99 protein-coding genes and 1 rRNA gene are annotated in these 102,553 nt (G+C 36.3%); 9 read left to right on the top strand and 91 right to left on the bottom strand.

What is annotated here, in order from left to right; genetic code table 11:
• The 18 genes from BM086_RS15115 to BM086_RS15030 form a co-directional block, all read right to left on the bottom strand.
• A 16S ribosomal RNA gene (locus tag BM086_RS15115) occupies positions 1 to 451 on the bottom strand; the annotation flags it as partial.
• Between the two features lie 435 nt (positions 452 to 886).
• A complete protein-coding gene (locus BM086_RS15110; protein ID WP_092328474.1) occupies positions 887 to 1,738 on the bottom strand; it encodes a glycosyltransferase family 2 protein in 852 nt (283 codons plus the stop codon).
• Between the two features lie 12 nt (positions 1,739 to 1,750).
• Positions 1,751 to 2,716, bottom strand: a complete 966-nt coding sequence (locus BM086_RS15105; protein WP_092328469.1) for a hypothetical protein — start codon at positions 2,714 to 2,716, stop codon at positions 1,751 to 1,753.
• Between the two features lie 104 nt (positions 2,717 to 2,820).
• Positions 2,821 to 3,723, bottom strand: coding sequence for a hypothetical protein (locus BM086_RS15100; RefSeq protein WP_207650994.1), 903 nt, complete (start codon positions 3,721 to 3,723; stop codon positions 2,821 to 2,823).
• A gap of 254 nt (positions 3,724 to 3,977) precedes the next feature.
• On the bottom strand, positions 3,978 to 5,720 hold the full coding sequence (locus BM086_RS15095) for an ABC transporter ATP-binding protein (RefSeq protein WP_092328459.1): 1,743 nt from the start codon (positions 5,718 to 5,720) through the stop codon (positions 3,978 to 3,980).
• A gap of 74 nt (positions 5,721 to 5,794) precedes the next feature.
• Complete coding sequence (locus BM086_RS15090) at positions 5,795 to 6,100, bottom strand: hypothetical protein (protein ID WP_092328454.1); 306 nt, start codon at positions 6,098 to 6,100, stop codon at positions 5,795 to 5,797.
• An 11-nt stretch (positions 6,101 to 6,111) separates the two neighbouring features.
• On the bottom strand, positions 6,112 to 6,447 hold the full coding sequence (locus tag BM086_RS15085; RefSeq protein ID WP_092328450.1) for a DUF5674 family protein: 336 nt from the start codon (positions 6,445 to 6,447) through the stop codon (positions 6,112 to 6,114).
• Between the two features lie 99 nt (positions 6,448 to 6,546).
• Positions 6,547 to 7,752, bottom strand: coding sequence for a glycosyltransferase (locus BM086_RS15080; protein WP_092328445.1), 1,206 nt, complete (start codon positions 7,750 to 7,752; stop codon positions 6,547 to 6,549).
• Positions 7,749 to 8,873, bottom strand: coding sequence for a DegT/DnrJ/EryC1/StrS family aminotransferase (locus BM086_RS15075; protein WP_092328441.1), 1,125 nt, complete (start codon positions 8,871 to 8,873; stop codon positions 7,749 to 7,751). Before BM086_RS15075 ends, BM086_RS15080 begins: the two co-directional genes overlap by 4 nt.
• A 125-nt stretch (positions 8,874 to 8,998) precedes the next feature.
• On the bottom strand, positions 8,999 to 9,433 hold the full coding sequence (locus BM086_RS15070; RefSeq protein WP_092328437.1) for a hypothetical protein: 435 nt from the start codon (positions 9,431 to 9,433) through the stop codon (positions 8,999 to 9,001).
• Positions 9,434 to 9,445: 12 nt separating this feature from the next.
• The gene (locus BM086_RS15065) at positions 9,446 to 11,056 is read right to left on the bottom strand and encodes an AAA family ATPase (protein ID WP_092328432.1); all 1,611 of its coding nucleotides are present in this window, start codon (positions 11,054 to 11,056) and stop codon (positions 9,446 to 9,448) included.
• Positions 11,057 to 11,142: 86 nt separating this feature from the next.
• Positions 11,143 to 13,932 carry a glycosyltransferase family 4 protein gene (locus tag BM086_RS15060; protein WP_092328427.1) on the bottom strand — a complete coding sequence of 930 codons (2,790 nt, stop codon included), beginning with the start codon at positions 13,930 to 13,932 and terminating at the stop codon, positions 11,143 to 11,145.
• A gap of 62 nt (positions 13,933 to 13,994) precedes the next feature.
• Positions 13,995 to 14,813: a hypothetical protein gene (locus BM086_RS15055; RefSeq protein WP_092328422.1), complete on the bottom strand. Its 819-nt coding sequence runs from the start codon at positions 14,811 to 14,813 to the stop codon at positions 13,995 to 13,997.
• A 27-nt stretch (positions 14,814 to 14,840) separates the two neighbouring features.
• Positions 14,841 to 16,343: a hypothetical protein gene (locus tag BM086_RS15050; RefSeq protein WP_092328418.1), complete on the bottom strand. Its 1,503-nt coding sequence runs from the start codon at positions 16,341 to 16,343 to the stop codon at positions 14,841 to 14,843.
• Positions 16,330 to 17,082, bottom strand: coding sequence for a glycosyltransferase family 2 protein (locus tag BM086_RS15045; protein WP_242952231.1), 753 nt, complete (start codon positions 17,080 to 17,082; stop codon positions 16,330 to 16,332). The genes BM086_RS15050 and BM086_RS15045 overlap by 14 nt, the downstream gene beginning before the upstream one ends.
• Positions 17,083 to 17,183: 101 nt before the next feature.
• On the bottom strand, positions 17,184 to 18,305 hold the full coding sequence (locus BM086_RS15040) for a glycosyltransferase family 4 protein (RefSeq protein ID WP_175560305.1): 1,122 nt from the start codon (positions 18,303 to 18,305) through the stop codon (positions 17,184 to 17,186).
• A gap of 2 nt (positions 18,306 to 18,307) precedes the next feature.
• Positions 18,308 to 19,237, bottom strand: coding sequence for a glycosyltransferase family 2 protein (locus BM086_RS15035; protein ID WP_092328404.1), 930 nt, complete (start codon positions 19,235 to 19,237; stop codon positions 18,308 to 18,310).
• Between the two features lie 82 nt (positions 19,238 to 19,319).
• Positions 19,320 to 20,972 carry a hypothetical protein gene (locus BM086_RS15030; protein ID WP_092328400.1) on the bottom strand — a complete coding sequence of 551 codons (1,653 nt, stop codon included), beginning with the start codon at positions 20,970 to 20,972 and terminating at the stop codon, positions 19,320 to 19,322.
• Positions 20,973 to 21,045: 73 nt separating this feature from the next.
• Between BM086_RS15030 and BM086_RS15025 the strand changes: the two genes are divergently transcribed.
• The 4 genes from BM086_RS15025 to BM086_RS15010 all read left to right on the top strand — a co-directional run bounded on the left by BM086_RS15025 (position 21,046) and on the right by BM086_RS15010 (position 26,793).
• Positions 21,046 to 22,632 carry a hypothetical protein gene (locus tag BM086_RS15025; protein WP_092328396.1) on the top strand — a complete coding sequence of 529 codons (1,587 nt, stop codon included), beginning with the start codon at positions 21,046 to 21,048 and terminating at the stop codon, positions 22,630 to 22,632.
• Positions 22,633 to 22,747: 115 nt separating this feature from the next.
• Positions 22,748 to 24,355 carry an ArnT family glycosyltransferase gene (locus tag BM086_RS15020; RefSeq protein ID WP_092328392.1) on the top strand — a complete coding sequence of 536 codons (1,608 nt, stop codon included), beginning with the start codon at positions 22,748 to 22,750 and terminating at the stop codon, positions 24,353 to 24,355.
• A gap of 31 nt (positions 24,356 to 24,386) precedes the next feature.
• Entirely contained in the window at positions 24,387 to 25,844 is a 1,458-nt protein-coding gene (locus BM086_RS15015; RefSeq protein ID WP_092328386.1) for an MBOAT family O-acyltransferase, read from the top strand.
• A 10-nt stretch (positions 25,845 to 25,854) separates the two neighbouring features.
• Positions 25,855 to 26,793 (top strand): hypothetical protein, encoded by a 939-nt coding sequence (locus BM086_RS15010; RefSeq protein ID WP_092328381.1) that lies wholly within the window; start codon positions 25,855 to 25,857, stop codon positions 26,791 to 26,793.
• A 13-nt stretch (positions 26,794 to 26,806) separates the two neighbouring features.
• Here the strand turns inward: BM086_RS15010 and BM086_RS15005 are convergent, their stop codons facing one another.
• From BM086_RS15005 to BM086_RS14870, 28 genes are all read right to left on the bottom strand, one after another.
• The gene (locus BM086_RS15005; RefSeq protein ID WP_092328377.1) at positions 26,807 to 27,670 is read right to left on the bottom strand and encodes an alpha-1,2-fucosyltransferase; all 864 of its coding nucleotides are present in this window, start codon (positions 27,668 to 27,670) and stop codon (positions 26,807 to 26,809) included.
• Complete coding sequence (locus tag BM086_RS15000; protein ID WP_092328372.1) at positions 27,667 to 28,737, bottom strand: glycosyltransferase family 2 protein; 1,071 nt, start codon at positions 28,735 to 28,737, stop codon at positions 27,667 to 27,669. The genes BM086_RS15005 and BM086_RS15000 overlap by 4 nt, the downstream gene beginning before the upstream one ends.
• A 17-nt stretch (positions 28,738 to 28,754) precedes the next feature.
• Positions 28,755 to 30,335 carry an AAA family ATPase gene (locus BM086_RS14995; RefSeq protein ID WP_092328367.1) on the bottom strand — a complete coding sequence of 527 codons (1,581 nt, stop codon included), beginning with the start codon at positions 30,333 to 30,335 and terminating at the stop codon, positions 28,755 to 28,757.
• Positions 30,336 to 30,512: 177 nt separating this feature from the next.
• Positions 30,513 to 31,031: a GNAT family N-acetyltransferase gene (locus BM086_RS14990; protein WP_092328364.1), complete on the bottom strand. Its 519-nt coding sequence runs from the start codon at positions 31,029 to 31,031 to the stop codon at positions 30,513 to 30,515.
• 1 nt (position 31,032) lies between these two features.
• Entirely contained in the window at positions 31,033 to 31,965 is a 933-nt protein-coding gene (locus BM086_RS14985) for a glycosyltransferase family 2 protein (protein ID WP_092328361.1), read from the bottom strand.
• 1 nt (position 31,966) lies between these two features.
• Positions 31,967 to 33,079, bottom strand: coding sequence for a DegT/DnrJ/EryC1/StrS family aminotransferase (locus BM086_RS14980; protein WP_092328358.1), 1,113 nt, complete (start codon positions 33,077 to 33,079; stop codon positions 31,967 to 31,969).
• 110 nt (positions 33,080 to 33,189) lie between these two features.
• Entirely contained in the window at positions 33,190 to 33,618 is a 429-nt protein-coding gene (locus BM086_RS14975) for a sugar 3,4-ketoisomerase (protein ID WP_092328355.1), read from the bottom strand.
• A 70-nt stretch (positions 33,619 to 33,688) separates the two neighbouring features.
• Positions 33,689 to 34,681, bottom strand: a complete 993-nt coding sequence (locus tag BM086_RS14970) for a glycosyltransferase family 10 domain-containing protein (RefSeq protein ID WP_092328352.1) — start codon at positions 34,679 to 34,681, stop codon at positions 33,689 to 33,691.
• Positions 34,682 to 34,750: 69 nt separating this feature from the next.
• Entirely contained in the window at positions 34,751 to 35,806 is a 1,056-nt protein-coding gene (locus BM086_RS14965; RefSeq protein ID WP_175560304.1) for an acyltransferase family protein, read from the bottom strand.
• A 4-nt stretch (positions 35,807 to 35,810) separates the two neighbouring features.
• Positions 35,811 to 37,343: a hypothetical protein gene (locus tag BM086_RS14960; protein WP_092328347.1), complete on the bottom strand. Its 1,533-nt coding sequence runs from the start codon at positions 37,341 to 37,343 to the stop codon at positions 35,811 to 35,813.
• Between the two features lie 50 nt (positions 37,344 to 37,393).
• Complete coding sequence (locus tag BM086_RS14955; RefSeq protein ID WP_092328345.1) at positions 37,394 to 38,893, bottom strand: hypothetical protein; 1,500 nt, start codon at positions 38,891 to 38,893, stop codon at positions 37,394 to 37,396.
• A gap of 59 nt (positions 38,894 to 38,952) precedes the next feature.
• Complete coding sequence (locus tag BM086_RS14950) at positions 38,953 to 40,218, bottom strand: hypothetical protein (RefSeq protein WP_092328342.1); 1,266 nt, start codon at positions 40,216 to 40,218, stop codon at positions 38,953 to 38,955.
• Positions 40,205 to 41,767 (bottom strand): hypothetical protein, encoded by a 1,563-nt coding sequence (locus BM086_RS14945; protein WP_092328339.1) that lies wholly within the window; start codon positions 41,765 to 41,767, stop codon positions 40,205 to 40,207. The genes BM086_RS14950 and BM086_RS14945 overlap by 14 nt, the downstream gene beginning before the upstream one ends.
• An 18-nt stretch (positions 41,768 to 41,785) precedes the next feature.
• On the bottom strand, positions 41,786 to 42,940 hold the full coding sequence (locus BM086_RS14940; RefSeq protein ID WP_092328336.1) for an alginate O-acetyltransferase AlgX-related protein: 1,155 nt from the start codon (positions 42,938 to 42,940) through the stop codon (positions 41,786 to 41,788).
• 14 nt (positions 42,941 to 42,954) lie between these two features.
• The gene (locus BM086_RS14935; protein WP_242952232.1) at positions 42,955 to 44,319 is read right to left on the bottom strand and encodes an MBOAT family O-acyltransferase; all 1,365 of its coding nucleotides are present in this window, start codon (positions 44,317 to 44,319) and stop codon (positions 42,955 to 42,957) included.
• A gap of 73 nt (positions 44,320 to 44,392) precedes the next feature.
• Positions 44,393 to 45,349, bottom strand: coding sequence for an FkbM family methyltransferase (locus BM086_RS14930; protein ID WP_092328330.1), 957 nt, complete (start codon positions 45,347 to 45,349; stop codon positions 44,393 to 44,395).
• An 80-nt stretch (positions 45,350 to 45,429) separates the two neighbouring features.
• Complete coding sequence (locus BM086_RS14925) at positions 45,430 to 47,226, bottom strand: ABC transporter ATP-binding protein (RefSeq protein ID WP_092328327.1); 1,797 nt, start codon at positions 47,224 to 47,226, stop codon at positions 45,430 to 45,432.
• Positions 47,227 to 47,244: 18 nt separating this feature from the next.
• A complete protein-coding gene (locus tag BM086_RS14920) occupies positions 47,245 to 48,375 on the bottom strand; it encodes a DegT/DnrJ/EryC1/StrS family aminotransferase (protein ID WP_092328325.1) in 1,131 nt (376 codons plus the stop codon).
• A 108-nt stretch (positions 48,376 to 48,483) separates the two neighbouring features.
• Entirely contained in the window at positions 48,484 to 49,497 is a 1,014-nt protein-coding gene (locus BM086_RS14915; protein WP_092328322.1) for a glycosyltransferase family 2 protein, read from the bottom strand.
• Positions 49,498 to 49,550: 53 nt separating this feature from the next.
• Positions 49,551 to 50,504: an alpha-1,2-fucosyltransferase gene (locus tag BM086_RS14910; protein ID WP_092328320.1), complete on the bottom strand. Its 954-nt coding sequence runs from the start codon at positions 50,502 to 50,504 to the stop codon at positions 49,551 to 49,553.
• Between the two features lie 42 nt (positions 50,505 to 50,546).
• Complete coding sequence (locus BM086_RS14905; RefSeq protein WP_092328317.1) at positions 50,547 to 51,617, bottom strand: glycosyltransferase family 2 protein; 1,071 nt, start codon at positions 51,615 to 51,617, stop codon at positions 50,547 to 50,549.
• Positions 51,618 to 51,630: 13 nt separating this feature from the next.
• Entirely contained in the window at positions 51,631 to 52,857 is a 1,227-nt protein-coding gene (locus tag BM086_RS14900; RefSeq protein ID WP_092328314.1) for a glycosyltransferase, read from the bottom strand.
• 51 nt (positions 52,858 to 52,908) lie between these two features.
• Entirely contained in the window at positions 52,909 to 54,354 is a 1,446-nt protein-coding gene (locus BM086_RS14895) for a DUF6056 family protein (protein ID WP_092328312.1), read from the bottom strand.
• 151 nt (positions 54,355 to 54,505) lie between these two features.
• Positions 54,506 to 55,654 (bottom strand): glycosyltransferase family 4 protein, encoded by a 1,149-nt coding sequence (locus BM086_RS14890; protein ID WP_092328309.1) that lies wholly within the window; start codon positions 55,652 to 55,654, stop codon positions 54,506 to 54,508.
• Between the two features lie 62 nt (positions 55,655 to 55,716).
• A complete protein-coding gene (locus BM086_RS14885) occupies positions 55,717 to 57,384 on the bottom strand; it encodes a hypothetical protein (protein ID WP_092328307.1) in 1,668 nt (555 codons plus the stop codon).
• Between the two features lie 98 nt (positions 57,385 to 57,482).
• The gene (locus tag BM086_RS14880) at positions 57,483 to 58,436 is read right to left on the bottom strand and encodes a glycosyltransferase family 2 protein (RefSeq protein WP_092328304.1); all 954 of its coding nucleotides are present in this window, start codon (positions 58,434 to 58,436) and stop codon (positions 57,483 to 57,485) included.
• A 107-nt stretch (positions 58,437 to 58,543) separates the two neighbouring features.
• Positions 58,544 to 59,965 (bottom strand): hypothetical protein, encoded by a 1,422-nt coding sequence (locus BM086_RS14875; protein WP_092328301.1) that lies wholly within the window; start codon positions 59,963 to 59,965, stop codon positions 58,544 to 58,546.
• A gap of 65 nt (positions 59,966 to 60,030) precedes the next feature.
• Entirely contained in the window at positions 60,031 to 61,488 is a 1,458-nt protein-coding gene (locus tag BM086_RS14870; RefSeq protein ID WP_092328298.1) for an MBOAT family O-acyltransferase, read from the bottom strand.
• A gap of 166 nt (positions 61,489 to 61,654) precedes the next feature.
• On the opposite strand from BM086_RS14870, the gene BM086_RS14865 reads away from it, so the two are divergent.
• On the top strand, positions 61,655 to 62,617 hold the full coding sequence (locus BM086_RS14865; RefSeq protein ID WP_092328295.1) for a glycosyltransferase family 2 protein: 963 nt from the start codon (positions 61,655 to 61,657) through the stop codon (positions 62,615 to 62,617).
• Between the two features lie 32 nt (positions 62,618 to 62,649).
• On the opposite strand, the gene BM086_RS14860 is transcribed toward BM086_RS14865, so the two are convergent.
• From BM086_RS14860 to BM086_RS14830, 7 genes are all read right to left on the bottom strand, one after another.
• Entirely contained in the window at positions 62,650 to 63,651 is a 1,002-nt protein-coding gene (locus BM086_RS14860; RefSeq protein ID WP_175560303.1) for a glycosyltransferase family 10 domain-containing protein, read from the bottom strand.
• 169 nt (positions 63,652 to 63,820) lie between these two features.
• Positions 63,821 to 64,384 carry a rubrerythrin gene (gene rbr, locus BM086_RS14855; RefSeq protein WP_092328290.1) on the bottom strand — a complete coding sequence of 188 codons (564 nt, stop codon included), beginning with the start codon at positions 64,382 to 64,384 and terminating at the stop codon, positions 63,821 to 63,823.
• A 253-nt stretch (positions 64,385 to 64,637) separates the two neighbouring features.
• Positions 64,638 to 64,796: a rubredoxin gene (gene rd / locus BM086_RS14850; protein WP_092328287.1), complete on the bottom strand. Its 159-nt coding sequence runs from the start codon at positions 64,794 to 64,796 to the stop codon at positions 64,638 to 64,640.
• A 102-nt stretch (positions 64,797 to 64,898) separates the two neighbouring features.
• On the bottom strand, positions 64,899 to 65,516 hold the full coding sequence (locus tag BM086_RS14845; RefSeq protein ID WP_092328284.1) for a superoxide dismutase: 618 nt from the start codon (positions 65,514 to 65,516) through the stop codon (positions 64,899 to 64,901).
• Between the two features lie 193 nt (positions 65,517 to 65,709).
• Positions 65,710 to 66,720: a UDP-N-acetylglucosamine 4,6-dehydratase (inverting) gene (gene pseB / locus BM086_RS14840; protein ID WP_092328281.1), complete on the bottom strand. Its 1,011-nt coding sequence runs from the start codon at positions 66,718 to 66,720 to the stop codon at positions 65,710 to 65,712.
• A 109-nt stretch (positions 66,721 to 66,829) separates the two neighbouring features.
• Positions 66,830 to 68,032 carry a UDP-4-amino-4,6-dideoxy-N-acetyl-beta-L-altrosamine transaminase gene (pseC, locus tag BM086_RS14835; protein WP_092328278.1) on the bottom strand — a complete coding sequence of 401 codons (1,203 nt, stop codon included), beginning with the start codon at positions 68,030 to 68,032 and terminating at the stop codon, positions 66,830 to 66,832.
• 236 nt (positions 68,033 to 68,268) lie between these two features.
• Positions 68,269 to 68,466 (bottom strand): DUF6465 family protein, encoded by a 198-nt coding sequence (locus tag BM086_RS14830; protein WP_092328275.1) that lies wholly within the window; start codon positions 68,464 to 68,466, stop codon positions 68,269 to 68,271.
• A 221-nt stretch (positions 68,467 to 68,687) separates the two neighbouring features.
• Here BM086_RS14830 and BM086_RS21050 point away from each other — a divergent pair, with 221 nt between their 5' ends.
• On the top strand, positions 68,688 to 68,855 hold the full coding sequence (locus BM086_RS21050; RefSeq protein WP_175560302.1) for a hypothetical protein: 168 nt from the start codon (positions 68,688 to 68,690) through the stop codon (positions 68,853 to 68,855).
• A gap of 98 nt (positions 68,856 to 68,953) precedes the next feature.
• Here BM086_RS21050 and BM086_RS14825 read toward each other — a convergent pair whose 3' ends face one another.
• Positions 68,954 to 69,211, bottom strand: coding sequence for a hypothetical protein (locus BM086_RS14825; protein WP_092328272.1), 258 nt, complete (start codon positions 69,209 to 69,211; stop codon positions 68,954 to 68,956).
• 151 nt (positions 69,212 to 69,362) lie between these two features.
• Here BM086_RS14825 and BM086_RS14820 point away from each other — a divergent pair, with 151 nt between their 5' ends.
• Positions 69,363 to 70,613, top strand: coding sequence for a sensor histidine kinase (locus tag BM086_RS14820; RefSeq protein ID WP_092328269.1), 1,251 nt, complete (start codon positions 69,363 to 69,365; stop codon positions 70,611 to 70,613).
• Positions 70,614 to 70,689: 76 nt separating this feature from the next.
• Here BM086_RS14820 and BM086_RS14815 read toward each other — a convergent pair whose 3' ends face one another.
• The 25 genes from BM086_RS14815 to BM086_RS14710 form a co-directional block, all read right to left on the bottom strand.
• Positions 70,690 to 71,415, bottom strand: a complete 726-nt coding sequence (locus tag BM086_RS14815; protein WP_092328267.1) for a lysophospholipid acyltransferase family protein — start codon at positions 71,413 to 71,415, stop codon at positions 70,690 to 70,692.
• Between the two features lie 61 nt (positions 71,416 to 71,476).
• Entirely contained in the window at positions 71,477 to 72,514 is a 1,038-nt protein-coding gene (locus tag BM086_RS14810) for a 5'-3' exonuclease (RefSeq protein WP_092328264.1), read from the bottom strand.
• 659 nt (positions 72,515 to 73,173) lie between these two features.
• Positions 73,174 to 73,722 (bottom strand): NUDIX hydrolase, encoded by a 549-nt coding sequence (locus BM086_RS14805; RefSeq protein WP_092328261.1) that lies wholly within the window; start codon positions 73,720 to 73,722, stop codon positions 73,174 to 73,176.
• Between the two features lie 2 nt (positions 73,723 to 73,724).
• Entirely contained in the window at positions 73,725 to 74,237 is a 513-nt protein-coding gene (locus BM086_RS14800; RefSeq protein ID WP_092328258.1) for an HIT family protein, read from the bottom strand.
• 2 nt (positions 74,238 to 74,239) lie between these two features.
• Positions 74,240 to 75,430, bottom strand: coding sequence for a MerR family transcriptional regulator (locus BM086_RS14795; protein ID WP_092328255.1), 1,191 nt, complete (start codon positions 75,428 to 75,430; stop codon positions 74,240 to 74,242).
• Between the two features lie 129 nt (positions 75,431 to 75,559).
• Positions 75,560 to 76,045 (bottom strand): NUDIX hydrolase, encoded by a 486-nt coding sequence (locus tag BM086_RS14790; protein WP_092328252.1) that lies wholly within the window; start codon positions 76,043 to 76,045, stop codon positions 75,560 to 75,562.
• Positions 76,046 to 76,067: 22 nt separating this feature from the next.
• Entirely contained in the window at positions 76,068 to 76,598 is a 531-nt protein-coding gene (locus BM086_RS14785; RefSeq protein ID WP_026509775.1) for a hypothetical protein, read from the bottom strand.
• 103 nt (positions 76,599 to 76,701) lie between these two features.
• Entirely contained in the window at positions 76,702 to 77,301 is a 600-nt protein-coding gene (locus BM086_RS14780; RefSeq protein WP_092328249.1) for a GNAT family N-acetyltransferase, read from the bottom strand.
• Positions 77,302 to 77,362: 61 nt separating this feature from the next.
• Positions 77,363 to 78,121, bottom strand: a complete 759-nt coding sequence (locus BM086_RS14775; protein WP_092328246.1) for a class I SAM-dependent methyltransferase — start codon at positions 78,119 to 78,121, stop codon at positions 77,363 to 77,365.
• A gap of 65 nt (positions 78,122 to 78,186) precedes the next feature.
• Positions 78,187 to 78,816 (bottom strand): HAD family hydrolase, encoded by a 630-nt coding sequence (locus tag BM086_RS14770; protein ID WP_092328243.1) that lies wholly within the window; start codon positions 78,814 to 78,816, stop codon positions 78,187 to 78,189.
• The gene (locus BM086_RS14765) at positions 78,816 to 79,343 is read right to left on the bottom strand and encodes a cysteine hydrolase family protein (protein ID WP_092328240.1); all 528 of its coding nucleotides are present in this window, start codon (positions 79,341 to 79,343) and stop codon (positions 78,816 to 78,818) included. The genes BM086_RS14770 and BM086_RS14765 overlap by 1 nt, the downstream gene beginning before the upstream one ends.
• 252 nt (positions 79,344 to 79,595) lie before the next feature.
• Positions 79,596 to 80,312, bottom strand: coding sequence for a hypothetical protein (locus tag BM086_RS21470; RefSeq protein ID WP_242952230.1), 717 nt, complete (start codon positions 80,310 to 80,312; stop codon positions 79,596 to 79,598).
• A gap of 94 nt (positions 80,313 to 80,406) precedes the next feature.
• On the bottom strand, positions 80,407 to 80,874 hold the full coding sequence (locus tag BM086_RS14755; RefSeq protein WP_092328238.1) for an HIT family protein: 468 nt from the start codon (positions 80,872 to 80,874) through the stop codon (positions 80,407 to 80,409).
• Between the two features lie 135 nt (positions 80,875 to 81,009).
• The gene (locus tag BM086_RS14750; protein WP_074889447.1) at positions 81,010 to 81,480 is read right to left on the bottom strand and encodes an AAA family ATPase; all 471 of its coding nucleotides are present in this window, start codon (positions 81,478 to 81,480) and stop codon (positions 81,010 to 81,012) included.
• 16 nt (positions 81,481 to 81,496) lie between these two features.
• Positions 81,497 to 82,615, bottom strand: coding sequence for a tyrosine-protein phosphatase (locus BM086_RS20600; protein ID WP_141107759.1), 1,119 nt, complete (start codon positions 82,613 to 82,615; stop codon positions 81,497 to 81,499).
• 72 nt (positions 82,616 to 82,687) lie between these two features.
• Positions 82,688 to 82,816, bottom strand: a complete 129-nt coding sequence (locus BM086_RS21680) for a hypothetical protein (RefSeq protein ID WP_255367843.1) — start codon at positions 82,814 to 82,816, stop codon at positions 82,688 to 82,690.
• 38 nt (positions 82,817 to 82,854) lie between these two features.
• Positions 82,855 to 83,859 (bottom strand): serine hydrolase domain-containing protein, encoded by a 1,005-nt coding sequence (locus BM086_RS14740; RefSeq protein WP_092328236.1) that lies wholly within the window; start codon positions 83,857 to 83,859, stop codon positions 82,855 to 82,857.
• 12 nt (positions 83,860 to 83,871) lie between these two features.
• Positions 83,872 to 84,351 carry a DNA-deoxyinosine glycosylase gene (locus tag BM086_RS14735; protein WP_092328234.1) on the bottom strand — a complete coding sequence of 160 codons (480 nt, stop codon included), beginning with the start codon at positions 84,349 to 84,351 and terminating at the stop codon, positions 83,872 to 83,874.
• A gap of 11 nt (positions 84,352 to 84,362) precedes the next feature.
• Positions 84,363 to 84,830 carry a GNAT family N-acetyltransferase gene (locus BM086_RS14730; RefSeq protein ID WP_092328232.1) on the bottom strand — a complete coding sequence of 156 codons (468 nt, stop codon included), beginning with the start codon at positions 84,828 to 84,830 and terminating at the stop codon, positions 84,363 to 84,365.
• Between the two features lie 49 nt (positions 84,831 to 84,879).
• On the bottom strand, positions 84,880 to 84,972 hold the full coding sequence (locus BM086_RS22110; RefSeq protein ID WP_442857344.1) for a hypothetical protein: 93 nt from the start codon (positions 84,970 to 84,972) through the stop codon (positions 84,880 to 84,882).
• Positions 84,973 to 85,172: 200 nt separating this feature from the next.
• Positions 85,173 to 86,198, bottom strand: coding sequence for a phosphotransferase (locus BM086_RS14725; protein ID WP_092328229.1), 1,026 nt, complete (start codon positions 86,196 to 86,198; stop codon positions 85,173 to 85,175).
• Between the two features lie 28 nt (positions 86,199 to 86,226).
• Positions 86,227 to 86,673 (bottom strand): 8-oxo-dGTP diphosphatase, encoded by a 447-nt coding sequence (locus BM086_RS14720; protein ID WP_330391612.1) that lies wholly within the window; start codon positions 86,671 to 86,673, stop codon positions 86,227 to 86,229.
• Between the two features lie 241 nt (positions 86,674 to 86,914).
• Positions 86,915 to 87,268: a GNAT family N-acetyltransferase gene (locus tag BM086_RS14715; protein ID WP_092328223.1), complete on the bottom strand. Its 354-nt coding sequence runs from the start codon at positions 87,266 to 87,268 to the stop codon at positions 86,915 to 86,917.
• A gap of 7 nt (positions 87,269 to 87,275) precedes the next feature.
• Entirely contained in the window at positions 87,276 to 87,410 is a 135-nt protein-coding gene (locus BM086_RS21465) for an SGNH/GDSL hydrolase family protein (protein ID WP_242952229.1), read from the bottom strand.
• Between the two features lies 1 nt (position 87,411).
• Complete coding sequence (locus BM086_RS14710; protein ID WP_092328220.1) at positions 87,412 to 90,699, bottom strand: DUF5107 domain-containing protein; 3,288 nt, start codon at positions 90,697 to 90,699, stop codon at positions 87,412 to 87,414.
• 209 nt (positions 90,700 to 90,908) lie between these two features.
• Between BM086_RS14710 and BM086_RS14705 the strand changes: the two genes are divergently transcribed.
• Together BM086_RS14705 and BM086_RS14700 are read left to right on the top strand one after the other, a co-directional pair.
• Positions 90,909 to 91,751 carry an AraC family transcriptional regulator gene (locus BM086_RS14705; protein WP_092328217.1) on the top strand — a complete coding sequence of 281 codons (843 nt, stop codon included), beginning with the start codon at positions 90,909 to 90,911 and terminating at the stop codon, positions 91,749 to 91,751.
• Positions 91,752 to 91,773: 22 nt separating this feature from the next.
• On the top strand, positions 91,774 to 92,040 hold the full coding sequence (locus BM086_RS14700; protein WP_092328214.1) for a tyrosine-type recombinase/integrase: 267 nt from the start codon (positions 91,774 to 91,776) through the stop codon (positions 92,038 to 92,040).
• Between the two features lie 526 nt (positions 92,041 to 92,566).
• Here the strand turns inward: BM086_RS14700 and BM086_RS14690 are convergent.
• From BM086_RS14690 to BM086_RS14640, 12 genes are all read right to left on the bottom strand, one after another.
• Positions 92,567 to 93,181 carry a PBECR4 domain-containing protein gene (locus tag BM086_RS14690; RefSeq protein ID WP_141107758.1) on the bottom strand — a complete coding sequence of 205 codons (615 nt, stop codon included), beginning with the start codon at positions 93,179 to 93,181 and terminating at the stop codon, positions 92,567 to 92,569.
• A gap of 254 nt (positions 93,182 to 93,435) precedes the next feature.
• Positions 93,436 to 94,332: a hypothetical protein gene (locus BM086_RS14685; RefSeq protein WP_092328205.1), complete on the bottom strand. Its 897-nt coding sequence runs from the start codon at positions 94,330 to 94,332 to the stop codon at positions 93,436 to 93,438.
• Between the two features lie 130 nt (positions 94,333 to 94,462).
• Positions 94,463 to 95,506 (bottom strand): hypothetical protein, encoded by a 1,044-nt coding sequence (locus tag BM086_RS14680; RefSeq protein ID WP_092328202.1) that lies wholly within the window; start codon positions 95,504 to 95,506, stop codon positions 94,463 to 94,465.
• Between the two features lie 107 nt (positions 95,507 to 95,613).
• A complete protein-coding gene (locus tag BM086_RS14675) occupies positions 95,614 to 96,408 on the bottom strand; it encodes a hypothetical protein (RefSeq protein ID WP_242952228.1) in 795 nt (264 codons plus the stop codon).
• 38 nt (positions 96,409 to 96,446) lie between these two features.
• Positions 96,447 to 97,043, bottom strand: coding sequence for a hypothetical protein (locus tag BM086_RS14670; RefSeq protein WP_092328197.1), 597 nt, complete (start codon positions 97,041 to 97,043; stop codon positions 96,447 to 96,449).
• A complete protein-coding gene (locus tag BM086_RS21040) occupies positions 97,009 to 97,164 on the bottom strand; it encodes a hypothetical protein (RefSeq protein WP_175560299.1) in 156 nt (51 codons plus the stop codon). Before BM086_RS21040 ends, BM086_RS14670 begins: the two co-directional genes overlap by 35 nt.
• A 114-nt stretch (positions 97,165 to 97,278) precedes the next feature.
• Positions 97,279 to 97,917, bottom strand: a complete 639-nt coding sequence (locus BM086_RS14665) for a hypothetical protein (protein ID WP_092328195.1) — start codon at positions 97,915 to 97,917, stop codon at positions 97,279 to 97,281.
• A 117-nt stretch (positions 97,918 to 98,034) separates the two neighbouring features.
• The gene (locus BM086_RS14660; protein ID WP_092328192.1) at positions 98,035 to 98,883 is read right to left on the bottom strand and encodes a hypothetical protein; all 849 of its coding nucleotides are present in this window, start codon (positions 98,881 to 98,883) and stop codon (positions 98,035 to 98,037) included.
• Between the two features lie 149 nt (positions 98,884 to 99,032).
• On the bottom strand, positions 99,033 to 100,307 hold the full coding sequence (locus BM086_RS14655) for a M56 family metallopeptidase (protein WP_092328189.1): 1,275 nt from the start codon (positions 100,305 to 100,307) through the stop codon (positions 99,033 to 99,035).
• A gap of 145 nt (positions 100,308 to 100,452) precedes the next feature.
• Positions 100,453 to 100,848 (bottom strand): BlaI/MecI/CopY family transcriptional regulator, encoded by a 396-nt coding sequence (locus tag BM086_RS14650; RefSeq protein ID WP_092328186.1) that lies wholly within the window; start codon positions 100,846 to 100,848, stop codon positions 100,453 to 100,455.
• A gap of 106 nt (positions 100,849 to 100,954) precedes the next feature.
• On the bottom strand, positions 100,955 to 101,527 hold the full coding sequence (locus BM086_RS14645) for a hypothetical protein (RefSeq protein WP_092328183.1): 573 nt from the start codon (positions 101,525 to 101,527) through the stop codon (positions 100,955 to 100,957).
• A 460-nt stretch (positions 101,528 to 101,987) separates the two neighbouring features.
• On the bottom strand, positions 101,988 to 102,553 hold a 566-nt coding region (locus BM086_RS14640; RefSeq protein WP_242952227.1), incomplete at its 5' end, for a phospholipase D-like domain-containing protein.

The raw sequence follows: 102,553 nt of genomic DNA, 5'->3' as shown, positions 1-102,553 counted from the left end.
AGCTTTACATACCGAAATACTTCTTCACTCACGCGGCGTCGCTGCATCAGAGTTTCCTCCATTGTGCAATATCCCCCACTGCTGCCTCCCGTAGGAGTTTGGGCCGTGTCTCAGTCCCAATGTGGCCGTCCGACCTCTCAGTCCGGCTACAGATCGTCGCTTTGGTGGGCCGTTACCCCGCCAACTGGCTAATCTGACGCGGGCCCATCTCATACCACCGGAGTTTTTCACACTGTGTCATGCGACACTGTGCGCTTATGCGGTATTAACAGTCGTTTCCAACTGTTATCCCCCAGTATGAGGCAGGTTGCCCACGCGTTACTCACCCGTCCGCCACTAACTTTACTCAAGCTTCGACCGAAGTCTCTGCTGCGAGCAAAATCCGTTCGACTTGCATGTGTTAGGCACGCCGCCAGCGTTCATCCTGAGCCAGGATCGAACTCTCACGTTTAAAAGTTTGATCTGGCCAGAACTTAAGCTTGGCTTTTGTTCTGTCCGTTATTTACTATCTTCGTTCTGAATAATTCTTTTGGAATTTTTCAGGGTTGCATTACTGTTTATTTGTCAATGTGCTTTTGTTCTTGCAGCTCTCAGCCGCAACTCATTCATATTAACTCAGTTCTTAAAGATTGTCAAGAACTTTTTTAATATTTTTTCTCCAACTCACTGAAACTTTTTATTTCGTTCCGTCTCAGCAGCGGGTGATTTATAATATATCACTGCTCATAAATTAATGCAACACATTTTTTTATTTTTTTATAATTATTTTTTTCGCTGAATTTTTTCAGAACACAATAATTATATAAATCACTGTTTCCAATAGATCATAGGCATCCAATATGGTAAATTATCAGCATTTCAGTATACTATCTCTAAGCAGTATTGTCTACCTACGCAAAATAATCCTCGCATAAGGAATTATCGAGTAAACTATAGCAGTAAAAATATTATAATTTGTCAAAAGATAATAAAACCATGCTTTAAATGGCAATCCCTTTGGATTTTCTTTTTTTCTTATTCTCTCAGAAAAAGAAAGCTCAGTATCAAGCCATGTTCCCTTTTGGGAATTATCATTGCATTTTCCAATAAACTGATCCATGACCAAAATCTTGATTCCACGACGATGAGCTTCAAAACCATATGCAAAATCTCCCATCGAATGCCCATAAGGTGTCGGAATATTAGGAAGCTCAAGAAAAGTATTCCATGGTATCAGAACGCAGTTTGCATTAAATGTGTCGCACTCACGCCCTTCTCTCTCTTTTGACATAACTATTTCGCAATTTGGTCTGATAGCGCTTGTTCTGCGCACACCGCCATAACTTAGTTTATCAGAATCATCACACGTAGGTCCTACCCATATAGCATGAGAATCGTATTTTCCCGAGCAATCAATTAATCTCTCAAGCGCACCAGGAAAGAAATCAACGTCATCATTAAATAACAGCACATAGTTATACTTATTATCAGTGTTCTTCGCATAATCTATTGCTTTACGCATTCCTCCACTGTAGAACAAGTTGCCTGAACCAAACAGTACATGAACACCAGGAAAATCTTTTAGTATTTCAGAAGTTCCATCTGTACTGCCATCATCAACTAAACAAAATGACAGTTCGACACCCGGACTTCCGTCAATAAGTTTTCGCACTGCATTTACAGTTTTTTCTTTTCTGTTAAAAAAAGTCGCAAGGCATAATACCTTAGGCCTTTTTTTGCTAAAGTCTTTATTTTGCATTAAATATTTGCCTCAAATTTTTCTGCTTTTCTCGCCAAATAATACCAGACAAAGACCATCCAACCAAAATCGCATAGTCATTTTAATCGCTTTGATAAAACTTTTTTTATCAAGATTTTGCTTTTCTTTTACAAGTATGGATGCTGTATCGTTGATATCTTTAATCAACAACGGAAAAACAATTTCTTTCCGTTCGTTAATTGCTTCAATTCTATTTTTATCAGATTCACCATTATAATGAACACCCGATCCATCCATTCCGATGTTATTAACTAGAGTATTGTATGGAAAAAGCGTTCTTCCACCATTGAAAAAACATGAATAATACCACATCACATCCCATGTAAGTGAATCTTCTTTGTATTGATGCATCAGTAGATATGAAAAATCTTCACCGTTATCAAGTTTCTTTTTATGATGCATGACAAACTTAAGGTCTTCTTTTGTAAGTTCATGTTTAAAATTCTGCCACCTGTCTCTCCAGGTTCCCCATCCCCAGGCAGCAAATGACCTTGTCAGACCATATTTACCATCATATTCAGGCAATGATTTCAGGAAACTGTATCCGGTTATTGTGTAGATGCCCTTATTATTCTTATACTCAGATAAGCAATAATTCATGTATTTTAGAAACTGGTCACTAACTTCTATATCATCTTCTATTACAATAATGGTTTCATGTTTTTTTAAAACTGACGATATGCCGTCAATCTCTGACTTTTCAATTCCCCAGTTCTTGTCGCGTTCTATGATAATAACGTCAGCAAAACCTTCAATTTTTTTTATATAATCTCTTACCTGCCAAACGCCTTCTTTATCTTCTTCCTTAGCCGGAGCATCTGAATAAATATAAAGAATTGAATCCTTTGCTTCAGGATTCCTCCTCAAAGCTTCCACCACCCTAGTTACATGATCAAGACGCTTATATACAAATAGTACGATTGGGGAAAACTTTAGTTTTTCTTGTTCTTCAAACATTACAATTATCCTATATTTATGCTTTTTTCCTAGTGTGCTGTCTTATACATATCAATTATTTGATTGAATATGGGTCAACCATTTCCTTATTTCACCGATAACATTTACCAGTAGCACCCATCCTCTACACCTTCAGCATGTTCAGGTTTTTCATTTTCCGAAGGGCTTACCCAATACTCATTAAATAATCTGCTGATATCAGGATTACTCTCCCAACGCTTTCCTTTTATTCCGAACCAAAGCTGCGTTGCACCGCCTATATGAATTGCCTTTCTGCCTGATCTCTTTATGTCAGCAGCAAGCGGAAATCCGTATGCTCCACAGCCTAAAATAGCTACATCAAAATCTTCCTTCAGTATTTCATTTAACATATGGTCGTAAGCGTCAAACCAGGAGTTAAAGCCAGGAGTTCCCTGACCTCCAATTGACTGAACAGCTTTAACAAACCTCAGATTCATTTGCGGCAAAATGGCATTTTTATCAAAAGAATTGGTGAAGAGTTTATCACGACTTAAATACTGTTTTTCCATCGTGTCAGTAAATGGATGAACTACAACAACCTTTTTCCCCATTAATGCCTTAGACCATGGATTACCTGTCCTGGTATTCCATGGCTCCAAAAACGCAAGCTTGGTAAATTTACATTCAGGTGCATATTTCTTTAAAATGTAATCCTCCATGAATACATTCCAAACACCGCATAAATCCATAACCTCTACTGCATCAAGATACATTTTAGCCAGACGCTCTGCTGCCTTTTCCTCTCTTGGAAAAAAACCCGCATTAAAACAAAGCATGCGGAGTGCTTCATTCATCTGCCGTTCATCACGCATACCATTCTTATCTTTGAGATAGTTGTAGATATAGTTTAGTTCGACCGCTCCAAGCCTCGCAACCATGAACCCGCTGCTATTGCCTAAAGCTCCAGCAATATACCTATTAGTATCATCATCTGACATCACTTGTTTTCCAATGTACCTTGTATGTACAGAAAACAAATCTGCCATTCCAATAAAGCCGTGCTCCTCTAGGGAGTATGCGGCTTTATTTGTAAATCCTTTTATTCTGTTTTTTATCTCGTATCTTTTAAACTCAAAATCCATGATTATTTATTATGTATACTATCTGCAAATACCTGTGCATATCCAATCTACAAAACATATAAATAATGTAATTTTATCGGTTACTCTCAAGTCTGACATCATATAAATGCTTGTAATAAATCAAATGGAATATCTTACAAGCCTACATATAAAATGCATCACTGACAGATATCCTCATATTTTACCTGCGCGACTTTTCCATCCTTAACTTCGTAAATAAGCTGGCATTCGCTAATAGTAGAAAGACGATGTGCAATTATTATCATAGTTTTCTTACCGGATAAATGATAAATTGCATCCATTACGGCTTTCTCTGTCTCATTATCAAGGGCAGATGTAGCTTCATCAAGGACTATAACATCAGGATCCGAATAAAGAGCTCTGGCAATACCGATTCTCTGTCTTTGACCTCCGGAAATCTTTACACCACGTTCTCCAATATTGGAATAAATACCATCTTCCTGGTTTCTTACAAAATCCGCAATTTGAGCACCTTCAAGAGCTTTCCATACTTTCTCATCATCTATTTCCTCATTAGGAATGCCAAATGCAACATTTGCGCGTATTGAATCATCAGTAAGGAAAATAGCCTGTGGAATATATCCGATATGCTCATGCCAGGATTTTGGATATTCTACTACATTAGTATCTCCAACCATAACGTCGCCATCATCCGGCTTAAGGACACCCAGAATAATATCTGCCAATGTGGTTTTCCCTGCGCCCGAAGGTCCAACAAGAGCAACAGACTTATTATACGGAATAGTAAATGAAACATTATTCACAATCTTCTTTTCCGGATGGGCAGGATAAGCAAACGTAACATTTTTAACAACGATATCTCCATTAGTTATCGTTTTCTTTTCTTCACTATCTTGACTCTCAGCATTGAGCCTTTCCATCTCCTTGATATCTCTGCAAACAGCATCAGCTGCCGCTCTGTTGAACATAAGATTACTAAGATATCCACTGATTCTGTTAAACGACGGTAGCATTCTGATGGCTGCCACTGCAAACACTGACATGATTGGAATAAATTTTTCAACATCAGTGCCAAGTGCAATTCTTATAGACATAAAAAGCAAAAGACCACCAATACTAAGCGATTCCATTATAGGTCTTGGAATAAAACTTAGAAGCATCTGTCCCTGCGCAGCCAAAGCAAAGTTCTTAAAAGCAGTATCATATTTTTCCACAAAAAAAGATTCCTTACTGGATGCTTTGATCTCTTTTATTCCACCAAATGATTCAAGGAAAAATTGATTTTTAGCCGCTGAATATTCTCTGGTCTGTTCACCGTAATTACGAAGCTTTTTTCTAAAGACTTTTGCAAATAAAAGCAGGAAGATAAATAGTAACACAACCATAAGCATTGTTGTAACAAAATCTGTTATCAAAAGAAACAGCGATATCATCCCACATACAAGGATTTCAGAAAAAAGCTGTAAAATACTTGTTAAAACCCCAATAAAGCTTTCCACGTCCTGATTTACATTTCTTTCAAGCTCTGCAATATTGTGCTCAACATGAAAAAGATAACTTTGATTCATATAGCATTTCATAAGTCTTACAGATAGTCTTCTCTGATTATTGGTTGTGAAATGATTCTGTGCGTTTGTCATCAAGACAAGGTATACATTCTTAACAATATATATTCCCACAAGTCCTAATGCCATAATCAGGATGAATGTCCTATAATTCTGGACTCCTAGTAAATCTCTGACAAACCTATATTTCGCATTTTCATCGATAATTGTCGGGTCAGTCACTGCGTTCACCAACGGTAACACTGCAGAAACGCCGATAGTTTCAAACACTGCCCCTCCAACAATTAGTATTAGCAAAATAAACATCCTTGATCTTTGATGCTTATCTAAAACTGAATAAACTTTTTTTATCATTACCACAATCCTTCATACCTATTTTACATACGCTGAGGTTGCTCGCATATTTTAATTGTAATATAGTATTTCCCTTAACTAATAGCATCTGTATACTGTTTCCAGTAATGTTCTATATAATCATCATCTACTTCGCCTTTGGTCCATCTGATTATTTCGTTTTCCTCATCAAGTAATTCTTTTTTTCTTCTCTCATTTTTAGGGTCATTGCAAGTTAATATAACAAGGGAATGTATTTTATTTATATATGAATCCGTGTGATTTTCCTTCGAAATGCTATTTCTATAGTTATTGCGTGCCCTTATCGCTCGTCTTACCTCCCCGTGGATATTTGACATTTGTTCTTTTAAACTTAGTTTTTCCCAATTTTCGCTTGTCATCGTTTGACACCTCATTTAATCCATGACTTCAAAATGTCGAATAACTCGTCTATTGTTGTCTGATCTGTTAATTCTCTTCCTCTGCCTATCCCCAACTCCCTATTTCTGTCTATATTCGGATGCGATTCCCACACAACCTCAATAGGATCTTTCATAATATTGCCGCCATATATATCCTTAGTATCTGAGCCATCATCATAGAGTTCATTTTCTAAATCAATATGCATGTCAGCATCTATTGCAACAATTTTTCTTTTCCTGTCAATGCAAAACTTAACCATATCATCATAAAAATGATTATGATTATTCCACATATCATCGATAGACATTATCTGATTCAAAATCATTTATATTCCCCCTACTATTTAATACCTTAACCTTGTACAAATTCACGACAAAAGAATCTAAAAAATCATGCCATAATTTGAAATTATCTAATGTTTTAATCACACTTTTTTCCATCTCTTACAGATGACCTTGAACTCATCAAGTATCTTAGCCATTTGCTCGCTATAACTATAGTTTACAATCTCATTACGAATCGACTGTTGTCTCACTATAACTGCTTTCTTCTCAGACGGGTCACTAAGAAGCTTTTTCATATGCGCTGCAAGTTCGGACGGCTTGTAACCATTAAAGTACATTATTCCTTCTCCCATCTGTTCCTGATGTCCTGGAATGTCTGAAATAATGAGCGGGCATTCAAGGTAAACTGCCTCAATAGGAGGAATATTGTTAGGTCCGCTTACAGATGCGAAAATCATTCCTTCAGCGTGAGTATAAATATATTTCATCTCTTCGTAAGTCACAAACCCGCCAAAATGTACTAAATCGTCAACACCATGTTCTTTAGCCATATCCGCAACATACTGCTTGTTTCCTTTGTCAGAACCAGTAAAAAGAACATGTGCGTCAATACCATTTTCTTTACGAAGTAGTTCTAATGCCTCAATTATACAAATATGATTCTTGTGGGGCCAAAACTGTGCAGGATAAAAGAAATACTTGTCCGGAAGCTCTAGTTTAGGCTTTTCTTCCGGTCCATAGCAGAAAAACGTCACAGGAAATGGCACAATTCTGATTTTATCAGCCATGACATTATAGTTTTCAAGGATTTCTTTTTTTCCTGTTTCATTACCTGTGAGGATGTAAGATGCCTTTCCCAAGAGCCTTGAATACTGCTCATCAAGCCCTTTCCATCTGTACGCAGGTTTTGTTGTATCCGGGAAAGACGGAAGTATCCTATGTCCCAGATCCCAAAGCGAATATATGAACGGTGTTGTCAGATCAACATTTGCAGGATAAGTGAACCAATAAATATCTATACCCTCTTTTTCTGCCAAATAGTCAAGATAAGATTCTCTGTACAACCTCTCATTATGATAAAAAAAGCGCAACATGGCATTTCTTACGCTGTTTTTGGTATTAAGACAGAACATCTTAAAAAGATTATTCAGTCTTACTTTATCCACATTTATATATTCAAAGTCATCCTTTTTAGTCTTATACGGATGACCTGATCCGCCATTATAACATATGACAATATCGTACTTTCCCTTAAGTTTTTTAAGTTCATCTTCAATTGTCATAAGTAAACTAGATGCGCCACCTTTTTCAGGTGACACATCATCAAAATACACAGCTACTTTCATCGTGCAAAATCCTTTATAATATCACAAATTCCTTTAATATCTTCCTCTGGAAGGTTAGACGCACTTGGAAGATAAAAACCATTCTCAGATAGCCAGTCTGTAACAGGATATTTGCCGCTACAGTCACAGCCATATTTCTTAAGCGCCGGCTGTATGCTCATACTCTTGAAAAGAAGTCTTGTATCAACTCCATTTTCTTTAAGCTGCACAATGAGCTCATCCCTGGTTCTGCCGTACTTATCGGTATCAAGAACAATTGTATTCATCCATCCAACATTCTCAGAGTCCTTTTCATCCTTTTGGAATACAACTCCATCAACACCTTCAAGATATTTTTTATAAAGAGCATGATTATTCATACGCATCTTTTTGTACTCATCAGCTTTCTCAGTCTGAGCAAGGCCAATCGCAGCATGAATATTGCTCATGCGATAGTTAAAGCCAATATCATTGTGTAGATAATCTCTTGGTCCATCAGGATTAAAACATACATTCTTATAATATCTGCAAAGCTTTGCGTAATTGTCATCATCTGTTACGCACATTCCACCTTCACCTGTGGTGACATTTTTATTTGCAAAAAAGCTAAAGCATGCTACCTCAGAAAAACTTCCTACTTTGCGCCCCTTGTAGGTCGCTCCATGTGCTTCTGCTGCATCTTCTACAATAAAGAGGTTATGCTTTTTTGCAATCTCGGTTATGGCATCCATATCACAGGGATTACCAAATACATGAACGGGAATTATTGCCTTTGTTCTTGGAGTTATCTTTTCCTCGATCTTATTGACATCTATATTCCATGTATCCTTGTCAGCATCCACAAACACTGGCATTGCGCCCACATAGCAAACTGCAAATGCTGTCGCAATCATGGTAAATGAAGGTATGATAACTTCATCGCCCTTCCCGATGCCAAGTGCAGCAAGCGCAAGATGAAGCGCAACTGTGCCATTACAAACCGCAATACCATGCTTAACTCCGCAGTACCCTGAAAATGCTTCTTCAAATTTAGTAACGTACGCTCCACTACTTGAAATCCATCCTGTAGAAACTGCATCCATTACGTATTTAGTTTCGTTTCCATTTAAATATGGTTCACAAACAAATATCTTCTTATTCATAATAATCACCACTTAGTTTAAAAATTTTACAACAACAGTACTTTTTATTATCCTAATTGCCCCACATCAGGATATGTCGACATTTCTCCAGTTTCAGTCATATTAATCAAATCTGACCCCCCTGATTAGTCGACTTCTATATTGATTCTATCATCAGGTATTGCATCAAACCTTGTCTTATCTGCTTCTCCGGCGTATGGACCCTGTTTGATCTCATACATTTCTGTCTCTTCAAGGCATACAAATCCATGCCCTCCGGATGCAAGAAGTATCACATCTCCTGATTCCAAAATGACAGATTTAATGTATTCATGATCATCTGAATAGAAATCGCAGCGAAGTTTTCCCTTTTTAATAACAAGAACTTCCTTGGTAAAAAGTACTTCTCTTTTTACTTCATTATGAACATGTGGCTTGATCACATGTCCAGCAGGATGATGCATGTATGCCATCTGCTGAGAGTAATCATCCGGTGTGCAGAACGTTATTCCCGGCTGATTAAAATCATGTTTTATTACAATGGCAAGTGTTTTTCCTTCATTGTCTAAAATGTTCCACATAGTTTATCCCTTTTAAATACTAATTCTTTCTATCTTACAGTCATGCTTCTTTTGTTTTTTATCGTAACTAATTCCAACTAAGATAGCTTCTTCTATCATACTTGATTCAGCGACTTTCCCTTGGAGCCTGCTCACATATTTTTTATCTTTAATCTGCTTAATTGCCTCATCTGCCGTTGAATCAACCTTTAATTCCAAAATGATGCCGACTTTTTCATTTTTCCTGGGATAAAAGATAAAATCCACAAATCCCTTTCCGCTTTTGTCTTCTCTTTGAACATCAAATCTGTCTCTCGCCGCTAAATAGGCAAGGTTCACTATTGCAGATAAATCCGACTCATTATTATATTGCAAAATAGGTGCTTCAGTATCGTGAAACTGCTCCAATATGCCTGCAATCACATTTTCATTTCCGTCGATAGTAGCATCAAGGATCTTTTCTGATTCTTTAGCCAATCTATGAACGTAGCCTAATGACTCTTCCTTATATAGCATATCAGTAAATTGTCCAAGCAATTCCTTGTTTGGTATCATAACAAAGCCATCAGAATACGTCAAAAAACCATAAACCACCATTGCTGAAAGAATTTCATCTCTTGTTTTTAGATTCATTGATGTAGCCGCATATTCTTTAGCTTCACATCGAACCTGCTGCCCGGTGACCATTCTCGCAAGATCATTTTTTACACCTTCAATATTGTTACGAATATAATAGAAAATTTCATCATATGGTCCCGAACTAGTCCAATAATTTCCCAAATTATTATTAGTAAGAGCAACTGAAACAGACCTTGGATTATAGATTCTATTACCAGACATCGTATGATAACCATCATACCATTGTGCTAAATCATTTAAAGACAGTCTCGGCTCTTTTTCCTCTGACAAAAAACTCAAATACAATTTCTCAACTTCTTCTTGGCAGAATCCAAAATACTTGCTAAATTTTTCTTCACCAACCATGGTATATTCCATAAACATATTAAGTTCAGATCCACTGGAATATTTTGCAATCGGCAATATTCCTGTCATATAGGCTACTGCTACATATGCCTGGTCTTTTAAAAGATTCTTTAGAAAAAGAAGATATCTGTGCCTGTCTTTTTCAGTAATAAAATTCATATGAAAAACAGCATCCCATTCATCAAAAATAAAGACAAACTGCTCTCCTGTAGCCTCAAATACCTGTTTTAACTCCTCTGCAACATTACTGTCATCTGTAAACTCAACATCAGGAAAACATTTTCGAAGATCATTGGAAAGTAATGTTTTTATCCTACTTATATATTTCTCATAGTTATCGCATGAGTCATCCATTTTACTAAAATCAATGCTGATAACATGGAACTTATTTATGTTATTCTCATAATCGATATTTTGAGAAACGTTACATTTGTCAAATAAAATATGAGCGTCTTTTTCACAGCAAAAATACGCTGACAGCATATTTGCAGCTACAGTTTTACCAAATCTTCTTGGTCTTGTAATGCATATATAGTTTTCAGATGTCCCTATTCTTGAAAAAACCTCTGGTATCAGTTCAGTCTTATCTACGTACCATTTACTATTCTGAACCTTTTCATATAGAGTAAAACCATCACTTGAATCTAAGTACATTCCCATTATGGGTTCCTCCATCTAATGATGTATTTTCTTCTTCAATAAAATCTCATAGAACCATTTAAGATTACAGATTTATGCATAAACACTCAATTCCCATTTTTTCTAACTGTCTCATAAATAGTTTTCAGCATGAGATAATTGTTTTCCTCAGAGTATTTTGTTAAGTATTCTTCCGGAAGGTGAATTGGCTTTTCCATAAAGGTTTCAACTGCCTTGGCCATGCTTACAACAGAATTGCTCTTAAACTTGATTCCTGAAATACCCTCATCTACGAGACTTCCTACATTTCCTATATCAGAAGCAATTATTGGGGTTCCCATGGAATAGGATTCAGCTATTGTCATGGGGAATCCCTCATAAAGCTGAGTTGGATGTATCATTGCCAATGAATCGCCAATTATCTTTTTAGCCTCATCATTAGGCACTTGTCCCTTCATTTCAACAGTTGTAAGCTCATTATTCTCAATATATTCTTTACACCAACCTTCGAGTTCTCCAGAGCCACACAAAATCAATCTAGGTGCCTTGTCCCCAAGTTTCATCCATGCCTGAAGAAGCAAATCAACTCCCTTTTTCTTTTCTAATCTTCCCGCATAAACAATCTGATTTTTCCTCTTGTCATATGGGACAAATGAGTGCTCTTGCCTTGTAAAATTTGGTTTGATAAAAACATTATCTGGATTTATCTGCTTAATTGTCATTAGCTTTTCTTTATTAAAATCAGTTAAACATATAAAATTCAGATATGAATATGTCCTTATCATACGGTGGAGATTCATTGTCATTACCATCGCCATAGTTTGAAGCTTACTATTCCTATAGCAATTATGGACAAGAGAAGCTTTCAGCCCGTACTTAATGCAATTTTCACAAACATGATCATTAATATAGCATACACCATTAGGGCAAACAAATCGCATATTATGCACAGTCTGAACCACAGGAACATCCATATTTATTCCAGCAATGTACACTGCAGGACTAATAATTGCAACTGTGTTATGAACATGAACGATATCAACTTTTTCTTTTTCTATAATACGACAAATATTCCTATAAGTTCTGATATTAAAGATCGTCGAAAATGCCAATGCCAGTTTATGCCAAAAACCGCCTTCTTTTACATCATCATTATTCCTAAAATAGGTAACGACCTTATGCCCGTGTTCTTCAAGCATACGTTTTTCATTTGCTACGACAACATCTTCCCCACCGGGAATTCGGTAATAGTTATGAACTATAAGCACCGTTTCTTTATAATCCGGTCCAATGGTTTTATTTCTCTTAATATGTCTGAGTCTACTCTTTGCAGTCCAGGTGAAAAGGAAAATAAGACACGCTATCGCACCAGCCCATAATCCATAGCTAAATGTATAACGAATACGTTCCATTTTCGCCACGCTGCTGCTCTGCATCCTGTAGACAGGAGTTGTCTCATCAACATATCCGCGGATCATAACACCTGTTTTCTTTAATTCTTTTACCTGCTCGGAAGTAAGATATGTCTCTATTCCATCTCCGGATGTCTTTTCCTCAGATCTTGGCAAATATATGTCAGATGGATAGGGGACAATGGCAACATATAAAAGACTAGTTATTACACCTATCAAAACAAGCAGTATCGCAGAGCAAAGCCATATATTCAGAGGAATTATTGGAGTTTTTTCAGTTTTTCCGAAAGGTAAACTAATCTTGAACTTATCAAGATTGAGAACAGAAATAGCCTTCGAATCAAATCTTGCAGTTTTCTTGAATATAAAAAGTCCCATAAATACAAAAGTAAGATTCTTGAAAGACTGATTAAATAAGAAAAGTTCAAGAACACCATATAAATAAAAGCTAATAAGCAGTGATATTTCTGCCTTCCTGTCATTTTTGATTGCATCGTATAGTGCTGCAACCATAAGCACAAGCATCAAAATAAACGAAACTATACCCAAACGAAAAATCAGATATACATAGGACGAATCAATAACGAACCTACTATCCGGGACAGCAATGCTTTCAATACCAAAAAGTTTCAATGGCTCGTGAGTAAGATAATATCTTGTATACTCATATCTTCCTGCAAGTGTAGTATTTATCCATTCAAAAACATCACCTGTAGTAAGAAGTGGTATTCCGACAATTGCAATAATTCCCAATGGCAATAACGCCATCAGCATGAAATCTTCTATCTTAGTTCTTTTGCTGCGAAGGTATAGATATAAATGCAAAAACAGGTAAATGCATACCATCAGAAAGCCATTCCTACTGACAGAATACATAAATACGTATCCATTACCCAATAAAAGTACTACGCTTATTGCAACAATATATTTTTTAGACAGATTCCTTGTCAAATACAGCAAAAATGCCACAAGAACAAAATATGAAGCATGGAGTGTATTAGGATGTGGATAGCCAAGAGAATGTCTTAATATAATAGGCCATCCTTCTCTTAAAAGTGAAAAACTAAACTCAGGAATTATACCGACAACCGACAAAACATATAATGTCACAAATGATGTGAGCCATATCGCTCCACCAACTTTAAATAACCTGTCAGTAGAAACCCCCTTTATTCCAAGCATCATGGTGAAATAGATAAGTAGTGACTTCTCGCCTGATTGCAAATATACAACCGCTCCTAAAGCCATCAGAAGCACTATTATCAGGTATTCAACGATATTGTGCTTAGTAAGAGCAATCTTACACGCAAAAAGGGCTGCACCAATAACAAGACAGATATTGTAAAGCATCTGCCCCTCATACAGTCCAACCGCTTTTGCCCCGAGCATAACAGCAAAGTAGCATAGATATGCTAACTCTGCAGCTGTGATCACTCTTTTATTTGTTACTTCTCCAATCTTAACTTTTTCGTTTATCTCACTCACTAATACTTCCAACCTTTATAATGCAATGTCATGCTAAAATTTTCGCAACCATTTTATCGTCTTCATTCTTCGTATGGATTCACAAATGGATCCGGTACGTTTTCTTTAAATATCTCCATTGAATCTATCTCCGGATTTCTTGTACAATACCAGATCTGAGGATAGGTACTCCTGTCTAAGATTTCCTTATTCCACTCATCTGTATTATTGCCCCACTGGGATGGGTCTCTGTACTCCGGAAAATGATGCTTTTTGGCAATCAGGCTAAGTGCTGTCTGATCATGCCTGTTCTCCACAAACCCCGGATAATTATCTTTACCTAGTTTGTTTGGAGAATCGGAAATAATTCTTGGGTCCAAACAGGCTTTTTGCCATTCACTTACAAAAGAAATACTCTCTGCACACTTCTTAATCACCCAAAATCCACCTAATCGTTGAATAGAATCAGTATATTCTGGCGAATCAGCATCTAACAAAATAAATGCATCTCTCTTAGAATAGTTTTTTTCTATTTGAAGTGTTGTAAAAACCATATAGTTTAACTTATCCCTATTTAGAACATCGATAAGGTACTGAATATCATTCACATAAACAGAACCACCATCCGAATAAAGTAAATAATCGCCATCGTTCATGTTTTCTAACGTTTTTAAGATAATATATGACTTCCATATCCAATAACCAGCCCCTCGCCATACAGGCCTAATACCAGGAAAATGAATTCTATAATATATGCACCAATTCTTAAGTTTAAAACTCAACGGCAGGTCTTTTTGTCCATATAGAATAGTCCTATCTGCCCCATGCATCTTTGCTGTTTCTAAATTAAATTTAGCAGCATTATAGTACTTCCTATCTCCGTAACTTATACATGTTATCAAAACTATACGCTCCTTTTATCAAAAATATTATTCCTCTTGTATTCTTGAAAATACCTGTAGTCCACTTTCTTTTTCTTCATTGTTTTCTGCATAAACAATACTGTATTTATTATTATTTATAAACTCATCTATTTCTTCATCATATCGATTTTTTTCAACAACAACAATCTTAGGCATTTCTTCTTGTAATTCATTAAAATACTCTTCGATAATCTCATTTCTTACCCATCTAATCGGATACTGATATGAATACCTTGTTGCATGCTTCCTGTTGCTTAAGACATAAATGATATCAAAATTACCATATACCGTAATTAAATCATCTTCATCAGTGAGAACATCAATAAGTTCCACTGCATGTTCCACAGCCTCGGTTCTGTTATTCTCATTTCTATTCACATAGTCTGCCGGTATCCATTTAATCAATTCCATCCAATCATTTGCTATAATCTCACATATCAGAAACATGGTTGTAAGAAAATATACTACCTTTTCTGTCTGTTTATCTTCTATATTTTCAATTTCTTCAAATAAAAGACTTAATGGATATGCTACAGCAGGCACCATTACCATGCCATAATGCTCATATGGAGCTCCCCCCATTGCTATCATAAAAACGGTCAACAGTAGATAGCACATATATGACACATTTAAAAGATTAGCATTTTTGATAGTATGATATGCCATACTCACCATTGCTATAACATAAACCAAGTTTTCAAAGAAAACTATTGCACATTCCCACTTGTTATTTAAAGTAGCACTACTATATTTAAAATTAAAAATAATATAATCCTGCAGAAAAAACGATAAATCCTGATTTAATACAAGCCATAGTAAAATAGGCATTATCACTATTATTATTCCTAATAAAAAGAGCAATAAGTAACGCCATAATATCTTATATTCCTTCTGAATAAGTAAAAAAATCAATATCGAAATACAATACACAATCCAAATTGCTATCATATTAGGTCTCAGCATCAATGTCATGCCAAAACAAGCTCCTGCTATTATTATTCGAGCTAAAGAAATAATATTATTTTTTAAATAATCAATAAATATATAGGTCGAAATTGCAATTAATGGCATAGCATATTCTTCAACAAGGTTTCCACCTTTAAAAAACTTAAAAAGTAGTGAAAAGGATACTACGACTGAAAAAAAAGATGAAATAATACTAGAAGACATTCTTGATATCTTATACATCATAAATATCGTCACTGCCAAAGAAATCATTTCTATAGCCCAAACGCCTCTATACTGCGAAATCATGTCCCCTAAAAAATTTATAATATAAAGAAGTGGTCCTTTATGGTCAAAAGAATCCTTATATGGCATATACCCATGTTCCATCATTAGTGCTACTGTCTTAAACACGCTTGAATCCGTTGCCGCTTCCCTACCAATCCATGGATGAAGTGGGCTATTAAATCCAAATAGCAGAACTAATACAAATGAAAACAAGATGCCAATAATATTCTCTTTCCCAACATTTTTCCTAAAAACAAATAGCTTATCCCTTAGCATCCATTTTCTCCATTTCCTTTTTAAATCTATGAAAATCACCACATGCTTCAATTCCAATTTTGACGATTTTAGGTATATTGATAGAATTAGTACCAAGCTGCCTTGCTTTAAAACTAATTTCTCTGAAAACAACATTCTCTTTATATTTTGAGAAATATGTTGTTAACATTATATTAGGCAGTCCGTAATCATCATCGAAACATGAAATATATCTCTTTATCAAAGATGATTTCATTAGACGAAATGGGGCATTAGCATCAGGAATACTCACATGGAAATAAAATCTAAGTAATAGACAAACTACATTTTCCACAAAAGCTCTGCTTCTTCCATCTTCACGAACTAATCTCTTTCCAATAATTGCTTCATATTCATTTCTTCTTGCCCAAAAGTCATCAAATTCCTCTGGGCTAGTCTGACCATCAGAATCTGTCTGGAAAATATAATCCGTTCCCGAGTTAATTGCTTCTTTATACAATGCAATTACTTTAGGCCCATGTTGCTTACCTGTGTTTTCTAATATTTCCAGATTGCTGTACCCCCCCGATTTTATCATAGAAAGCAGGATTTCATGCGTCCTATCAGTACTTCCATTGTCAGCAATTACCATTTTTGATCTGGCTTTATCTGCTAACAATAATTTGGGATACCATTGCTTAACAACATTTTCTATATTCTCTTCCTCATTGTAAGCAGGCATTACAATATATAACGAATCCATTTTTCCTCCACTTTTCATATCAATGTTTTTATTCCAATAATGACTTTCTTATCAATTTTGTGCCAACATAGTATACAGGATAATTAACTTTATCACTGCAAATAGATTATCGTTCATCTTTACTTTGAATTCAAAATTGCCTTTTCTATAGCTTCGATATAACCTAAGGAAGTATATTTAAAATCATATTTTAATGACGCCTCTTTAGAGGCTTTAGACATCTCCGCAAGCTTCTCTTTATTTGACAACGTCAATCTTATTACTGATGCAAAAGAATCCGTATCGAATGGATCAATAACGTATCCAGTCTTTCCATCCACAATCAGATCTCTACTGCTCGCAGCAAACTTGGCCCCAAGAACAGGGACTGCGCAGCACATTGCTTCCAAAGGCACAAGCCCAAAACAGTCCTCTCTTGTTGGAAACACACACAAGCTGCTGCCTTCATATTCTTTTATCAAATCTTCGCCCTTAAGATAACCTCTATAAACAATGCGGTCATTTATTCCAAGTTCTTCAGAAAGTTTGACTATATCCTCTTTAGCATCGCCTGTGCCTGCAAGATGAAGGTTCCAGTTTAAATCCTTGCATTTTTCCAAAGCTCTTAAGAGTAAATCTATTCCTTTTCTCTCTATGAGGCCTCCAACAGCAAGTAAATAACCATCAGGATCATAGTTTGTTCCTCGACCATCAAACTGATGGATGTCAACCGCAAGTTCACTTATCGATATTTTCTTTGGATCAGCTCCCATACTAATCTGATTGTCGGCAGAGTCCTGAGAACTTGCAATATAAGCTGCTGCCCTGCTTATCAGATACTTTCTTGCAAGCCTGTGATAAAAATGAAGATTCCTCTCCGAATGTATCGTCCCATCAGTCCAGGAAACATACGGAATATGATTTTTAGTGCAAAAGCTTCTCATTTGAATCGCTGTCTGATTATACTCGGAAATCACGCATACGTCAGGAGCAATCTCTTTTAACACATCTGAAACGCCTCTTGTTAAAAAGAATTCCTTCTTATCTGATTTGGTATTCCTATCAGCCACTGCCTTTCCGTCAAGAAAATGAACGTCACTTAGTTTATCTGTATCATCTTCCCATTCCCTGAAAGAAGCGCCATTCCCAGCTTGAAATATTATGTGGAACTCATAATCTGCAAAGTTTTTTTGCAAATACGCAAAAAAATCTACACGGTATGGGGATGGAATATTGGTTAAAATAGCTACTTTTCTTTTCATACTCATTTCTTTATTACTTTTCTTATGACATATTGTGGCGAATTATTCATACTGATATACATTCGCCCAATGTATTCCCCTATCATGCCAAGCACCATGAGATTCATTCCACCAATTATGAGCACCATTGACATGATCGATGTCCATCCAAGCGGAGTATTCGGATTATGAGAAAACTTCACAATAAGTACGTAAATAAAGAACAAAAAGCCGGCAATAGCTGTAGTCACACCTGCATATGTGGCAATTCTAAGCGGTTTAACTGAGAATGACGTAAAACCATTCATCCAAAGCGAAATCAATTTAGACAGTGAATACCCGGAAGTTCCAACTGTTCTTTCTTTATGCTCAACATCGACATTGCAAATCCTGGATGTAGAACGAAGGACAAGTCCTATAACATATGGGAATGGATTCTCATAGCGAAGTATCTCATCGACGATATTTCTTCTTATGCCAAAATAGCTTGAAACATACAGATCATGTGGCTTACCAAGCATTTTTTCTGCCATAAACTCATTCATCTGGCTTCCAAAGTTTCTGAATGATGAATGCTTTTTGTGCCTGTATCTTGCATAAACAGCATCATACCCTTCATCAAGCTTTTCAATAAGCTTATAAGCTTCCGCAGGAGGCGTCTGCCCATCATCATCAAGGCAGATCACATAATCACCACTTGCAAAATGAAATCCCGCCATAAGTGCTGCATGCTGACCAAAGTTCTTGGTCATATCAATACCTAGTATATTATCGTTCTGTTCTACCAGCGCCTCAATAGCATTTACCGTTTTATCCGGAGATGAGTCGTTTATCAGTACTACCTCATAGCTGAATTTTTTGAGCTTAGCCATAGCTGTTTTTATATCATCGATAACTCCCGCAATAGTGTTCTCTGACCTATAACAGGGAATAACAAAACTAATTTTGCACATTTTTTTCACTCCATAATATATTCTTTTAATTATTCGTCTTTCCTAACTTGGATATTATAGTTAAAGCTTTCTCATAACTAAATTACCCACGTATCTGACAAAAGATATCGCTTAACAAACTAAAATTACCAAATTTTATTATAGTAATAAACAATAGAAAAATAACTACTGATAATTGCAGTCTTTTCGTTTGAAGCTTGCTATTTTCACAAATCATCTCAGTGATAAGATTCCTATATCCTATACATGACAAAGGTAATAATAACATAAAATACGGCAAAGTATACTGTGCCTTTGCCTCCCAAAATGTATGAAATAAAAACCCTCCGATAAATACCATTGCGAATAATAAGTATACTTCTTTTTTATCCACCAATAGGACATACATTAAAACACCCGTAAGGATGATAAACTGATAGTAATTTAATGCCTCAAAAAGAATACTGAGTATTTTATCTGCAGCTATCCTTTCTTTTAACTCAGTATACCCCCATCTTTCCGGCATCACGCTGTTCACCCAAAAAACCTCAAAATCAGGGTTATTCCACTGTGAAGCATTCTTACCTGCAAAAAATCTGAGTGCCATACGTGGATTTCCTTGAAACTCTTTAATTCTTCCTGAAATATATTCTTTTACCAATTCAGTCTGCTTAACTGAATCATAATCAGCATCCATGTATGATCTGGTATTGTAAAAATTCCACCAACCATCAAACAGCCCTTCGTTTTCCTGAAGTCCCATAGCAACATACGAAAGATTTGATGAACCAGGTCCAGGCTCCAATCCTGTTATTCCTTGGGTTATTGTATACATCAGCTTTGTATTAAAAAGAAGGACAAATAATAGCAAAATTGCTATAACGCCAAATCTAAGTTTCCGATTTTTAAGTAGTATAAGAATACATAAGAATACATTTGCAATTAAAAAAATCATATAATTGCTCTTTAACGATACCGCAAAAACTGAGCATATCACAGTCCACAAAACATATATGTACTTTAATGTTTTTTGAAATAATAATATATTTTTCGTGGCATAGAGCGAAAAGCACAGCCCAATAAGTGTCCCATATACAAATGTAGTGTACATAAGTCCCGGAATAAAGACAACAGAAAAACATATCACTGCAAGTTTAGTAATATTACTTGCTCCATAGTATTCCGCAAAGAATTCGAATACCAGATAAATCATCAGAAGTGCCACAATATTCAGCACCTGAAATGCCAAGTAATTATAATTACCAACCAGAAAACTTAAGCAATAAATAAATATTTCTATACCGAATTGGTGCGGATGTTCATTTGCATATGCTCCGGGTTCAAATATAGATAGATCATTCATCCGAAATGCATAGGCCACATCGCATACGTCATGCTGATCTCCAATTGCTTCTTTATGTGCCACAAAGACGAAGGCTAATGCAAATACAGTTGTAACTGCCAATAAAACATTTCGGCATATCAAATATAACTTTTTTTGTGAATTAATATCTTTTATTAGTTGCTTTATAGCCGGTGCCTTATTTTTCGCAATGTAGGCTATCAGTATAAAGGCTATCAGCACGAGCAAATTCAAACCAATTGAATCTTTGCCTAGTAATACATGTTCTGTATGAAGCTCTACATTTGTAGTAGAAAAACCTGCTAAAATCAGTAAGTATATAATTATTATGGAAAAGATAATAGTAATTATCTTTTCAGCCAATGAGTACAATATGTCAAATAATCTGTTCATTTATTGATTTTATTCTCCCCAAGATTTATATTATATTATATTTTTATAATTATATCATCATAATCGGAGTAATATGAATTCTAAAAAATGGCTTATTTACTGGAGTGTTCTGGTAGCAACTGCATTTATAATTATTTGTGTCTTGATTTATCATGTAGATCCCCTTTTTCATTACCATAAACCTCTGTCTCAAAAATTTTTTTATACTATCAACAGCCAGCGTGAACAGAATGATGGCATCAGCAAACATTTTGATTATGACGGAATAATCACAGGCACATCCATGACGGAATACTTCAAACCATCTGAGGCAGAAAAACTTTTTGGCGGACAATTTATTAAAGTTCCATATTCCGGTGCCACATATAAAGAAATAAATGATAATTTAATAAGAGCCATCGATGCCAATCCTAATATAAAGATAGTAATCCGAAGCTTGGACATGACACATATAATCATGGATGCCAATGCCATGAGAACAGATCTCGGAACATTTCCATATTATCTTTATGATAAAAATCCCTTTAATGATGTTGAATATTTACTCAATCGCGATGTATTAGAATCAACAATTTCAATGATAGATGAAACACGTAGCGATGCTTTTGCCCCCGGAATAACCTCATTTGAGTATAGTTTATCAAATCTATGGGCACATGGAAAAAATGCTGTTATACCAACTCCCAAAACATTCAGTTTAATAAGTCCCAATAATCCAGAAGACACGCATCTGTCTTTTGAAGAAAAGCAAATAATCTATAAAAATATTACTCAAAACGTCACTGACCTTGCTGATAAAAATCCAGACATTGATTTTTATTATTTTTACCCACCATACAGTGTTTTATACTGGTATACCCACTATGAAGAAAACGATTTTCATAAGCAATTTGAAGCTCTACAGTATGCGACAGAATTGATTGTTCCACATACAAACATCCATCTTTTTTCATTTAATGAAAGAATCGATATAACATCTGACTTAAACAATTATAGAGACAATAACCACTATGGTAATTGGATAAATAGTCTCATCCTAAAATGGATGAAGGATGATCAGTATAGACTTACTGATAAAAACTATTCTACCAGACTAAAGCATGAATATGAAATAATCAGTTCCTTTGATTATCCTATATTAAACAATCAACCGGACTATGAATATGATTTTTTTGCCGGGGCATTGCTTAACGAAGAACTAACAGGATTTCCATCCGTTGAAATCAGCAGATACAAAGCATCCTTGTATTCGCCTAACAATCCAATTACAACAGCCCCTGATAACCAAAATATCCGTATTATATGTTCTGTAACAAAAATTCCTGATGATATAGATTCAGTTGGAGCATTCTTATACAATCATCAAAATAACATAACGCTTATAAACATGACTAAGGAAGAATGCTACAATTATCTGGTTTTTAAGGGGAAGAAAAAATGTGGAGTTGGAATTCCAGCAATATACATATATGACAAGGATGGAAACATCCTTACACAAATTAGAGAAAATGATTTCAATTATGATGATTCTGTTCACACATACACCATTGATTTAAGAGATATTTCAGGCGTAATAAGCATCCTTTTCTCTTTTATTGCAGATTGTAATAATGCCAATGAGCCTTCAGAATTCACATACTATGATATTTTCTTATACTAATGCTTAGTTACTTGAATTATTCTTCATTCATTTTCAAGATTTCATAGATTTATAGATCTAAAAGCCGTATAATAAAGTGCGCTCATTAAAAAATATACTTAATTTCGGGGATATTATGAACTCAAAAGCAAAAAGATACACTTCCAATATAATAGACATCGTTACACTTATCATATCAATGATAATAGGCGCCATTCTAAGAATTGTTGGCTATGATTGGGGCGGATATGGGATACATCAACCTGATGAGATCTGGATGGTACAACCAGCTGTCGAAATGGCCGCAGCAAAAAAGTTCACATACAATACTTTTTACTATCCCGCACAGTCATTTGCCAAAATAAATGCATTTATAATCTTAGTGCATAGAAAATTGACCGGCACAAGTATCAGTCTTGACCATGCAGATCAATATTATGTATGCAGGATTACCACTGCTATTGCTGGTGTATTAACTATTGCTATCGTTTTTCTTATCGGTAATTATCTTTTCAAACATTGGGGAACGATATGTGCGTTATTACTTGCCATATCCCCTCAGATGATAATCATATCCAAACAGGTGACCGGCGACATAAATGTATGTCTATGCGGTGCTTTGACTATGTTTCTTGCACTAAAATATTCAGAAGCACAGAAAAAAATATATATGTTTTTAATGGCGTTTGTAGCCGCATTTGCCACAATGGAAAAATATCACGGAGGGGCCACAACAATACTTATTGCTCTTTTCATACTGCTATATTCAAAAAGTTTCAAAGACTTTTTTATCAGAGGCTTAGAAACAATTTCAGCATATCTGATTTCAATAATACTAATATCCCCCAATATTATAAAAGAGGGGCCTTTGGTTCTTGTTAATAATTTTTTTGATATAGCGAAATACAAAAACATAGACCAAAAACCTCCATACATAAATAATTTAATAGATTATGTTCAATGCGGATATATGCATATCGGTGGAATCCTATACATTCTTGCCATGCTTGGCGGAATAATAGTTATTTTCAAATTAAAAGACAAACGTTTTTTAGTAATAATTCTTGGTGTAATCAAAGTTGCCATTTTATGCCTTCTTAACCGTGCTTTTCTGCGTTGGGGACTTGAACTATATCTAATGGAAATAATGTTAATTGCACTATTCTTTGCATACATTTTTAGCAAACGTAGCACTGTTTTCAGTTTCATTTCAGCAGCATTTGGTCTTATTATCGCCACGGAATTATTATTAGCATCAGTTTTCGTTACTGAATGCGCTAGACGAACAGAACAGGATGTCTGCTCAGTCCAAGCAAAATACTGCAATGAGAATGGCATCACCACAGATAATGCCGGTTCAACCTTCTATACTGCCTTTGAATTAGGCGGATTCGTACACAATGAGGAACATGCTGTATGGTGGGAACTAGATGATGCATTAACTGTCAGAGATGGTGAAACATACAAAATTATGGATGTTGATTATCTGATCTGTGCGAGTCGTGCTTTTTGGAATGGCCAGATGGAAAGATATAATTTAAAAGATTTATGTATTTATAAAGCAACTGTTGATTATCCTGATATTTTCTTTCTACCAACGAACGGAATAATTCACAGTTACAATGACTTATTTCTATGTAAAAACTATCTCGAAGGAATAAATAAATTAAGAAATGGAGCCATTACCGGTGCTTATGACATATATATCTTTGACCTTCGTAATGTTAAATATATAAATCAATAAAAATCAAATTTATATCGTTTTGAGGTTTCAAATGAATTATATAAGCCTTATTTTTGGTGTTTTTTTTATCATATTTATTACAGTTTATTATATTGTCCCGGCTAAATATCGCTACATTATCTTATTCACAGGAAGTTATATATTCTATGGATATTTAAATCCCAAGATGTTGCTGGTATTAGTTCTTGTCACACTAATTTCGTATATAGGTGGGCTTTCTATAGGAAAGCGACAGTCGAAAACTGCTTTTCATTTCTTCTTTTTAATGGAAATCTTCGTTTTAGCCGTGTTCAAATATACGAATTTCATCGTTTCTAACATCAATAAAGTTATTGAGGTATTACTATCCAAACACCTTTTTAATGCAGATATAGATATTATATTGCCTGTCGGACTTTCCTTCATGGTCTTCCAGGCAATCACCTATCTTTACGATGTTTATCATAACAATATCAATCCTGAAAAAAATATAATTAAATATGCTTCTTTTGTAGCCTTTTTTCCCACAGTTCTTTCAGGTCCAATTCAAAAAGCCCGAAATCTCTTGCCTCAGATATCAAAGCCAAGAGATTTCACCTATGACCTGGCACAAAAAGGAACTCTCCTTTTTATCTGGGGCGCATTTGAAAAAATCATGGTTGCCAACAGGTTAAATCTAATCCATTCAAATATCATTACTGACTATGCAAACCATTCTTCTGCTGAAATTCTTATTGGTGCCATGTGTTTTTCATTATACATATATGCAGATTTTTCTTCTTATTCAGATATGGCACGTGGAATAGGTATGTTACTGGGAATCGATGTTGGGAAGAATTTTAATAATCCATACCTGTCAAAAAGTACTGCTGAGTTTTGGAACAGATGGCATACCAGTTTGAATGACTGGTTTAAAGATATTATTTATATCCCTCTAGGTGGTAATAAAAGAGGTCCATTACGTAAATATATAAACATGTTTATTATATTCTTCGTTAGTGGTCTTTGGCATGGTCCATACTGGCACTTTGTAGTATGGGGCATACTAAACTGGGCATTTGTAATTATTGGACTTGTCCTCAAACCATATAAGCATAGTATTTACCAAAAAATGAATGTTGATGAAAATTCAGCAAGTATTGTGCTACTCAGGCGAGGTTTGGTCTTTATTTTGGTTACTCTTTCTTGGGTATTCTTCAATTCCGGTATAAGTGACGGAATAAAAATATGTAAAAAGATACTGCTTTTCAACTTTATAAGCGTGTTTGATCCTGCTTTATTCAACATCGCCGGAACTATAACCGCAACCTTTGTCACCGCAATAACTACGCTTATTTTTTGCAACACACAGATCAAACGGCAAGAAAAATATAATATATTCCGTACTTTTCAAACGCAGCCTTTCTTTTTTCAATGCCTGTCAATAGCCGTTATAATATCCATTTGCATATTTGGAGCATTAGCTACAGATGCCAGTATCGATACGCAATTCCTATATTTCCGTTTTTAGGAGCATACTTATGAAACAATATTTTAAATTTATTATAGTAACTATCATTATGGTTTTAATTATTATTCCAACCACTGTTCTGGGTATAATCTGCTTTCCCAAGGGAACGTTTCATTCTTCTTATCAGAACATGATAGTAGATAAATACCGAATACTCCAAACTACAAATGAACCAAAGATTATTATTGTCTCCGGCAGTTCATCTTCATTTGGACTTGATCAGAATATGCTGGAAGAACAAACCGGCTATAAAGTTGCTAACCTCGGGCTCCATGCAGGTTTTGGCCATTTATTCTACTCTGAACTGGCAAAAGAAAACATAAATCCCGGAGACATCGTTTTACTAGGCTATGAATATGGTTGGGAAGAAGGATTTGATCATCTAGGACAAGACCTTATAATGACCGGGATAGATGAAAACATTGATATGTACAAACATATACCAATAAATCATTGGAAAGATTTTATAGGATATCTCTTTATATTTGCTGAGACAAAAGCCACATTTCAGGAGGCACATGGAATATACTCCAGAGATGCCTTTGACGACCACACCTGTCAAATGACCATGGAACGCGAATATGAAATGGATTATGAGAATAATAAAGAATTATATTCTGAAATAGACTTAACAAACGTAAAAATATCAGATAATGCCATAACATATCTCAAAAAGTACAAAAAATATGTTGAATCTAAAGGGGCACAAATATATTTTGTATCACCTCCTGTTCTAAAAAAAGCCATTGGTAGTGATTACCAGGAATTTCAGAATCTAAAGCTTCAAGAAGAAGATAAAATTGGAATCCCATATATCAGCAATCCAGAAGACTACTTTTTTGAAGATGAACTAATGTCTAACGGAAAATACCATTGCAGTACAATTGGTGAAAAAGTAAGAACCGAATTACTTATCGATGATTTAAAAAAAGCTCACGTCATCCCGTGAGCTTTTATGATGTTCATATCCTGATCCAATCGGAAGGACAAATATCCGGCATTTCATCTGTATTCTTCCATTTTGCAGGTGCTACAACTATCTTGTCTTTGTTTTTGTTTAGATACGCTCCCCACCAACTAAAGGAGCTATTAGCAATAATATTGTTTTTGCACAAAGACATCAGATGCATATCAGCCCATGCCTCTGAAATGTCGTTGCAATCCACAAAAACCACTTTTTCATCGTTAAAAAAGGATTTTGCTGCACTAAGATCATTTGAAAAAACATAAAACACAGGACTAACAATGTGACTTTGCATATATTCAAAAGCAGCCTTATAATAAGCCGGTGTGCATATATCACCGTAAATCTTTCGATTCACCTCTGTAGTATAGTCACCAAGTCTCATATGAACCGCCACAGAAGAATCATCCTTTTGTATTTTCTCTATCATATCTTGGCACTTTTTATTTGGCTTAAGAACCGGTGTGAATACTCTTTGAATATCTAATTGGATGTCAGAAAAATATTTGTACGACTGCCAATAACCATCAAAGTATCCATCATCATATTTATAATACTCACGACTATATTTTCCACGGTCTTTTTCTTGAATGTGCCTTTTACTAGTGATATGAAAATGCTGATATAAAAGCTTCTTTATAGGCCTGTTATAGCCCAAAAATCGAACCGCTTCATCATGAGAAACATACTTTCTTTCAATTCCAAATACATCAAAAATCTCATTATACTTTAGATTTTTTATTGTCTCATCCGTATAATCTCTATGAAGAATTACATTTTTTCCCACATGTTCCAAATCACGCATAAAAGCATATTGAAACATCTGATTTCCTAATCCCCCAACCAAATTTACAATAATCAAGCTAACTTTTCTCCTATTCTCACCTGCACATCTTTCTGAAACTTGTACAACATTTTCTTTTCATACCTTTTTTGAAGCAAATGTCTTGGAAACCTTTCAATATATGCGCATATAACATGAATAATAAACAAAGGATGTCGCAAAAATCCGCCTAAATACAGCCTATTCTCAGGATACATCATCTTTCTCCCCCACCAAAAATATATTATGGATGAGTATTTATGCCTGTCATAAACTCTAAGTCTTTTATTCGCATTTACTAATTCCCGAACAAGCAACAGGTTATCTGCCACGTTACCAGTCATATCCATGTCTCTCATATGGATATATAGCTCTTGTTGATTCCCTGTAGCATCCGGCAATAATCGTTTTAGACACTTAAGTTTTGTTAGATTTGAATAATAAACCTGTTTTTCACTTGGTCTATCCGAAATGTCATCACCTTTATCATATAATAAAAGAGGTTCCTGCAAAGAATCCAATGTGCCATATAAAGAACACCTTGCCCACATATCGTAATCCTGAGCTCTCATAAATTTTTCATCATATTTTAATTTGTGTAATTTCAAAAACTCAGTTCTGAACATTACTGCAGGATGAGGAAAAGTTTTGGGTGCCAACGACAATTCAATCCTAATGTCTTCATTATCGAACTTTGAATATGCTCCACCAATACCACCACATATCTTTCCGTTCATAATATCCAGAGAGATGCAAGAAAGAACATCAACATTCTCATGCTCCTCCATATACTTCACCTGCTCAGATATACGTTCAGGTAAAGAATAATCATCAGCATCCATCCTTGCAATGTACTTGCCTTGGGCAATCTCAATTCCTTTATTAAGTGATGCTGCAAGCCCAATATTATGCGCGTTATGGATTAGTTTAATCCTTGAATCGCCAACACTTTCAATATACTTAATACAATCAGCGTCTGCACCATCATTAATAATAATAAATTCAAGATTAGAATATGTTTGACCTAATATACTGTCTATTGATCTTTTAAGATGATATACGTCTGCATTATATACAGACATTACTACAGAAACCAACTCTGTCATTTTTTCATTACCATATTTTACAATTCGACTTTCTCTATCTTGCACTCATGTTTTTTAGTCTTAGAATCATAGCTTATTCCGCACATAAGCAACTCTCCATCCAAATTCTCAAATATCTTGGGGTAATTTCGCTCTTTTACTTGGGATATTGCACCTTCAGCTGAATCATTAACCTTTAGTTCGATCAATAATATAGGCAAATTTGATACTTGAAACGGAATATACACTATATCAGCATATCCATGACCGGAAGGTAATTCTTCCAACTTCATATAATTATTTGCACAACTGATATACGCAAATTTAACTACTGCTCTAAGTGCCTGCTCATCATTATAAAAAAGTGGAGCCACTCCAAACGTCCCTGCATCATGAGCATTCTGAATAGCTCTAGCCACAGCGTCCTCATTACATTCAATCGTATCCATAATGAGCTGATCTGAAGATAGTATTATTCTATTGGTTACCTTATGACTATCCTTACGAACAGTACTTACAAACTCTCTTCTGATTTCTTCATTAGGAATTCTTGCCTTATTAGTTTTACTATCAAATGCTAAATACCCCAAATGAATCAAAAGAGAAAGCACATCATCCCTTCCCTGAATTGAAGTCATATCATTCTGAAACGTCGCTGTATCAACCGGCATCTCATTTCCACCAATCATTTGGATCAAATCTGCCTGTAATTCATTTACATCCATATTAATGTAGCTCAATAATGCCTCATATGTCTCTGTTTTTGACCAATAAGAATCAAATACTCCCGTCCTTACAGCCTGGCATACAGAATTCGGATTATATATCTCTGCAACCTTATCAAAAGAATAACCATCATACCACTTTTTTAATTTTGACTTATTAACTGTATACTTTTGCGAAAGTACATCAATATCCCACTTGGTAAAGCCTACATACTCTGCAAAAATTGATGGTTGAAGCATAGTATATTCCCGAAAATCAGAAATAGCAGACTGATGACCATATTTTTTTATGGGTAAAATTCCAGTCATAAATGCTCCCGCTATTGCACGATCCGTAATATTTCCGTTTTTAAACAGCTCTCTCAGAAACTTAATATACTCTTCCTGTAATGCTTCTTTTTCCTTGCATTCCCTAAATAAAGCATCCCACTCATCTATAATAAAGAAAAACTTATTGTTAGTTTTTTCTTTAATACCAATCAATAATTCTCCTAATGAGGAATAATGAACATCAGGATGTTCATCTTTAAGCTCATCAGTTATAGATTTACGAATTGTTTCTACAACCTTATCAATGTCAGATACGCTTGATATAAACCCCGTAATATCAAGATAAATCACATTAAACTTGTTTAAATATTTTTCAAAGGAAGTCTTGTTTTCTATTTCGAGATATCTAAACAGTTCTCTTGAATCACAACTTTTATCATAATATGCGGAAAGCATCTTGGCTGTATATGATTTGCCAAATCTACGTGGTCGACTGATACATGTCAGTTTATCAGGAGTGTCAATGGTATTATTAATAATGTCGATAAGACCTGTCTTATCAACATATATCCCATTCAATATTGATTTAAAATTCTCATTTCCAGGATTAAAGTATATTCCCATTGTTGCTCCTTTTAGCTATAATTCCACAGCTTATAAAAATACATCGTCTATTTTTCTGATCCTACAATTTGAAAATGTCCAGGTATAGCTCAGAATTGCGGCGGATATAATTCCGTGGAAAAATTAAAATTTGATTTAATATATATATTTTCAATACTTGCTTTACTTTATCGACCTTCATTGGAAATCTTGCCTTAAAATACCATACCACTTCCAATTAACATATTTCCCATTTATCTTGAGATGTTCTCTAAACTCGCCCTCAAGCTTAAAACCACATCTTTCATATAGTTTTATTGCACTTTTATTATCTGCTAAAACTGTCAAATAAACCCTATGAAGACAATATTTTTTAAAAGCCGCATCAAGCACTAATCTCGTTGCTTCTGTTGCTATTCCATTACCTTGCGCTTTTTTTCTTAAAACTATAGCATACTCTGCATTTTCATTTTCAAGATCAATTTCTTTTAAGCTAATTGTTCCAAGATATTCATCATTCTCATCAACAATTGCAAAATGAACACTTTGCCCAGAAGAAATATTATCGGGTATTTTTTCAGCTTTGCAAAAACGGACAGCATTATCCAATGTCTGTCCATTCATATTCTTTTTAAAACCTTTCTGAATATCCTTATCATGCATCCACTCGAGCATTAACGGCGCATCTTTTTCTTTTAATTCTCTTAACGTTACCATATTATCGTTCTTCTTTTCTATTCTCTTCCTCTATTATGTACGGAGGTCTTTTTCTTGAAGCATCAAAAGTCCTCCATAGATATTCACCCAAAATACCCATAGACATCATTGTCACTCCAAAACTTAGCAAATTAAATAAAAATAAGGTAGTGAATCCACTAACATGTATACTACCGGTAAGTTTTGCAATCAGAACCACAATTGCCCATATAAAGCCCACTATTATAGATAGGCATCCGACCATTTCCAACGCTCTAATCGGCAATGTTGAAAAACTAAACAGAGTATCAGAAACAAGCCTTATTTTCTTTTTCAAAGTCCATTTGCTTGTTCCTATTTCTCTTGCTTTTCTTGTATAATATACAATTCCTGTCTTAAACCCGCTCCACAAAATCTGGCCTGTAATTGCACTATTCTTCTCATCGAGACTATCTAAAACATTTATCACTTTTCTGTCCAAAAGATAAATATCAAATCCATTCTTGGGCATATTGGGAAGTGAAGTCTTTCTAACAATCCAGTAATACAGGTTTGCAAACCCCACCTGTCCCTTACTTTCTTCACGTCCTTCACGGCATGCAAGAACTACATTGTTTCCCATCTTCCAACTATCAATCATATCAAGTAATAGTTCTGTTGGCTCCTGTAAATCTGCTGCCTTTATTATTGCACAATCCCCTGTAGAATTAGACAGGCCACAAAGACATGCTGCATGGGATCCAAAGTTTCGGGACAAACTGATAATCTTGATATTTGCATCTTGCTCTGCCAATTCCTTCATCACTTCATAGCTTTTGTCTTTTGATCCGTCATTGACCATAACTATTTCATAGTCATAATCAATCTTCTCTATAAACTTCTCTTTTAAATCAGCATATAACGGTCTTAAATTATCCTCATTATAATAAACCGGAATAACAATCGATACCTTCATCTTATTTTGTGCCTTTTCTATAATTATTTATGCATTCTATTACTCTGCTTTGCTCCTCATCCGTCATACCTGCATATATAGGCAAAGATATAACTTCATTAGCATACTTTTCTGTAATAGGCAAACTTCCTTCTTTTAATTCTAAACGCTTGTATGCTTCAGAAAGATGTGGAGGAATAGGATAATGAATTATCGTCATTATTCCATTTTCTTCCAAATACTGCTTAAAATCGTCACGATATTCGGGCACTCTTAGCACATATTGATGCCATACGGAAGTTGAACCTGCAGCAACTTCCGGCTTTATTACCATAGGATTGTCTATACCATCAGCATATTTTAAAGCTAATTGTTCACGCTCTTTTGTTATTTCATCCATATGAGCAAGCTTGACTCTAAGAAGTCCTGCCTGCAACTCATCAAGCCTTGAATTTGCACCCACTACCATATTGTGATAACGTTTCTCACTGCCATAGTTTCTATAGATTTTCATTAACCTGGCAAGTTCAGGATCATTAGTTGTAATCGCACCTGCATCCCCGAAAGCTCCCATATTCTTGGATGGATAAAAAGAAAAACAACCAAAATCACCAAAGCTTCCAGTCATTTTCCCATCATGGCATGCACCATGTGACTGAGCACAGTCTTCTACAAGCCTAAGGTTATACTTCTTGCAAATCTCTGTAATCTTTGTCATATTTGCAGCCTGTCCATACAGATGCACAACAAGAATTGCCTTAGTTTTGTCAGTAATCTTCTCCTCGATAGCATCAGCATCTATCTGGTAATACTTATCCGGCTCCACAAAAACAGGTGTCGCACCATTAATAGTAATTCCCATAACACTAGCTATATAAGTATTTCCCTGAACAATTACTTCATCTCCCTCGCCAATGCCGAGAACCCTAAAAGCAAGCCAAAGCGCATCCAATCCGCTAGCCAGACCTACGGAATAGTTCGTTCCCACATATTTTGCAAATTCTTCTTCAAATGCTTCGTCTTCTTTGCCCAGTATATACCAACCGGATCGTAGTACTTCCAAAGCCTTTTTTTCATATTCATCCTGATATTTCTGAAATCCACGGTCCATACGACCTTGCATTATTTTTTCCATTATCTTTTCTCTTTTCAATAATAAATCTTTTTATTAAATCCACTTAAAATACAGTAATCCATCAATTTAGTCACGTAATAGGCCATAAAGCTTTAAAATATCCCTTAAAATCAACCATCTTGGTTATTTTTTTTAATTTCTTCAACAAATTCTTCATACGAACGAATATACTCGTTAGGATCATAATGTTCACTTGATAAACATAAAAGCACTGAATCTTCGCTAAAATCATACATATCTTTCCATACCATTGTAGGTAAATACACTCCAGTATGTGGCCTATTCAAACAAAAAATAGCTTCATTTCCTTCGCCATCTTTCACCTTTACTTTACTCTTTCCAGCGACATTAATTAATACAAACTCAGAATTTCTATTTGCATGTTGTCCCCTAACAACATCGGCATCGGAGCCATAAATATAGAATGCTCTGGCTATATTGAAAGGAATATCTATTCCGCCTTCAACAATGACAAGGTGTCCTCTTTCGTCTCCTCTTTGTGGAAATTCTAACATTTTTACTTTATTTATATTATGCATCTTATACCTCTAATCATGTCCCTATGATATTTTACTAAAAACCACGAAATGCTTATTCAACAATACTTCATCAAGAAAACTGTGGAAACATATCAAAAACAAAATCTTCGAAACTCAAATACTTCTGAACGCGATAATAATTATCGATTATTGCTTCTCTCCTATCATTATAATCCTGCTGACAACACTTATTTATAAGGTTATCCAGATTTGTAAGGTCATTCAAATCATCCCTTTTTAGCTGTACAATCCCATCAGTGTTAAAATAATCTCCAATTTTTGAAGCCCCTAAATATATCGGAACCGTCATAGCAGCAAAACAGTCTAATATTTTTTCGGTAAAATAAAAAGGTGTTATGCTATTTTCTAATACTATACTATATCTATATTTTTCTAAAGCATCTGCCTTCTTGGGAATATAATTATTTACAGCAGTACCAAAAGCATCAACTCTTGAATCTTTTTTATAATATCTTGCGATTTCGCCTCGAACCTTATGAAGTTCACACATTTCTTTCGCAGAAGCAATAATAGATATGTTCTTTGTTTTATTATCTATATTATCCGGAGTCATATTCCCGCCATACGAATCAGTACCATACCAAACACTACATGCTGGTACAAAAACTGCATTTTCATACTTATTTAAAACACGTTCCGAATGAGTAAAAATATGTGAATACTTTTTCATAACGTCTGCGTTTATTATCGTCTTATCATACAGCTCAGGAATAATCTCCTCTGATTCACGCAGTACAGCTACTTTGTTCTCACAATTAAAAGTCTTTTCAAAAATCTTTTCATGAACATAGAAATGGGTATTCAACGATATATTGTATCTATCCCACAGTATTCTATTAGGATATCGCCCTGCACTTAAAGTATATGGAGTATGCATACATCCACTATCTCTCAAAAAAAAGACCTTCATCTTTTCACCTTTTTTATTATACAAGTCAGGTGGAGCCCCCATTTCACTGCCTATGTTTCTTTCATCATTAAGTCTTTCTTTTACAATTATATATGGTGCTAATTCAAGTATTTTTCTTTTTATATTTCTCATAGACCTCTTGCAAAAATCTCCGTTTCTATAGCAATTGTCTTATAATATTTCGGTATTCAGTGCTTACGACTATTTATAAGCTTCTGTCAAAAATTGATTAATTTTATTATTTATCCATTCAATTGCTATTCCACCAATAAATATACATATGAAATAAATAATAATCTTAATCCAGTGATTTACATTCACCTTTAAAAATCCAAGGCTCCTAGAAATGTAATCAATTAATAACATGTGATATAAAAAAATGTATAATGTATGCCTTCCCAATAAAGACAATTTTTCAAACATCGACGCAACAACTTTCTTATCAGTGAATACCCTTTCGAAAAAGAATAATAAAGACATCATCAGAATAGCACATAATCCTAATCCCACTCCCGGAGGGTTTATCCCATCACCAAATGGAAAAAATGAATCAATCGCAGCACGATATTTAGTTACCAAGTACCACCAAATTATCGTAACAAAAAACATTGAAAAAAACACTATGGAACTGCCTATTTTCCCTAGCGTTAATCGATTACAATATTTGCCAAATAACATACCAATGTACAATAGGATGAGATATGTACCACCGAATAGCTTTCCTCCTCCACCATAAACATCTAAAATGTTAGTATTATTAGTTGTAAAAACGGATAAAGCTACAACTATAGCAAATCCAACTAATTCATATAACATCCTGTATCTTTTTCCATGTGCTACAGCTAAAACATAGTAAAGAATTGGAGAAACTAATAATAGTTGAACATACAACATAACATAATAAAAGGGACCACAAGCACTAAAATGTATTGCTCTGTCTAAAAACATCGAAAATACAAATTGCTTTTCAGCCCAAATACAATATACCAAAGTTGCAACTAGATAAGGAATTATTATCTTTAAACAACTTTTCTTCACTTTCATCTTATAGTCTCCATGTTTTCTATCGAATGACCAATAAGTTGTCACTCCCATAGTAACTATGAATAAACTAACACTAAAATAAGAAGCATAAGCTATATTTAGATTAGTATAAAGAATACCTGTAGTATGATTTACTATTACAGCTATCATTGCAAATAATTTCGAAACATCTACCCAACAAGCGCGTTTATTATCCATCTCAGCCATTTCCATTTTATTATTTTCCATTAAACATAAGGGGCACAATTCCATCCACTCCCTGAAGTTCTGCCAAAATTCCACTTTCAATCGAAAGAGCTGTAAATGCTATAATCAGCCCTATAACTACTTTTATCAATAATTGTTTCCAATTTTGCCTTATTAAAAGATAGTCAGCTTTACAATCAGATACTTTTCCATATATAAGCAAATATAGTACCAACAAATATCTTTCTTCTAAAGCTCCTAACATAATAGCAAAAGTAGGAAGTAGTAACGAAATTATAACGAATACCCGCAATACCATGTCTGACTTATGTTCTTTATTAGCACTACTTGAACAAAATATACTAAACCCGTTCTTAATATCGTATGCAAATAAAAATAAAGACAAAATCACAATAAAAAGTCCACCAATCGCTAGTATGCTCCTATCGATTGTAACATCCTGTACATAGGTTTCAGGAAAAAGAATAAACATTGCATTCCAAATATGCTTCCAAAGTATAGCAATGAATTCTAATGGAAATTTCATGAACGCCAAAATATATGACTTCATTGAAATTTCATATCCTTCCTTTTCAAAAACACTTTGTATGGCCAAACCGGTTGCATTAATGAACTTCATCTGAACCTTTAATTCATTGTCAGTTCCAATGTATGTACCATATCTGTCCATACCAATTCCCCACCACAATTGTTGCGCAAATAAACCATTAACTTGCACTTTAGGAGATAATAATCTATATCTATTATAATTAATATAGATCTGTGGTAAAGCAGCAGAATAAATCCCGGTAATCATTGCTAATAATGCAATGAATGGATTTCGAATCCGAGAAACGTAATTATTATTAGTGACATCTTTTCTGCTCATCATAGTCTCATACAAAACTGCAGTAAAGACCAGTCCAATTATCTCTAACATATAAACCGTCCGAATATTATATGCCAAATACGCGACAGCTCCCCCAGCAAAAAGCCAAATATACGTTTGGTTTTCTCTCTTTTTTAATGCAACCAATATGATCCAAGCAGCCATTATTGCCAAAAATGAAGCTAAAACATCCGTAAGTGCATATATTATCAATCCATAGAAGAAAATCAAAAGCAGAAAAAATGATATAATACTTCTAACAAAAGTAAAATTTTTCTCCTTCCTTATACCTATCTCTTGCAAAAACCTTATGTAAATAAGGAATAACAATGAATAGAGTAGGCTACTAAGTATCCACCATGAACTATGTATGCCTAATATTAAGTCTAATTGTTGACATACGCCTAAAAGTATCGGAAAAGCAAATCCTCGATAGTCTCCACCCCCCCAAACTTTTATGGGACTTTCTATGTCCAAAAGTCTAAAACTACCTGATGCAAATAAGCTGTCTCCTATGGCTGCGTACTCCCACGCATCGCCTACATACCTATCCCTGGTAATACCTGATGAAAACTGCAAATATATAAGCACTACAAATACAATAATAAACGTTATCGCATTATTAAAAACTTCAATCTTTTTTCCGCCGTAATTTTTTCTAATAACTTTGTTCATATCAATCTCTCATAAATTTCATATAGAATAAAAGCTACTAATCTCATGCCTTATCGGATTACATAAAGGCTTATGCCACCTATGCGTTTTATTAACTTCCAGCCCTTATCACACACATAGGTCACTAAATCATCATTGTCATTATTAATTGTAACGTACTTAGAATTCACATCATTTTTCATAACATATTCATTAGTGCAAAGATTGATCCCAACTCCTTTGGGTAAACAATATAAATATCTATAGTCGCAATCTATAGACCAAATTACAGTATTATCCCATCTATTGTCAGAATAAGCTAACTGTATATCTGCCTTATCAATCTCTCTTTCTAGTTTTTCGTCGACAATCGGCGGCTTAATAACAAAGTCTGTCTCACAATAAAATGTCAATAATGCTACAGTTCCCCAAATAGCAATGGTAACTATTCCCCTCTGTATATTACCAAAAGACAATATGATCAAAAAAACTGAAATCAACCCCAAAGCTCCACCCATAAGATGTCTTGTCCCTGTATCAACATCGTACAGAAGCCATATCGACAATATAATAAACAAAAAACTTAATGCCCCCAATATAGCGGTTTTACATTTTTTCAAAATACCACCAAACATCAAAAGAATAATTACTACATAAGAAAAGAAATAATATACTCCACCAAAAGCATCTCTATTTTTTATTTCTAATATAGATTTAAATGTTTTGCTAAATCCATCTATTATTATGTCTGAGCTTTCCTTAACAAACAATTTGGGCGATGTAAATAATAATTTCATTAAATCTGTATTTACTAGCGATCTAAAATACGGAGAACAAAAAAAATGAATTATCAAGAGATATGCTATTGCAGTACAAATAGCTATCAAAGCAGTAATAAGCTTCACTCTTTTTCTTTTTGCAATAAATATCCCCGCAACACCAAAAATAACATAATATCCGCGCGACAATGACAAATATGTCATAATTGCAATATACGCCCAGTAATACTTGTCATCACTACTATTCTCATACTTATATAAAAAACATATCATCCACAATGTACCTAGCATAATTATTATCTCTGGTGATATGGACATTGTGTATCTTATAATGTTGGCATTTGCAGCAAACAAGCCAGCAATTGAAATTGCCGGCATCCAATTGAGTTCAAGTAAATGTGTAATTCCAATAAGTGTCAGCGAACACAAAACCAGATTTACAAGTAATATTTTATATGTTCCCAAACCTATAATTCTAAAGATAATAGCATATGGAATCAGTAAAACAGGTGACCATGGGCCATATGTTCCAATCATAGCTTTCGACTCATTATACCCAAAATATCCCTGAGGCATACCGTATCGCATTATTCCTTCTATTTGCTTGTAATAACTGAGCTCATCATTCCACTGGGAATTAAAAATTGAAAGCGCACTAACATGAATATTGTATTTTAATAATAAAACCCATGCACCAATAATGGGAATAATTGCTAAAACAACGTACAAAACGCATCTTTTGCACTTGTCAGACGTTTTAAAACACTTCTCCCGCAACATACGAATCTCCATTATCCTCCCAAACATTAATTAAATTCGTAATTATATACGAGCTCTAATCAATTCAACTATCAGAAAAAATATGACATTTTTTCCAAAAACAATCCAGAATACCAAATATTGAAAAAATATATTGTCCCAAAAAAGGTATGTGCTGCCAGCAAAAGAAAACAACCATTTTTCACACCATACCAACATTTATCTCTTATAAGCATTATCTCTTTTGTTGCAATCACAAACGCTATATTTAATGCTAATCCAACTCCCCAGCTAAAATCTCCTGCAAAAGGATTACTATCAAAATAAAACAAAAGATACATTAAAAAAGCAGAAATAAGCATATAAAATGATAACTTAATTTCAGTATTGCATCTGTGCTTTGCCAAACATAATCCAAAAGTAGCAACTGGAAATAGGATAGATAAAAAAATCGCTAGTAACCAATTGCTTGTATAATGCTTAATTACATAAAATGGGCCAAATGAAAGTCCTGCTCCTCCATTGCCAGAAACAGCTATTTTAGATTGAATAATTGCCAAAATGCCAACCGGAACGCAAGTCAATGCAATTTTAACATATCTCCAAAACATCGACGCATTTCTAGAAACACAAAAATTAATAACACAATATGCCACTAATCCTGGTAAAAATGCTTGATAAAAGCTTGGTTTACACAAAGCACTTATTACTAATAAAAAAGCTGCTTTAAAATATAATTTAAAATCACTATTATCATCTTCCAACAATTTGACATAGCACAAAAACGCAACTAAAGCAATTGGCTTAGCAGCTAAATATGTAGGGTTGTGCCATACATTTGCAGTATATGCCCCCAAATAGTATCTATCAAACAATCCAAAATTATCAATAGGCCCACAAAACATCATACTTGTTGCTAATAATACAGCAGTAAAACTGTTTACCTTCTTACTAAAATAAATAAATATTATTATAAACGCTGCTAATAACAATGCAGTATTGGTTATTGCAATGGAAAAATTGATTGACACATTGTTTTCAATTCCATTCGTTCCCCCAACAAAATACGTCACTACCAAAACAATAATATGCCACATCGGATATGCTATAATATGCGAATACTGATTGTTCTCTTTAAAAAGTGATACAGCATTTTTCCCATATTTGATATAATTTAAAAAATCCAACGCTGTATTAACATGATTACGAAAATCATCTGCCGTAAGAGTAGCTGAATCAAGAGTGAGCAAGCGTATGTAAAACTCAAAAAAAATAGCCCCCAACAATAATAAAATGCATATGATCACTACATTTTGCACGCTGTTCTTCTTTATATTGATATTACTATTTTTTAACATAAATAGTACACTCCCATTTTTCCACACCACATACAAGATTATAATCGTTTACTTTCCTATAGGACTGACTAATCGCATTTTCTATCTCTTCACTATAATAATTATTTTTTTCGACAACAACGCAATCATAATAACCATTCGCACATTTTTTTAATGATTCTTCATTGTACTGCATAAACTGTTCTGTTAATTCTTTGGCATACGGATAAATAATACTATTTGGAGACTTCTCATCAACTAAATCCATTAGTTCATATGTATAACAATTTGAATGTCCCGGATTATCACTATAAATGCCATTTTTCAAACAATAAAAATTCAATGGCAGTGCACTCATTTTTATATTACAATCCTTATATTCATCTAAAACTGTATATACCTCTTCCCATTCTTTTTTCTGTTCATCAGTAATATGCTGTACAAAAACAAGCCGTTTAATGCTTAATACAACTATTGCCAATAGTACAACTTCAATTGCAGAAATATAATAATTTGGTATAGATATTTTTATCCTCTTCGCAATCCCATCCCAAATTATTATTGCCAGGAACAATAAATATGGTACAAATAATTGTAGATAATATGTTATCCATGCACCATTAGAAGTCGATAATAGCGTTCCAATTAATAACATAGTGATACCTTGGGCAATTGAATATGTATCAATATCCACTATATCCACATTTGCTTTCTTGTATCTAAACAACTTCAAAGTAACAAAAAACAGAAATGTTAAAAACATAACTGAATATGTTTGAATAATTGAAAGCAATTGTTCAAAAGCCAATTTAAATGAATACTTATTATATATTCCAAGAAAAAAAGTGTTTGTCGTAAAATATGTTGGAAAGAAAAGTCTGATCAAAACTATCGAAACTATACCCACGCAACTTCCAATAACTGCAAACTTCAATAGCATTTTATATTCTTTCTTCAAAGCAAAATACACTAAAAAGCCCAATGCTATAAAAACATAATATTGCTTAACGTAAAATTCTATAGTGCATAATAAAGCATAAATGATTATACGATAATGACATTTATTCTCATCACTTTGGAGTATACTCCAAATAATAATTAGTAAAGTTAATCCGTATGCATCAGGAAAGATTCCACCATATGCTGCCAATCTAAAATAACAACTACTAATCCCAATTAAGCCAATTGGAATTAACGACATATTCACTCTTCTTCTCATCAGGATTACGCCAAATACTATTACGCCAAAAATCTCTACACCTAATGTAAGGATCTGCGAAGCAAGGATAATATCATTAATGCCAAATCTTATCAAAACACTCAATAAAACAGGCAGTACTATTCCATACATATAAACAGGTTCTGGCAATCCATCATGAAACTCATACGGATTGACTCCAGCGGCGAATCTTTGAGCCATGTTTAATACTACCCCTTCACGAACTTCCCACTGATAATCAGCACGTAAAACTATTTCCCTAGCTTTTAAAACATAGATTATTACAAGTGCACAAATTCCTAAAGCAAAAACTATATAATTTAAAAATTTATAATTCCGATTTTCAACCATGATAACATTTCCATTTAATTAAAAAGAATCAAAAGAAAACATTTTAGAATTATCCTTTACATTCTCCGAATAGTATAACATTATTACAACATCAGGATCATATTCTTCAATATACTCAGGCGTCAGCTCATAATCTTCACCATCGTAAATGTATTTAACTTCTTTGACCCCCATAGCCAGATACTGGCCAAGTGCTTTTCCAAAAGAATCTGAAACAAGTAATACTTTAACATCATTCATGCTATTTAAATTAACATAATGTCCTAATGTTTTTCCTTGAACAGAATCATAAGTATATCTTGACGATAAATTCTTTTGCTCAAGTGCTGTCATATCAAACATTAATTCAGACACTGTTCCAATTTCGCCATAATCATTTTGTATCTTTGTGTCAAAATTTGGAACAATCAAGTCAAAATCATCAATTCCAGCATAAAATATTCCCGTACGCTGTCCTCTTGACCCTAAGTGCCATTTTTTATACTTGGTCACAGAATAATTATTAATGTCACGAATTCTGTCATCAATTATGCATCCCGTTTTGTCCTTTATATAATCTTCCAAATAACCATAAGCATATAATCCAGCTTCAGTTGTCCAATGATGATCCGTTACATACATATAGTCATACTGATTGATTCCGTCTAAATGCATGGTTTCTCTATAATCTAATACATCCACTCCACCTTTTTTTAATAATTCCAGCAATCTGTCAATATTATCATTTCCATAATCCATTACCCCAACAGGTAATTCCGGATCATATTTGCTGCTTGTATATGGTGTTGCCGCGTATACTAAATACGAACCGCGTTCTTTTAAATATTCATTCAACCTTATTGTTTTGTTTGCATAATTATTAAGTGAATCTTCCGAGCACTTTTCAACCGTAGTCAAAAGATATCCGTTGTTCATTTTCACAATATTGTTCATTGAATATTGATTCATTATTGTTCTGATAGCACCATTTAAATTAACAAAATCAAAATTCATATAAAAAGTGCTTGCAATATCTGTCTCCAGTTTGCTTCCTAATTCAGGAGTCCATTCATTGTTATTTTTTCTGTCATTAATATAAAAATCAGCCAAATTTAAAAAGCTACCAATGCCTAAGCCAAATACAAGAATAATAAATATTCCTATATAAATATGTCCTATAGAATTTTTTTTCATTTTCTTTTCCTTGGTCAAAAATTGAAATAAATAAACGGATTATGTGCTCCTAATATTAAGTATGATACCGCCCACAAAAATACAACTGATACTACAACTGGCTCCAAAATAGCAAATAGTTTCTTACCACCTTCTGACAATATTTTTTCTCTAAGCATTTTCATAATGGGCGTTGAAAATAATATACCCATTATAATAAAAACTCCATATTGACGAAAATTAGCGACAATGTCAGTATCTATCATATTTGTCTGGTATCTATAGTATCCTAACATAGCTAAGCAATATTTCACTCCCGCTTTCAAAGATTCTGAATTAAAGATAACCCATCCAAAATTAACACAAACTAAAGTAATGATGCGCCAAAATATCCTGAAATAAACATTCTCATGATGTGATGGTTTGACCAAATACTTTTCTATCACAAGTAGCACAAAATACCCAAATCCCCAAGCCCAAAAAGTTATATTTGCACCATGCCAAATTCCTGTAAGCGTCCATACAACTAGCATATTCAAAATATGTCGTATAGCATTTGTTTTTGCCCCGCCTAATGGAATGTACACATAATCTTTGAACCACTGTCCCAATGAAATATGCCATCTCCGCCAAAACTCCGTGACTGTTTTGGATATATATGGGTAATTAAAATTTTCTTCAAACTCAAAACCAAACATCTTCCCCAATCCAATAGCCATGTCAGAATATCCAGAAAAATCATAAAAAATCTGCAAACTATACGCAACAGATCCCATCCATAAAAATAATGGATTTGTAATTGTAACATCCCGGCTAAATGTTTGCTGCGGAATAAGTGCCAAATTATTTGCCAACAATACTTTTTTTCCAAAACCTAGCATAAATCGCCTTACTCCATCAGCAAATAAATCAGTACTGCTTTTTCTTTCAGTAATCTGTCTTTCAATTGTTGAGTACCTCACTATTGGTCCTGCTATAAGCTGCGGAAAGAATGAAATATACAAAGCTAAATATAAGGGATTCTTCTGGACTTTTACAGTTCCTCTATAAACATCAATAACATATGATAATGCCTGAAATGTAAAAAAAGATATTCCAATAGGCAAAGTAATACCTATTGGTGACACTCCAAGATGTATCTTTTCAGCCATTATATACAACAAATAGTCAAAATATTTGTAAACAAAAAGTATACCTAAATTGCCGGCTAAATCTAATATCAAACATAGTTTGCCTATACATTTTGTTTTATATTTATCCACTAACAGTGCCAACCCATAATTTACCATGATTGACGCAATCATAACAACAATAAAATGTGGTTCTCCATATGAATAGAACCACAAACTTGCAATTAGTAAAATGTAATTGCGATATTCTTCTTTTGCCAAATAGTACATCAATAGTACTATGGGTAAAAAGAAGAAAGTGAATATCAAACTAGAAAAAACCATTATCACACTGCTCCATCAACTATAGTCTTGCTCTAAGAACCCCTTTAACCCAATAAGGATACTTCAAATTATGCAATTGCCATATAGCATGCATCATATATCCCTTAGAATATTCTCTCTTATAGCTTGACAAGAGATTTGATATTATTTCTGCATCTTTAGGATTATGATACGTACAAACTGCCCATTTCATAATCATCCCACTATCAATAGATTGCTTTGCTCCCTTTATTGCACTAATCTCAGCTCCTTCTATATCCATCTTAACCATATCAACACTATTTACATTATAATTTTTCATTGCGGTATCGATTGTAATTGTTCTTTCAGAATCTTTATCACTAACATACTTTTTTACAATCTCGATTTTATCGCTATAGTCAGCAAATGTAAGCTTTAACGCCTCAATCCATTCTTCATCACATTCAAAAATGTATATCTTTGAAGCTTTGTCAATAACAGTCAATGAAAAATTACCTTCTGCTCCTCCTATATCAAAAACAACTCCACCATTCTCTACATTAAAGTCCTCAGTTAAATATCTATGTGGAGATTCCAAGCTCTGCTCCCATTTTGAATTACTCAAGTAGTTACGAACCATCTCAGGACTATTTAAAGAGCGCTTAAAATACAGCTTTTTCCCTTCCCAATACCCAAAGTACATTTTGGCAGCCTCGTCATAATGGACATCTTGTATATCATAATATGATTTTCTGGCATCATCATAACAAAAAACTTCCGGTTTATTATTAGCAACGTATTCCATACATTTCCTAATCTCCGGATCAGTAGTATTCTTATAAATCTCAGGAATAGTATATTTTATATACATAAATCGAATGTCTTCTAAAAAACTATTGTTCCAATCACCTTGTTTAATCATCATTTTTATGACTTTCTTAGCATATTTCGTATATGTACGCTTATATAAATAACCATCCTTTATTTTAATTATTATCTTCTTGATATTTTTCATCTTTTCCTCTTCATACCATAAATAATGTAAAAAGGGTGTTAATAATAACACCCTTGCTATTTAAAAATCACACTAAATATCTATAAAACATCTTCTTTTGATTTCTCAATTGCTACTCCATTTGTAATCTCAAATATCTTGTCACAATTACGAATAGTTGTAAGCCTATGTGCAACAATTAGTAGAGTTACATCACCTTGTAATTCTTCAATAGATTCCATTACGACATTTTCACTATCATTATCCAATGCTGCAGTCGCTTCGTCCAAAACTAAAATTTCAGGTTCATTATACAAAGCTCTTGCAATGGCAACCCTTTGCCTTTGTCCTCCAGAAAATTTAACTCCTCTTTCTCCAACAAGCGTATCCAATTTTTCAGGAAGACTTTCAACAAAGGACTTTAGATTCGCTTTTTCTAATGCTTTCCACACCCGTTCATCATCAGCTTCTTGCATTCCAAATGCAATATTAGCTCTTATTGTATTATCAATTAAGTATATGCTTTGAGGAACATACCCAACAAGCTTTGACCATACTTCAGGTATTGAAAAAATATCAACTCCATCTATAGTCACTTCTCCAGCCTGTGGCTTAAACAAACCTAAAATGATATCAACTAATGTAGTTTTTCCTGCTCCTGACGCTCCAATAAAGCCAACCGATTGTCCTTTTTTTATCTCTAATGACAACCCCTTCAATATTTCTTTTCCTTGTGAACTATATCTCCATTCAACATTTTCTAAACAAATATTAAAATCATCAGCTAATATTTTATTATAAACACTCACACTTTCATCATAATCAAGTTCTTTGATTTGCTCTTTAACAGAATTATATTTTTCAACCTCATGTACATTTTTAAACACCTCGGCTTCCAATGGTCTGTTATATACTATACTATTTATAACATTTGCAATTTTTCCAACTGATGGTAACACTTTAAATGCCGCCATAGCAAAAGAAGCCAATTTAGGCACAAATGATGCCATGCTCTCATCACCGATAGCAAGCCTTATACAAACTATTCCAATAATTCCGCTTACACAAACTCCTTCCGTAACTCTATTAGGACAATCACCTAATACGGTATACGTTCTAGCACCTATCCTTGCTTTTTCTGCTGCATTTTCAAAAGCTTTAACAAAATATGCTTTTCTTTTGGCTACAATAATATCCTTTATTCCCTCAACTGCCTGCGATATACTCTGATTTCGCTCAACATCTGCCATCTTTGCATAATTTCCCGCTTTTTTTACTGCAGGTTTAAAAGCAAAAACCATTACTATTAAAATAATCCCTAAAACAGCCAATGTACCTAATGCTGTAAACCAGTCAGTATATATTAAATATACTCCAATCAAAACAGCCGTGAGCACTTCTGTCATTAGTTTTAATAAATCACCAATTGTATCTCGAAACGAAACAATCGAGCTTAAGCACCCAACTCTCATTGTTTCACTACTCGTATCAAGAAAAAAAGAATATGGCCTGCTCAAATATGAATCAAGCATTCTGATACTAAGATTTTTTTGCATTGAAGTAAGAAAATCTGTCTGTACAAAATTAGCATATATTAAAAAGGTATTTTTTGATATATATACAATAATCAGCCCCACCCCTATAAAGATCAACAAACTGGTATAATCATTTATACCAATCATTTTGCATACCCTTTTAACATATACGTTACTCATAAGATTTTCAGGTGACACTATAGCTTGAACAAAAGGTAGAATTGCCGTAACCCCCAACAATTCAAAAGCAGAACTAAGAATTATCGTAAAAAGGACATATAACATTTGTAATTTCTGCTTCTTGTCCAAAATATAAAATATTTCGTCCAATATCTCTTTAAATAATAATATATTTTTTTTCATAAACACATCATTTCCGCGTTAACAGAACTTTTTCCCAAATTCCTTTATTGTATCAACAATAAGCCCTAAATCATCTGATGTAAGACTCTGATGGATAGGTAAGCATAATGTATTATCTGTAGCAAATTCAGCATTAGGGAAGTTACCTACCGCATGATAACCTTTTACTCTATGGATAGGGAAATATCTATATGTAGTATATATTCCTCTTTCTCTCAAATATGTAGCAAGTTCATCTCTTTTCCCATTTTTAACCTGAATATGATAAAAGTAATATGATGACTTTACATATTCCGGCAATACCGGTGGTAAATCTATCCAGGATAAATCCTTGAGATTTTCATCATAGAAATCATTTACAACCTTACGTTTTTCCATAAACAGCGGTAATTTTTTGAACTGCTCAAGTGCCATAGCAGCAGTAACATCGTTCATAATAGCTCTATGCCCAAAACAGGATATATCAAACTCCCACCATTTCTGAGCAACGCTATTTTCATATCCACTCTTGGTTTCAAGGCCAAAATAAAGCCATTTCTCAGCTTTTTCCCTTACTTCTTCATCTTTAAAGTAAAGCATGGCACCATCACCGCAAACCAGAATCTTCATGGCATCAAAAGACCACATACCCATATCACCAAAAGTGCCTAAAGCTTTTCCTTTGTAAGACGAACACACTCCTGCTGCACAATCCTCTATAACCTTGATGTTATGAGAATTTGCCAACTCCATTATTTCATCCATCTCACATGGAATTCCTCCGAAATGAAGTAACAATATTGCCTTTGTCTTATCTGTAATCACTTTTTCTATATCTTCAGCTCTTGCATTAAGAGTTCTAGGATCCACATCGCATAAAACCATCTTAGAACCATTAGCGCAAATAGAATTAGCAGCACCAACAAAACTGATAGTGGGCAGAACTACCTCATCTTCCGGCTTAATATCACATAAATGCATTGAAGAAAACAATCCTTCACTACAACAATTAGTACTCAAAACATGTTTAGAATCTGTCTTCAACAGTTCAGCATACTTTGCTTCAAATTCAGATACTAATTTCCCTTTACCAATCCAATTCGATTCAAAAACTTGTGAAATTCTATCCAACTCTTCTTTACCTAAACTTGGCTGATATACATTAATCATTTTCTCTCCACTTCCAGTACGAAATAATATAAATATTATTTCCACTCATGAAACTTATTTGTTGCACTAGAAAATTATATGTTTTCCTATTTCAAACATCAAGAAATATTACTTTATAGATTTTCTTTTCTTTCTAAAGCTTTTTATTTTATTTAAAATCAGACATGTCAAATCTAACCCAATAAGCGAGATTGCATACATAGTAGCTTTCCCTTCAAGACTTGTATCATATCTTAATATACTGACACATTTGTAAGCCTTGCCTGTCAAAACACCTCTTTGTTCCTTTGGAACATAATAAATATTAGCCAATGCTATATGTTCTAACGTATTAGCTAATGATTTGAGAATTAGTTCATTTAATTCTTTATTCAACTTTTTTTGATTAAGATAATCGATCCAATCATCTATAACAAAAATGGTATCATCAACTAATTTATAATAATTTTTATGCATCGTTGAGGTCATTATTCTGGAGCGATAATAATAATGTGGTGACACCATAGATACCACATCTGCTTCCAAGATAACTCTGTCAATAAGCTGTAAATCCTCTGAAATACGCCCTTCAATAAATTTAAATGTTTTGTTTCTCCAATACTCTGTTCTATAACACTTACCGCATGGACTCCAATTCGGAATAGTCTGATACATTTTAGTTAATGCCATCTGACCGTTTAATCGAAAATATTCCTGCTGATCAAGTTTATTATCAGGTGGTACGATTGTACCATCATTTCTAACTTCAGACATCTCCTCTGAAAGAATGACATCCACAGTCGTTAGCTGATCAATGCGTTCTTTGAACATTTCCAATGTATTTGTCGCTATAAAATCGTCACTATCCACAAAAATAAAATATGTTCCATTAGCATGCTCTACTCCAATATTCCTTGCTGATGACTGTCCTCCGTTTTGTTTATGATATACATAAATGTTATTGTATTTCTTACTATATTCATCACAAATTGTCTCGCTGCCATCTGTACTACCATCATCCACAAGAATAATTTCAAAATTCTTATAGGACTGCTCAAGTATACTGTCTATACATGCATTTAAATAGTCTTTTACATTATAAACAGGTATTATTACACTAAATTCAGGATTATTCTCAATCATTACTCTATTTTTTCCATTTTCTTATTACACAAACTATCTGGAACAATACTTATTTACTCATGTTCTGAAACAAATTGTCCATCTGCAGTCAGATAAATCCAGCCATCTTCGTACAAATCTATTGGCTGATCATCTCTTTGCATCCACTTACTTGGTGCTACAACTATTTTATCTTTGTTAGCAGATAAATGTTGAGCCCACCAACTAAACGTAGAGTTATGAATTATAAAGTGTTTGCAAGACGACATCAATCTTATCTTTTCCCAAATAGGATTACCTGGTGTCTCATAATACATAGGAACATTCATCTTGATATTCTCTTTGCACCACTCTATATCATCTGAAAAAATGATGAATACTGGATTCTTTATCTTTTCCGTCATATATTCCATTGCTCTATAAAAATAAGATATATCATACTGATATATATCCGCTATATCTTCCCTATTAACATCCATTCGTTTAATTGTCACACACACAGATTCAGTTCCAGTAATTACTTCAAACAATTCCCTATTTGATTCCAATAAAGGCTGCTTAGGCGTTAATTCCTTGCATATCTTCTCATCTATTTCAGCAAAATACTTTGGACATTCATAATATCCGATTATATAGATATTCTTGCAATCTGCAATCTTAAAAGGATAATATGCTGCATCAAAATAGTATATGCCAAATCTCGGTAATATCTTTGCACATTTCAGATGAAATTCATATGTTCTTTTTTCAAAATCTTTATATCCACCTAATCTTTTAATCAATTTAATGAATGAGAAAAAATACCCATGCAATCCCATCCTCGATTGATATTTGTATGGAACAACATTAAAAAGCTGCAACAAATTATCACTTTCTGGTAATTTATCGTCAGCTTGCCTTAACTTACTATAGTTTATAATTAGTTCACCATCAGTTTTTTCCTGCATCCATCTCGCAAAAGAGTATTGAAAAAACTGATTACCACAATTGCCTCGTATGTATAAATGAATTTTTGTCTTTTTTTCCATAATCACTTATCACCAAATCATTATCTATCTAGTTTTCCCATTTTACCTACTTGTACCACATATCAATTGAATGCGCTTTAAGATTTGATCTAATAACAGCAAAACCGAAAAACATTTCCTTCTGAACAATACTAATCTTACTTTATTATATATTTTAAGCCCATGACTACATTTAATCTCTCTGCAGAAAAAATCTTTATAAGTTTCTAATATTGAATCTAATTTTTCTTTTTTTGCATTATTATTTATATCATCACGTTTATTATATTTATAAATTTGTTCCATCACTCCATTAATTGCGACCTCATCGTATTGAGTAAGCACCGCATTGGTTTGCTTTTTATTAAAAGAAATCTCATGGCAAATATCATTCACAACATCTCTTACTCTTACATTAACTCCAATAATTGTACCTATATCATTTGGATTTTTATGATGCACAATACTGCTATTCCTATAAACATAATGGTATAAGCAATCTTTTAACAAGATAATACTATCTGCATATTTAATTATATTAGCAGTTTGGATTTTATCTTCACCAATGCTTAAACTAATATTATAAATTTTGTCATAATGATTGCGCAATATTTGTCCACGCACCACTTTTTCCCATATTCTATTGTTTTCTTCCGAAGCGACAAATAATCTTAAATAATCTTCCTTACTTATTATTTGAAAATCTTTATCTGAAACGCAATGTGGAATTCTAGCTTCATTTATGTCATCATAATGACCACAAACCAATAAATCCGGTTTATATTGAAGTATATATTCATTTATTCTTTTTAGATAATCAAGTTCTATATAATCATCAGAATCAACGAAAATAAAGTATTCTCCACGCGCTTTCTTTACAGCTGTCCCCCGCGCCATAAGCAATCCTTTATTATCCTGATGTATCGTAATTACGTTTTTATGCATTTCTGCATATTTTTCACATATTTTTAAAGAAGAATCTTGAGAACCATCATCTACTAGTATTATTTCATAATAGGCATCGTCATAATCTTGATTTAATATTGAATCTACGCATTTTGAAAGATAGCTTTCTACATTATATACAGGAACCAGAAAACTATACTTAATGTGTTCTAAAGTCATATTTGTCATCTTATATACCCTATTATTTCAGTTTAGAAATAGTAGTTGCACTTTCTATCGCCTCACACCACACTTCTGATGTTTTAGTTATATCTAATTGTTCTGCACGTTCACTTGCCTTGTTTTTATAATTTTCTCGTAGAGCATCATTAGTCAATAACTCTTTAATCGCATTTGACAAAAGACTTTCTTCCCTTGTTAACTCTTCATTCATGTACAATTTGCCATCGCATACAGGAACCAGTATACCATACTGCCCTTGTTCTATCTCATCAGTATTCTTATAACCAATATCTGTTTCTGGAGCAATAATCTCTCTGGCCCCAGAATCAAAATCCGAAGATATACATGGTAAGCCACAGCTCATTGCTTCGACAATATTATTGGGATATCCTTCCCAAAGGGACGATGTAACAAATATATCTGATTTACTCATTATTTTGAAAGGATTCGAACAAAAACCACATAAAATTATACTTTGGTCCATTCCAAATTCTGTAATAATTTTCTTTAAATACTCTTCCAATTCTCCTTGACCAAGAACAAGTAATTTACAATTATAACCATTTTTTATAACATCTGCCAACGCTCTGACTAAATGCCACTGTCCCTTCTGTTTAGTCAGTCTGCCCATTGTTACAATAATCTTGCTTCCATCAAACCATTCTGCTTCACTAATTTCTAATTCTTCTGAAGCCATTTTAGATATTAATCGTTTATCACATCCATTTGGTGCTACATATAATAATTCTTTCCTAACCCCATAGTTTCTTACCAAATCATTCTTTATTCCCTCTGAAACAGCTACCACACCATCCGCACGATTATACATTATTTTTATAAGCGGCCCTACTATGTATTTGTATCTACCCTCATTTTGTGCCTTTGAAATGTTTATATGTACAGATAGTATAGTTTTCTCACCTGCTACCCTTGACAAAAGGTTAGCAACATTGGCGCTATCCGAGAATCCTATGACTGCATAATAATTATTTTGTTTTTTAATCTGCTTTAGTTTTGATAATCTGACAAAAAAAACCTTCATTTGGTACAAAACACTAGACCTATTTTCAGAATGCTTTATCCCAAGCGAAATAACTTTTCCACTTATTGGATAATCCACAATAACATCATCATTAACAATAACATCACATTCATAATATTTTGATAAGCATAATGTAAGATTTGATACAACTCTTTCTGCGCCACCATTAGAAAGCGTATTTATTATTAAAGCTATTTTTTTCATTTTCCCCCATTTTTCTTATATAACAAACTTTTATAGTCAAAAAATAAAATATTACTTATAATTAACAGAAATTGATTTAACATTTGAAAAATATGATAACATTCCTCTATTTACCCAATAGTTCGGATCGTCTGATAACCTCAATGGCTCCATATACTCCACATTACTGTATTCATACACCTCAATAACAACATCTTCATTTTCTGCATTAGTAAGTGCCTCTAAAATCATTTGATTAGCATTTTCATATTTTCTCAATTCACCAGATGCTAAATCCAAATATATTCTGACAGGAAAATAGCTTTTTGCTTCCTCAGAATGCCAAAATGGAGTACATGCAATTAGTATGATTACAAAAGTAAGTACAACAAATTGACGATTAATATCAATAGTTCTTCCCCATTTTTCTCCATACCAACTAATAAAATCAATCAGCCATAAAAGCATCAATGTAATAGAAACTATTCTAGATAAAAACTCACACCTTACAGGAAAAAAGTCCGATGAATAACCCAAATATACAGGAAAATCTATTATTGCTTCTAAAGCTATAAAAACTAGTCCCATGATTATTGGGTTAAATGTTGGAAGCTTAGCCCTCAAGACAAAATTATACAGTAGTAACGCAATTAAAAATAAAAACGGCATTGAATAACCTATGCAAAATCCAATATTTCGTTTACATACCCCCATAAGTGCATATTGAATTGATGATACGATATTAAAACCATCCCCATTTCCAGAATGTCTTGTATAATTGCCCGGGGCAGCAACATTAATCATCGCCCCCATTACTGCAAAAACAAATATAATAATTGACTGAATATAGTTTTCTTTCTTCACATAAACAAATACTAAATAACTTAAACACCCAAAACAAACTGCTGCAGCAATATTCAGAGCACCTCCCACTGATATCAATGCTAATAATGAGCAAATCAGAGTAACAGTTCTATTTTTTCTTTCATTCAACAATAATGAGAACATCATAAGACCTGCACAGATAGGCAGTGTATACATACATAACCCAGTATGCCAAAAAAACACTTCACTAACATTATAATCATGTAAAATAATAAACATCATTAGCGTTGCTGAGATACATGCTATCCCTTTTTTATACTCTGGTCCCAGAATTGTCCTTAACAAACGTAAAATTAGCGCAAAAAAAGTAATGAAAAAGAGGATTATTGCAAACGCATATTCAATGTGTATCCATCTCATCCCCCCACCATACTGATATATCATTCCACCGAATCCGGTAAAAAAGCTTCCCGAATAAGTTCCTTGCCAATTCAAATAAATATCCGTGACCCATAGCAGAGTTTTATCTAAAACACCATTTCCGTTTTCACCGTTTACTTTAGCTATATTCATCCAATCATCTGCTGATAAATTAGCATAAAACGCAGCCATTATGTATGGGACTAATAACAACATGAAAAGAATTATCCCCAAAACAATCGAAAACAACTCTTGTCGCTTTTTATTTACCATCACTCTTCACTCATTACCTTACTAATAATTTGAACAAATCCAATTTATCTCACAAATCTGAGCTAGCATAACATTTTCTCATTCTTTCAGTCTAAACACACAACTCTTCTTACAGAAGCATACACCAAATGATACCACACCGGCATAGCCGTCATACAATACATTTCCTCTTTACCCCTTTTTCAGCGGCCTCTTTAAGCACCTTTGAATAGCTGCTTAACACATTCTTCCAATCATATCTGTTAAGATCATAATTAAATGCTTGTGGTTCATTCGCCATATACTTAGAAAGTTTATTGGCCAATCCATCCACGTCATGAGGTTCGAAGTAGAACTCCTCCTCCGGAACAAGTTGGCGATGCGCCCTTATATCTGATAAAAGCGGATAACATCCTGCTGCAATGGTTTCCAAAACTGACATAGGACAGTTCTCAAATTCACTGGCAGTAATGTATATTGACGCTTCCGCAAGAATATCCATCTGCTGCTTGCTGCCATTTTCAACCCAGCCAAAAAATTTAACATTTTTCGCTAAGCCTTTTTCTTCTACCAGCTTCTCAAGCTCAGGTCGATATGGTCCATCTCCTAAGATTTTTATTTCCCAACCATTAAGGTCAAGTTTAGATAGTGCCATAAGAGCCGTCTGCATGTTCTTGTATTTCTGCATACGTCCCATTAAAAGGACTGTTTTTTTCTTAGGAATCCCCTGTTTTTGTAAATCAGAGTATTTTTTTACATCAATTCCATTCGGTATAAAAAAGTATTCATCCGGTCGATTGTATGCCTTAAGCATAAGTTCTTCCAAAAACTTCGATGGAGAAATGACTTTATAAGTCTCATTAACAATCTGTTTCCAAAAAGGTCTTAAAAAGATATGCATGATACGCATATATTTTTTGGAATTATACCCTTCAACATCACTGCCATGAGCGGTGATAACAACCGGAAGATTATACTTCTTATGAACCCACTTGGAAACTTCTCCTGTTGGAATAATAAAATGTGTATGACAAACATCATAGCTGTTCTTAGCCAGTTCTTTTGAAAGGAATTTCTTAGCTGCCATGATGTATGTATATTGCTCCCATGGCATGCACGATGACTTCTTTGATCTCCAACACTTCAATCTATGGATTTCTACCCCATTTACAATTTCAAACGCTGGAAGTCCTTTAAATCCCATTGTCACCAAAGTTACTTTATTTCCGGCTTCAGCCAATTTCTCACTAATATCCCTAGAAACCGGAGCTGCTCCCCCTCCAAGTGGAGGATATTCATAATTTAATACCAAAATATTCATTTCTTTATTCCTTAAACATATCTCTTGCGCTAATAGATCTTTATTATCGAATACGTACTTTCCTACCTTCTCACCTGATATGCATTAAAATTATAAGTACTTCCAACATAATCCATAGTGTACCCATTTTTCTCAAGCATATCAGTGAGTTCTTTATGGTCTGCGCCGACATATTCCACCAACATCATTTCATCTCTTAATGTTTCTTCCAGGTTTTCAAGATTCCCCTCGTCACATGGGAAGAACTCAGCATTCTTATCTACAAACAGAGATGCCTGATATACAATAAATTCTCTAGTAGCGCCACCATATATTATCATTGAATCGGCATTAAGAGAACGGATCTTAGCTATTCCATCCTTATCCTTTGGATATATCATATCCACCTTGCCCTTTATATTAACTGCAAGAATCTGCATGACTACAAGAAATAGCATTGCCAAAACAGTCAAATTCCTATTTTTAAGGAATGAAAGCTTAAATTGCATATTCTTGTTATCAAGTGCATATGCGCACAATACCATAACAATTATTGCAATCTCAGGAAAAACATATGCAATATAGCGAATCTGCTCAAACAACCCAAAAGTAGTGAAAAATGCCATAAATAAAAAGGTGGAAACAAATACTATAGCAAAAAAGCCACCTACACTATCATCTTTTGAATTATTTAAAGCACTCCTTTTTCCAATCTCTCCCTTAACCGCTTTTATTATTAGTGCACATATTACAACTGTAGAAAATAAAAGCATAACAAAAAAGCTTCCGAACATATACTTTCCAAGCGCAAGGGCCATATCTTTTACCCTTCCCGGAAGCATGTATGGTCTAAAATCAACTATCTGTTCAAGGCACCAAATAATCGCATCGTTAGTCCCATGTAAAGCACTCTGAAAATCAAATACAATACTCAGATAATCAGTCTGTGTGGCAAGATAAACAAATCCGCCTCCAAAAACAGGTACTGAATATATCAGGAAATTCTTTATTCCTTTTTTGATAATAAGCCCTATGGCAAAAAAGACCATGAACATACCTGCAAAAATTGCCATAAACTGCGCATTATTATATCCGACAAGGAACGATAGCGCTATCACCAGAAGATACACTAAGCTCCTAATAAGCGATGTTTCATCGAGCTTCCAAAATTTCAAATGGAAATACACAAAAATAGTATTCATAAGCGTAGCGTACATATAAAATCTTACAAACACCACCATAGACAAACAGATTGAAGAAAATCCATAAAACGCAGTGACCGCTAATGGCAAAACAGTTTGCTCTTTGAACATTTCTTTTACAAGCTTATACAACACTAACTGATTAAGAACAAATATGATTGCATTTAAAATAACCGCTGCCCAGGCTGTCGTCTCTCTCGGAAAGAATAGCGCCTCAAATATATTCAGCAAAACAAAATAGTTATTATATTTAAAGAGCTTTCTGATAGTACTTAAGGGATTATCATGAATAACTGAATCCTCAGGATTAACACTAAGAAACTCTTTTATAAGTGAAACAGGCATCCAGGTATTAGGAACAAATCTTCCATCCTCAGTTATTCTATGTGTGTATGATGTGGAATCAGAAATAAAATGTGTCTTTTCAAATGAATAATACTCGTCCCAGTAAAAATTTGCCTTCCTGCCACCCCAGTAAAAAATCACCGCTACCTGCATTAATATTATAATTATCAGTATTAAAAAGCTTCTTTTCTTAGATAAATCCAAATCCCACTCTCCCATATCTTAGTGTAGCCCATACTCAGTCAAATCACTTTTATATCAGTTCTATATACTACGTCTGAAAATCCTGACAAGCCACTCATTTACTCAGTGTCTTTGTGCTTTCCTATATTCTCTATTGATTTAACACTATACGGTGTATCAACATGAACACCATAATATGTCTTTATCAGTATTTCACTCATAAGTCCGAATATTATCATCAAAAGGCCTATGATAACGAAGAAAATTGTTAAAAGAGGCGGGAAAATATTATTTGACATCTTTCTTCCCATAGCAAAAAGAACTATAGACCAGATTCCACATGCAAATCCGGCAAGTTCAAATATAAACCCCATTCCACCAAGTAGGTGAAGAGGTCTTGTAGCAAATTTATTCCAGAACCACACTGAAATCATGTCAACAAAGCCTTTAATTGTACGCTTCCAATTATATTTGGTATAGCCGGAGGTTCTAGCCCTGTGATTTACCACAACCTCACCAACAGTAAAGCCTTTAATCTTTAAAATAGCAGGAATAAATCTATGCTGCTCGCCATAGAGATTGATGCCTTTAAAGCATTCCTTTTTGTAGACTTTAAGCGAACATCCGCTGTCATGGATTCCGTCATGAACCATTAGATATCTTAGGAAATTTGCGCCCCTGGATACAAATTTTTTCATAAATGTATCCTTTCTGTTCTTGCGCCAGCCGGAAACTACATCAAGATCATTCTCATGGAGATATTTGAGCATTCCGGGAATGTCAGCAGGATCATTCTGACCATCGCCGTCCATTGTTACGATATAATCATATTGCGCAGCCTTAATACCTGCATCCATCGCTGCAGTCTGTCCAAAATTCTTACGCATTGTTATAAGCTTGAGCGGTTCTAGTTTTCTGCAAGCCTCATCAGTTTTATCAGTTGAACCGTCATTTACAAATATAATTTCATAAATATATCCATTATCTTCGCAAACTTTCTTTATCTCCTGATGTAATTTTGCAATATTGCCCTCTTCATTAAAAACAGGCACAACAACTGAAATTCTATCCATTACTTCTTCCTCATCATATAAACTAATGATATACAGGATACAGAATAATAATGACTTTTATGTAAGCACGAATACATTATTACTTTTTTCCCATTATCATATCTTACTCAATATAAACCGATTGAATTAAATTCATACTCTGCACAATCGCTTTTCCCAAATACAATCGACAGCTGGCCCCTGCAATTTTCTATATTCACAACATGAAGCCTCGGGGCACTATTCAACTCATTATATTCTAATTCAACAGTTTTAACAATCTCACCATTCTCATCATAAATATAAACTTCCGCCAAATCCCCATCAGAAAGCTTTGCATCTGTAAATACAAGATATTTGTACTTGGCTGTATCATCAACAATGATGACATCTCCTGTCTTTCTGGGTTCTTCTTCCAGATGCGGTGTAACGCCCGTAATCTCATTTCTGATAAGTGCATCAGCATAGTAATCATTGCTATAGTCAGATTGATTAGTCAGCTCATTAAAATCAAATGATTCATAAAACTCAAGCTCATCCTTTAGATACTGTTCATAATTATCCTTAGTAAGCTGACACTTACCCTCTTTCATGCACTTTAATACAAGACTGTTTATCCAGAATCCATAATGTCTTTCGTCGCTATAATTATTTATATCCGTTGTAAGATCGGTCCTTAAATTAATAGAAAAAAGCTTTATATTGTCACATTGCAGCATAGCTTCAATTACCATCTTCTCTTGTTCAACCTGCTGCCTAAGCTTTCCTTCACCGGCAAGCTCTCCCCACCACACAGCGCTATAGGGTGTAAAGAAATAATAAAAGTCCACTTCAGGGTACTGCCTTGCAAGCTCTACTACATTTTGCCCGATATTGTTCTTTAAAGAATCTTTAAGCCCATCACTTAATTCTATTTCAGGAACATTTTTATCTACCTGTAAACCATCAGGGCAAACTGAACCAATTCCGCAAGGGCTCATGAAGGAAAGATAATCATCAAAGCTTGTTATTCCCGGTTCCTTACTCTTTCGATCAATTTCAATTTTAACGATCTGATTCAACAAAACTTCTCTGTTAAATAGATATTCCTCATCATTAAATGGATTGTTATCATATAAGTAAAATGGAAACTTTCCCAGATCTGTACGCAAGGCATCTTTATTATCCGCAAACCTCACCATATCAAGACCTCTGACTACAATCTTAATATCAGGATTATATTCAAGCGCCCTTCTTGTGCTGTCAGTTATTTCTTTATAAGTAGCCCCCGGATAAGGAAGTTTGACTGATTTTACGCCAAAAAGTTCATCCAATTCAGAGGTTTTAAAGTTCTCGCACATGGATGAACCGATAATAATTGCATCATAGTCAAAATGTCTGCTTATTCCATCATTCTGACTGCGCTCATTCTCAAGCTCATAAAAATATTTATCTGTATTTGGTTTATGATAATGAAAGTACGGGTCCACTTTTATTGTCATCGCCGCAGAAGCAAAAAGTCCTGCAGCAGAAAGCACACACCATCCTATCAGCCACTTATTTGTCTTCATTCTATCCTGCAAATCCTGCTACATTTATGTTTTTCACTATTATGGTCAAAAAAATTCTCTTTTTCTCAAAATCCAAAATATACAAATGTGGATTCACCTCCAATGCACAACACGCCCCAGACAAACGCTGCTGCCGCAAGTACCATTGAAGGGATATTTAATTTTTTCATATTCCTGTGATTATTCTCAGGAATAAGGCATATTGCCATTGTAATCATAATCACAGCCAGTGCAAACAACCGTCCGAACTTATAGTCTTCCACATTATCCAACCTAAGCATTTCACGAAGTATGGTACATTCAGGTCCCTGCAATTTTTCAAGAAGCCCCCTGCTCACAGAAAAATCTCTGATATGAGCCATCTTTACAAGCATTGTCCACCACTGCCCGATTGACTCTGCGCTAAACAATAGCCACAATACATTTACAATTCCGAAGGTAAAAAGCCATCTGATTGGCTTAAAAATATTTATTTTATTCTTTTCCAATACCCTATCAAGAACCATGAAAAGACCATGTATCGTTCCCCACAGTACAAAAGTCCAGTTTGAGCCATGCCAAAATCCACTGATGATAAATATGATCATCGTATTAAGGTATGTAAAGAGCTCTCCTTTCCTGGAACCTCCAAGGGGAATATATATGTACCTGGTAAAAAACTTTGTAAGAGACATATGCCATCTCTTCCAAAAGTCTCTGATCGATATTGCCTTATACGGAGAATCAAAGTTCATCGGAAGGTCAATTCCAAGCATTTTGGAAGCTCCGACAGCCATGTCAGTATATCCGCTGAAGTCAAAATATATCTCAAATGTATAAAAAAGCATTATCAGGATAAAATCCAGCGCAGTTGCTTCACTGAAGTTATCATACCCCCAGGCTACACATACAGAAAATGTATCTGCTATCAGTCCTTTTTTCAGAAGTCCTAAGCTAAAGGTCTTGATTCCATAGGTCAGATTATCAACATCGAATTTCTTTCGCTTTTCATCATTAAACTGCTCAATAAAATCCGATGGTTCCATTAAAGGCCCCATAAGTATCTTGGGAAAATATAGAATATAAGCAAGATAATCAACAAGGCTAAGCTCCGAAACATCTCCCCTATATATACTCACCACATAAGCTATCTGCTGAAATGTATAGAAACTTATTCCCAAGGGAAGAACTATTTCTTTTAGCACAAAAGAAGTACCAAAAGCTGAATTAAGATTAGAAATTCCAAAGTTAAAATACTTGAAGTACAAAAGAAGCGCCACATTAATTACTATAGGAAGCACCAAGAATGCCTTTTTTTGCCTTCCATTCTTATTTCCGGTAATAAAGTATGCTGCTATATAATTGATAAGAACACTTATTCCTAAATATAACAGCATATATATTCTTCCGTAGGAATAAAAAACAACACTTGCAGCAATGATTGCAAACTTTCCAAGCTTAGTATTTATCTTATTACATATGTAATATGCCGCTATAACTACTATCAAAAATAAAAAAACAAACAAATAACTATTGAATTGCATACCTTATCCTTTAAAATATAATGATGTCGGGGTTAATGAAATAGCTAATCCAGCCCTTAACATAATATAACAGTTTTTTACCCAATGTATTATTTTAATTGTTTCACCGTATCATGTCTAGTGTAGCATACACATACCAAATCGCAGAATATAGGAAATAACAATAATGAACACACCTCTTATCTCAGTAATAGTACCGGTTTATAATGTGGAAAAATATATCAGACGCTGCCTTGAAAGCATTGTCAAACAATCTTATCAGAATCTGGAAATAATTGTCGTTGATGATGGTTCCACAGATAATTCCGGAAATATCTGTGATGATATTTCATCAGAAGATAACCGTATAACAGTCATTCATCAAAAAAACCTTGGACTTGCCGGCGCAAGAAATACCGGACTGGATATCTATAAGGGCGAATATGTTTGTTTTATAGATTCAGATGACTACATCCACCCTGAGTACGTGGGCTATCTGTACAAACTATGCATAGATAATGATTGCAAGATGGCCATTTGCGATTCTATATCTGCTTCTGACGACAGCACCTACGGTAAATTTGATTCCGCGTCAGAGCCAACTATTTATACAAGGAAAGAACTCCTTGACATGTTTTACGGTGATATGCACGGAGTTATTGTTGTGGCATGGGACAAGCTCATTCACCGTTCATGCATTGGAAGTTCCCGCTTTCCTCAGGGACTTATACACGAAGATGAATCCTCTACCTTCAGGTTCATCTATAACGCAGAAAAAATAGCTTATACTCCTAATCAGCTTTACTCTTACTTCACTCGCGCTGATAGTATAACCGCTGTTGCTTTCAGCATGAAAAACCTTGATATTCTTAAAGCATATGAATATCGCCTTGATTTCTTTAAGGAACAAAAAGAAACAGCCCTTTATAACAGAGAATATTCCTACTATCTGTCTGCAATTCTGATAAACTATCATAAAGTTCACGAAACAATTCAGGATAATGCAGATATTCTTAAGGATTTAAAAAACACGTATCGCATAGTATACAAAAAAGCAGATAAGAGTATATTACCCTTATCAAGAAGGATAGTATACTTTATCTGCCGTTTTTCTCCGCTATTATATGGAAGAATAAGGTCACTTTCATAAAAAAGTTTGCATTAAAGCCCGCAATTGCCAACTTATTTTTTCACAATTCCCCAAACAAAGCTGACAAGCTTGTTACTTTTAAGCTTTTCCTCTCTGCGGATTCTGTTCCGGTACTGATTTTCGTACTCGGTCATTTTCCCATGGAGGGGCTTTCTTCTGGCATTTTCGTAATCAGCGTCCATAATCACAAATAGCCACTCTCTAAACTTTTGTATTGTATGCTCCCTTAATTCATCATCAACAAGAGGCTTTTCTCTAAGCATATTCAGATAGAGTTCATCATTTTCATCATATTCTTTAACCTTAGAGATTGCTTCCTCTATGGTCAGCCCTGTGCAATCAATAAAAGCTTCTTTATTGAACTGACTTCCAACCTCCGCATCTCCCCAATAAATTGGGACATTTCCTGCAGAAAAAGCCTGCATAAGCTTCTCCGTGCAATACCCGGGATAGCTGGAGTTCTCAAATGCTATACTGAATTTATAATTGCTTAAAAAAGCTCTTTTATCCTTTACACCGTCAGGCTCGCCTATATTATTGTAAGCGCGCCCTCCGGATGCTACGCTTTTATACTCAGATAGTGCTTTAAAGAAATCAATTCGATTCGGCGCCGCAAAAAGATCGTTTGAAACTACCATTCCACAAAACTTTCTCTTCTCGGGTCGTTCACCTGCAAGAATCATCCTGTCCGAAGATAGAAGATCATAATCCTCTTTATAAAGCTCCCACAGATAAATCGGTAGTCTGAAAAACCTGTCCTCAACAGTCATGTTCTCAAAGCCGATTGCGTAATCACATAAATTAAAGTTCGGAAAAAGATTTTCTCCGGTAAAGAATATCCTTATACAGTCAAAATCCAAATATTTAGTTCCAAATGCGGAATAAAATAGGTAACCTATCCTATCTTTATCTTCATCATTGTAGGCATCTGCTATTTCTACCTCATATTTTTCTTTTAACACATTAGATATCAGATTATTCTTTACATCAAAACCATCGAATACATCTGAAAAAGCAATAACTATCTTCTTCATTAAAACACTCATCCTTGAAACTATATAATTTTCATTATACTCGCACAATGTAACATTTCTTATCACAAAGTGCCATTCTGTACTCCAGTCTTACGTCATATTCCTCATAAAACATCTGGTTCTCATACTTGTAAGAAAATCACTTGCTACTTCCTTCTTTTGTTCGTTATTAGTAATTCTCAGCCTTAAGCTGGAAGTAATCCCTTGGATGATTGCACACCGGGCATACCTCAGGGGCTTCTTTTCCAATCACAATATGGCCACAGTTGCTGCACTGCCAGATGCATTCTCCATCACGAGAAAAGACTAACTTATCCTCAACATTCTTAAGAAGCTTTCTGTATCTTTCCTCATGTTCTTTCTCAATGGCAGCAACACTTTCAAAAAGCTCGGCAATTTCGTCAAAACCTTCTTCCTTTGCTTTTTTGGCAAATGAAGGATACATTTCTTTCCACTCATACCCCTCGCCATCTGCAGCTTCTTTCAGGCAATCCACAGTACTTCCAATTCCCTGTAGTATCTTATACCAGATTTCCGCATGCTCTTTCTCATTAGCTGCCGTTTCAGCAAATATATTGGAAATCTGAACATAGCCCTCTTTCTTTGCCTTAGAAGCAAAAAATGTGTATTTATTCCTCGCCTCTGATTCTCCAGCAAAAGCAGCCATGAGATTCTTTTCTGTCTCTGTTCCCTTTAAGTCTTCAGCCCTGCATCTCCACTTGTTCTCTGCCATAATAAACCTCCTGTCATTCAGTGCATTGTCTTGTTCAAATCAATTTCAATTAATCATGTATCAAGTAACTGGATTGAATATGTGTCAGACATTACGCCACCACTTACAACTGTCAGCTTTCATTTTATCACGTTGGCGTGTCTTATTTCCATATAAACAAGCATATAAAACTTCCATTTAATATTTTTTGCAAAAAAGAGAAATCTTACATCTATTGCTAAGATTTCCCTTTTTTTAATTCTTAATATGTCTCTTATGCTTCTGCCTTGAAATCATCTTTGCCAACTCCGCAAAGCGGGCAAACAAAATCATCAGGAAGCTCATCCCATTTTGTTCCAGGAGCGATTCCGTTATCCGGATCGCCTGCTGCCTCATCATAAATATAACCGCAAGTATTACATACGTACTTCATAGCTTTACCTCCATCTGTATTCGGGTAGTGTCAGATACATGCCCTTTTTAATTATTTGGTCTTCAGTTTAGATAGTTTGAATTAGTCTTTATTAACTTCAACTTATCCTACAATCTTGTCATATTTTTCAGAAACAATCTTCCAGTCCAGAACTTCCCAGAAAGCTTTTACATAATCAGCTCTTAGGTTCTTATACTTAAGATAATAAGCATGCTCCCAAACATCCAAAGCAAGGATTGGTGTCCTGCCTGTTCCTTCACTTATTGGATTGTCCTGGTTAGGTGAAGCTGTAACAAAAAGATTTCCTTCTTTATCAACCGACAAGAATGACCAGCCAGATCCAAACTGTCCGATCGCAGCCTTTGAAAGCTGCTCAATAAGCGCATCAACGCTTCCAAATGTCTTTTCCACTGCCTCAGCCAGTTTTCCAGTAGGAGCCTTTGCAGGATTTGGTGAAAATGATTCAAAGTAGAGATTGTGATTATAATAGCCGCCGCCCTGGTTTCTTAATCCTTTTTTCAATGCTTCATCAGTAATTGAATCAAGGCCTGCCAATATTTCTTCCGGTGTCTTATCCGCAACGCCTGCTTTTTCAGCTAATTCATTGAACATTTTAGTGTAAGCAGCATGATGCTTACCATAATGTGTTTCAATTGTGAGCTGATCAATGTGCGGCTCAAGACCATTAACGTCATAGCCAAGTTTTACCTGCTCAAACATGTTATCAAATCTCCTTTCTGAACATCTGGAATATACGTCATTATAATGTCATATATCCGCAATAACGTGTAGTTAATAATATTTTATTCCATCTATCAATAAAATAAAAGAGGGCGCAATTCTTAAATATTTATACATAAAAAACTGCTAAGAACCTGTATTATTCTTAGCAGTCGTAATTATTTCATTGAACTTAGTGATCTACAGCCTCAGGAAGTCTTCTCTTAATCTCTTCTACGGACATCCACTCTGTATTATTTCCTGAGCTATAATAGAATCCTTCAGGAACCTTTTTCCCACCCTCTGCAGGCACGATTTCATGAGCAAAAGAAACTTGCGGATAAACAATGAAGTGCTTGTCATACTCATAAGTAAATGGGGCATCTTCCTTTGTTACCATTATTTCGTCAAGCTTCTCACCAGGTCTGATTCCAACTTCTCTTGTTGCAATTCCGGGATACATAGCCTCTGCAAGATCCTTGACATTAAATGAAGGAATCTTACTAATAAATGTCTCTCCACCTTTAGCCTCTGCAAGTGCCTTCAGAACAAGCTCAACACCTTCGGGAAGGCTGATCCAGAAACGATTCATGCGATAATCTGTTATAGGAAGTTCTTTTTCTCCCTTTTCAACTATAGACTTAAATAAAGGAATGATTGAACCTCTGCTGCCTGCCACATTTCCATATCGAACAATTGAGAAATTAATGTCCTTTGTTCCGGAATAAGCATTTGCAGCGATAAACAACTTATCAGAAACCATCTTGGTTGCTCCGTAAAGATTTACAGGATCAACTGCTTTATCAGTAGAAAGTGCTACAACTCTCTTAACGCCAGTCTTTAACGCTGCATTGATGACATTCTGCGCGCCGTTAATGTTTGTCTTTATAGCTTCATCAGGGTTATATTCGCAAGCCGGAACCTGCTTAAGAGCTGCCGCATGAACTATATAATCAACATTTTCACATGCTCTTTCAAGTCTTGCCTCATCTCTTACATCGCCGATGAAAAAGCGCATCTGCTTCGCATGATCTCTGTATATTTTCTCATTTGACATTGTGAACTGTTTAAATTCATCTCTTGAATAAATGATTATTTTTTTAGGGTTATAATTTTTGAGAATATACTCTGTAAAACAGTGGCCAAAAGAACCTGTACCGCCTGTTACCAAAATCGTCTTGTTATCTATTACCGAACTATTCATTTCTTACTCCTTGCTAAATAATTATTATAACGTTAATCTTAATTTCTTTATCCTACTCCCATGTATTGGCAATTCGCTTCAGCCTAATTCTATGATCAAAAGTAACTGATTACTTTTTATACCAGTTTACTACCTTCTTCACAGCAGTTATAACATCTTCCACATCCTTGTCTGACATAAGCGGATAAAGAGGAATGCTCATTATTCCTTCATATATCTTCTCGGCTACCGGACACAGTCCTCTATGATAGCCCTTTTTTTCATAAAAAGGAAAATAATACACCGGTACATAATGTACCTGACACTGAACATTTTCAGCTGCCATTGCATCAAAGAATTCTTTTCTATTGCAGCTTAATTTATCAAGATTAAGCTGAATTATGTACAAATGTCTGGTTGTATCAGATTCCGGAATCTCTTTTTGCACAATTATCTCAGGAATATCATTAAATGCCTGATTGTATTTATTTACAATTTCTTTCCTTCTAGTCGAAAACTTATCAAGTTTTGAAAGCTGACTTATTAAAAGAGCTGCCTGAACATCAGTAAGTCTGTAATTGTATCCAAGTGTCTGCATTTCATAATACCAGCTTCCCTGACCCTCTCCAAAGTAAAACTCCGAAGGTTCCCTTACAATTCCATGCTGGGATGCCAGATGAAGCTTTTTATAAAGCTCAGGATCATTAGTAGTGATCGCGCCGCCCTCACCCGATGTAACAGTCTTAACAGGATGAAAACTAAAGCATGTCATATCCCCGATTGAACCCTCAGGTCTGCCATTGTACCTAGTCCCTATTGCATGAGCAGCATCAATAATAAGAATAAGTCCATGTTTATCACATATTTCTCTTATTCTGTCATGTTCAACAGCCTGACCTGTATAATCAACAGCAACAACTGCCTTGGTCTTTTCTGTAATATGAGCCTCTATGCTGTCAGGATCTATATTATAAGTATCCGGATTAACATCAGCAAAAACAGGCTTTGCTCCAACATACACAGCACAATTGGCAGAAGCTGCAAAAGTTAGTGGAGTAGTTATTACTTCATCTCCCTCGCCGATTCCGGCTGCAATACACGCACAATGTAATGCTGCTGTACCATTGCTGACACTTACTGCATATTTAGCTCCGGTAACTTCACATATTCTTTTCTCCAAAAGAGTAACAGTAGGACCACATGTAAGATAGTCCCCTTTTAAAACATCTGTCACAGCTTTGACATCATCATCATCTATCCACTGGCGACCATAGAAAATCTTATTTTCTCTGACCGGAGTACCTCCATGAATCGCAAGTTTTTCTTTTTCCATTGCTTAAACCTCTCACTAGACCAATAATGGTGCATTCTGCAGAGTATTCCCCCTAAAATGCATGTGTATTATATCACAAAATGTACAAAAAAACATTTTATCATCAAAACTCGTCACCTTTTAGTTATCTTTTTGCCAAATAGCAGAAAAAGAGGAGTCTTTGCATAACGCTCCATAAATATGAAGCCACGAAAAACTCCTCTTTTTGTACCTTTAATTATTTCGGTATCTTTCCATCAAAGATCAAAATTGCCGGTGATGTCATTATTAACTACATAATAAGCCTTGCTTTCCTCTGGCTTAACATAGATATCAAGGTTCTTAATATCCTTTTTACCATATGCATTTTTAGCCATAGAAATAAGCTGCTCTTCGTTAATAGCCTTGTCACCGAACTGAAGCTCGATCTTAGCGTTAACTTTTGCTGTAGCCATCTTATTCCTCCCTCTCAAAAAAATATTTGGATATATTATAACTCTTTTTTGCAAAAAGTGTGAATGTTTATTTCAAAATGGGCAAAATTAATGAGTTTTGGGACTTCTCATTAAATTGTCAGTCATTTATAATGTAGTTAGAACAAAACAAAAACAGTTTCGCTCTCGAAGTACCCGACACAACTTGAGTTCATCCGTGAGAGCTCCAGGAGGTGGCCTGTATGATTACAAAGAAAGATAGTGTTCACCCAAAAAAACGTGTCAAGGTGCCTGATCTGCCGGTTATCCGGGTTGGCGAGTTTAAGCCCAGCCTTCAAACACTTAGTAGTATTGATTGTGGCGTTGATTTATCCGGATACGCATATGCAGGACTCAAAAATTGGAAATAACAACTAAATAAAAAACTTTTTCTCCCCTAATTAAATCACAGTCGTCTTGGAATCCTATATTCCAGGACGACTTTTGTGTAGAACACTTGGCTAGGTATTCATTTCTTAAAACTTAAGATCAGGCACGCTGCAGCCATTATCACCAATAATATTGAAAAGACCATAAGCCACTTGCTAAACTCTTTATTTTCAGAAAGGTTCTCCTGGTCTCCATCTTCCGCAGTTCCTATTTCTTCTGTCTCTACAGTTATCACAGTCTTCTTAGTGGCAGCATCCTTTTTTAATCTGGAAACAGTAAAAAGAATAACTCCTGCTATAAAGATAACAGCTGAATATATCAATAGCAGTTTGTTCATATAACCTCCATACAATGCGGTTTATCGTGATATAATTATCCATAAGATCATAGCTAATTATTATTTATATGTTTTATTACCTTGATTATATCACGAAAAAACGTACCTATGCCAGTTTCATTAATATCAAGTCAACCAGAAGGTCTTTTATATGTTTATCAAATTTTCTCTTATTGATTTCAGAAAAAAATACAGATTCAATCTGCTTCAATTGCTCCAGTTCGAAAACACTGCAGATGTCAAAAATCAAAAGTGCAGAACTACGATAATCCTTCTATCCGGATTCATACTCTATTGTGTGATTGCAACTTTTCTCACATCTAAAACCTATATGCACGGCAAAGTCACCAACATAAGCATTGCCCTGTTTTTTGCCTGCTTATGTTTTCTTATCCAAAAGACAAAACGGCACACCTATCTTTGTATCCTTGGTTCCTTTGGCACCTGCGCAATTTTATTCTTCCACTTCATCATGGAGGTTGACTGGACCATTGGAATGGACGCCTACTGGCTCTTTATTCTGATTCTTCCGTTTATCACCAATTATTTAGGTGGTGTTATTTACGGCTCAATAAGCGCTCTGAATGGTCTATTCTTAAGTCTTTTATTATTTGATACGCCTTTCATACACTATCTGCAGCCCTACGGTCAGAATATGATTGACTGGTTTCCTATCATTTATGTGGTTGTGATGTTTGCTGCAGCGATCATGGAATATGAACTGACATCCTACCAGATCGATAAAAAAATAGCCGATGAAAAGCTTGCTCTTTACCAGCAGGAACGCACAAAACGCCTTTCCGAACAGCTTGCAATTTATGAAAGTAATGAGATGACCATAAGAAAATATAAACATGACATTCGGCATTTTAACAGAGTTCTTGCCGGATTCATTCAGAACAAAGAATACGCAAAAGCATCAGAATATCTACACGAATTTGATTCAATGCTTGAGCAGGTGACTGTAGTTTCTTTTTGTGAGAACAGGATTGTAAATGAACTGCTGACCATATATGCTTCGAGATGTCAGAAACTTGGCTTTAAGCTCCGCGCCAAAGCAAATATTCCGGAACAGATTCCTATAGAAGCGCCTGAACTGACCAGTATTGTTGCAAACGCTTTGGAGAATGCTCTGGAATCACAGTTGAAAGTTGAAACAGATAAAAGATTCATTCAGATGGATATTAGTTATGATGGAAAAAAACTTAAGATGCTCACAAAGAACACTTGCATGGATGAGCCTGATTTTAATGAAGCAGGTCTGCCTGTAAGTACCAAAGAAATCCAAAGTGGCATAGGCACGCAACAGATAAAGGATATTGCCAAAAAATATAATGGGGTTGCAAGTTTTTCAAGTGAAAACAATATCTTTACAGTGAAAGCTGTAATGACCTGCATGTAAGTGAATCATTTTCTCACGAAATGCGCAGCAAAGTGCGCATTTCTGTCTGAACAACAACGTCTGTAAACCCATATAGTTATTCATAAGTTTTCAAATGTTCTTCAACCTTTTCCCTTATGATATTCTCAACCATAGTTGCAATTTCTCTGGTCTTCATACCTTTAATCTCTTCATAAGGAATTGGTTTCAAATAATAAACATACGTAGTAACCGGACCAACATGGTCACTATTATAAACTTTATAGGAGTCCACAAGAGCAACCGGTACAATCGGAACTTTTGACATCTGTGCAAGTTTAAAACTGCCCGGCTTAAAAGCTTCAATTACATTTTGATTATTCTCTTTATATCCACCCTCAGGGAAAAGAATATACTTTCTCCCCTGCTTTAATTCTTCCGCCATTTCCTGGAAAACTCGAACAGTCTGCCTTGGATTATCCATCTCAAGTCTCTTACCCTGAACCAGTTCCAAAAATTCATTCACAAGAATTATATGTGACCTCTTTTCATCCATAACAAACGAAAGAGGCTTTTCATGTGTTGCCATGATTCCCGGAACATCATATTTTCCCTGGTGATTTGGATATAACATATATCCGCCTTCTTTGGGAAGATTTTCTAGTCCGTATGCAATTGTCTTATATCCGGCAGACTTATTCATTTTGTCTACCATTTCCCTGGCAATATTGTAGCGTTCTTCCTCCGGGTGTTTGTCAATGTCCTTCATCCATATTCTTGCCTTAATAACATAATAAATAATCCTGTGCAAGTTGATCAAAATGGTCCTGTAGTAATTATTCATTAATCCTCGCTCTATAGCCTGAATCAACATTTTTTCACTTTGTCAGACTTCTTTTTAGTTTTTAGATTTTTTCAATCAGAGATTTAAAGCCATATTCCTCAAAAAGAGCATGTGCCTTATCTTTATCGATGTTTATTTTAAAATCATCAAGACTATATGTAAACTCGTAATCTTTTCTTATCTGCGCCAGGTCTTTTGACAAAAAGGCCATATCACGGTATTCGCAGAGTGCCTTCATGGGACTTCTTGAAATTCCAAGGTCTTCTTTCCAATGCGCTCCAAGTGCCTTGATCTGCTTGTTATCATTGTTGCAGGCATCTATAGCTTCATATATCTTTTCAACTGTCCCATACTCAGCTAAAAGAGGAATCGCTGCGCTGCTAACACCCTTAACTCCCGGGATATTATCGCTTGAATCTCCCTGAATTCCCTTAAGGTCAGGAATCTGCTCCGGTTTTACTCCATATTCTTTAAGGCAAAGAAGTGGTGTCACCTCAAATGCCTTATCAGGAATAGCAACAAGCTTATTATTCCAGCCAAACTCTGCTCCATATTTGGTCTGAAGTTCATCAGCAGTTTCCTGCTTGGTCTGGATGAGCCATACTCTGGTGTGATCACTTACAAGCTGTAGATAATCATGGTCCTTTGTAATTATAAAAGAAGGGATTTCTTTTTCAAAACGGGCTGCAACGCTGCCTACGATATCATCGGCCTCATATTTGTTGTCGTAAAAGACCTTGAAACCAATGTCTTCAAGGAGTTTCTCCATATTTTCGAACTGCTCTTTTAGTGGCTGTGGTGTATCACCGCGGTTGCCCTTGTAGTCTGGGTATTTCTCTCTTCGAAAGGTATCTCTGGTGGCATCGAATGCAAACATCATGTGTGTAGGCTTCTGTTCGGCAATTATCTTAAGGATGGTCCTCATCATGCCATACATTGCATTGGTGTACTGCCCTTTAGAATTATGCAGAATTTGCGAATATAGTTTTTCCTTTTTCTCAGGATCTTTTTCAAATAATAATGCCTTTGGAAGATTTCCATAATAATTGGTTACCAGCATGGAACTTCCATCTATTAAGACAAATTTCTCGTTTGACATCTCATTTCCTCTATTTGTAGTACTTCTCTTTTATTATACAGTATAATTGTGCAATTTCCTATGACAATCGAGCAAGCTCGATTACGCACACGAACATTCCGCACTTCGTGCTCCATGTTCTTACGACCGGCAAATGAATCTGTATGCAAGCATACATTCGCTTGCCGGTCTTGTGCTACAAAAAAACAGATGCATTGGCAAGATGCATCTGTCTTAGGTAGGAGATTTCTTATGACTATAGTATGTCACAGATATAACGCCTTGGCATTGGCGTTTTTGGATGTTAGTTTTTGCTAACAAGATGATATTAGCATATGCTAACTTGATATGCAACCTTTTTTCATAATTTTTTTAGAAAAAAATTATTTACTGATTTTAGGTCTATATAACAATGGACACAATATGTAACTAATCATCAAGTTAAAACTCTATAATTACATGCCATTCATCTATAAGTCGTTCCAGACTCCATGCAGCATTTGCCGGACTCGTCGAAGGAAGACACACTGCTTTTCTGTTAATTTTTTTCTCAATATTCTTCTGATTTTTACCAAAATTGTACCACTTTCGTGTGCTAAAGGATACCGATAAATGCTGAATATTATACGCGTTTTTAGGATAAAATTTTCACCAGTTTTCATAGTCTCAGAATTTCATCTTTACGACTCATGGTAAAATGTGAGCGCATACAGAATTGCCAAAATAGCAATGCCATCCTTTGTCTGGTTGTTTCTGAGAAGCTCTTTTACCTGTTCAATTGGCATCCAGACTTTCTCTGCTACTTCATCAGTATCTTTGATACATCCTTCTGAATCCACCTTAGCTCCGAAAACATGCATCACCTGATCCGACATACCATTTGACGGATTTTGAGAGCACAAGAACTTAAGGTCTTTTACTGTGCATCCGGTTTCTTCCATAACCTCTCTTCTTGCAGCGTCTTCAATAGACTCTCCATCTTCTACTCCGCCCGCAGGAATTTCCCACTCCAAATGTTCCACAGTATACCGCATTTCTCTGATCATCAATATCTCATCTTTATCATTAAATACAACTATTGAAACGCCCTCATGATTATGATGAATCTGATGATATTTCTCAATGATATACCCGCTTGGAAGCTTGACTTTGTCTGTATATAACGTAAATATCCCGCATTCATATACTTTGTTTCTATCAAGCCTCTCCGGAAAGAGCTTATTATCCATTTTTAGAATTCCGTCCTTTTAAAATAATCTCTTATCATTCCTGCAACCTCTACAACTTGGTCTACTGCATCTTGGCCAAAATTGTCTCTTGCATAATTTGAAATATCCCTCAAATACTTGATTCCTACTCCAAACTTTTCTTCCATCCAGTCATATGCAGGAAAAATCCAGATGTGAAAATGCTTGGATCGTTCCTCTTGAACAAGCGTAATTTCCGAACTAATTCCAAGCTCTATGATAGCTTTCTCTGCCATAAATAAAACGTCACCTATTTCATCTCGTTCTTCCTTTGTCAATTCTGAAAATGATCGTATATGTCTTTTGCTGGTAATGACTAAAAATCCCGGAATAGGTATCTCCGGATCAGCTCCCAGAATAAGCGATTTTCCTTCATATATAATCCCGCCCGGCAACTTAAGATTACCCTGTGAAATAGCACAACCCACACATTCAAAAGGTATATTGTTACCTGTGATATCTTTCCTTATTCTATCTGAAATGCCAATCTTATCCATCCTTACCCCTCACTCTTATAACAATGATAAAATGTGCTATCCATGTCTACAGTGACAGAACCATCTTTCAAAATATTATTATCAAAATAATCTTCTATTACTCTCTTGTTGTCTTCAAGGTATTTCCTGCACTCAGGATACTTTCGAAGCAACCTGTCAAATAGTTCTTCTGCGGTATCAAATGTCAGTGGACATGGAAGCAGAACCTTTTCCACTTTACCAAAATTTTCTGATAGGAGTTTTTCAAAATCAGCATCCATATCCTTTCGCTCTGCTCTCTTCTTTAAAGCAAAAGAAACATCCAGACCAATATCTTTTATTGTCTTTTCCCAAAAATCATACTCTTTTTTTGCCTCTCCATAGTGATTCACAGAGAATATGCCAGCCGGAGTAAGCACATTCGCTACATTCCGGATAAAAGAGACCTCATCATTCAGATAAGACAAAAGATAATGTGCGATAATCTTGGAATACTTCTTCTGTGCTATTCTTTCCCAGGTTTCCTCCTTCTCAAGGTTGCTAAAAATCACTTGTATGTCAGAACCTTCCGGCAAAGTGCTTCGTGTTTCTTTAAGATAATCATAAAGGTCATCAGCCCAATTTCCATGAATATCGTAGCCTTCAACCTGAAGTTTCTTGGGAATACGTTCCCAGTTCTTTCTCCATAAAAGGCCATAACTGCATCCCAAATCCAGAACAGTGTCATTCTCCTCAAACGAAAGCGAGTCAAATATCTTTTCATACCACTCAATTCCGTCCGCAGCATGTTCAGAGGCATACCATCGGCGCTCATCCGCTCCCTGGCTCATTTCCATCTTTTTAATGATATCCGCAATATCATCCCAATCAAGGTTTTCATCAAGCCTTGCAAGGGAAGCCTCGATACATTTTGCAGACTTCTGCAGCTCGTATATCTTCTTGTTCATCATTTCCAGCTGATTTTCAAGGATATCTTTTATTGAAGTTAGACTATCGTTTTCAAGATTACTCTTAATCTCCTCAAGGCTAAAGCCAATGTGCTTAAGAGCTATAATCTTTTCAAGGATAATTAATGAATTCTTATCATAAAGCTTGTAATTCCCCTCAGAATAACCTGCCGGCTTAAGCAGCCCCTTTTCATCATATATACGAAGAGCTTTCTGCGATACCCCCGCCTGCTTTGCCATTTCCCCTGATGTCATTTTTTCTTCCATACTGACCTCCTTTTGTAGTATTATTGTCTAACTCAATGCTAATGGCTGCCCCAAGGGCAAGGTCAATACTTTTGATTCACTTTTTCAACTCTCTGATTGTGCTTATCTTAATATCTTTACTATAGTCACTTAACCTCTACTTGCCCACTCAAGTATGATTTTCTTATCGTATTCATTTAAGTTATCCGGTAGTTCGGTTTTCTTGAAAAATCTGTGTTCCATCACTTCTTCGGGGTCATTGATGATATCCCCTTCATATTCCCTTGTAATAAACACAATGCCAGGTCCAAAGCAGACATCTCCATTTGGGTACTGGATAATGCGGTCTTTTCCAGAATAAAGCTGAAACACTTCCAGTTTGCCTAAAGAAAGACCGGATTCTTCTACAGTTTCCCTTCTGATGGTTTCTTCAAATGTTTCTCCCATCTCCATTGAACCACCGATTATAGCCCAGCAGCCATTGTCCTGCCTCTTCTGTAACAGGATTTCTCCTTTGTCATTCTCGATTATCACTCCACAGGCACAGGTCATTATAGGAGCATGCCCTACATGCTTGCGCATTTCCTTGATATAGCCGCCTTTTTTGTACAATTCTATATAATCATCAATCTGCATTATTTTCCCTCAAAATAGCCTGTTAAACTTTTTCTACTATTCTTATGATATGTTCCACAACTGTTTCAAGCTCTTGCGCGCCATCAACCACATAATCTGAAGTTGTTCTAATATCCTTTAGCATTTGTGTATAGGCGGCTCTGGAATGTTTCAGATAAAGTTCCATCTCATACCTTATTTTATCTGCAGATGCTTCCTGCATGTCACGTAACACTCTTCGGGCTAAAGCTATATCAAGAGGCGTATCTATAAAAATAGCGCAGTCAATATAATCTTTAATCAAGCTATTCTGGTACGCAAATGGGTAGTCCAAAAATAAATACTCATATTTACCGATACCAATTACTTTTTCTATATCATCCTTCAATGGGCTTAAATTCCAAACATTGTAATCGGCTCCATTTTTAACCCACAGACCAAAATCCTCAACCTCGCCTTCAAAAGAGTACTCATCAAAGTGCAGCGCTACAGCCCTTGGAATCCTTCCAACAATTTGATTGATTGCAGATGTTTTTCCTCCTGCTGTTACCGCACCGATAGCAATGATTTTCATTAATATAGCTCCTGTCGTAATGATAAACTATGCCCCAAGGGCAAGGTCAATTATCTTCGTCAAAACACTTATCCAATGTTAAAGAAAGTACAATAGCCTCTGCTTAGTTTCCTAATTTTCTTCTTGCAATGATTCTGCTCCCGGCATGGCCAATTTGAAATCCTCTTTTAATATACATTGAATCCGTTCCACCGCAATTTCTTGCATCAAATGCTCCATCAGATGGATAGCCTTCGATATAATCAAAGCCATTTTCTTCTGCATAACCGCAGGCGTATTCCAATAATGAGTCTGCTATTCCCATTCCTCTCATATCAGGGGCAACTATATAGCATACTATAGCTAACACCTTGGAATCAGGATCTATCCCTTCCCAGCTTTCAGGATCATTTTCTCTACTGTGCCTGAAGTAGTTTTCTTTTAAATCAGCATTGCAGAATCCAACAATCTCTCCATCAGAAATTGCAACAAATCCATTAAGCTTTCCATTCTTCACCAATTCATATGCATAATTTCTTTTGCTGAAAGGTCGTTCATTTTCCGGAAGTGCATTTCTTTCTGCTTCCTTCTGCTCGGTCCAATGATGCCAAACACAATAACAACCTTTTTGCTCATTACCATCTGAAAACGCCCTATTATCAAAATAAGCTACATATTGCTCTGCCATATCAGGCGTCAATTTGTGTACACTAAACATATTCATATACGTCTATTCCTCTGCATCAAGCGATCTCTTTAATTCTTCTATTTCAGACAATCACTTCTTAGCAGTACTTAATTCCAATCGCCGTAAACTCACCCGGCAGCCTTTCATCTTCCCAGGAAGGGTGCTCATCAAACTGTTTTAATGAAAATCCATTTCTTAGAATAGAGTTTATGATTTCGCTTATCGTGTATTTTCTATAACTGCATTTGGGGATGCTTTTTCTTATTTCTTCATCGTAAAATCTGGCATGTGCCATTTCACCCTCAAATATATCAGTAGAGAAATAGCTCCCCGTGGGCTGTTCCAGCTTTAAACTATCATAGATTTTTGTAAAAGGATGAAAATCACTACAGATTATCTTTCCGCCTGGCTTAAGAATAGCATTCATCATTTTCATAAACTCATCTATATCGTGAAAATAGTGAAGTATTCCTCCCTCCATAAAAACTACATCAAAGTATTCAGCATACCTACCAAGGTCTATGTCAAGCACATCCCCAACTTCAAAAGTAATCTCAGTATTTGCAGCAGCAGCTACTTCCATAGCATACTTTTTGTTATCTTCAGAAATGTCAAAAATAGTGACATCTGCCCCAAGAAGTGCCAGCGGAATTGCTTTCTTTCCGCAAGATCCGCAGATATTTGCAATCTTTATACCTTCAAAGGAATCAAAATATACGGCATATTTTTTGAGCATTCCTATAGGATCCGCTATATCCTTCTGTGCTCTTTCCTGTGGTGTTCCGCTTGTCTTAACCCAAAAGTCATAGGCATCATACTCCCATGCTTTTTTATGCTGCTCACTATAATCCCGCATCTACAATCCTCCCATATATAGTTATGCTTTGAATAATCCCTTTCATTGTAAAAACCATCTTGATTTCATGGCAATCCAAACAGCTCTATTACCGCGCTCAGATCATCCACCTCAAAATCAGCCTGTTCCTCTTCGCCAAGAGCATCCCAATATTTCCACATCCCTTGCTTCACACGAACAGTCTTCATACCTATTTTCTTAGCAGGTATTATGTCATTATCAACCCTATCTCCGATCATGACAGCATTCTCAGGCTTACAACTAGCTCTTGATAAAGCAAGTTCAAATATTCTCCTGTCCGGCTTCTCTAATCCTTCTTCTGCAGAAGCAATGACAATATCTATGAACTTTAAAACACCATGCTTTTCTAATCTGGCTGCTGTTCCCGGAAGCTGATTAGCAATGACTCCAATTTTATATTTCTTACTCAATCGCTCAAGGCACTCATATGACTCCGGAAACAATTCCTCATCTTCACTTCTCCAGCGAGGTCTTTCTATTCCGTATTCCTGAATCAGTACTCGTTCTCCCTTTTTCTTTTCTTTATAAAGCTGAAGAACCTTATTCTGTATCTCATCAAAAGGTTCATTAACAGCATCAGCAATTTCGTGTAATCTTTGTAAAAATGGCTTTTCCTCGCTTACCAAAGTTGAGCCAACATCAAAAAAGAGCCATTCTATGTTATCCAGCTTCATCACAAATCCTCCATCATCTTAATTGCATCATCAACAGAGATGCAGCTTGCAAATCTTTCCGGCCACATCATATCGTTGTAATACTTGTAGGTAGTTTCTCTATCCATGTAATCATTGTCGAAAGTAGAATTGGTACCTTTCGGAATTATTACCTTGTATCCTCTTTCAAAAGCCGATTTCACAGATGCATCAATGCAAAAGTTCGTCTGCAATCCGACTATCATCAAATCTTTTTCTTTGGATTCTCTGAGATAATTTGCAAGATCATTATTACCAAAGCAGCTGTTTATCGTCTTTATAAAAATCTTCTCATTTTCCTTTGGAGCCACCTGATCAGCTATCTCAAAATCCTTGTCACCAAAAGAAAAGCCTGTTCCAGGGCCATCATCATGCTGAACATAAATAACCTCAACCTTATTCTTCCTTGCAGCATCAATGATATTTGTCACATTCCTTATGAATCCGTCAAAATCATATAGTCTTTCATCGGTGATTCCTTTTTGTACATCTATAACAATAAGCTTCATCGAACACCCTCCAACAAAAACATATTTTTACTATAACAGAAAAAGAGCCATTCAACAGTAATTTATTCTGCTAAATGGCTTTTTAATGCAGTAGTACAGGAAGGTTCCGGGCAAAAGAAAAAGGACAACACTGAAAACCCAGCCTGCTTTGCAATCTCTCCCAATGTCATTCTTTCTTCCATACTGACCTTATAAAAATTTTGTCTGACCCAATGCTAAGGGCTGCCCAAAAGTCGAGGACAATACATCTTCTTAGTTTATCGAAAATCTTGAAAACTTGATAAATTCATATTCCAACCCCATATTTTCTGAATACTTGCGTATTTCTGCCTTTTCATCGTCACACATTTCATCATAGAAAGGCCGGTCCTTGACTTTGTGATATGTGCTGACTTCATCGATTTTCAGCATATCGCCCCATGGGGCAATATATAGTTTACCAAGCTGATATTTTCCGACTTCTTTGTATACTCTCGTTGTATAGCAGTATCCCAATTTGCTTAAATAGTTCTGCACTGATTCATACTCGTGCTCAGGAAATGTCATTTTTTCAAACATATTGTTAAAATTCTTTATCGTAGGAATATGGATTAGCACCACTCTTCCCTGATACTTTTCAAGTAAGTACCAATATGCCTCATTACAAAGGTACTGAGTTGGAGTTTTCGATATGGTACTTCTTATACCAGTTGCTGCCAGACGTTCCGAAATAGTCTTTAGATCAATAACGCTTAAAAGCCTGCTCCTGTCTTTTTCTGCACATTGCTCTATACGAAATGAGTCAGTCAAGTTCTTATCCACTCCAAAGAAATATACCGCATCATAATCTGCCGGAAGCAAATCAATATCTTTCTTAAGCCCGGTAAAAGAATTAGTCAGTAAAATATTATAATGCGATAATGCTTTAACCAACATAGATGATGAATTATTCCGGCCTTTAAAGCCTATATACGCTTCTCCTCTTGTCATATATGCCCCCTATGATAGACTTTGTTCACATGCAATATAGCGTCATCAATCATCTCATTCCCCGCAAGATCGGAATAGTTTAGATAATCTTTAATCATATCAACAGCTTATCCAGTTCACAAAGAAGCTTTGCCTTCATATCCTCAAGTGCATCGTTACTTGGCCTATTTTTGTCTGAATACATCTTCTCGCGCGGATACCACCAAACGGGGCCCTTGCCATTATTGCCATAATCCTCTATATCACCGGCTCTTCTCGGAAACAGATGCCAGTGAATATGTGCCCCTCCTTCACCATTCCCAAGGCATTCGTAGTTCATTTTTCCTGCTCCAAAAGCCTTTTTTACAGCTTCAGCAACAAGTGTCATTTCATATAAATGCTTTGCTCTTGTCTTCTCATCCAAATCAAATAGCTCAACAACATGGTCCTTATAAAGAAAAAGAGTATACCCCTTAAAATGCTGATAATCCCCCATTACTACATATCCAGTCTCAAGCTCTTTTACAAGAAAAGGATTCTTCCCCGCTTTTGTCTCATTAATTCTTTCACAAACGCCACACATTGTAGTCTCTTTGCCCTTTCATAATCAATATTATCAAGTCTTTTTCGATTTATCTTGCATATTAGCTTCTGCCTAGTTCCCTAATTTCTTCCTTAAGATTCCAAAGATATACCTTAGACTTTCTTATCTTCGTAGTTAACTCTCGACTAGCACATCTACTTCATCTTCGGATGGCTCTTCGAATAATGATTTGACCTTATTAAGCAAACCTTCATCAACATAATACGCAGCTTCACCCGATGCATTTCTTTTATTGATTCTTTCCTCCCACACTTCAGGTGAAACCTTAAGATAATGCAGCTCTGCTTTTATATCTCCGTGGGAAGCATAGAATTCTTTGATTCTATCCCTTGTAGCTCTGTTCCAAAGTCCCCAGTCAAGAATTACATTTATTCCAGAATTCAAAATCTGAAGAGATAATTCCAGTAGGTACCTTTCTGCACGCATTACATAAGTATCATGCATATCTCCAGCTCCCTCTGGGAACATAGAGAGCGTTAGATCATCAATAGAGAGAATGACTGCACCGCTCTCGCTCTTAATCCTTTTGGCATATGTGCTTTTCCCACAACAAATTAATCCGCAGGTCATTATTACCTTAGACATATATATTAAATCCCCTTTATCCTTCACATAGCTTTTCTATAATCTTTTGCTGAATATCAGTTGTGATTCCAATCGAAGAAAAATAATCCTGAACAGTTCCATGATTAGCTTCTATCAGCTCCATAAATCTGTACATATTATTCTCATTGGGAATGACGATATTCATGTCCAGATCAGGGAAGTTCTTGTGTATAAGCTCAAAGCGCTCCCTGTCATTCTCCTTGGTCCTCATATAATCGTAGACAATATCGCTTTTCCTTACGCCGCACAGCCACAACAAAAGCGCTGCTACTACGCCGGACCTGTCTTTTCCCGCAGAGCAGTTAAACATAACTCCTGCCTCTGACCCGGCAATTGTCCTGAATACTTCTGCCAGTTTAGGCGCATGCGCTATTTTGAAATAGCTACCCGGAACAGCCTCCACACTTTCAGGAACTCCGCTGCCCTCATCTATGGTAATGTCGTGATAATGGAAGCCTTCCATGTTCGCAAGGCCATGTGGCTTTCTCTCTTTTTCCTCCGCAGATCTCATATCGATAATAGTTGTAATATGGGAATTCTGTAAAAAAGCGATATCCTTCTCGGAATGGTAATTAGCCACATCGCTTCTTATGACTCTGCCATAGCTTGTATAATTCTCTGTACCGTCAATCCTGTATCCGGCCAGATCTCTAGTGTTCAGGGTTGTCTCCAATAATGAATAGGACTTGTTTCCCCAGGCATTGTCGTAGCTCTCTATCATGCCTTCCCCTGTTTCCAGTGCTTTCAGCTCCTTAAGGCACAGCTCCACCGCTTCTGCAATGAACTCATCAGCCATCTCCTTTGTGAAAAAGAATATATCCTCCTCCGGCACAGGAACATAATAATCAGCCATTGACTTCATGAGCCAGGGCACATCAAAAGCACTGAGGCTCGCCAGCTGCTCTTTATCAAAATCAGCAGGAGCTTCAATGTCGTTCTTTAATTCATATTTGGAAATCACATAAGAATTGATTATTGAATAATCCTTGTGAAGCTTCTCAACATTCCCCGGAATCGTGGGATTCCAGTTATATTTATCATAGACAAAATGTCTGTAGCAGATGTCCTGAACAAGGTGAAGATAATAGCCAAGATACAGATTATCGCTCTTCATAAGCTCCCCGTATTCAGCTCTGAAGCGCTCAAAGTCATATACTCTTTTGTTTAATCCCCAAACAGCCTTTTTTTAATGACTGTCCTTTCCCCCTCCCGCGTCCGGAAGGATTGCCCCGAACTTAAGCCTGCTCTCATCCTTGAATTTATATCTCTTAGTCAGTTCTTTTGTAACCGCCAGATGTATTATACTTGATGCCATAAATTCCCCGTCCTCCAACTAACTTTTTTATACTATCCTCAATTTAAGGCGTTTCTGATGTCCCTGGCTATCTTCCAGACATTATCGCCGTAATTACTTACATACACTGAGATCATGTTTTTGTTTGGATTGTACTCCGAGATAAAGCTAACTCCGGGATCGCAGCCCTGAAAGTATGGAATATCCTCTCCGCCATTGCCATCAATGATCCATACTCCGTATCCGTAGTATCCTTCTTCCGGATCATCACATTCTCCGCTATGTTTTTTTAACATAGAAGCTGTCATTTCTGTAGACAGAAGCTTACCTTCAAGCAGACCTTTCCAAAAGTTCGCTATATCCTTTACCGTGATAAATGCTCCTCCGGCACCTGTTCCTTTTGCATCCACACAGAAAATGTTCGTCCTAAGATCCTCCGCACTGTTACACCACACATAGTTAACCGCGCATTTTGCAGGTAACCTGTCCAGTTCATAATACCCTGTGCCCGACATATTACAAGGCTCAAAAACATTTTCTCTTAGATACTCGTCAAAAGGCTGCCTTGTTAACCGCTCAATGATCATTGCAAGAACCACATAGCCGGTATTGTTGTATTGGAACTTAGTTCCCTTAGGATACATCATTGGCTTATCGATGAACAGAGGTAGCAGATCATCATTTTGTCTGATCTTGTAATTCGGATAATCTACCCAGAGCTCCTCGTACTCCTCCATGACCGTCTCATCAAAATAGTCCGGAATCCCAGATGTATGCTGCAATAGCTGCTCCACCGTTATCCCCGGATCAATATCTTTCCAGTCAATCCGAATCAGCTCACCTATTGTGTCCTCGAACCTTAGCTTACCTTTTTCAATCAGCTGCAAAATCCCTACAGCCACGAATACTTTTCCCGCTGAAGCGCTGGCAAACTTAGTATCAATGGTATTGGGCAATTCATTGGCATAATCTCTGCAACCGCCGGCATATTCCAATACCACTTCATCATTCCTGAGTACATATGCAACACCCCTGAAGCTTGGAGCTATCAGTTCTTCATACATCTATTCTGCCTCCTATTCGTCTCTGATCACACGCCATTCCTCTGTAAGCCGCTCTATATTCCAGGCTGCATTAGCGGGGCTCGTTGAGGGAAGACACAGGGCCTTTCTGTTTATCTTTTTCTCAATATATTTCTTATAATATTTCTCAGCAGTTTTACCATTAACATAAATAGCCCGGATTCTGGCATTATCAAGAATCACAGAGAGGTCATTGGCCTTGACATTCTTAATGCTTGAATCGGAGGATCCTTCAATATCGCAGCTTGCTATCACATCCCAAACCGCTATATGGTTCCTAAGTAAAAGAGCTTTCTTCTCTTCGATAGTATCCGGAAGCTCCTCATTGCATACCGTCGCTATCACCTTCCAGAATCTATTCTGTGGATGCCCATAGAAAAACATAGCTTCCCGCGACTTGACTGAAGGAAAACTTCCCAATATCAAAACTCTTGATTCCTTATCAAAAACCGGAGCTATTGGATGTGTGATCATTATTAGCTTCCTCAATCTTTCTCATAGAAAACAATATCCATACAGTCGCTTATCTTATCAATCTTGCCGGTCTGATGGTAGCCAAGTTTCTCATATAGATGAAGGTTGCCCTTCTCTTGTAGTATCGTGTCCAGGCACCAATTATCCGGTCCGTATATCTTCTCTGCCTCAAGGATTGCCTGCTGAGCATATCCTTTATTCCTATGCTCCGACATGATCCATATTGGTGAGATGCGTTTTCTGCTACCGTCTTTTTTATTTACTATGCGGATAGCACCAACCTTTTCATCATCTGCCATGATGAAAAAGTAAGTAGTCCAGGGCTGCTCAAACCTTGCCATCACTTTATCCATGCCTTCCGCAGCCGGACTCAAATCGTAATCATGATATTTCTCCAACAGCCCTGAGAATCCCTCTATCTGCATCTTCCATAGTATTTCAACATCATCTCGTTCTACAGTTTTCAACGTTATACTCATGTGCTGATCCCCCAATCATAGCTTTCCGGCATTATATAATGCCTATGCATTAACTCTGTATCTCTTGTAACATATATCCCGCATATTGCTTAGCAATGTCATATTCATAAGAAACGTCATTAGCATCAGCGTATTCGCTCATGGCCGCTTTAATCAATGAATGATATTCTTCCGGGACATTTTTAATCGCCCATCACAGCTGAGCCATGCAAATAAATGCCGGTAAGATTGTCCTTCAGGATTTCCTGAGATTCCTTAACGAATTTATTTATTACGTTTTCTGTTTCTATCATATTCTGCCTCAAATTTTCAGTCTGTCTATTCAATTCCTGTACCGCTAATTCAAACTAGTTGCAATAATTCCCTAGATATGGCATCAGCGTTCCTATATATTTTTCTGCATATATCCGTGCGCCAAAATGCAAACTCCAGCAAAGCATCCCTGTTTTCTGTTTTTGTAATCAGATATTCCTCATACCCATAGGCACTGCGGAATAGCTGAAAAAGATAAACATAGGGCATAGCTTCCAGATCTCTTTTGGATAGCGGCGCATACTTCATATATTCCATCACATACTGCGCAAAATCCCCGATATCCAAAGCTTCTCCATTACGACAAGCTCCTGCCTGGATATACGACCGCATTATCTCCCATACAGCAGGGAGCTTCGCCGCTGATGCAAAGTCTATTACCGCCTTCACATGATCTTCGGCGCATAATAACTGGCAAGCCGTATAATCTCCATGGCTCGGAGTATATGTAATTTCCTTAAAGAATCTTTTCATATCCTCAATATGACTAAATAGTTCTTTCTTAAATAGAAAATCCTCTTTAATCCTGCTGTAATTTGGATCCGCTTTCTCTTTTTCCAAAGCCTCCAGCAGCCTATCATATTTCTTATTCACCGCATCCACCGAAATACTCTCAGCCCACTTTTCATCAAGGCTCGATTCCATGGGATAATCCTTAAGTACGGAATGTAATATCCCAAGATATTTGGCACTGTCCTTCAAAAGCTTATGTGGCAAATCGTTCAGATATGATTTCCCTTCTAGGTATTCCTGTACACTGATCACATGTCCTTCAAACAAAATGCAGCTATTCCCGTTTATCGTCTTTATAAATCTTGCCGCAGGAAAATCTTTTGAATTCAGATATTCAACAAGTTCTGCCTCTCTCTTTACATCTTGAATAGTGAATTCTTTTTGATATTCTTTGAAAAAATATGCTCCTTCCTCGCAACTAATCTTATAGCAATTTGCAGTTCCCAACGGAAGATGCTGATTCTCAATCAAATGAAAACCATATTCTTGCAACAATAACATCTGCATCTTATCATGATCAAAAATACTTTTTTCTATTGCCATTACAAGTTCGCTCCCATAAAGTATTCTATTATTTTACCGAGACAGACCACTCATCTCCACTGATCAAGTATTGGAATTCCGTAAGATTCTGATCATTGATAACATTTATAAGTTCTTCAAGGTCATCTACCGCATCAATTTCTGCCAGATGGCTGTATTCAACCCATTCCATCTGTCCTTCTACAGAAGAGATAACTTCCCCAGAAAACTCGCATGTCTTAAACAGAAGCACAATGTATCTTCCATTCTCATATTTTCCATCTTGTATCGGAAACTGCTTAATACCCGCGAGCTTTGGATTCTTAATATCCAGCCCTGTCTCCTCTTTCATCTCACGAATAACAGCATCGACAAAGGATTCACCAATTTCCACATGCCCACCTGGCAAAGCGTAGCCTTTCCAATCTTCTTTGATTCTGTTTTGAAGAAGTACTCTGTCGCCGTCCGTAATAAGACATAGTACTGTCAGTTCCACATTTTCTGTTCTTCTCATATATTACTAGATAACAGATATTATCTAAAGTATTTTACAAACATATGTTCTTTATTATATCAAATAAAAAAGAGAAGCACAATACTTGCTTCTCTCTACATTACTGCCGGCGACCGGGATCGAACTTTTAGCAGTCCCCAAAACCCGCAGAGAAAGGGGCTTCGCCGACCACCCCTCTTTTTTGTACCAAATTTGTACCACTTTTATTTCATACAAGTCGGTCCTATTTACTCAATAATATGCTGTCTTTGTATACCCCTGGAAATGAATTTGGAATTATTATCGCATCTGAATTTTTTTCATAAAACAACTTGTTCTTCTCCTCACACCAGCCTATGATTGCATAACCATATCCTTCTTCCTTCATACCATAAAGAGCATATAGCAACAATTCCTTTCCAATATGAGATCTCCGGTATTCATCCGATACTCCGATTGGTCCAAAGAAATTTCTAAAACTTGCATCAAAGCATGAAAAGCCAACAATTCCGTTCTCTTTGTTAACTGCGACATAGGCAGATATGGGGGTGTTTGTCATTGCTTTTTCAAATTCACACGCCCTTCTCTTTTTTTTCATGAGCTGATTATTTCACAGCCCCAACTTTTTCTACATCATTGGGTTTGGCGTTGCCGTTTGGGCTATACCATCCGGCATATCCTTCTGGAATAAATCCTTCATATGTTGAGTAGGAATCACCCAATATCGCCAGAGTCTTCATCTCACCCCTCCGCCATCTTAAGGTAAATATATGCATTCTGATGTGTATTATCCATCTCGATAACTTTCTTGAAGAAACTTACTGCCTCTGACCTCCTGCCAAGTCCAAGATTTGCAAGTCCCATAAGATAATAGCAATGCACTTCATTCTTTCTGGTCATGTCAGCATCGAATACGGACATGTCAGGCATGGATACGGCAAAGTAGTCCATCTTAAAGGTATCTCTAAGGTGCTTCTCACCATAGTCCAGAAGCCTGTAGAATCTTGCATTGGCTCCCATCTGGTCAGAGAGCTTTTCTTTTGCAAGTCCCTGATATAATATCATGTCCGCAGGCTGGTCATAGTAATACATCATTCCTGCAACTTCCATTGCTCCCAGCGTAGCCTTTTCATAGCAATCTTCAGCTTTCTCTTTCTCACCGAGAAGTTCAAAGCTGAGTCCAAGGTTGTAGTAAATATGATTGTCCTTGGTTCCTTCAAGCCTTCCCTCGCCAAGGTTTCCAGGGTAAGAAAGCGCCTCTTCAAGGAGCTCTTTAGCCGCCTTTCCATCACCTTTTGTTAAAAGAGCTTTGGCCCTCTCAACAAGGCTCACCTTAAACTGGGCAGTAATCTTGCCCTCTGCGCCTTCCCAGGTCTGGAAGTTGTGTGACGAAATCTTCTCATAAGCTTCATCATACATTCCAAGGTTATTAAGGAGAGTTACATATTCAGTGTAAAGATCATCTCTCTTTTCAATGAGACCGATATTTTCCTGATATTTCTTCAGTCTCTCTTCCAGTGATACCTGAAGCTTCTGGTAAAGCTGGTCAAGCTCTAAAAATATTCTGGCATCTGTCCTGTCAAGTTCAAAGGCTTTTTCCAGGCACTGCCTTGCCTTTTCCTTATCACCGCGCTTGTTGTAATATGCAATTGACAGGTTCCTGAGCAGTGTCGGGAAGCTATCTCTGATTGCCAGGGCCTCTTCCCATAATTCTATAGCCATATCAAACTGAAGCTTGTCGTAGTACAGACATCCAAGATAATATCTTGCCATTTCATCTGTGTCATCGCTCTTAATAGCGCTTGTAAGAACTGCCACATCCTCAAGCTTGTTGGGGAAGCAGTAGGAAGAATCAGCCTTCTTTCCCTCGGCAAACTCTTCCAAAGCCTTTTTAATAAGCCCCATCTTCTTAAGATATGCCCCGCTGTAGTAATGGATCATGGGCTTATCACCCGGATACATAGAAAGAAGCTTTACTGCCTCTTCATAAAAGCCTGATTCAGCAAGGTCTCTTGAAGCCATCAGGTAAGTCTCATGGAAATCCCTCGTAATATCATGGAATCTCTCAATCAGCTCAGGTGCATCCCCTGAAATGCAAATCAGGGTGAACATTGAGACAAAGTCAAAAGCATCGAGTTTTAAATTCTCACCGATCCACTCTTTAGCCTGTGCTTCTCTTCCAAGTTTCCATAAAATCAGCGCCTTCAGGCCACGGGCTTTGATACTGTGCATATTCTTGACCAGTGACTTCTCAATGAGTTCAAGTGCTTCCTCATACTCGCCTTTTCTTGAAGCTATCGCAGCAAGATAATAGAATGACATTTCCTGAAGCTCGTTGACCCATGTTGCTTTATAAAATGTGTCAAATGCATCATCATATTTCTCCTGGTAGAAAAGAGAAAGACCCAGATTGTAGTATGGCTCAGAATCATATGGGTTTGGATGCATTGAAGTGAGCCTTTTAAGTGCGGCCCTGAAATACTTCTCGGAGAGCTCAAACCTTCCACGGCGCAGCAGCAGAAGTCCATATGCATTATTGATTCTTGTATCGTCGGGATCTCTTTTTAGACCCTCCAGATAATATGGATCAGGAAGCCATGTAGCATGACGGTACTGCTCGATATGCTGGCCTGTAAGATACAGCTCTTCATTTGTTATGATGTCCTGCGGAAACTTTGCGGCCTTTGCAGGCTCTGCAAGCTCCGGTATTCCCTGATCCTTGGCCTGATATGATACCAGTTCTCTTCCTTGTGAGATAACCTTCACTTTAACCTTGTATATGTCAGGGATATCTAGTTCGAGTTCCTTTTCATATATTTCTACCGGTGACAAAACCGTCTCATCAGAGAATATCTCTTTTCCGTCATATTCAACCTTTATCTGGGCTCTGTCGTATTTTGCAGTTGCATAGACGCAAATATGGAGCTTTCCTTCCTCATTTTTTTCAACATTCAATGCAGCGTTTATTGTAGCATTCTTAACCTGGCCTACAGCCTTGTATGGCATGAAATACTGCTTGAATACCTTTTCCTCATAGGGCTTAAGCCATGTGAAGTCAGGCTGATTGTCGCAGTACATACCGGTCATGAGTTCAATGTAAGGACCATCTTCGTCAGTAAGATTCCTGTCCCATGCCTTTCCAAAGTCGCCGCATCCCCATGTCCACTGCTTCTTGCCGGGAGAAACATGATGGTCAGCTACATGGAGCAGTCCCGCCTTCTTCTGATAGTCATAGCCGCCAACGAAGTTATAATCAGACTTCTCTGCCATATATGAAGTAGGAACCGGAATGTTCTTATATCTGGAGATATCAACACCATCGCTGTAATCGTGCTTATAGTACTCTCCTGTCGCTATAGGAAATCTTGAGACAGCTCTCTTACCATGGTCATATACACTGTGTACATCAGGCGGAAAAATTGACTGTGTATAGTCATTTACAGGCACTGCGGGATTTGCCCACCACAGGAATGTCTGCGGAAGCGGTGTTCTGTTATACAGCTGACCTGTTATCTCAATGTATGCCTTGTCAGGGTAAAGAGTAAACTTAGTTATCTCTTTTGTTCCATACATCTGATCCACATCGCCGGTCAAAAGAGACTTGCTTCCATCCTCATTCTCAACGATTTTGTAATCCACAGGACTGTAGGTCGTAGGTCTGTGGTGCTGAGGCCAGTTAAATTCGATTCCTCCGGAAATCCATGGTCCTGTAAGTCCTACTAGCGCCGGCTTGATCACATGGTTGTAATAAACAAAATCATAATTGTTTGTCTTGTCATAGGCTCTCTGAATACGTCCGCCCAGTTCAGGCAGTATCATGACCTTCAGATAATCATTCTCAAGCCACACTGCGTTCCAAACTTTGTCTGTCTTAACCCTGCTTATCTCGTTTGTAGAAGGGTACGGATAAATCTTTCCGGAACTGCCCTGATAAACACGTTTTTCCAAAAACATGGGATTCTTGTCCGCAGCGCCCACCTCATAGGTAGGGATAACGACCTCTTCTCTCCAAATTTTTACTGTTTGCATCTTTTTCTCCTCGTAATAACTATGAAACTTTATTGATTATTATTGCCTTATTTATTTAAATGCTTGTTGAGTTTATCTTACGTGTATTTTCGCAAATTGTAATTAGATAAAACAATCCAATTATATAAGAATCTTGCTCTTGCGCGACAAATAAAAAAAATATATTATCTAGGAAAAGCCACCAATACTCGTTGAAAGGAGCAGTGTAAATGAAAGCAATAGAAGCATTTGTCTCTTCCGGATCAGAACAGTTTTTTCATAATCCGTCGGCAGATACAAAGAATTTATTCTTTTATCCCACCATAGTCGGAAGATATACTTATCTTCCGGGTTACACCAAAAGCCGCAACCGATTTAACAATTTCCTGCTCATGTTCATCGAGGAAGGTTCGCTGGATATCAGCGTTTCGGGAGCCTCACAAAGGGCAACGATTGGAAATGTAGTATGGCTGGACTGCTATCAGCCCCATTCATATTCTTCTGTAAAAGGAGCCAGAGTGCTTTGGATGCACTTTGACGGTCCCGAAGCCAGACGCTATTTTGAATATTTCCACGAAAAACATGAAGGCATTTGTCTTCCGTCAAATCCACTTAGTTTCCATAGTTCCTTTGACAGCATGCTCTCTCTATTTTCACAAAACTCACTGCCTGACGATGCAAGTCTTTCTCTGAACATCATATCGCTGCTACAGGGTCTTTTCGCAGAACAAAGACATGCCGTTGAAAACACCTCTGCTCTGATCAGGCGCGCAAGTTCATATATTGGCGAGCATTTTAACGATGATATCTCGCTTGAATTCCTGTCGGATATGGTTGGCCTTTCTCCGTACTATTTTTCACGTGCATTTAAAAAAGAAACAGGCGTTTCTCCTCATAAGTATCTGATAGAAACGCGAATCTCCTCAGCAAAATTTTATCTTTCCGGCTCCGACAGATCAGTCAGCGATATTGCCCTGTCGGTGGGGTTTAAGGACGAAAGCTCCTTTTGCCTTACTTTCAGGCGCCGCGTAGGACTGACGCCGAAAGCATTTCGTGAAAGATCACGAGATTAACCCTGATGGGGAATATCTCTTTATGTGCCATGGAAGAACCATCAACAATGATACCTTTAATGAACGTCTTAGAAAATACTGTAATGATGCAGGTGTTCCTTACAAGTCCAGCCACAAATTACGTTTCACTGTTGCATCAACATTGAAGGCTGCCGGTGTAGAAACTGCATATTTGCAGAAAACTTTGGGACACTCAAATAGGGCTATGACGGAGCATTATATCAATGAAACAGCGGAAGAGCCTAAGAATATTGAAGATCAGCTCATGAATGCATTAAGCATCTGCTAAATAAATATACACGTTTTATGTATATCATTGTATGCAATTCAAGTCATTCAAATGCTGATATCTTCTGACTTGTACCAAAATTGTACTGATTTGTGCCAAATGTATAAAATAAAGAAAGAGGCTGCAAACTCAGACAAAATCTAAGTTTACAGCCATACACATTACTGCCGGCGACCGGGATCGAACTTTCCTGCGCCTTTCAAATACCGATGGAAAGGAGGCTGGCGGTCTTACTTTAATTTCTGAACCCACTTTTGAACCTACTTTCTGATATGCTTCAAAAGTGCATATTACTATTGTTGCCCCTACATGACACATTGAAAGAAGCACCCATACATAGTTATTAACCATGCAAAGATGCCTCATTTTTTTGTTACAGCAGTTACTTAACCTCCAAGTTATCATAATCAATATTTATATTTTCAGGAATAGACCATTTATGATCAATCATGTAATTAATAAACTCGTCGTCCAACTTTAGATCATAATTCACTCAATATCAACATCCTTAATTATGACACAGCATTCACTTATTTAGCTGATCTGGTGAGAAATCTTTATATCTATACAAAACAGTGCTCTCGCCAGTCTCAAGATTTATCTTTTCTTTCCAAAGGGTAGTAAGCTTTACCTGTCCTTGCGTTCTATCAAATTCAGGGTTAGCCACAAATGACCTACAGTAGTATTCTTCATCAGATTCTTCGACTCTATCAAGATATACAAAGAACTGTCCATTCTCCAACTCCGAAGTCAGAAACAGCTCAGCTTCTATCTTACCACTGCCTTTCATCGATTTTCTGAATCTAAATACTATATTGTCTTCGTCAAATATACGTTCTAGAAGATAAAGATAATCCACTTTGTTCTGAACACATCCGCTTTGGTAAAAATGAGATTTTTTCAGTTCATCTTCAAAGACATCTCCAGCTAAAGCCATGTCAAAGGTTCTATTTCCGCTTTCACTGTGAAGTTTCAAATCACGTAACTGACCAATTCCTTCAAGATGATGAAACTCTTCCTTGGAAAAATGTACCCTGACCTCAAATCCTTTTCCCTTGTAACCAAGACAAAAATAATACTCTATACCAAGCAGATTACTGTATGCATCTGCATTTTTCTTTATCTTATTTACTTCTTCCACATATACCTCCATAATTAAAGCCTCGACTGTGATGTCGAGGCTTTAATTATAAGTGTTTTCTTTTCAGCTTACGCCTAACTGGCTCGCGGTTGTCACACTAAACCCGCCCATAGACTCCATGTATCCCCCTGCCAGTAGGGATTTACACTTCATAGTCAACAGATGCTCTAGTCATCTGCTTGTACCATCATGATACATATTTCCTGAAATAAAGTCAATTATTTAGCTACTATATTTTTCTTAAATTTCTGTGTCTATACTCTACCGCTCAGTTTCAAAATTTCATTTATATCTTTGGATAGAATATCATCTAAATCTGAATTTCTTTGGAAAGGATATTGAGCTGTGTACACAGCTCTCATTATATCTTCATATACTGATTTATATTTATTTACTGCATCTTTGTCATTTATATCCAGTGATTTTATGCTATCACGAATTTTATCAATAAGCTCTTTGTTGGTAGCAATGTCTGTGCTTGCATACTCATTAGTTGATTTTCTTACTTCACTTGGCACATGAACCTCAATGCCAAAATATTTTCCGGATTCAGGATCATCATTAGTCTTAGTTTTCTTATTTGCCAGCATCCTTTCCTGAGTTCTGTTCAGGTTATTATTGTAGTCTTTCATAGCCTTGCTAATAGCTTTGGCCTGATCATCATTAAAGCCTTCGTAAGCACGGTTATCAACAACCTTCTGCGCTACTTCCATCTTTGCATAATCTCTGTAACTGAGATATCCATTCTTTAACTGACTTCCGACACCTGTTATCAAATCTCTTGCTGCAGATAACTCCTCATCATTAAATGAAGCTCCGCCAATTTTATATACACCCTCTGCATTTTTGCTTACCGGTATGTCTTTTTCATATAACGCGCTGACAGGATGATTATTCCAGGAATCTCTTACTTTTTCCAATTCTTCAGCGCCTAAAGCAGAAATAGACAAAGTAGCTGCTGTATCTGAGAAAGCAGTATTTATGTTAGATTTATCACTTAGTTTATCGGCGACAGCGTTCTGTAAGCCACTGCTCTCATCCTTGTTCACAGACTTTGACTGCACCTCGTCACGCTGCAACTTTGCAGCATATATTTCCTGACTAATGTCTTTTACCTGTCTGTTCACTGAAGTTATATTGATTCCTGCCATAATCATCTACCTCCTTGTACATGATTTGTGAATATCACAAGGGTTTCTCTTTTTCCTTTCAGCATCAATCCTTTATCAGATAATACTAATGTCACCAATAGCATCATCTATGTCATGAATAGCGTTTTTCTTATATCTGACTGTCTATAGCACTTCCTTTTACATCACTTGAAAGCAGGCTCAACTTATTGAGAATATTAGTAATCTCAGTATTAACAGCATTCTGCGTATCTTCCATAGATGCACCTTCAGAAATAATAGTTCTCTGGGCTTCCTCTGCTCCCATACTGTCAGCTTCAGCTCGTTCTCTTCTTGCAATAGCCCGTTTGGTATCAGCACTGGTTCTCTGGCTCTCTGCAGCGTGTTCCTTGATATTCTCTATCATTTCCTGCTGCATAGCTTCTTTTTCGAGTTTCTTTGCTTCTTCCTTCTTCTCTTCTTTCTTCTTTTCGGCAGCCTCTTTGGCCTCTTCCTCGCGCTCTTTCTGCTCTTCATCTACATGCTCAACTGCTTCCTGCGTCAAAAGAGCTATAGCCTCTTCGCCCGCTGCTTCCATAATATCTTCAGCCTCATCCTGAGCTTTCAGCATATCCTGTGACTTAGCTCGTTCTCTTTTCATATCTGCATAGCCCTGAACATTTCCCATCTGCTGAGCTTTTGCCCTGTCTATATCAAGTGAATTCTGCTGATTCTTCGCAACATAGTATAAAGCCTGCTGCTGATACTCTGACATTTTGCTTTTTTCTTCATCAGATAAGCCATCCTTGGAATTATTCATCTTAAACGCAAGTTTTGAAAGCTCATTATTCTCTTCGCTGTCCGGATCAATTCCATATGCTTCCTGGAGTTCTTTTAATCTGGCATCATTCTCCATAGTGTTCGCAGTCTTTTCGTTGATCTCGTCCTGAAGGCGCTTTATCTCATCTTTAATAGACTGCATCTGTGCATCCAGCTTCTTCTCTCCACCAAATGCATCGGAAACCACCTTGAGTGCCTGTTTTCTGGCCAGGCCCTGCCTCTGCTGAACAAGACTTTCACCCTTCAGATTGGCACCGGATACTGAGGACATATTGCCACTCTTATGTGCAGTCTTCGCTGCCCCAGTGGTCGACTGGGCATTATTCTGGTTTTGGAAAGGATTTATTTGAACATCCGTGTTCTGTTGTATCCTCATAAAGCACCTCCACTTATGGCAAAACTGATACTATCTTGTATCATGCATAATTATGGTCATCTATATGTATATCGGCAAAAATGATTCTTTATTAAAGCCTGAATAGCTCACTCTTTTTTATCAATATTTGACGGCAGAATTGATGACAGCACATCTGAATAATTGCCCGTGCTCGTATATGTTCCACCCGCTCTTGCTGCAGCATTTGTCATGGACTGCGCCTTATCGTAAACCTTTGATGCAAAAGAATTATAGCCAGTAAATACACTCTTCAAAGTGCTGATATCTGCTTTTTTTAGGGCATCCTCATCCAGCTCAAGCTTATTATCCGCTCCTACAGATATACCTACACGCTCCAGAAGCCTTTCTGTAGATTTTGTCGTCTTGGTCATCCATGCAGCATTTCTGAGGACATCCTTTGTGTTTGAGTTTCCTGCACTCTCAATTGTCTTGTTGTAATTATCAACAAATGACTTTACTGCCTTTGTAATGGAGTCCCAATCATAATCTTCTTTTGTTGTTTCCTCGCCTGTCTTCTCATCTTTTGTCTTTATCTGTTTCTTTTCCCAAAGCGAGTCCTTCATAAGAGCACCCACGGACTTTGCAAGAGTTCCTGCATCACTTCCCATAGATGTAAGTTTTGCTGACGAATCTATTCCTGATGAAGCACTATCAGCCTTCTGCTTGGCATAATAGGCCTTAACAAGTTTCCCATAGAATCCATTCTTTATACTGGCGTAATCTGAGAGGTTTATTCCACCCATGATGCCATTATTATTGCTGTTCCCTGAATTTATACTTAACCCAGCCAGGAACGAACTGACATTTTGGTTATATGCGCTATAATCGTTATCTACGCTATCATAATAGTTGCTCTGTGAATATCCTCTGATTGTTGACATATATCCACCCTCCTTTGCCATTACCTGGAATCCATTCCTTAAATGTGGTAATCAATATGCCTGTATTTTTCAGGCAACATTTTATCAACCTGCATGTTATTTAGTTCTTTTGCCTGTGCTGTTGCAGCGGCATCGGATTCAGCAATTGCTTTATCTGATAACGCCTCAAGATTCTCTTCATTAAGCTCTGCCATGTCCTCTGCCATCTCGGTAAGTTCTTCAATCTGGTCCTCAAGTTCATCCATGACCTCAGAAAGAATGCCTTTATCCTTATCGATACCAGTTGCTTCCTCGATCATTTCCTCACGACGCTCTTCCGGTGTCTTTGGAGCCATCTTCTCAGCTTCTTCAGCAATCTTTTCACCGCGTTCTCTTGCCTCATCCAAAATATGAAACATCTGGGAGTTGTTATATGATGCTTTAGCTGCATCAATCTGGTCATCATACTGCTGGAACATATCGAGCTTTCTCTGGATATCCTCTAGAGAATTAGTTTTCATGTTCTTAAGATTTTCTTTCTGCTTTTCAAAAAACGCAATCTGATTGTCACGTTTAGCCTGTCTTTCCATTCGATCCTGAGTTGCTTTACTCATAGGTCTGTTAAGAAGATTTAATCCTTGCATGTTTATATTCATAGGCGTTCTCCAATATTTTCTGAAGCTCTTCAAGCTGCTCCACCGTGAGAGTAACGTGCTTTTCTTTGATAGGACTTGGATCTAATAGTTCCCTAAAAAATGTTTTAAGACCATCTGCCATAACCACCAGCCCCCTTCTTATGATCAAACCACCTGTTCATTAGAGTTGAGCAGAGCACTTAGCGAAGTTCTTTTGAGCTTAGTGCGAGCCATGCAAGTTCACTTAGCGAGGTTCTTACGAGCTTAGTGAAGCTTGCTGATAATAATCCTCAAACAGCTTATTGGCTGCATTCATAGTCTCTTTGCATATAGCCGGAAGTTCACGTCCCCAGGTCTTAGTAGCCTGCTTGAATCCCTTTTCCATGGCTTTCTGCATCTCTTTCATCTTGTCGACATCATCTCCGGCAAGGGCTGCAGCAAAATCAAACAGTCTCTGGGATGTCTGCTTTACACCGTAGTATCCGTCTTCAGAAATATCTTTCTGTGCCTGCGCTCTTGTAGCCGCATCAACCTTGATATTTCCACCAGCAAGCTGTTGCCACATGCTGTTTCCTGTAGCCTTGCCATATGCACCTACCTGTCCCTGCAGAGTTTTCTGAACTATAGCCATCAGCTGGTTTCTCTGTTGTTCCTCTGCTGCTTTCATCTGCTGTACAATAGCTTCTCTGTCAGTAGCTGATTTCTTATAGATTGCCTTGGAATCATCTTCCTTACTGCTCTTTTCTATGGCTGTCTTCTCATATACAGCGCCCTGCTGGTTTACCGCAGATTCCTTCTTTTCATCTTTCTCATCGTTCTTTGCCCAGCTAGGCTCAACATTATTAACGCCTGCATAGTTGTAGTTCCCATAGTTTGTGTTAATCCCGATACTCATAATGTAATACCACCTCCGTTTCACTTCGGATACAGTCTTACTAAGCTCGCTTTGCTCGCTAAGTGCGACTAGCATCCTTTTATTAACATCTGTTAGCAGTATCTGTAAAAAAATAGTTTAAACTGTGGCATCAAATGATCCACCTGTTTCCACCGGCATACTTTGCGATGATGTGGTGGTTACTGGCATATCCAGTCCTCCAAGTGACAACGATACTCCGCTGTCAAATCCTCCAGCAAATGAGGCTTTCCTAGCGTTTTCTTTTTCTGACTGTAACCTGTCAAACAACGCTTTCAGATATTTTAGGTCAGCTTTCAGAATGTCTCTTGCCTCATCTGATCTGTGTTTTACCTTAAGCTGCTCTAGATCTTCCGGTGTCATAGATCCGGAAAGGGCTTCTGCCATCTCATCCAGATCCTCATCTAGCTCAGCTGTTTCTTCTGCCATCTCCATCATATCCTCAGCAGCCATCTCCAGCTTTTCCATAAGAGCTTCAAATTCTTCCTGTTCCAGCTCTTTAATTTCTTCCTCAGAAGCCTCTTCATCAATGGTTTCTTCCGGCTCAAGCGGCATTTCTTCTTCACTTTCAATGCCTCTTTCTGCCCGTTCTTCCGTCTTCAGATTCTTCTTTTTCTTGTCACAGGCACGCTGGACCATTTCCGCATGAAGTATAGCCCTTAGGATTTCTTCTTCATCATAGTCACCGTTCTTTAGCTGCTTACGCAAAAGACCTATCTTCATCCTTATGCTCGTTGATACCTGTGCTGCTTTTCCTGAAGTCTTAGCAGCAAGCACCTGTGACGAGACCTGTTTGAAACTGTAAAGAGCTGCCTTTTTCTTTTTTCCGGTCTGTTTTGTCGGTTTACAGATTCCTATGGTTCCAACATGATTGCCATAAGCATCATATAGTTTTTTCCTGTAATGCGTTGTATTTCCGCTTACATTTATTTCCCATCCGCCATTCACAGCATTATCACCTCCTATTCGCAGCAAGCTGCTCATAGGATTCGGAGCAATAATGAAATTTTCTTCGAAAAGATTGCTCCTCACTCCTGAATCATATTCTCACGAAATGTGCAGTAAATGCACATCTCTGTTGCTCACACATTATTTTGTCATAGTAACATGATAATGCGGTCCCAAATATCCATATCAGTATGATTATCCAGCTTTATAATTCCATCATGTATTTCTTTTGCATTTATCTCTGCCCATCCACCACCGCCGCCGATTCCGGGGATCTTATAGTAGCCGCCTGATGAAATGTGAAACCATTCATCTGTTCCTTTTGCCTCAGGATATTGCTCTAACAGAGCCTTTCCATCCACGTAAATATAATCATCATCAAAATCTACTACGATTGATCTTTCCACATCTGTATAGATTTTCTGTACATTTCCTGTATAACAAATGCCACTTATCATTCCCAAATCATTGGTCCTATTATATGAATTGGTTTTAATGATTCCTACTGAAGCTACAACCAGAATCACTAATGCAACTGCACTAATAGATAGAATCTTTAGATTATAGGCTTTTCTGGCAACGATCCTTTCCAATCTTTTTTTCAGAATCTTATAGCTGTCATCCCACGCAAAAGACATTCCTCCCTCACAACCGAGCTTTTTCCTTGTCTGCATCATATTCCTGGCACATCCTAAGATTGTCTCGCCATAATCACATGCATCAATTCCGCTTCTCTGGATTGTAACTGTGTCGCAGATGTCCTCAAGGTCTCTTTTCATATATCCTACGCAAAGATGCATGAACAGATTAGGCCACAGCATAACTCGCAGAATATCATATGCAAGGAGTATCCAAAGATGTCCGAGCATAATGTGCGTCTCTTCATGCTTTATGACAACCCCGGCTTCATCTGATGAAATGCTTTCAGGGATAACAATTACAGGTCTTATGCATCCAGTGCAGAAAGATGACAGCTCGCCAGGGAACACCTTGATAACATATTTTGATCTATACTCTGCTGAGTCATAAAGACGGTTTACTGAACCTGAAAGCTTTTTCCTTCTCCACCAAAATTTGAATCCCAATGCCAATATTACAATTATGTAAAGAACTCCTATCCATGTGTGCCCTACACATAGATCATGCCACCAGAGCATCAGATATAAACCGGCCTTAGTCTCATAGTAAACATGAAGCTTCCCGCAAAAAATAACAGGAATCAATAGACACCACAAAGCAGCCTTTCCAAAAACGCTCTTAGAAAACAACGTGCTTCGCAGAATCATAATGATTCCCAAAACCAAAATCGATATGATTGCACAAAAACCAAGTATGGTCGCGAAATAGACACATACAAATTCTAAAAATCCATATAGCTTATTAAAGAATAACAGCATTCCCTGCATAACTGCTCCTTTGCTCATCCGTGAGACTCATTTATATCTATTCAGTTCCTTCATAGATATTCGCGTGCCTATCAGATTTGCCTTCGGCAAAGAGGCACGCTCACTTTCGTATCATTTTCTCACGCCCTCATCAGCATGTGATTCGGGCTGGCCTCTGCAATTATTATCTTTTTTCTTTAGCCTTAGCTATTAGGTTTTCCAGTTTCCTTATCTGTTCTTCAGATAGATTTTCTTTATCTAATACTGCAAATGCAGCGGAAAGCCTGTTACCTTCAAAATAGCTTTCTACAAAAGCACTGCTCTTTGCCCTTTGACACTCCTCTCTTCCTCTTGCAGCTGTATAGTGATAAACCCTACTGTCATCAGGATCCACGGTATATGTAAGCATTCCTTTTTTGCAAAGTCTGTTTATCAGGACTCTTACCATTCTCTGTGTCATCTTGGAAGACTTCGGAAGTCTATCTGTTATCTCAGCAGATGTAAGGTCATGGCCGCATCTCCACAGCACCTCCATGATCATCCATTCGCTTTCACTTGGAAGCATCTCTTCTCTTGGCATAATGTACCTCCCGCATGTGCTTAATCAGATTATTTCTCTATTTATAGGATAACACATGAAATAACAAGCATTAATTATAAACGCAAATTAATAAACATTTAAGAATTTAAGTCTTTATATCCACGCTATGACTAACTGAAATGCTTGCTGATACTTCTGAAGGAGTTGTGGGCGCTACTCTCTCATCGATATGAGGAACACTGGTATTATACGTTGATGCTGACTTTGTTTTAACTTCTACACCGGCAACAGTAATCTGTTTTTCTTCTCCTTCACCAGGAATCTGAACATTGTCGGAAACCTTTTCAGCAATCTGTTCCTGAAACTGCTCGGCCTGCTCTCTTCTTTCAGCACGTTTCTTCTCGAGCTGCTTTTCAATACGTTCATTCTGTTTTTGCTCCTCAGCATCTGCTTTGGTTGCTTCGTTCATATTGCTGTTAAGCTCAGATAGCTGTGACATTTCCTGCTGGCCTATTTCAGTAGCTTTTTTCTGTATGTGCTCCAGTTCTTCTTGCTTTTTGGTAACATCTCCACCTCTACCAGAATCCAGCTTGATTTCTGCTTCCAGTACTCCGGCTTTTCCGTCCATCTGTGACTTTATTGCATGCTGAGCCTTAACCTGTTTCATGGAACTGCTGGCAGATATAAGTGATCTTGTCATTACATTTGATAAAGCCATTTGTCTACCTCCGTGTATTATGCTTCTATCCTTAAAGTTCCTAAAAATATGTATAGTTATCCTTACAACTTATTTATCGGATAACAACCGTTAATAGTTAATAGTTGTTATCTTTTTTTATTATTCTAAGTACAATGCTCTTATCTTTAGCACGTTAATATTTGTAATATTTACTGGATTGGTCCAAATTTGACACACTTTGGTCCAGAATGTATAAAAAAGAAGAAGGCCGCAACCCCAGATAATATCTAGGTTTGCGACCACTACAAAATGCCGGCGACCGGGATTGAACTTTTGTGACATCTCAGAACCCGCATGGAAAGGAGCCTTGCGGACTCACCTTCTTTTTGGGTCCATTTTCTGACCCACTTTCGTATGATAAAGGATATTCATATTTATTGAATAACAAACAATATTTACAGCAGCGATATCAATCTTTAAAACATATCTGTATCTTTGATTATCCAAAAGTAAGCTCCAATAGTTCAAGCGCTGCTTCTTTACTCTTAACTCGAATCAGATTGTCATCAGGCTTAGCTCTGGATAGTAGATTCATACTTCCGTACCACACAATCTCATTGTCAATGATTGCATAGTGTTCATGCATGTGATCCTGTATTCTGACGTTTACTCCGTTGTCCTTTAATAACTGCACAATGCCTTTGGTATCTTTAATCCTTTCCTCCGGATATCCTTCTGGGTTAAGGGTGACAACAGTTATTCTGATCCCATCTTCCTGTTTTTTCTTTACAAGCCTAATAAAAGATTCAACTTTAGAATGATTTAAGCCTGGACTTGAAATAACAATTTCCTTATTTGCTTCCAAAAGATCCTTCTCATAAACACTTTCATATGAATCCATGTCAAAGATAGAATTTGCATCCTGCTTGTCTATAATCGCATTATTCCAAATTTCATACCCTATCTTCTTATAAGCTCTAAGGCGCTTGTGGTACATTTTTTCAAGAACTCGGATATGCGAATCTACGTAATCATATATTATTACTTCCGTCTTTGTCTTATAAT

The organism is Butyrivibrio sp. YAB3001 (assembly GCF_900112195.1).
In the GTDB taxonomy this organism is placed as follows: Bacteria; Bacillota; Clostridia; order Lachnospirales; family Lachnospiraceae; genus Butyrivibrio.
This window is presented reverse-complemented; position numbering and strand designations above follow the sequence as displayed.

Bases quoted from the DNA above. Each gene is read 5' to 3' on its own strand.
- BM086_RS15110 (WP_092328474.1), bottom strand. From the start codon at position 1,738: ATGCAAAATAAAGACTTTAGCAAAAAAAGGCCTAAGGTATTATGCCTT.
- BM086_RS15105 (WP_092328469.1), bottom strand. From the start codon at position 2,716: ATGTTTGAAGAACAAGAAAAACTAAAGTTTTCCCCAATCGTACTATTT.
- BM086_RS15100 (WP_207650994.1), bottom strand. From the start codon at position 3,723: ATGGCAGATTTGTTTTCTGTACATACAAGGTACATTGGAAAACAAGTG.
- BM086_RS15095 (WP_092328459.1), bottom strand. From the start codon at position 5,720: ATGATAAAAAAAGTTTATTCAGTTTTAGATAAGCATCAAAGATCAAGG.
- BM086_RS15090 (WP_092328454.1), bottom strand. From the start codon at position 6,100: ATGACAAGCGAAAATTGGGAAAAACTAAGTTTAAAAGAACAAATGTCA.
- BM086_RS15085 (WP_092328450.1), bottom strand. From the start codon at position 6,447: ATGATTTTGAATCAGATAATGTCTATCGATGATATGTGGAATAATCAT.
- BM086_RS15080 (WP_092328445.1), bottom strand. From the start codon at position 7,752: ATGAAAGTAGCTGTGTATTTTGATGATGTGTCACCTGAAAAAGGTGGC.
- BM086_RS15075 (WP_092328441.1), bottom strand. From the start codon at position 8,873: ATGAATAAGAAGATATTTGTTTGTGAACCATATTTAAATGGAAACGAA.
- BM086_RS15070 (WP_092328437.1), bottom strand. From the start codon at position 9,433: ATGTGGAACATTTTAGACAATGAAGGAAAAACACTTGCCATTGTAATA.
- BM086_RS15065 (WP_092328432.1), bottom strand. From the start codon at position 11,056: ATGGGAATGTACTTAGATTCAAGTGATGGTTTTACTCTATATGAAAAG.
- BM086_RS15050 (WP_092328418.1), bottom strand. From the start codon at position 16,343: ATGCTAAGGGATAAGCTATTTGTTTTTAGGAAAAATGTTGGGAAAGAG.
- BM086_RS15045 (WP_242952231.1), bottom strand. From the start codon at position 17,082: ATGAAAAGTGGAGGAAAAATGGATTCGTTATATATTGTAATGCCTGCT.
- BM086_RS15040 (WP_175560305.1), bottom strand. From the start codon at position 18,305: ATGAAAAGAAAAGTAGCTATTTTAACCAATATTCCATCCCCATACCGT.
- BM086_RS15035 (WP_092328404.1), bottom strand. From the start codon at position 19,237: ATGTGCAAAATTAGTTTTGTTATTCCCTGTTATAGGTCAGAGAACACT.
- BM086_RS15030 (WP_092328400.1), bottom strand. From the start codon at position 20,972: ATGAACAGATTATTTGACATATTGTACTCATTGGCTGAAAAGATAATT.
- BM086_RS15025 (WP_092328396.1), top strand. From the start codon at position 21,046: ATGAATTCTAAAAAATGGCTTATTTACTGGAGTGTTCTGGTAGCAACT.
- BM086_RS15020 (WP_092328392.1), top strand. From the start codon at position 22,748: ATGAACTCAAAAGCAAAAAGATACACTTCCAATATAATAGACATCGTT.
- BM086_RS15015 (WP_092328386.1), top strand. From the start codon at position 24,387: ATGAATTATATAAGCCTTATTTTTGGTGTTTTTTTTATCATATTTATT.
- BM086_RS15010 (WP_092328381.1), top strand. From the start codon at position 25,855: ATGAAACAATATTTTAAATTTATTATAGTAACTATCATTATGGTTTTA.
- BM086_RS15000 (WP_092328372.1), bottom strand. From the start codon at position 28,737: ATGACAGAGTTGGTTTCTGTAGTAATGTCTGTATATAATGCAGACGTA.
- BM086_RS14995 (WP_092328367.1), bottom strand. From the start codon at position 30,335: ATGGGAATATACTTTAATCCTGGAAATGAGAATTTTAAATCAATATTG.
- BM086_RS14990 (WP_092328364.1), bottom strand. From the start codon at position 31,031: ATGGTAACGTTAAGAGAATTAAAAGAAAAAGATGCGCCGTTAATGCTC.
- BM086_RS14985 (WP_092328361.1), bottom strand. From the start codon at position 31,965: ATGAAGGTATCGATTGTTATTCCGGTTTATTATAATGAGGATAATTTA.
- BM086_RS14980 (WP_092328358.1), bottom strand. From the start codon at position 33,079: ATGGAAAAAATAATGCAAGGTCGTATGGACCGTGGATTTCAGAAATAT.
- BM086_RS14975 (WP_092328355.1), bottom strand. From the start codon at position 33,618: ATGCATAATATAAATAAAGTAAAAATGTTAGAATTTCCACAAAGAGGA.
- BM086_RS14970 (WP_092328352.1), bottom strand. From the start codon at position 34,681: ATGAGAAATATAAAAAGAAAAATACTTGAATTAGCACCATATATAATT.
- BM086_RS14965 (WP_175560304.1), bottom strand. From the start codon at position 35,806: ATGGAAATGGCTGAGATGGATAATAAACGCGCTTGTTGGGTAGATGTT.
- BM086_RS14960 (WP_092328347.1), bottom strand. From the start codon at position 37,343: ATGAACAAAGTTATTAGAAAAAATTACGGCGGAAAAAAGATTGAAGTT.
- BM086_RS14955 (WP_092328345.1), bottom strand. From the start codon at position 38,893: ATGGAGATTCGTATGTTGCGGGAGAAGTGTTTTAAAACGTCTGACAAG.
- BM086_RS14950 (WP_092328342.1), bottom strand. From the start codon at position 40,218: ATGTTAAAAAATAGTAATATCAATATAAAGAAGAACAGCGTGCAAAAT.
- BM086_RS14945 (WP_092328339.1), bottom strand. From the start codon at position 41,767: ATGGTTGAAAATCGGAATTATAAATTTTTAAATTATATAGTTTTTGCT.
- BM086_RS14940 (WP_092328336.1), bottom strand. From the start codon at position 42,940: ATGAAAAAAAATTCTATAGGACATATTTATATAGGAATATTTATTATT.
- BM086_RS14935 (WP_242952232.1), bottom strand. From the start codon at position 44,319: ATGTACTATTTGGCAAAAGAAGAATATCGCAATTACATTTTACTAATT.
- BM086_RS14930 (WP_092328330.1), bottom strand. From the start codon at position 45,349: ATGAAAAATATCAAGAAGATAATAATTAAAATAAAGGATGGTTATTTA.
- BM086_RS14925 (WP_092328327.1), bottom strand. From the start codon at position 47,226: ATGAAAAAAAATATATTATTATTTAAAGAGATATTGGACGAAATATTT.
- BM086_RS14920 (WP_092328325.1), bottom strand. From the start codon at position 48,375: ATGATTAATGTATATCAGCCAAGTTTAGGTAAAGAAGAGTTGGATAGA.
- BM086_RS14915 (WP_092328322.1), bottom strand. From the start codon at position 49,497: ATGATTGAGAATAATCCTGAATTTAGTGTAATAATACCTGTTTATAAT.
- BM086_RS14910 (WP_092328320.1), bottom strand. From the start codon at position 50,504: ATGGAAAAAAAGACAAAAATTCATTTATACATACGAGGCAATTGTGGT.
- BM086_RS14905 (WP_092328317.1), bottom strand. From the start codon at position 51,617: ATGACAAATATGACTTTAGAACACATTAAGTATAGTTTTCTGGTTCCT.
- BM086_RS14900 (WP_092328314.1), bottom strand. From the start codon at position 52,857: ATGAAAAAAATAGCTTTAATAATAAATACGCTTTCTAATGGTGGCGCA.
- BM086_RS14895 (WP_092328312.1), bottom strand. From the start codon at position 54,354: ATGGTAAATAAAAAGCGACAAGAGTTGTTTTCGATTGTTTTGGGGATA.
- BM086_RS14890 (WP_092328309.1), bottom strand. From the start codon at position 55,654: ATGAATATTTTGGTATTAAATTATGAATATCCTCCACTTGGAGGGGGA.
- BM086_RS14880 (WP_092328304.1), bottom strand. From the start codon at position 58,436: ATGGATAGAATTTCAGTTGTTGTGCCTGTTTTTAATGAAGAGGGCAAT.
- BM086_RS14875 (WP_092328301.1), bottom strand. From the start codon at position 59,965: ATGAAGACAAATAAGTGGCTGATAGGATGGTGTGTGCTTTCTGCTGCA.
- BM086_RS14870 (WP_092328298.1), bottom strand. From the start codon at position 61,488: ATGCAATTCAATAGTTATTTGTTTGTTTTTTTATTTTTGATAGTAGTT.
- BM086_RS14865 (WP_092328295.1), top strand. From the start codon at position 61,655: ATGAACACACCTCTTATCTCAGTAATAGTACCGGTTTATAATGTGGAA.
- BM086_RS14860 (WP_175560303.1), bottom strand. From the start codon at position 63,651: ATGAAGAAGATAGTTATTGCTTTTTCAGATGTATTCGATGGTTTTGAT.
- rbr (WP_092328290.1), bottom strand. From the start codon at position 64,384: ATGGCAGAGAACAAGTGGAGATGCAGGGCTGAAGACTTAAAGGGAACA.
- rd (WP_092328287.1), bottom strand. From the start codon at position 64,796: ATGAAGTACGTATGTAATACTTGCGGTTATATTTATGATGAGGCAGCA.
- BM086_RS14845 (WP_092328284.1), bottom strand. From the start codon at position 65,516: ATGTTTGAGCAGGTAAAACTTGGCTATGACGTTAATGGTCTTGAGCCG.
- pseB (WP_092328281.1), bottom strand. From the start codon at position 66,720: ATGAATAGTTCGGTAATAGATAACAAGACGATTTTGGTAACAGGCGGT.
- pseC (WP_092328278.1), bottom strand. From the start codon at position 68,032: ATGGAAAAAGAAAAACTTGCGATTCATGGAGGTACTCCGGTCAGAGAA.
- BM086_RS14830 (WP_092328275.1), bottom strand. From the start codon at position 68,466: ATGGCTACAGCAAAAGTTAACGCTAAGATCGAGCTTCAGTTCGGTGAC.
- BM086_RS21050 (WP_175560302.1), top strand. From the start codon at position 68,688: ATGATTACAAAGAAAGATAGTGTTCACCCAAAAAAACGTGTCAAGGTG.
- BM086_RS14825 (WP_092328272.1), bottom strand. From the start codon at position 69,211: ATGAACAAACTGCTATTGATATATTCAGCTGTTATCTTTATAGCAGGA.
- BM086_RS14820 (WP_092328269.1), top strand. From the start codon at position 69,363: ATGTTTATCAAATTTTCTCTTATTGATTTCAGAAAAAAATACAGATTC.
- BM086_RS14815 (WP_092328267.1), bottom strand. From the start codon at position 71,415: ATGAATAATTACTACAGGACCATTTTGATCAACTTGCACAGGATTATT.
- BM086_RS14810 (WP_092328264.1), bottom strand. From the start codon at position 72,514: ATGTCAAACGAGAAATTTGTCTTAATAGATGGAAGTTCCATGCTGGTA.
- BM086_RS14805 (WP_092328261.1), bottom strand. From the start codon at position 73,722: ATGGATAATAAGCTCTTTCCGGAGAGGCTTGATAGAAACAAAGTATAT.
- BM086_RS14800 (WP_092328258.1), bottom strand. From the start codon at position 74,237: ATGGATAAGATTGGCATTTCAGATAGAATAAGGAAAGATATCACAGGT.
- BM086_RS14795 (WP_092328255.1), bottom strand. From the start codon at position 75,430: ATGGAAGAAAAAATGACATCAGGGGAAATGGCAAAGCAGGCGGGGGTA.
- BM086_RS14790 (WP_092328252.1), bottom strand. From the start codon at position 76,045: ATGCAGATTGATGATTATATAGAATTGTACAAAAAAGGCGGCTATATC.
- BM086_RS14785 (WP_026509775.1), bottom strand. From the start codon at position 76,598: ATGAAAATCATTGCTATCGGTGCGGTAACAGCAGGAGGAAAAACATCT.
- BM086_RS14780 (WP_092328249.1), bottom strand. From the start codon at position 77,301: ATGAATATGTTTAGTGTACACAAATTGACGCCTGATATGGCAGAGCAA.
- BM086_RS14775 (WP_092328246.1), bottom strand. From the start codon at position 78,121: ATGCGGGATTATAGTGAGCAGCATAAAAAAGCATGGGAGTATGATGCC.
- BM086_RS14770 (WP_092328243.1), bottom strand. From the start codon at position 78,816: ATGAAGCTGGATAACATAGAATGGCTCTTTTTTGATGTTGGCTCAACT.
- BM086_RS14765 (WP_092328240.1), bottom strand. From the start codon at position 79,343: ATGAAGCTTATTGTTATAGATGTACAAAAAGGAATCACCGATGAAAGA.
- BM086_RS21470 (WP_242952230.1), bottom strand. From the start codon at position 80,312: ATGACAAGAGGAGAAGCGTATATAGGCTTTAAAGGCCGGAATAATTCA.
- BM086_RS14755 (WP_092328238.1), bottom strand. From the start codon at position 80,874: ATGTGTGGCGTTTGTGAAAGAATTAATGAGACAAAAGCGGGGAAGAAT.
- BM086_RS14750 (WP_074889447.1), bottom strand. From the start codon at position 81,480: ATGTCTAAGGTAATAATGACCTGCGGATTAATTTGTTGTGGGAAAAGC.
- BM086_RS20600 (WP_141107759.1), bottom strand. From the start codon at position 82,615: ATGAAGAGCGATAATCTGTATCTTGGCTATTATCTTCACCTTGTTCAG.
- BM086_RS21680 (WP_255367843.1), bottom strand. From the start codon at position 82,816: ATGGCATCAAGTATAATACATCTGGCGGTTACAAAAGAACTGACTAAG.
- BM086_RS14740 (WP_092328236.1), bottom strand. From the start codon at position 83,859: ATGTATGAAGAACTGATAGCTCCAAGCTTCAGGGGTGTTGCATATGTA.
- BM086_RS14735 (WP_092328234.1), bottom strand. From the start codon at position 84,351: ATGATCACACATCCAATAGCTCCGGTTTTTGATAAGGAATCAAGAGTT.
- BM086_RS14730 (WP_092328232.1), bottom strand. From the start codon at position 84,830: ATGAGTATAACGTTGAAAACTGTAGAACGAGATGATGTTGAAATACTA.
- BM086_RS22110 (WP_442857344.1), bottom strand. From the start codon at position 84,972: ATGAGCGAATACGCTGATGCTAATGACGTTTCTTATGAATATGACATT.
- BM086_RS14725 (WP_092328229.1), bottom strand. From the start codon at position 86,198: ATGGCAATAGAAAAAAGTATTTTTGATCATGATAAGATGCAGATGTTA.
- BM086_RS14715 (WP_092328223.1), bottom strand. From the start codon at position 87,268: ATGAAAAAAAAGAGAAGGGCGTGTGAATTTGAAAAAGCAATGACAAAC.
- BM086_RS21465 (WP_242952229.1), bottom strand. From the start codon at position 87,410: ATGAAGACTCTGGCGATATTGGGTGATTCCTACTCAACATATGAAGGA.
- BM086_RS14710 (WP_092328220.1), bottom strand. From the start codon at position 90,699: ATGCAAACAGTAAAAATTTGGAGAGAAGAGGTCGTTATCCCTACCTAT.
- BM086_RS14705 (WP_092328217.1), top strand. From the start codon at position 90,909: ATGAAAGCAATAGAAGCATTTGTCTCTTCCGGATCAGAACAGTTTTTT.
- BM086_RS14700 (WP_092328214.1), top strand. From the start codon at position 91,774: ATGTGCCATGGAAGAACCATCAACAATGATACCTTTAATGAACGTCTT.
- BM086_RS14685 (WP_092328205.1), bottom strand. From the start codon at position 94,332: ATGGCAGGAATCAATATAACTTCAGTGAACAGACAGGTAAAAGACATT.
- BM086_RS14680 (WP_092328202.1), bottom strand. From the start codon at position 95,506: ATGAGGATACAACAGAACACGGATGTTCAAATAAATCCTTTCCAAAAC.
- BM086_RS14675 (WP_242952228.1), bottom strand. From the start codon at position 96,408: ATGTCAACAATCAGAGGATATTCACAGAGCAACTATTATGATAGCGTA.
- BM086_RS14670 (WP_092328197.1), bottom strand. From the start codon at position 97,043: ATGAATATAAACATGCAAGGATTAAATCTTCTTAACAGACCTATGAGT.
- BM086_RS21040 (WP_175560299.1), bottom strand. From the start codon at position 97,164: ATGGCAGATGGTCTTAAAACATTTTTTAGGGAACTATTAGATCCAAGT.
- BM086_RS14665 (WP_092328195.1), bottom strand. From the start codon at position 97,917: ATGAGTATCGGGATTAACACAAACTATGGGAACTACAACTATGCAGGC.
- BM086_RS14655 (WP_092328189.1), bottom strand. From the start codon at position 100,307: ATGAGCAAAGGAGCAGTTATGCAGGGAATGCTGTTATTCTTTAATAAG.
- BM086_RS14650 (WP_092328186.1), bottom strand. From the start codon at position 100,848: ATGCCAAGAGAAGAGATGCTTCCAAGTGAAAGCGAATGGATGATCATG.
- BM086_RS14645 (WP_092328183.1), bottom strand. From the start codon at position 101,527: ATGGCTTTATCAAATGTAATGACAAGATCACTTATATCTGCCAGCAGT.